The organism is Bordetella muralis, from assembly GCF_054781015.1.
This window is the reverse complement of the sequence record NZ_BAAGVF010000006.1, coordinates 57,114-170,679: the sequence shown is the minus strand read 5'-3', so window position 1 is coordinate 170,679 and position 113,566 is coordinate 57,114. Positions and strand designations below refer to the sequence as shown.

Here is a 113,566-nt window from a genome sequence, read left to right as displayed (position 1 = left end):
CGGCGTTGATGGAATCCGCATAGGCGCCTGGCACCACGCCAATGCGTAGTTTGTCAGCGGCATGGACAGGCAGAACAGCCAGCGCAACAGCACTGGTCAAGAGAAATTTCGTTAGATGCTCAAGCATTAAAAACAACCTCATTCGGCTGACCTGCTAGCGCAGGACAATCTCGGGAAGGCTCTATTTAATAGGCTCAGTGCCCCATGCACCACGATAGAATATTCATTTACTTATACAGGTGAATCTGAGCACCTAGCCACAAAATATGCATATGAGAACGGTGAAGGATTCACCGCATACGCATAAATTCCCACACATAGATTCCGCCGCTGGATTGCATACTCATGCTGATGCACTTGTGGTTCAACAGCTCGGTTAGTTCGTCCAACTCGGGCTCGACTTCATCAAAAGAATTTTCACCATTAATTCAATAAACGTTGTATTATCGAATAATGAATGAAACCCAAGCTATTGCAGCCCTTTCCGGCCTGGCCCACCCCCAGCGGCTACGCACGTTCCGCGCGCTGGTCGTGGCCGGCCTGCCCGGGCTTACCCCCAGTGTCCTGGCTGACCAGCTCGGCGTTGCGCGCAACACGCTGTCTTTTCATCTGAAGGAGCTCACGCATGCCGGCCTGGTCAGCGTCGAACAACAGGGGCGCAATCTGATTTATCGCGCCGATTTTTCTCAGATGAATGGGTTGCTTGGGTATCTCACAGAGCACTGCTGCGAAGGAGCTTCTTGCGAGGCATCCAACCCTGGCGTCTGCACAACCTGCTAAAGAGGAGTTCGCCATGAAACGCTTTCATGTCCATCTGCACGTTGATGACCTGGCCAGGAACGTTGGCTTTTACTCCCAGCTGTTCGCCCGAGAGCCTGCTCGCCTCGAATCGGACTACGCAAAGTGGATGCTCGACGATCCTCCAGTAAATTTTGCGATATCGACTCGCGGCTCTGGCCAAGGAGTCGATCATTTCGGCATTCAAACCGAGAGCCCCGAGGAGCTCGCCGCATTGAAGTCCCGAGCGGAGGCAGCTAGCTTGATCCTGGAGAATCAAGGCGAGACCTCTTGTTGCTACGCCCGGAGCGAGAAGTACTGGATCACCGATCCCCAAGGTTTGGCATGGGAGCACTTCCACACACTGGGCACCATTCCCATCTACGGCGAATCGCACAGTACGCCCACCAACGACTCTGCGATGACCGCCTGCTGTTCGCCGTCAACCAAAACCTCGACATCATCCAATTGCTGTACCCCGAAAGCCGTTACCCCTACTCGCTGCTGCTAGGAATCTCCATGTCGCGCTCATCTTTCAACGTGCTCTTTCTCTGCACGGGTAATTCCGCCCGTTCGATCCTGGCCGAAGGGCTGCTCAAAGGTCTGGCTGGCGATCGCTTCCAGGCGTACTCCGCCGGCAGTACACCCAAAGGCGAAGTCCACCCGCTCGCGCTGGCCACTCTCAACTCTTATTCGTTGCCGACCAATGGCTATCGAAGCAAGAGTTGGGACGAGTTCGCTGCCGCTGATGCGCCAAAAATGGATTTCATCATCACGGTGTGCGACAACGCTGCTGGGGAAATCTGCCCCGTCTGGCCGGGCCATCCAATGACGGCGCATTGGGGTGTGCCTGATCCCGCCGCGCATGAGGGAAGCGAGGAAGAACGACTGAAGGCCTTCCATGACGCGGCGCGCATGCTCAAGCGCCGGATCGAACTCTTCCTCTCCTTGCCGCTCGACCGCCTGGATGCCATGTCGCTTCAGACCGAACTTCACGGCATCGGCCAGTCCCGGGAGTAAAAAGATGTCGTCTAGTGCACAGGCGGCGTCGGCTGCACGCCAACGCTCCGGAATGAGTATTTTCGAGCGCTACCTCACTTTGTGGGTCTTCCTCTGCATCGTGCTGGGCGTGACGCTTGGTCAACTGATGCCGACGGTGTTCCAGGCTATCGGACACTGGGAAGTCGCCCAGGTGAACCTGCCCGTTGGGATTCTGATCTGGGTAATGATCATCCCGATGCTGCTCAAGGTGGACTTCGGTGCGCTAGGCCAGGTCAAGCAGCATTGGCGTGGCATCGGCGTAACCTTGTTTATTAACTGGGCGGTAAAGCCGTTCTCGATGGCCTTTCTGGGCTGGCTGTTCATTCGACAGATCTTTTCCCCCTGGTTGCCTGCCGATCAGTTGGACAGCTACATTGCGGGCCTGATCCTTCTGGCCGCTGCGCCGTGTACCGCCATGGTGTTCGTGTGGAGTCGATTGACGGGCGGTGATCCCGTTTTCACGCTGTCGCAGGTAGCGCTGAACGACACGATCATGGTGTTCGCCTTCGCGCCTGTCGTTGGGCTGCTGCTGGGCCTGTCGGCCATCACCGTACCGTGGGACACGTTGTTGGTTTCAGTCGGGTTATACATCGTCATTCCGGTCATTCTCGCCCAGCTTTGGCGCCGCGCGCTGCTGCGCCGCGGCCAAGCAACATTCGAGGCAGCGCTGGAGAAAATCGGGCCGTTCTCGATGGCGGCTTTGCTGCTGACGCTGGTGCTGCTGTTTGCATTCCAGGGCGAAGCCATCATTGGCCAGCCGTTGGTGATCGCGATGCTGGCCGTGCCCATTCTCATACAAGTGTTCTTCAATTCAGGTCTGGCGTACTGGCTCAACCGCCGTGTCGGCGAAAAGCACAGCATCGCGTGCCCGTCTGCGCTGATCGGAGCATCCAACTTCTTTGAACTGGCCGTTGCCGCCGCAATCAGCCTGTTCGGATTCCAGTCCGGCGCTGCCCTGGCGACGGTCGTCGGTGTGCTCATTGAGGTGCCTGTCATGTTGCTCGTCGTTCGGATCGTCAATCAGAGCAAAGGGTGGTACGACGCAGGCCTGCGGCAGGACTGACATGCGAGGAGCCTCGGTTCGGGTAGTAGGTACCTTGGGAACGGCCCAGACGCTGGCTTGGGCGTCGTCCTACTACCTCCCAGCAATGCTCGCGGATCCGATGGCCCGGGACCTGGGCGTATCGGCGCCGACGGTCTACGCCGCCTTTTCCATCGCCATGGTAGCTTCAGCGCTGGTGGGCCCGTGGGCAGGTCAGGCGATTGACCGTCGTGGTGGTCGTATCGTCCTAGTCAGCACGAGTTTGCTGTTTGCCCTCGGGTTGGGGATGCTCGGTGCCGCCCAGGGCCTTTGGCTGATGGTTGCAGCGTGGCTCGTCATTGGTGTGGCGATGGGTTCCGGGCTCTACGAGGCCGCCTTCTCCAGCCTGGTGCATCTCTATGGTCATCATGCCCGTGGCGCCATCACGGGCATTACCCTGATTGCCGGCTTCGCCAGCACCGTTGGATGGCCGCTCTCTGCCTGGATGGAAGCGCAATTCGGTTGGCGCGGCGCATGCTACGGTTGGGCTGTCATGCATCTGTTGATCGGCTTGCCGCTGAACGCCTGGCTTCCCAATGCCCCGGCTGTAGCGAAACCAGCAAACCTGAACGCCAAAGATGCGGAACACATCGACGCGTCTCCAACGCCTGAGGTGGGGCAACAACGATATGCCACTTTCCTCTTGGCATTCGTGTTTGCGGCGACATGGTTCATCAGCACGGCCATGGCGACGCATCTACCGAGGATGCTGGAAGCGGCAGGCACTACGCTCTCTGCAGCCGTGGCCGTGGGAGCGCTCATCGGTCCCGCACAGGTAGCCGGTCGCCTGCTTGAGTTTGGTCTTCTACGACAAGTTCATCCATTGCTGTCAGCGCGGTTGGCCGCCCTAGCGCATCCAGCCGGTGTGGCGGTGCTGCTGACCGGCGGCCCAGTAATGGCCCCGCTGTTTGCCATACTGCATGGGGCAGGCAATGGCATATTGACCATCGCTAAGGGCACTTTGCCGCTGGCGCTGTTCGGCCCCCAAGGCTATGGCGCACGCCAAGGCTGGCTGATGATGCCGGCGAGGGTCGCACAAGCCCTTGCCCCGTTTGTCTTCGGCGTGGCGCTGGATACTTGGGGAGCCAACGCGCTCTGGCTATCCGGAGGCATCGGCCTGGCTGCCTGTGCCGCGCTACTCTTGCTGCGTGCACGGCACGCGGTCCATTGAAATCCAAATCTTGCATCAACGGAGGTGTCTCATGAGTGCCATCACGATTTATCACAACCCTGCCTGCGGAACATCGCGCAATGTACTCGGCCTGATTCGCAACAGCGGCGAAGAGCCGACGATCATCGAGTATTTGAAGACTCCGCCTGACGCCGAAACACTGAAGTCGTTGATTTCCGCCATGGGCGTGCCGGTGAGAGACGTGCTCCGGCAGAAAGGTACACCGTACGACGATCTGGGACTGGCGGATCCGAAATGGACCGAGGAGCAACTGATCGACTTCATGCTCCAGTATCCGATCCTGATCAATCGCCCCATCGTGGTTACCCCTCTCGGTACTCGCTTGTGCCGTCCATCTGAGGCGGTTCTGGATATCTTGCCGCAACCACAGCGCGGTGCATTCAACAAGGAAGACGGCGAGCCGGTGATCAACGCGGAGGGCCGTCGTGTCTGATTTGCCCGTTGACCTGCCCAACATTGACGCGCCGCTATTCCAAGCTCCCGATCACACCGAACTGTTTGCGCCTGAGCGGGCTACCCATGCACCACGCTTCTTGCTGCTGTATGGATCGTTGCGCGAGCGCTCGTACAGCCGCCTGGTCGCTGAGGAAGCGGCACGACTGCTACAGGCCCTGGGCGGCGAAACTCGTTTGTTCAACCCGTCCGGTCTTCCGTTGGTCGATGACGCCAAAGACAGCCATCCAAAGGTTCGCGAGTTGCACGAGCTGGTGCAGTGGGCAGAAGGCATGGTGTGGAGTTCGCCTGAGCGTCATGGCGCGATGACAGGGCTGATGAAGACGCAGATCGACTGGATTCCGCTGTCCGTGGGCGCCGTGCGCCCGACCCAGGGCAAGACACTTGCGGTCATGCAGGTGTCGGGTGGGTCACAATCGTTCAACGCCGTAAACCAGATGCGCCTGTTGGGCCGCTGGATGCGGATGCTGACCATACCCAATCAGTCGTCGGTAGCAAAGGCGTACCAGGAGTTCGACGACGCGGGGCGCATGAAGCCCTCGCCCTACTATGATCGCATCGTCGATGTCGTCGAAGAGTTGATGAAGTTCACCTTGCTCACGCGGGATGTCGCACCGTATCTGGTGGACCGATATAGTGAGCGAAAGGAAGCGGCGGTTGCTCTTTCGACTCGGATGCAGCAGCAATCCATTTGAGGTGAGGCCAGCCCACCTCATGGAATCCGATCGGCACTTTCCTACTATCCCACCCGTGTAGCTTAGGTTGGACGCGCGGCATGTTGAATATTCACCACATCCCCCTCGCCATTCACCCAAAGCACTGGCATTATTCCGCGCGTAGGGCACACGAATAAATATTCAACAAGGAAAGAAAAGTGCGATCCCGTTTTCTGAAGGCCCTGCTGGCCTGCCTGTGCTGCGCCACAATAACCGCTTGCACCACCTGGGACGTGGCGATGCTGCGACATAAGGGCAAGCCCGTCAACGACATCGTGGCCGAGTGGGGTGTTCCCGACCGCGTCTACGCCAGCGAAGACCTGCCGATCGGGCAACTGGTCTACATGTGGCAGACCTCCGGCGAAGTCTCCTGGAACGAGGCCGTCGGCACGTTCTACGTACCTCCGCCCGGCGGCGTCAGCTACGGTTTCGGCAACAACACTGGCACCATCTACGAACGGCGCACGGGCATCGCCAGCTGCTACACCATGCTCCATGTCGACGAAAAGGGCATCGTCGTCGGTGGAGACCTTGTCAACAACGGCACGACCTGCAAGATGTGGTGAGGGTGGCATAACTCGGGCCGCACACACGCCCGCTAGCTTGCCTCCCGTCGGACAACCAGCAAGAGATCCCCTAACGATGAACATGAAAACCGCCTTTGTCCCGTTGCTCGCCCTGGCCCTGCTGTCCGGGCCGACCCTCGCTGCCGAAAAGGAACCCACGCCCGGCGACATCTCCCGCGCCATCGCCTATACCGACGTCATGCGCGCCTACGCCTATAGCAAGCAGGCCAATGAATTCAAGGCGCTCTACGACAAGATCGGCCCCGGCCAGGACGGCCTGCAGGCAATGACCAACGCCGCCAATCTCATGACCCTGGCCAACCAGGCCATGCGCGCGGCCTGCACACGCGAACCACACTACGTGGAAAAAGGCATCGAGGCATTCCGCTGCAGCAAGATCAAATAGAACGGTCGGCGCTACGGCTGTGCCGGCGCCATGCGACAAGGTCTAGCCCGCGATTTTCGATAGTTGTGGAGACATCAATTGGGCGCAGGCGTATGCATTGCCGGGCAGGCAGCGCCAATACAGGGTCAGCGGCGACTCGTGACTGTCGTGGCTGAGCAGCCAACTGTCATCTTCGGGAACTTGGCGGATGCACACGCGCCATTGTTGCAGCAGGGTTTCGGCCCCACTGTGCCTGTGCGTCGGGAGACTGCTTTGCCCATGCTGCCTGCAGAATGTCATCGCGCCTGAAGATACGGAGCCTGTTCGAAATACTCGATCAGCAACTCAATCAAGACCCGTATTTTCCGCGCGGGATGCTGCCCCGGCGGGCGAATGACATAGATACCTGCCGGCGGCGGCGGATAGCCTGTCATGATAGGAACCAGCGCGCCCGACGCGACATACTCATAGGTAACGCAGTCAGGCAGCCAAGCGACGCCGAGCCCTGCCGCTGCAGCGGCAGCCAAAGCGATGCCGTTGTCGGCTTTGAAGCGGCCCTGCGGGCGAACGGTGACGATCTTGTCGCCGTCCATGAATTGCCAGGCCTCTGTGCCTTGCATGAGTGCCTGATGAACGAGCAGATCATCTGGCGTCCCGGGCGCGCCATGCGCATCGATATAGCCGGGGCTGGCCACGAGCTTGCCATAGAGCGGCGCAACGCGCCTCGCGATCAAGTTGGAGTCCTGCAGATAGCCAACCCGTATCGCACAATCAAAGCCTTCTGCGATGAGATCGACAAAGCGATCACTATACGAGGCATCAATATAAAGCTGCGGATGACGTCGCCCCAGGTCGGCAAGCACGGGAGCAAAATGATCGGGCCCCAGCGAGACCGGCACGGCCACTCGCAAGCGACCGCGTAGGTCGCCCGTGGGCAGGATCGTATCCCTCGCCACGTCGATCTCGGCGCAGGCCCTGGCCGCATGATCTCGAAACGCAGCCCCTGCCTCAGTCAGTGCGGCGCCACGCGTGGTACGCGCAAGCAACTGAATACCCAACTCTGTCTCCAGCCGCAAAAGCCGCCGGCTGACGATTGATTTAGAGATACCGAGCCGGCGCGCAGCGGACGACACGCCGCCCGCGTCGGCCACGCTGACAAAGGTCTGCAGGTCTTCTATATCCATTCAGCGTTCCTCATGTTGCGACACAGCGTACCTCAAAAGGCCGGTACCGCATCATAAATGGAAATGCCAGAATCCATTGAGGCAGCGCCGCAGCTCCAGCGTGCCTGTCGGCAACCCACTTCACTTACAGCAAAGGATGCATCAATGACCTTCCGTAACGGCTTGGCTTCGCTTCTTCGTCCCGAGGATTCAGTACTGGTCCTGATCGACCACCAGCCTTACCAACTTGCAAACGTGAATAGTCACGAACCACAGATGGTGGTCAATAATTCAGCCGGGCTGGCGAAAGTCGCCAAGACCTTCGGCGTGCCCACCATTCTCACAACGGTGATCGCCAGGCAAGGCGGACTGCTCTTTCCTCAGATCACTGACGTCTTTCCCGGCCAGGAGGTCATCGACCGGACACTGATCAACACCTGGGAAGATCAAAAGGTCGTAGACGCAGTCAAGGCCACAGGCCGCAAGCAATTGATCATCGCTGGCCTATGGACCGAGGTGTGCGTCGCGATGCCAACCATCCAGGCCCTGGGCGAAGGCTGGGATGTGACAGTAGTCACCGATGCGTCTGGCGGCGTGTCGGTCGAGGCACACGAGGTCGCCATTCAACGCATGATCGCAGCTGGTGCGAACATGATCACCTGGCTGGCGCTGGCATCAGAATGGCAGCGCGACTGGGCTCGCACCGAACACATCGTCGAATTGACCGAGGTGATCAAACAGCACGCTGGCGGCAGCGGTATTGCATTTTTATGGGAACAACAGTTGCTCAACACGCCAGTGCCCAGTACTGCCCGTTGATGACGTCGTAAAAAAAAGCTTCCCATGCAAACACCGAATATCGGTGCGGCATGGGAAGCCAGTTTCTATCAACAGCAGTGCCAGGGTCGCCCCTGGCACTGATGAAGATTAGCCGTAAGCGACCATCAACTCTTGGTCTTGTTCTTGCTGCAGCTTTTCAGCGCGGGCAGCGTAGACGGCCTGCAGACGCTCGAGTTCGGCACCCTTGCGCAGAGCAACGAAGCCCGGGCGGTCAGCACGGCGACGCTGGCGGTCTTCCGGACGCAGCGCGGTAACGTCAGCGTTCTGGAAGTAGTCGCGGTTGCCGCCGTCGGCCCACGATTCGGACATCAGGCCATGGGCGCTGATCACATCGAACTGATCCAGCTCAACGTGGAAGTACTCGTAGCTGATGTGGTGCGTTTCTTGGTAGATCGTCTTGCCGTTGACCAAGTCTTGGGCGCGGACCAGTTTGCCTTCGACCAGGATGTGGTGTCCCGGCGAAACCACGATGTCCTTGCTGGGCACGTTCTCGGCGATGGCATCGCGGACGATGCGGATCGGCATGTGCTCGGCACGACGGTCGGCGGGGATTTGTTTGGTGAACGTCTTGCGGAAACCGATCCACTTGACCGTGCGCTCGCCAGATTGACCGATGACGATATCGCCTGCCACGAGGTCTTCGATGGCGACTTCGCCTTTGGTCGTCATGATCATGGTGCCACGCAAGAAGCACACCGGCGAGACGAACTCACCGAAACCAGAGGCGCTGCCGCCATTGCCTGCGACGATGGCGTCGTAGTCTTCCTGGGTCAGATCGTGGATTTCGAATCTGACGGTTTCCAGGCCGCTGGTCAGCGTGCCGGGGTAGGTCAAAGTACCTGTTTGCGTGTCAGCATTGTAGGTGAACGTCCCGTTCGAACGGCTTCCGACCGCAATCGTGTCACCAACGCCGAGGCTGGTCACGTCGAACGTCGTCGGTGCGCCAATCGAGAGCGCACCCGGATTGTAGGTAAACATCGAACCACCGTCACCGGTGAACTCGAGTGATTGTTGGTTAACTAAGCCAGCGGCTAGGGTCGGAGCATTAATCGTCAACGCGGAACCGGATTCAACTTGGTAGTTGATGCTGGTCAACGCGCTGAGGTTGGCCGCGCCAGACTCGATCGTCAAGCTTCCGCCATTGATAACGGAATAAGTTGGGCTGCCTGCCGCTTGAACGCCGACCAACGTGGTCGCTGTCGCATCGACACCATTCACCGTCAGCGTGTTGCTGCCGAGCACGTTCAACGACAGGGAATCGCCCGCGTCTTCATTGAAATTGCTTTGATTGACTTCGTAATCACTTGAACCAATATCAATTCCGAGGACAGCCATGACATTCTCCGATGCAAAAGTTGCAAAAAGAAAGCATCCGTGAAGAACATCTCCACGAACTGCAAAAAATAATACTGGACTTACCTAATCAACAGCAGCATTCTCAGATGATTTCAGATATTTTTGAAACCCTTTTTTATTTCTAATTGTTAATAACAACACAATACGAGTCTTTTATCTGTCAGTTGGCTAAATTATCACAGCTAAATGTACATATACATATCACTAACCCGAATATTGTTAGAATTAATTGCATATCGAGCTCACATAGATAGTTCCATTGCAATTTAAATGAAACCATATTGCAACATTTTTGATTGACACATTCGGTACATTTATTGCATCTAGCGATAAGAAATGTGGATATAAAAGACAGGCAGAAATAGGCAGCAATTTCGGAAGATGGTCGAGGCGTTACGGGAAATCTGCATGGCGCACGCACGAGGTGCCCCGCACGCCCCAAGGATGTATGACCATCAGCCATAGTGCGACATGACATGAAAGAATTGCAGAGTGCACTGCACAATGATGAGCCTATTGCAGGTGCCGGCAACCCGATTCCCCAACCCACGGAGTCTTCCATATGCGTTTCGCTGCTTTGCTGTCTCTCACTCTCTTGGCCGCCTGCGCCAGCAAGCCTCCGACGCCGGTAGTGATTCCTTCAGAATCCCAGGTTGATCAAGGCAGCGCAACGCCCGCGGAGTTGCCGCGTAAATAGGCTCATGTGAGACTCATGCCATCACGGCAAAGGGCCTGCGTAGCGGCCAGGACGGCGGACATCCAATGGGGGCTGCGCGCCATGTTCGCCTCGCTGCAAAGACCGGGCAACGGTGATGAGCGTGCGTGTAGCGGCCATACGGCGCGCGAGGTCAGCAAGCCATACAACGCAAAACGCGGCCAATTCATGGCCGCGTTTGTCACGCACACAGCACACTGCTACATACTAAAACGTCGATGCGCAGTGACCGCCTGTCGGAGCATGACCGGAACCAGCTGCGATGAGTGGCGGTTCTAGACGGACGTTGACCGGCACGGAAACAGCCCAGTCCCACGCAAAGAACGCAACCAGCACGACCCAGAACAGCAGCGTGAACGAGGAGAGGTTTTTCTTCATGATTGAACGCGCCCTTTAAAAAGCAAAGTGGCGACGGAGACGCACACCGATCAGTGAACCGCAAAACGCCAACGGCACCCAGATCCAGCCATGCAGGCTGCCGGTGGAAATGCCGCTGACCATGGCGCCGATATTGCAACCGAATGCCAGGCGCGAGCTATAGCCCAGCAAGAAACCCGCAATAATGCCGACCAGCCATTGTTTGCCCGTCAAGGGCGCGCGCTGCGCGGCGGTCTGTCCAGCGGCAACGAGCAAAGCGCCTGCCAGAATCCCGATGTTGGTAATCGAGGTCACGTCCAGGAACACCGACTGCGACAGATTATTCAGGTTGACCGGCTGGCTCCAGAACGCATTGGCCGCCGGGTCGAATACCCCGATAGCCGTGGCGAGCTTGGCGGCCCAAAGACCGAAGCCGTACACCACACCCCATGGCTGCCCGGCAATCAACAGGTTCAACATTGCCAACGCCGCCAACAGGACGGCCCCGATCAACAAGCGGCGGCTAAACCAGCTGGCGCCCTTGCCGACCCAGGCACGCGCGGCCAGGCCCAACACCAGCAAGCCGATCAGCGTCAGTCCGAACGCCTCGCCAGCGCCAAACGTCCTTACCAGACTGACAGGCGCGGTCGCCCCGAGTTGCAGCCATTGTTCCAACTGCGCCGAACCCAGAAAACTGCCAATCGCGAATACAGGCAATATCGCCATATTCAGCGGAACGCCCATGCCAGCCTTGTACAGGGTGCCGGAGCCGCAGCCATCGGCGATCTGCATGGCGGCGCCGAACACAAAGGCGCCTATCAGCAAGCTGACGCTGGGTGGCCCCAATGCCGCCCCGAGATCCGTCGGATATTCCGCCAACAGCGGCATGCACACCGCGGCCGCAATGGCCAGCAGTATCAATTGCGCCATCACTCCGCTGGGATCACGCTGCTCGATCAGGCGGCGCCATCCCGTGGTGAACCCGAATCGCGCGCCGGCCAGCACGCCGCCCATGCCTATGCCGACAAGAAATAATGCCGCCTGCCGTAATGAGACAAACCAGGCCAGGGCCAAAAAGAACGCAGCAAATAAAACAGCTAGTGGAAGACGTGCCATAGACTCGATAAATTTATTAGACAACAAAGGCTGCAATCAGACTATTGCAAGACCAGATCAATAGTGTTCAGCTCACCAAGTCTTTGAGGCTGTTCCAGATCTGCTCACCGCGGCCCGGCACGTTATCCATGGGCAATGCTTCGGGAGATTGGGTCCAGTCGGCCAGCGACGCCGGATACAGCATCACGTTCTTTTGTCCAACGATTTCGGACAAGGCAAACCAGTCGGTCGCCGCCCAGTGGCCGGTATTGCAGAACGAAATGGTTTCGTCGGCGGGCTCGGGCAGAGATTGCGATGCAATCGCCTTGGCCTCCTCCGGCGAGACAAAAATCGACGTGCCGGGTTTGAACCATTTGCTGTGCTCGAGATTGAGCGCGTTGTGGATGGTGCCTGGGACCTTGGCCGTAGGGGCCTTGACCTCGCCGCGGAAGAAATTCGACGGACGGGCGTCAACCAGGTGGACTTTGGGGTTGTCGATGTGGGACAGCACCTGCTCTTGCGTTGCGATCAGGGCCCGGTTCAACACCGGCGTATAGGTACTGGCCGCGACACTAGGCACGGCCTGGTCCTGAGGCAATCCGGCGTCGGCCCAGGCTTTTACACCGCCATTCAAGATCGACAATTCAGACAAGCCCAGATATTTCAGCGTCCAATATACGCGGGCCGAGCTGCCGAAGTCGGTTGCATTCGCTCCCGAGGAAACGACGACGGCATGGGTGTTCTGATCTACGCCGAGTTTGCGCACGACGTCGGCCAGTTTTTCCACGGGCGGCAGCAGGCCCGGATTGTCAGCCGGACCGCGCCATTGGCCATAAGGGGCCGACAAGGCCCCGGGAATGTGGTTGGCGGCATACTCCTGAGGAGGACGAATATCGATGATGCGCACAGCGGGTTCGCTGCGCACCGCATTCAGTTCAGCCGGCGTCAGCAAGGGCTGAGCGGCATGGGTGATCGAGACCGAGCCCGCCACAACGGCCGCGGCGGAGAAGAAAAGAAGAAAGCGCTTCATGATGCGTGCTCTGAAGGGAATAAGCCGAAGGTGGATTTTCTCATTATTTATTTATATATAAAAATACAATTCAATCATTTTTATATATATAAAAGTAGGATTGAACGCCGCCCGCCGATAAGCCTGCCGCGCGGAAGGCATGGCGGCATCTCCACACGCATTGCGAGAAAAACAGCCACAGGGCAACCCGCGGCCCGGCCGTCGCGTGCGCGATGCTCATCTGCCCGTTCAGCCAGGACGAATCAGGGACTCATCGCCGCAACGGGATCCCGGTGTCCATACCAGCGCTCAGCTCAAGTATTTTTGAAACCACGCGATCGTGCGGTCCCAGGCCTGTTTGGCCGCCGCCTCGTCGTAGCGAGGCGTCGAATCGTTATGAAAGCCGTGATTCGTGCCCGGGTAAATGTAGGCCTCGTAGGTTTTGCCGGCCGATTTCAGCGCTGCCTCGTAGGCGGGCCACGTGCCGTTGACGTTGGGATCGGTCTCGGCAAAATGAAAGAGCAGCGGCGCCTTGATGCGCCCTACGTCCTCGGGCTTGGCCTGCCGGCCATAGAACGGCACGGCGGCGGCGAGCTCGGGATAGGCAACAGAAGCCGCGTTGGACACGCCGCCCCCATAGCAAAATCCCGTAATACCGACCTTGTCGGTGGTCAGATCGCTGGCACGCACATACTCGATCGCCGCAAAGAAATCGTTCATCAATTTCTGGGGATCGACTTTCTGCTGCAATTCGCGGCCCTTGTCGTCATTGCCGGGATAGCCGCCGACCGAACTCAGGCCATCGGGGGCCAGCGCGACAAAACCGGCTTTGGCCACACGGCGCGCTACGTCCTCGATATAAGGATTCAATCCACGGTTTTCGTGCACGACGACGATGCCGGGCACCTTGCCGTTGGCAGCTTTGGGACGCACCAGATAGCCGCGCACCTGACCGTGCCCATTCGGCGACGGATACTCAATGTACTCCGCCACGATATCAGGATCGGTGAACTGCACCTGCTGGGCCATCGCATAGTCGGGACTCAAGGACGCCAGGATCGTTGCGGCCGTCAGACCGCCCACAGCGTATTTCGCCGCGCGATCAAGAAAATCGCGCCGGCTGATCCGGCCATGCACATAGCCGTCATAAAGCTCAAGCAATTCGGGGGAAAAATCGCGGGCGGTGAGGCGGCTCATGGCGGATCTCCGAGTATTTGTGCAATAACAGGAACACCCTACGCGGGCCGTACGGCATTCTGATGACGGGCTTGCCGCAACAATGATACTGAAGTTGAGCGGCGGCAGGCCAAGCTAATTTGGCCGCTGGCGGCCCGAGCCAGACATCCCTGCCGCGAAAACCAATCACGCAGCACCGTCCATTGCAGCGTCACTCTGATCCACCAAGGGCTCGTGCCAGTGCATCAACGTCCTGAGCATCTCGATGAAAGACGCGGCACGCTCCGGATCAAACGACGCCAGCACTTCACGTTGGTGGGCCATAGCCTGATCGCATAAGCCACCGATCAATCGCCGCCCCGCTGCGGTAATCCGCACCTGAGTCTGGCGACGATCCGCGCGCACGCCGATGCGCTCGACCCAACCGTCGATTTCCATACGCTGCACGACTTTGCTCAGCGTAGGCTGTTTGGTGATCGCCAATTGCGCCAGGGATCCGATGGTCTCGCCCGTGCCGCCCATCAAGCTCGCCAGTACGCGCCATTCGGTCACCGACAGCCCTGCCGCGTTGACCTGCAAGTGGAAATCGGCCGAGATGCGATGGCTGGCCTGCGCCAACAGATAAGCCAGGTATTCGTCTACAAAGCGCGTAGATGGCGGATTCATTCGGCTCCTGCATGGTTACCCCGAAACCAGGCACGGTTCGCACATGCACCAACATGATCGTCGAATGCTGTCCCGCACCATACCGCGACGCCCTGTTTTAGCACGCCATGCACCAATCCGATACAGGGTAAACCTGGATATAAATCATCTTTCCTATCCGTATACACCCTTGTTTTTAAGTGATATTTTTTCTTTTCCATGAAAAATCATATTTTTTGTTGACAGTTATATAGTTGACTCCTAAAGTATTTATCCATGGATGATTCTGGCGAATTCGTTTGTCGGATCATTGATGACGAAATCGCGACAAGAACACGGGCTCCAGACAGCTCCGGACTCAGGGAAAACAGCATGGCTGAAAGATCTTTCAAGAAAGAAGTCCAGCAGTTGCGTATCGGTGCGGGCACGGAGTTCCGCGGTGAGGGCATTCTGGCCGTCACCAAAGGCCTGTTGCAGGCCGGCGTGGGCTATGTGGGCGGTTATCAGGGCTCGCCGATTTCGCATTTGATGGATGTCCTGGCCGATGCAAACGAGATCCTGCAAGAGCTCGGCGTGCATTTCGAGGCCAGCGCCTCTGAGGCCACCGCTGCCGCAACGCTGGCTGCGTCAGTCATGTATCCCATTCGCGGCGCCGTCACGTGGAAATCCACCGTAGGCACGAACGTGGCCTCTGATGCGTTGGCCAACCTGGCCTCAGGTGGCGTCACAGGCGGCGCGCTGATCATTGTGGGAGAAGACTACGGCGAGGGTTCCTCGATCATGCAAGAGCGTTCGCATGCCTTTGCGATGAAATCGCAGATCTGGCTGCTGGACCCGCGTCCCAATCTGGAGAGCATGGTCAAGGCGGTCGAGGATGGATTTGAACTGTCCGAGGCCAGCAATACCCCCGTGATGCTGCAACTGCGCATTCGCGGCTGCCATGTGCATGGCCGGTTTACTGCCAAGGACAACAAACGCCCCGCATACACCCTCGCGCAGGCATTGGAGAATCCTTCGCGCGATACCAATCGCATCGTGCTGCCGCCAGCATCGTTTCTGCACGAGCAGGAAAAGATCAAGAACCGTTGGCCTGCCGCGGTGCGCTATATCCAGGAACATCATCTCAACGAGTTCATGGACGACGGTGACCTGCAGGATATTGGATTGATCCTCCAGGGCGGCCTGTATAACGGCGTCATTCGCGGATTGCAGTTGCTGGGGCTGGCGGATCACTTTGGCAACAGCCGTATTCCGCTATACGTCATGAATGTCACCTACCCCGTCATCGAGGACGAGGTGCAGCGTTTCTGTGCGGGCAAGCGCGCGGTATTGATGCTGGAAGAAGGCCAGCCCGATTATCTGGAACAGAATCTGCACGCCATCCTGCGCAAGGCGGGTGTGGACACCGCATTGCATGGCAAAGATTTTCTGCCGATGGCGGGCGAGTACACAACGCAGGTGCTGCGCGATGGCATACGCGGGTTTCTGGCCAAGTATCAACCCGAGGTGTTGCAAACGCATGCTGCGGTCGCCGCGGATGCGGGGCCGTTGTCGGCCGCACCGGCGAGCCAGGCACACACTGACGCTCGTCAACAATCGCTGCGGAATCTGGTGCAGGAAACCCTGTTGGAGTCTCCGCAAACAGCGGCTGTGGAACACGCACCAACCAGCGCACACATGGCGGGAACAGAAGCCGCTCAGTCCAGCACGGCAACGCAGACACCCGATAGTACGGGTACCAAAGCGCTCCCCAAAGAACAACCCATCACTTTCCACAAACACATCGCTGATCTCGCCCAGGTCGTGCCGCCCCGCCCTGCGGGTTTTTGTACAGGCTGTCCGGAGCGCCCGATTTTTTCCGCGCTGACGCTAGCGCAGGAAACACTGGGACAACACCATATTTCCTGTGACATCGGCTGCCATCTGTTCTCGATTCTGCCGCCGTTCAATCTCGGCGCGACGACGATGGGCTATGGTCTGGGTGCCTCTAGCGCAGCCGCATTTAATGTTCCGGCGGCAAAGCGGCCGATCTCGATCATGGGCGATGGCGGTTTCTGGCATAACGGTCTCGCGTCAGGCATCGGCAATGCGGTATTCAACAAGTACGACGGCGTCATCGTCATCGTCGATAACTTCTATGCATCGGCGACAGGCGGCCAGGACATCCTGTCCTCGCGTGCACAGAATCCCGACCGCAGCACCAATAACCCTATCGATGCAGCCGTGCGCGGCGTGGGCGTCAAATGGGTACGCACGCTGGATCGCACCTACGACGTCGCCAAGGTCCGCGCCACGATCGAAGAAGCCCTGACCACCGACGAAAAAGGCCCGAAGGTCATCATCGCACAGTCCGAGTGCATGCTGAACAAGCAACGCCGCATCAAGCCGCAGTTCAACCAGGCCGTCAAGGACGGCAAGCGCGTGGTGAAAGAACGTTTTGGCGTGGACCCCGATGTCTGTACCGGAGATCACGCGTGCATCCGCCTGTCGGGCTGCCCGTCGCTCAGCGTGAAAGATAGCGGCGATCCGTTGAAAGAGGATCCGGTCGCTCATGTGGAAAGCAGTTGCGTCGGCTGCGGCAATTGCGGCGAGGTCGCTCACGCCGCCGTACTGTGTCCTTCGTTTTATCGCGCCGATATCGTGCACAACCCGACCAAATGGGATCTCACCGCGGCACGCATGCGCGGCGCTGTGATTGGTTTCCTGCAAAAACGACGCGCCAGACGTCTGGCGCAGACAGCCTGGTAGCACCGCAGTATCAGCGACGGGCCTATTGATTCCCATCGCACCGAATGACGACTTGTATGGTTTTTTCCATCTCGAGACTTGCATGCACACAAACGCTGTAACCGCCGCATCTCCGATCAAGATCGCTGTCCTCGCCATGGGTGGCCAAGGCGGAGGGGTGTTGGCTGATTGGATCGTGGATATGGCCGAACACGCAGGCTGGTGGGCACAAACCACCTCTGTGCCGGGGGTGGCGCAACGTACCGGGGCCACGATTTACTATCTGGAGCTCTTGCCCGAATCCGCTGTGCAACAAGCTGGCCGCCAACCGGCGCTGGCCCTCATGCCCACACCCGGCGATGTCGATCTGGTCGTGGCGGCGGAATTGATGGAAGGCGGCCGCGCCATTCAGCGCGGTCTTGTCACGCCTGAACGCACGACATTGATCTCGTCCTCCCACCGCAGTTTTGCGGTCAGCGAAAAATCTGCGCCCGGTAACGGCATTGCCGACCCGAATAAGGTGCTCGATGCTGGGCGTGTCGCCGCGCAACGTTTCCTGTGCTTTGATTTGCAGGCCTTGGCGGATCAGGCCGGCAGCGTCATCAGCGCCAGCCTGTTTGGCGCCGTGGCGGGCAGCGGCGCCCTGCCCTTTAGCCGCCAGGATTTCGAGGCCACGATCGAACGTGGTGGCCTCGGCGTCAAAGCGAGCTTGCGTGCATTCGCGCTGGGCTACGAGGCCGCTGCCACAGCCCCTGCCGTTCCTGCCCCGATTGATCGCGAACGCGAAATACCTGCGGTGCCGACGCGCGCCGCCGCACCGGGCGCGCAAGCGCTGCTGGATCGCATCACGCATGATTTTCCGAGCGTAGCCCAGCCGCTGCTGGCCGCCGGAGCACAGCGTACGGCCGAATTTCAAGACATGGCGTATGCCCGCGAATATCTGGATCGCATGGCGGCGCTGCACGCATTGGACGAACAATACGGCGGCGCCGGTCACGATTGGGCATTGACCCGTGCGGCTGCGCGCTATCTCGCGGTGGCGATGGCGTACGACGACGTCATTCGAGTGGCCGATCTCAAAACACGTGGCACCCGCTTTGACCGCGTGCGTACCGAGGTCGGCGCCAAACCGGATCAGTTGGTCTACACCACCGACTATATGCACCCTCGCGTTGAGGAAATCTGTGGCACGCTGCCGGTGGCCCTGGGCCGCTGGATCGAGCGCTCGCCGAGCCTGTCAGGATTTGTCAGCCGCCGCCTGGGCAAAGGACGCCGCCTGAACAGCACCTCGTTGACGGGGTTCCTGATGCTCTATGGCCTGGCCGGCATGCGGCGCATCCGCCGCCGGACCTTGCGCCATCAGATCGAAACGCAAGCCTTGCGGGAATGGCTGGATTTGATCGCCGAGCTCGTACCTCGCGATTACGCACTCGCGGTCGAGGTCGTGAACTGCCGCCGGCTCGTCAAAGGCTACAGCGACACGCATTCACGCGGCACGAGCAAGTACGGCACATTGCTCGACACCGCCCGCCAGTTGGCAGGCCGCCCGGATGCCGCGCAAACGCTGCGCGCTCTGCGGGAAACCGCCCTGTCCCAAGTCGCCTGCGGCCCGCTGGAAAACCAAGCCAAACAGGCCATCGCCGCCTGAACCGCCGCGATCGCTACGGAGACATCGTGCAGACTTTGAACCTCATCATTCGCGACATCCAGCAGGCAACGCCGCTGGTGCGCACTTTTGTCCTGGAAAATGCGGACGGTGGCACGCTGCCTGCATTTGAGCCTGGCGCGCATTTGAAAGTCCGGATCCCGGGCCTGGCCGAACCTCGTTGCTATTCGCTGATCGCAACATGCGCTGATACCTCGGCCTTTGCCGCTCCTCGTCAATATCGCTTGGGCGTTCGCCTGGACGAAGCCGGCGGCGGCGGATCCCGCTACATGCACGGGGTGCAGGTCGGCGACACGCTGACGGTGCAAGGGCCGAAGAACGATTTTCCACTGCATGCCTGCTCGCCTCAGGAATCGGTAGACCGTCATCGGACCGTGCTCATTGCAGGCGGTATCGGCATTACCCCCATCGCATCGATGGCTGCAGCGCTGAAACACACGGACCGCGAGTTCGTTTTGCATTACTGCGGCCGCTGCCGCGATCAGTTGGCGCTGATTGACGAACTCCGTACGTTGGCCGGCGAACACCTCACTGTACATGTGGACAACGATCCGCTGTCTGCCTTGAATCTCGATGCATTACTGGATACCTACGCACCGCATCAGCACCTGTATGTTTGCGGACCACAGGGCATGATCGATGCCGTCATTGCCGGGGCACGCCAACGGCAATGGCCCGACACGCATATCCATTTCGAGCTATTCACAACGGCAGCCCCGTTGGCTGGCGATCAGCCCTTTGAAGTCGAGCTCAAGCAAAGCGGCACGGTGCTGACCATTCCCGCCGACAAAACCATCGTCGAGGTCATGGAGGAAGCTGGCTGCGATCCCATGTATGACTGCAAGCGCGGTGAATGCGGCGTCTGTCAGGCCACCGTCCTCGAGGGCACCCCCGATCATCGCGACTATTACCTGTCGGACAAAGAAAAAGCCGAAGGCAAAGTGATCCAGATCTGCATCTCGCGTGCGAAATCCGCGCGCCTGGTGCTGGATCTGTGACGCACGAGACGTAAAAACAGGGGAAACATCATGGGCCACTATCGCAACAACCCCGACGCCATCCGTGCACTGGTGCGTGACACCGAGGTGCACAAAGACCTATTCGTCGATCAGGAACTGTTCGAACTGGAAATGGAACAGCTGTATGCCCGCACCTGGGTCTATGTGGGCCATGACAGCCAGGTTCCGAATCCTGGCGACTACATCACCACGACGGTCGGCGACGAGCCGGTGGTCATGGTGCGCCACACGGATCGAAATGTCCGCGTCTTGATCAATCGCTGTCCCCATAAGGGCACCATGGTCGCGGGCGACGCGTGTGGCAATACGGGTAAATTTTTTCGCTGCCCCTATCACGCCTGGACGTTCAAAACCGATGGCAGTCCGCTGTCCATTCCGCTCAAAAAGGGTTACGAGAACACGGGCCTGGAACATTGCGAAGCCAGCAAGGGCATGGCTGCGGTCGCCAATATCCACAATCACCGCGGATTCGTGTTCTGCCGCCTGAGCGACGAGGGCGAAGATTTCGAAACCTTTTTTGGCGAGTCCCTCTCCACGCTGGACAACATGGTGGATCGATCCCCCGAGGGTCGGCTCGAGGTGGCAGGCGGCGTATTCCGCTATATGCATCGCTGCAACTGGAAAATGCTGGTCGATAACCAGACCGATACCTGCCACCCGATGGTGGCGCATGAATCTTCAGCCGGCACTGCGGTACGCGTCTGGGAACAGGCCCCCGAGGGCACGCCCAAACCTATGGCAGTCGAGCTGTACGCGCCGTTTATTTCACCGTACGAGTTTTTCGAGGGTATGGGCATTCGCGTCTGGGAAAACGGACACGGACACACTGGCGTCTCTGATTCGATTCACGCCTCGTATTCGGCGATCCCGGGCTATTGGGACGCAATGGTGGCCGCCTACGGCGAGGACCGCACCAAGGCCATCCTGGGCGATGTACGGCATAACACCGTGTATTTCCCCAACATCATGGTAAAGGGTCCCATTCAGACGCTGCGTATTTTCAAGCCGCTGGCCGCGGATCGTACGCTGGTCGAGTCCTGGACGTTCCGTCTGGTCGGAGCCCCCGATCTGTTGCTGGAGCGAACGCTGATGTATAACCGCCTGATCAATGCCCCCACCTCGGTAGTGGGCCACGACGATCTGGAAATGTACGAACGCGCCCAGGATGGCCTACGGACACGCGCGCGCAGCTGGGTCAATGTGGGCCGCCTCTATGACGCTGCCGAACACGGTCAGAAGAACGTCGTCACCAACGGTACCAACGAATGGCAGATGCGTAACCAATATCGAGCCTGGGCACGCTATATGACCCAGGGCATGGAGGACGCGGCATGAACTCGTCAACGACCGCCGTGAGCGAACAGGACCTGCTGGACTTTGTCTATGCCGAGGCAAGGTTGCTGGATGAGCTGAAGTTCGAGCAATGGTTGGCGCTCTATACCGACGATGCTTACTACTGGATGCCGCTCGCGCATGACCAGCAGGACCCTCGCCTGCATGCCTCATTGATGTACGAGGACAAACTACTGCTGCAAGTGCGTATCGAGCGGCTAAACGGACAACGCACGTTTTCGCAGCAACCCAAAAGCCGCTGTCACCATTTGCTGCAACAGCCCACGATCGAACGAGATCATCCTGAACATGTACCTGACCAAGGGCGCTATGTCGTACGCGTGGCGTTTCACTATGTCGAAACCCGGCAGGATGCGCAGCAACTCTATGCAGGTTGGTCCACGCTACACCTGGTCGAACACGACGGGGCGTTGCGCATCCGGCTAAAGCGGGTGGACTTGGTCAATTGTAATGCCGCCTTTGGCAACATCCAGCTATTCATGTAAGGGGGCCACGTGAGCGCCACGGTTTACCAAGCGTTTGTAGACGCAACACAGAAATGGCCATCCAATGCGATGCTCTGTGTGCTGGAGGAAACGGCCGAAATTTATGGCATCCACGCTGGCGAAATCAGCTATCGGGACGCGAGAAGCCGCATCGAAGCGCTGCGCGAGGCTTATCAGCGAGCCGGTTATGGACACGGCCATCGCGCGGGTTTGCTGCTGGAAAATCGGCCGGATTTCTTTTTGCATTGGTATGCGCTGAACGGATTGGGCGTTTCGGTCGTTCCTATCAATGGCGATCTGCGCGCTGCAGAACTGGAATATCTGATCGGCCATAGCGAGATCGCCATCGCCATCGCCCTGCCTTCGCGTCATCAAGAACTGCGCGCTGCGGCAGAGCGCGCAAATCGTCCCCTGCAAATCATCGCCGCCGATGCCGCACCACCGCCTGCACCATTCCCCGCCCCTGCGGCCGGGACTGCCCCCGGCATCATGACCGAGTGCGCCCTGCTCTACACGTCCGGCACCACTGGACGTCCCAAAGGCTGCATTCTGCCCAACCGCTATTTCCTGCATGCCGGCAACTGGTACGCCAACATCGGGGGGCTCGCGACCTTGCATGCAGGGCGGGATCGCATGCTGACGCCTCTGCCCCTGGTACACATGAATGCTATGGCCTACTCGGCGATGGCGATGTTGCTGACGGGGGGATGCCTGATTACGCTGGACCGTTTTCACCCGCAGACGTGGTGGGCCAACGTACGCGATTCCCGCGCGACGGTGTTGCATTATCTGGGCGTAATGCCCGCTATCTTGATGAAAGCGGCACCCGCGCCGCAAGATCGCGATCACCAGATTCGATTTGGCTTCGGCGCGGGTGTTGACCGTGCATTGCACGATCCCTTTGAGGCGCGCTTTGGCTTTCCGTTGCTGGAAGCTTGGGCGATGACGGAGACCGGCGCGGGCGCGGTCATCATTGCGAATCACGAGCCGCGTCACACGGGCACCAATTGTTTTGGCGCGGCCGAGGATGATGTGCGGGTTCGCATTGTCGATGACGCGGGCCTGGACGTAGCCGATGGCATCCCAGGCGAGCTGCTCGTGTGCCATGCAGGCGAGGATCCGCGTTACGGTTTCTTTGCCGGCTATCTCAAGGACGAGGCCGCCACGGCAGCGGCATGGCAGGACGGCTGGTTCCATACCGGCGACCTGGTACGCCGCGAGCCCGATGGCAATATGCATTTCGTCGACCGCAAGAAAAACGTGATCCGCCGCAGTGGCGAGAACATCTCCGCCGTCGAAGTCGAAAGCGTGCTCGCACAACATCCCCTGATTAAAAGCGTCGCCGTGGCCGCTGTCCCGGACGCGGTGCGTGGCGATGAGGTCCTGGCCTGCGTCGTGCCTGTCACCATGCCCGCCGATGCCCACGCGATGCGGGATGCGGCCCATGACATCGTCCGCTGGTGTCTGACGCAACTGGCCTATTACAAGGCTCCGGGGTTCGTGGCTTTTGTCGAGGCCCTGCCCCTGACCACCACCAACAAGATCCAGCGCGGCGAGATGAAAGCCCTCGCGCCGACGCTGCCGGGCACCACGCGCTGCGTCGATACCTGCGCCATGAAAAAGCGCCAAGAGGTGCCCGCATGACTACGCTGCGTCGCGGATATGAGGGTGTCGTCGCGGTTTGCCCCGTGACGATACCCTATGCGCGCTACAGCACGCATAGCGCCCACTGGTGGCTGGGCCGCGCATTGTATGAATTGCTGCACGCATCGGGTCTGCAAAAAACGGACGTCGATGGCATGTGCGTCTCGAGTTTTACGCTGGCGCCGGATACTGCCGTCGGCTTGACTCAGCATTTGGGCATGGCGCCGCGTTGGCTCGATCACATTCCGATGGGCGGGGCGAGCGGTGTCGTGGCTCTGCGCAGGGCTGCTCGTGCCGTGCAAGCCGGCGATGCCGACGTCGTTGCCTGTCTGGCGGGCGATACCAATCATGTGGATTCGTTTCGCAACACGGTCAGCCAGTTCTCGCGCTTTGCCCAGGACGCCGTGTACCCGTATGGCGCCGGTGGCCCCAATGCCAGCTTTGCGCTGCTGACGGCGCACTACATGGCGCAAACTGGCGCCACTCGCGAGGACTTTGGCAAGCTGTGTGTCGCGCAACGCGACAACGCACTGCGCTATCCGCACGCGCTGATGAAAAAACCGCTGAGCCTGCAACAGTATCTGGACGCGCGTCTGATCACCGACCCGATCCATTTGTTCGATTGCGTCATGCCCTGCGCCGGGGCAGATGCGTTTCTGGTAATGAGTACGGATCGAGCAAAGGCACTGGGTCTGACGGGTGTACGCATCCTATCCACCATCGAACGCCACAATGCCTGGAGCGAGGACCCGATTCAGCAACGCGGCGGATGGACCATGGATGTGGACGAACTCTACGCGCTGGCGGGCCGTGGTCCGCAAGATATGGACTTTATGCAAGCCTACGACGACTATCCGGTCATCAATCTGATGCAGATCGAAGATCTGAGATTTTGTGCCAAAGGCGATGCACCGCAATTTGTGCGCGACAACACGTTCACGATAGACGGGACCTTTCCGTTTAATACCAACGGCGGCCAACTCTCTGTCGGTCAGGCTGGCGCGGCAGGTGGCTACCTGGGATTGGTCGAAGCACTACGGCAACTGACGGACACAGCAGGCGGCACGCAAGTCGCGCAGGCACAAACGGGACTGGTCAGTGGTTTCGGCATGATCAACTACGACCGCGGACTATGCACCGCCGCCGCGGTCCTGGCCAGGAGCGACGCATGACGCAGCCGCTGAACCCTCCGGCCAAGAAAAACCCTATCGCCCGGACTCGGCAGCCGACGCTGCCGCCGGGCCCCCGCAGCCGTTGCGCACTAGGGCTGACGCGCGCCGCCGCGTTGGGACGATTCGAACTGCAAGTGTGTTCCGCCTGCGCCACGGTGCAATATCCCCCGCGTGAAGTCTGCGGCGCATGCCTGTCGCACGAGTTGGCATGGGAATCTGTCAACCACGAAGGCGTATTGCTCGCGAGCACCACTTTGCACCATAGCAACGACCTGTATTTTCGCGAGCGCCTGCCGTGGAGAGTCGGCACCGTGCGTATGGATGCAGGCCCCTCGGTGGTGGCGCATGTGCATCAAGACTGCGCCGATGGCGCACGCGTACGTCTGACATTGCGCCTGGATCGCTCTGGCCAGGCCGTCATGATCGCTTTACCTGAAAAGGACACGCCGCATATGGCTGACGATCCCGTTCTGCGCGAGACCTCGTGCGATCCCAAGTTCCGTCGCGTGTTGATCACCGACGGTAAATCGGCTGCTGGCCAGGCCCTGGCCACCGCCTTGCTGGATGCGGGCGCATCGACGATATTCCTCGGCGATCCGCAGCCCTGGCGTCCTGTCGAGGCCTATGACGCCCTGCTGAAGGACGACCGCATCCAGGCCGTCACGCTGGACGTCACCGATACCGATTCGGTACAGCGTGCCGCTGCGTCGCTGGGGGGCAAGGTCGAGATTCTGATCAATACCGCCGACATGGAGCGCGAAGGCGGTGTCATGACGACCCGCGACGTCAACGTCGCGCGCGATGCGCTGGATATCAATGTGCTGGGCCTGATGCGCTTGGCCCAGCATTTCGGGCCAGCACTATGCGGGCGCGCTGCCGACGGGACGCGCAATGCCGTGGCCTGGGTCAATATCCTGTCTATTTACGCCCAGATGAATCTGCCCTCGCGCGGCATGTGGTCCGCGTCCAAGGCCGCCGCATTGTCATTGTCGCAATGCCTGCGCGCCGAGATGCGGCCATCCGGCATTCGCGTCATCAATGTATTCCCCGGGCCGCTGGATCACGAATGGGAACAGCGCACGCCGCCGCCGCGCGTTACGCCGCAGGCACTGGCGCAAGCAGTCATCCGCAGTTTGAAACAAGGAACCGAGGACGTGTACGTAGGCGATGTCGCGCAGGAATTCTGCGAACGCCTGACGGAAAACCCCAAAGCGCTCGAGCGCGAATTGGGCGCCTGAGGCCGTCCATTACGACGCACACGCCGCATCCCCTATCGATTGATTGGAGCCTTGGTAATGGATACCCATGTATTGACCCAGTTCATGAGCGAATTGATCAGTGGCCGCATTCGCATCGTGGATCTGACCGAAACCTTGACGCCGGAATTCCCGACTATCGTGCTGCCGCCGGAATTCGGCCAGGCCTGGCCGTTCCGTCTGGAGGAAATTTCCCGCTATGACGAACGGGGCCCGGCTTGGTATTGGAATAATTTTTCGTGCTCCGAGCATACCGGCACGCACTTCGATGCGCCCGCGCATTGGGTGTCCGGCAAGGATCAACCCGATAATACCGTCGACACCATTCCTGTCGAGGCGTTCATCGCCTCGGCCTGCGTCATCGATTGCTCGGAGCCCGCTCGCAACAATCCCGATTTTCTGCTGACGATAGATTATGTGCGCGAATGGGAGGCCGCTCATGGCCGAATTCCCCCGCGCAGCTGGGTACTGATGCGCACCGACTGGTCCAAACGGGCCAAGCCGGCGGACTATCTGAATATGCGTGATGACGGCGCACACTCGCCGGGGCCCGACGCGGAAGTCGTGCCGTGGCTGATACGCGAACGCGACGTGCATGGCTTTGGCACGGAGTCCGTAGGCACGGATGCCGGACAGGCCCAGCATCTGGATCCGCCCTATCCCTGTCATTACTACATGCACGGCAATAACCGCTATGGCCTGCAGTGCCTGACGAACCTGGATCAGTTGTCGGCCACAGGTGCGGTCATTTTCTCGGCGCCGCTAAAAATACGTAAAGGGTCTGGCAGTCCATTGCGGGTATTAGCCCTCACCCCATCCGCGCCCGCGCAGGCTACGCGGGATGCTACGCATTGACCTGCGTCAATTCGCACGAGACGATATACAGATCACAGGGGAATTCATGGAAAACAAGAACTACGTCGCGCTGGTCACCGGCGGCAGCGCCGGGATAGGCGCCGAAATCTGCCGCAGCATGCTCGATGCCGGCTGGCGCGTCGTGTCGCTGGCGCGGCGCGATCCCGATTTCACGCACGAACGCCTGATCAGTGTGCAGGCGGATTTGCTGGATGCGAACGCTACCGCGCAGGCTGCCGCACAAATCGCGCAGGACTATCCCGTCAGCCATATCGTGCATAACGCAGGCGTTATCTGGCCCAATCTGCTACCTGACGTCACGCAGGAACAATTGCATGGACTGACCCAATTGCATCTGGGCGCCGCCATCAGCCTGGTGCAGGCAGCCCTGCCCGGGATGCAGGAGCGCAAGTTCGGCCGTATTGTTCTGATGTCCTCGCGCGGCGCACTGGGGCTGCCTACACGCACAGCGTACTCCGCCACCAAGGCCGGCATGATAGGCATGGCGCGCACGTGGTCGTTGGAACTGGCCCCGCACGGCATTACGGTCAACGTCGTCGCCCCAGGCCCGATCAAAACAGATATGTTCCACGATGTCATTCCTGCCGGTAGTGAACGCGAACAGCAGCTCGCGCGCGGCATCCCGGTACAACGCGTGGGCCTGCCGGATGATGTCGCCCGCGCCGTCATGTTTTTTGCAGATCCCGCCAATAGCTTCGTGACGGGTCAAACCTTGTATGTCTGTGGCGGCGCCAGTGTGAGTTCCATCACGATCTGACATCGCATCGCGCCTCGTACCCCAAAGCAGTTCCGTCGTCGTCTTATTCCCTCATTGCAGCATTCGTTTCTCTCCCTCTCGGAGGATTTGCCATGCATTCAAAGACTGTCTCGCTGGCGGCCGCGGCCGTCCTGGCCGCCTTGTGTTCCCTGCCCGCCTGGGCACAGATGAAAGTGGGCGTTGTGACGTCCTCGACCGGCCCCACGGCGCTGGTGGGGATTCCGCAAAAGAACACAGTACCGCTATTGCCGAAAAAGATCGGCGATATCGACGTGCAATACATTTCCCTGGATGATGCCAGCGATCCCACCGCGTCCGTCACGGCGTTCAAGAAGCTGATTTCCGAGGAAAACGTGGACGCCATCATCGGCCCCTCAGGGTCGCCGAACGCGATGGGCGTGATTCAGTTTGTCGCCGAGGCTGGCGTGCCCATGTTGGCTCCGGTTGGCACCGCTGCGGTCGTGCTGCCGATGACGGACCAGAAAAAATGGGTGTTCAAGACCACGCAGAATGATGACATCATCGCACGTGCGCTGGTCGATCATATGGCCAAGACGGGCATCAAAACGGTCGGCTTTATCGGCCTGAACGATCCCTATGGCGAGAACTGGTACAAGGTATTTTCCGGTCTGGCGACGGAGAAAGGCATCAAGATTGTCGCCAACGAACGCTATATGCGCACCGATAGCTCGGTCACAGGCCAGTCGCTGAAACTGCTGTCAGCGCGGCCTGATGCCGTGTTGATCGCTGCTCCGGGCGCGGCGAGCGTATTGCCCGAAGCCACTCTGTTTGATCAGGGGTACAAGGGCAAGTTTTATCAAACCCACGGCGCCGCGCTGCCAGATTTCCTGAAGCTGGGCGGCAAGAAGGTCGAGGGCACAATCCTGGCAGCCAGCCTGATGCTGGTGTTGCCGGAGATTCCCGACAGCAACCCGTCCAAGAAAGTCGCCAGCGACTATATCGCCGCCTATGAAAAACTGAATGGTTCCAGACCCGCCACGTTCGGCGCAAATGTTTATGACGCCGGCCTGCTGCTGGAAAAAGCCGTGCCGATTGCACAAAAAGCCGGAAAACCAGGGACCAAGGAGTTCCGCAGCGCATTGCGCGACGCGCTGGAACAAACCAAGGAACTGGTGGGCACGCAAGGGGTCTACAACATGAGTGCGGCAGACCACAGCGGGTTCGACGATCGCGGCCGCGAACTGATCACGGTCAAAAATGGCCAGTGGATGCTGGTGAAGTAATGGCGACATTGCTGGCGCGACGACGGAGAGCTTTCGCATGAATGCGCAGATCGCCTTGATCCTGGGGCAGGATGGCATTACCAACGGCGCGGTCTACGCGCTGTTGGCGCTGTCCATCCTGCTGGTCTTCACCGTAACCCGGGTGCTGTTCATTCCGCAGGGCGAGTTCGTGGCTTTTGGCGCGCTGACCATGGCGGCGCTGCAAGCAGGCACCCCGACCCGTATGGTGTGGTTGCTGGCGGGTTTTGCCGTGGCGGAATTTCTGGCCGATGCCATCGCCGCACGCCGACGCACAGGGAATCTGCACATAGGGCCCTGGATGATCATCAAGCTGATGTATCCGTTCGCATTGGCTGCCCTGCTCTATGCGTTGCCGTTGGCCTCATTGCCCATGGTGCTGCGCGCACTGCTTGCATTGGCGATTCTGGTCCCCATGGGACCGCAGCTCTACCGTTTGTTTTTTCAACCCATCGCATCAGCGTCCACCTTGGTGCTGCTGATCGTATCCATCGCCGTACACCTGGCCCTGGTGGGTCTGGGTCTGCTTATCTTTGGCCCCGAGGGCGCGCGTACCGATCCATTCAGCGATGTCAGTTTTCCGCTGGGACCGATCAACATCAATAGTCAGGCGATCTGGGTCGTCCTGGTGTCGTTGATTCTCATCGTGGTGCTGTATACGTTCTTTGAACGCACCATGTATGGCAAGGCCTTGCGGGCCGCAGCATTCAATCGGCTCGGTGCGAGACTCATGGGGATTTCGCCGACGCTTGCCGGCAAGGCAACGTTTTTTCTGGCTGCCTTGATCGGTACCGTGTCGGGCATCCTGATTGCCCCGATCACCACCATCTATTTCGACTCGGGTTTTCTCATCAGCCTGAAAGGTTTCGTAGGCTCGATCATCGGCGGATTGGTGAGCTATCCGATCGCCGCCGCAGGGGCTGTGCTCGTCGGATTGATCGAGGCTTTCTCCGCGTTCTGGGCCAGTGCCTATAAAGACATCATCGTGTTCACGCTCATCATCCCCGTGCTCGTCTGGCGTTCACTGAAAAGCCATCATGTCGAAGAGGAGGACGACGAGTGAAGCCGCGCCACATTGTCCTGATATTCCTGGCGCTCCTGTTGCTGGCGCCGCTGGTATTGCCGCCGTTCTACGTCACGCTGCTGAACTACATCGGTCTGTATGCGATGGTGTCGTTGGGCCTGGTGCTCTTGACTGGCGTGGGGGGACTGACGAGTTTCGGACAGGCGGCGTTCGTAGGCCTGGGCGCATACACTACTGCGGTGCTGACCACGCAGGCCGAGAGCTTGCCTGCTTGGCTGGCATGGATGGGCACATCGCCATGGATCACGCTGGTCATCGGCCTGATCTTGACCCTGATCGTCGCCTGGCTGCTGGGCGCGATCACGTTGAGCCTGTCCGGGCATTTCCTGCCGCTGGGCACGATCGCGTGGGGATTAAGCCTGTACCTCGCGTTCGGTTCTGTCCAGGGTCTGGGCGGCCATACTGGCCTGCCCGACATTCCGCCGATTTCGCTGGGCAGCCTGGTATTGAATACCGGCCCGAGCATCTACTACCTCATCTGGGCGTTCTTGATGCTGGCCGTATGGTGCACCCGAAACTTGCTGGACTCCCGCGAGGGCCGCGCGATACGCGCCCTGAAAGGCGGGCGCATCATGGCCGAATCCATGGGGGTGAACACCACGCGTGCGCGCATGGTGATCTTTCTCATCGCCGCGTTGCAGGCCTGCGCCTCTGGCTGGTTGTATGCCCACATGCAGCGCTTTGTGAACCCCCATCCGTTCGGCCTGCAAATGGGCATCGAATACATGTTCATGACGGTGATCGGCGGCGCCGGCCACGTATGGGGCGCGATTGCCGGTGCGGGTATTTTCACTGTCCTCAAGCAATGGCTCCAGGACTGGATGCCGCGTTTGCTGGGACAAACCGGCAACTTTGAAATCATCGTGTTCGGCTTTGGTATGGTGCTCTTGCTGCACCGTGCACGGGGCGGCGTATGGCCTGTGTTGGCGAAACTCGTTCCGGTCAAAAAGTCCCCGCTGCAGGTCGATCGACAAGCCGAACCCCTGTCCCGCCGCGACATGCCGGCGCCCGGCACCGTCCTGCTGGAAGCACGCGACGTCACGCGCAAGTTCGGCGGCCTGGTCGCCAACAACGCGATGAGTCTCACCGTCCACGCCGGCGAGATCCTGGCCCTGATAGGCCCGAATGGCGCGGGAAAAAGCACTATGTTCAACCAGATCAGTGGTGTCGATACGCCAACCTCGGGACAGGTGCTGTTGCGCGGTGAATCAGTCGCTGGCACGGGCGCGCGGCATATTGCAGGTCTGGGTTTATCGCGCACGTTTCAGCACGTCAAGCTCTTGAGCCGAATGACCGTACTGGAAAACGTCGCGATCGGGGCCCACCTGCGGGGGCATCGCGGCGTGATGCAAGCCGCATGGCGACTAGATCGCCAGGAAGAACAACGCCTGCTGGCCGAGGCGGCGCGTCAGATCGAACGCGTGGGACTTGGCAAGCATATGCATGACGAGGCGGGATCGCTGGCGCTGGGACAACAACGCATTCTGGAAATTGCTCGCGCTCTCGCGTCCGACCCCTGCTTGCTGCTGCTGGACGAGCCCGCCGCCGGATTGCGTTATCAGGAAAAGCAAGAGCTGGGCGAGCTTCTGCGACGCCTGCGTGCCGAGGGAATGGGGATACTACTCGTGGAACACGATATGGATTTTGTGATGGGTCTCGTGGATCGTGTTGTCGTGATGGACTTCGGGCAGAAAATCGCAGAGGGCCTGCCCGCGGAGATTCAATCGCATCCCGCCGTGCTGGAGGCTTATCTCGGAGGCATAGACGATTGATGCTCAACTCCAACACGACCATGGGTGCCGCCATGAACAGCACAAGCGCAGACGCACTGGCTCGTCCCTCCCCCTCACGCGACCTATTGCGTGTCACGGACCTGCATGTCGCCTATGACAAGATCGAAGCAATCTCTGGCATCAACCTTCGTGTAGGCGAAGGCCAGATCGTGACCGTGATCGGCCCCAACGGGGCGGGAAAAACCACGCTATTGGCCGCCATCATGGGTGTGTTGCCCTCGCGCGGCGAGATCGTCTTTGATGGCCGCCCTCACGTGCATGCCGAAATCGAGGAAATGGTCGCAGCGGGTATGAACCTGGTTCCCGAAAAACGCGAACTGTTTGCCGAAATGAGTGTGGAAGACAACCTGATGCTGGGGGCCTTTCACCGCTATCGCACGGGTCAACGCGACCATCATGCCAGTCTGCAAGAGGTCTATGAACTGTTTCCCCGATTGCGTGAGCGTCGCGCGCAATTGTCCGGTACGCTGTCTGGCGGCGAACGGCAAATGCTGGCCGTCGGCCGGGCATTGATGGCGAAACCCAGGCTGCTGATGCTGGACGAACCGAGCCTGGGTCTCGCACCACGCATCGTGCGCGAGGTATTCCATATCGTGGCTGAACTGCGCCGGCGCGGCGTATCCATTCTGCTGATCGAACAAAACGCCCGCGCCGCCCTGCAAGTTGCCGATTACGCCTACGTACTGGAAACCGGCGCCATCACGATCGAAGGACCCGCCGCAGATATTGCACAGGACAGGCGAGTGATTGATGTTTATCTTGGGTTGGGGAAACACTGAAAACTAACGCATTTTTAATGCAATTATTTCATTTATAACGCAATAATTGAGTTAATCCATTTGCATTCGAGATAGCCGAATTGCCCGCTATCCGCCCCGGCCGCGCCACGATCGCGATGGAGATTCAAGCTGAGAGGAACTTACACCCGGAAATCCACGGTCTGCGGCCGACCCGCCAACGCCAGTGTCGCCGTCGCAGGCGGTGTGCTGGCCACCTGCTTACCTGCGCGCCAAACATGCAGACGCGTGGCACGCAGGCGCAGCGCCTCGACGGGGTTACGAGCCTGCAACAGCACCATATCCGCACGTTTGCCGATCTCGATACCCGTGTCGTCCAGACCTAAAATTTTGGCGGGTGCGGTGGTCACGGCGTCAAAGCACGCATGCATGGCGTCTTGCCCAGTCATCTGGGCCACATGCAATCCCATGTGCGCGACCTCCAGCATATCGCCCGAGCCCAAGCTGTACCAAGGATCCATCACACAGTCGTGGCCAAACGCGACTGTCACGCCAGCCGCCAGCAACTCGGGCACGCGTGTCATCCCGCGACGCTTCGGATAGGTGTCGTGACGCCCCTGAATCGTGATGTTGATCAACGGATTGGCGATGGCCGAGACCCCTGCCTCGCGAATCAACGGAATCAGCTTGGACACGTAGTAGTTGTCCATCGAATGCATGGACGTGAGATGCGAACCCGTTACCCTGCCCTGCAAACCTAGACGCTGAGTGTGATAAGCCAACGTCTCGATGTGACGAGACATGGGATCATCCGTCTCGTCGCAATGCATGTCCACGCGCAGGCCGCGTTCGGCTGCCAGTTCGCATAGCAAACGTACCGATTCAGCGCCATCAGCCATGGTGCGTTCGAAATGCGGAATACCGCCCACCACGTCTACCCCCATATCCAGTGCACGTTTCAGATTGTCCATGGCACCAGGTGCGCGCAGCACGCCGTCCTGGGGAAACGCGACCAGTTGCAGATCGAGATACGGTTTGACGCGCTCACGCACGTGCAGCAAAGCCTCTGTGGCCAGCAAACGCGAATCGCAAACATCCACGTGCGAACGAATCGCCAACAGACCGTTGGCCACTGCCCAATCGCAATACGCCAACGCGCGCTCGACCAGCGCCTCCTGCGTCAACAGCGGCTTTAATTCCCCCCACAGCGCAATGCCCTCTAGCAAGGTGCCGGATTGATTCACGCGCGGCAGGCCGTATGACAGCGTCGAATCCATATGGAAATGCGCATCGACAAACGGCGCGCTCAGCAACTGTCCCTGAGCATCGACCACCTGACCGGCCTCGGCCTGCAGCGCAGGCTGGATAGACACGATGCGGCCATTCTGCACGCCGACATCCACGCCCGTCTGGCCGTTGGCCAGATTGCAGTTCTTGATAATGAGATCGAGCATATAAAAACCTTTTGATTGACTGTGCCGTGTGGGTTCAACGCTCGCCCTTGCGATAGGGCTTCATCAGCGCTTGGGGATACGCGGCACGACGCGCCATCACGACCAGCGCCAAAATGGACAGCACGTACGGCAACATCAAATAAACCTGATACGGCAACTCTGGCAAGCCCGGCAGACTCGTGCCGCCCTGCTGCAACCGCAGTTGCAACGCATCAAAGAACGCGAAAATCAACGCGCCCAGCAAGGCCTTGCCCGGCCGCCAGGACGCGAACACCACGAGCGCCACGCACACCCAACCGCGGCCGTTGACCATATTGAAAAAGAAGGCGTTGAACGCGGCCAGCGTGAGGAAACTGCCCGCGATGCCCATCAGCGCTGACCCCGCTACGATAGCGCCCATGCGCAGCTTCGTCACGGACAAGCCCTGCCCCTCGGCAGCGGCGGGATTTTCACCCACCATGCGTATCGCCAAGCCCAGCGGCGTTCGATTCAACACCCAAGCGATCAGGGGCACCGCAATCAAGGCGATCAAAGTCATCACCGTCTGGCCCGCCAATACAGGGCCAATCAAGGGAATGTCCTTGAAGAACGTCATCTCGGCAAACGGCGTGATCGTCGGCGGGGTATTCACACTGGGAAACGTCACGCGATAGGCGAAATAGCTCAGACTCGTCGCCAGCAAGGTCACGCCCAATCCGGACACGTGTTGGGACAGCCCCAACGGCACCGTCAACACCGCATGCAATAGCCCGAACACCATACCCGCCAGCGCGGCCGCCAGCACACCGACATAAAGCGGTGCGCCGAGGTATACGACCAGCCAACCCGTAAAGGCCCCGGCCGCCATGATGCCTTCGATACCCAGGTTCAGCACCCCTGCACGCTCGCACAAGAGCACACCCAGCGTGCCCAGGATCAACGGCGTAGCCAGACGCAGCACCGCCACCCAGAACGCGCTCGAACTCAACAGATCCATCCATTCCATGCGCGTCTCCTCAGGCCTGCTTGCGGCGCAGACGATACTGCGCAAACAAGGTGGCCACCAGCATGGACAACAGCGATGCGGCCACAATCACATCGGCAATGTAGTTCGGCACGGCAATCGCCCGGCTCATGCTGTCGGCGCCCACCAACATACCTGCTACGAAAATGCTGGCCACGACCACACCCAGCGGATGCAGGCCCGCCAACATGGCCACCACCACGCCCGTATAGCCATAGCCAGGCGACATATCCAACGTCACATAGCTCGTGCGTCCTGCGACCTCGATCGCCCCCGCTAGCCCAGCCAGCGCACCCGACAACATCGCCGTGCCCAGCATCACTCGCGTCACCGGCAGTCCCAGAAAACGCGAAGCATGCGCATTGGCGCCCACTGCACGCATCTGCAGACCGAAAACCGTGTAGCGGTTGATCAACCATAGGCCGACTGCCAGGCCCAGCGCCCAGAGCATCCCCGTATGCGCGCGCGTCTTTGCAATCAACTTGCCGAATTCGAGATCGGGATTCAGTGCCACCGACTGCGGCCAACCCATGGCCATCGGGTCTTTCATGACACCGTCCAGCATCATCGAGACGAACAACAGCACAATAAAGTTGCCCAGCAGCGTGGTCACCACCTCGTCCACGCCCAGACGGGTTTTCAGCAAGGCGGGAATCAACAGCAACAACGCCCCGGCCAACGCAGCGGCGATCATCATGCCGGCGAACAGCACCGGCACCGGCAGATCAAAGCCGACGCCATCATGCATCCCGCCCACTGCCACCGCAGCCAAGGCCCCCAGATATAACTGCCCTTCCGCGCCGATGTTGTAGAACCGTGCACGGAATGCCACCGCACAGGCCAACCCGGTCAGCATCAACGGCGTCGCACGCGTCAGCGTTTCCGACAACGCAAACCGCGAACCGAACGCACCATCGAACAACAGCGCATACGTCTGGCCCACCGGCGCACCGGCCCACGCCACGAGCAGCGCACAGATCAACAAAGTAAACACAATCGCTGCCAGTGGCGCTAACAGCAATGCCGTGCGGCTGGCTTCAGTGCGGCGTTCCAAATACAGATTCATGATGTAGATAGCTATTCGTCAGGCAGACATAGTGCCCGTCATGGCCAGGCCTACCGATGCAGGCGTCCATTCAGCCACAGGCTTCACGGCGATGATCTTGCCGCCGCACATGACCGCAATGCGATCGGCCAAGGCAAAGATTTCCTCCAGGTCTTCGGACACCAGCAGGATGCCTGCGCCACGTTCGCGCGCAGCCAATAGCTGTTCGCGCACATAGGCAACCGCCCCAATGTCCAAACCCCAAGTCGGCTGGTCGGCCACAATCAACTTCGGCTGCCGAGCCAGCGTGCGGCCCAGAATCAGCTTTTGCATATTGCCGCCGGACAAGCTGCGGGTACGTACCTCCAGCGAGGCGGCACGCACGTCGAACTGTTTGCTCAACTCACGGGCATAGGTCCGGCCGGCTTGTGCGCGCACCATCCCCAGGCGGGTAAAGCGCTTGTCGTTCAGGTCTTCGACGATGGCGTTTTCCCATAAGGGGCTATCGCCGATGACACCCTCGTGATGACGGTCTTCGGGGATCCGCCCCACGCCCGCCGCAGTCCACCCGGCAGGCGTGCGCGGCGCGGCCGCATGATCCGGCCCCAGCCTGATGGTGCCGTCGTCAGGCTGGCGCAATCCGTTCAATACCGACACCAAGGCCTGTTGGCCATTGCCAGCGACACCGGCGATGGCCACGATCTCATGGGTATGCACGATCAAATCGGCAGCGTCGAGCAGTGGCGCACCACCGTGACTATTGCGCACGGTGACTTGCGACAGCGTCACCACAGGCGCTGCCTGGGCACGCGGTTCGGCACTCTGCACACGCGGCATCACGACCTTGCGGCCGACCATCAACTCGGCCAGCTCTGCCGCGTTGGTCGATGCCGTGTCGCGTTCAGCCACGAGCTTGCCTTGACGCAAGACTGCCACACGTTGCGATACCGCCATGACTTCATCCAGCTTGTGCGAAATGAAGATCACGGCCAGCCCCTCTGCCACGAAGCCGCGCAGGGTCGCGAACAACCCGTCGACCTCCTGCGGCGTCAGCACAGCCGTTGGCTCATCCAGGATCAGAATGCGCGCACCACGGTAGAGCGCCTTGAGAATCTCGACGCGCTGCTTCTCGCCGACAGACAGGCTTCCCACACGTGCATCGGGATCTACCCCCAAGCCAAAGCGCTGGCCCAGCTCGATCAACCGTTGCCGAGCCTGCTTGCGCCCGGAAGCGAGCCGCCACAACGACTGCGTGCCGACCATCACGTTGTCCAGCACACTCATGTTGTCTGCCAACGTGAAATGTTGATGAACCATGCCCACGCCCGCAGCCAGTGCAGCGTCGGGCCGGCCGGGCGGCAACGCCTGGCCATAGACCGTGATACGGCCTGCGTCGGCCACGTAGTGCCCGAACAGAATGGACACCAACGTGGACTTGCCCGCGCCGTTTTCCCCCAACAGGGCGAGCACCTCGCCCTGCTTCACGCTCAGCGAGACCGCGTCATTCGCCGTCAGGCTGCCAAAACGCTTGGTAATACCCTCGAGTTGCAGGGCCAGGGTATCCGTCATTTGGCGCTGGACTTGGGTTCGCTGTTGTTCACTTTGACTTCAAAGCTGCCATCCAGGATCGCCTTTTGCTTGGCCTCGACCTTGGCCTTGAGGTCCGCGGGAATCTTCGACTCGAACGTACCCAGCGGCGCGAGTTCCGATCCTTTGAATTTCATCAGCGAATACTGGCCGTAGTCTTCTGCCGCGAACTTGCCTGCCTTGACCTGAGCCAATGCGTGCTCGATCGTGGGCTCCATGTTCCACAGTGCCGACGCCACGACCGTCTCGGGATACTGGGGCTGCGTGTCAACCACGTTGCCGATCGCGAGCTTGCCGCGCTCCTTGGCCGCGTCGGACACGCCAAAGCGCTCGGCGTACAACACGTCTGCGCCTTGATCGATCATCGCGAAGGCGGCTTCTTTAGCCTTTGGGGGATCAAACCACGAGCCGATGAACGACACGGTGAAGGTGACCTTGGGATTGATTTCCTGGGCACCCGCCATGAACGCCTGCATCAGGCGATTGACTTCGGGAATGGGATATCCGCCCACCAGGCCGATCTTGCCCGACTGGCTCATACCGCCGGCGATCATGCCGGTCAGGTAGGCCGGCTCCTGGATATAGTTGTCAAACACCGAAAAATTCGGCTTTTGCGGTTTGGCCGACGAGCCCATCAGGAAAGCTGTCTCGGGATAATCCTTGGCGACCTTGCGCGCCGCAGCCTCGACGGCAAAGGCCTCGCCTACGATCAGCTTGTTGCCCTGCTCCGCATACTGGCGCACGACACGCTCGTAGTCCGCGTTGCTGACGTTCTCGGAAAACACGTATTCGATCTCGCCTTTTTCCTTGGCGGCGTTCAGCGCCTTGTGGATGCGCGATACCCATTGCTGCTCGACCGGCACAGTATAGACAGCCGCGACCTTGATCTTGGCTTCGTCCTGCGCCTGGGCCCAGCCCGACATCACGAACACGCCCGCGGCCGCTACACCGAGTTTCAGCACGCTACGGCGGGCAAGTCCGGATACGGACGGGAGATTTTCAAACATCATGGTTTCGGCTCCTAGGCGATATAAAAAGCCCTCAACCCGAACGCGGCACAGGTGCCCCCGCACAAATCGGGGCGCGTCTGAACAACGAGGGAAAACGGCAGGCATCAGTCGACGTAGCGGGGCTACTGGTGTTAGTGACCCGAGGGTCTGAGTGAAAGTCGCCCGTAATCAAGCAAAATGCATGCCGCATGCTCGTGCCGCACGACCTGTCACACAAAAGCCCCCACGCTGCGCCCCCGGCTTGCTGCCCCCCAAAGGGCGTTTTTGTCTTGGGGCGGTCCGGCAACAAAAACCGGGCCGGACGGGATTGTAGTCAATCTATCGAGGGCTGAACGCCCCGTTTTGGTGCGTGTCGTGAAAAAACACCCATCTCTGCGCACCATTGCAGTGCGTTTCTGTGTTCCATTGAGGTCACGACATCGTGCACGCAGGAGTTTGCGCGGCCGTAGCTCGCTCGTCTTTCGACTGGGGGGCCGCCCGCTGTGACGCAGCCAGAGCGCCAAATGCCAGCAACGTCAATGCAGCCGATGCCGGGGCCAGCCACAGCAGACCTGCATGGTCTGCAACGCGTCCACCCACACCCGATCCCAATGCGATCCCTAAAAAGATGCCCGACGAATTCAGCGCGATTACCATCCCCCGATAGCCGGGTTCCAGGGCAACGACGCGGCGCAACTGAGACGGATAAAACACGTCCTGCGTCACTGCCCAGATGACAAGCAGCAGGAACAACAATCCCAGCCTGAACACCTCACTCCAGAATGGCACTCCCAACACGGCAATCGCGCTAAAGACCAGCGTCATCGTCACCATCACGATACGCAGCAGCCTGTCGGCAGAATGATGCAGCGACACCCGTTGCGCGATCAGGTTTCCCGCGATGCCCGTCAGTCCGAACAACAGCAAGGCAATGCCGCCCTCTGCCGCACTGGCTCCGAAATGTCCGGTGATCAGCGGCAAAATCAATGTATAGGTCGCAAAAAAGGCCGCGGTCTGCAAAACAACGACAGCGAGTCCGGCCGCTGTAGCCGGCCGCAATAGCAACTGCAATAATCCCCTCGGCCTCATCGGCTCACCGTACGACGTATCGCGCACCGTGGCGAGAATCCAACCGAGGCTGCCCGCAGCCATCATCGCGAGGCCGATGAATACCGCACGCCACCCCAGAGCCTGAGCCAGGGCTGCAGCAGCCGGCGCCGCCACGACGCTGGATAGGGTCACTCCTGCAAACACCACGGCCAAGGCCTTTCCGCGCCGCTCCGCCGGGGCCAGCCCTGCCCCGATCGCATTAGCGACCGGACTGACAATCGCCGCGCCCAGGCCCGCTACGATCCGCGTAGCCAGCAACCAGGCAAAGCTGGCCGTAAACGCCCCGGCCAATGTCGCCAGCAGCATCACCACCAATCCGGTCAACAACAGCGTCCGACGACGAGAGTGGCCGACCAGCACCTGCAACAACGGTGCGCCGACAGCAAACGCGATCGAGAATGCTGTCATCAATAGTGCCGCCTCCCCGGGAGAGATGTGCCAGGCCTCCACTAAAGCGGGTAAGGCGCCAACCACGCCATACGACATCCCGCCCACTGCGAAATTCGCGCTGGCCAAGGCACGCAAGGCATGCCGCTCTGGTTCTTCCACTTTCCTTGTCCGCACTGTCTGACTCCGAATCATGCCGAGCCAGGACTGCCCTGCCCGACTCCGTTTCAAGTCATAGTGTGCGCAAGTCCTTGGTATATTTGAAATCGATTATTAATATCGGAGATATCCAAATGGCTGATATACCATCGCCTCTGCGAGGTGCAGATTTGGCGTTATTGGGCTCTCTGGATGTGTTGCTGGAGGAAGCCAACGTCACCCGTGCTGCCGAACGGTTGCATCTCAGCCAGCCCGCGCTGTCGGCGCAGCTCGCCCGGCTGCGTGAGCTGACCAATGATGCGTTGCTGGTACCGGCAAAACACGGCCGCGGCATGACACCGACCGCCCGCGCACTGGCGATACGTGAACCGCTGCGAGCCGCATTGCACGAGCTGCACGCTGCCCTCGCCCGGGGCGTGAATTTTGACCCGGCGCATGACTCGCGCACCTTTCAAATCCTGGCCAGCGATAATGGCTTTGTCATGGTTGGCCTGGATCTGGTCCGCCGCATCGCCAGCCGCGCGCCTCATGTGCGACTCGCATTTCATACCGTCCCTGCCGACACGGCTGGCGCCTGGCTCGCCAACGGCAAGGCAGATTTACTCATCGCCGCGGATTTTTCAACGCCGGCAGACGCGCGTCGCCAGCAGCTATTGAGCGAGCGTTATGTGATGGCGCAGCGCAAAGCGCACCCCAGGGGGCTGACGCCTCCCGATCTCGATGCTTACTGCGCCTTGGGTCATGTGATGGTGTCCGGAGACGGCGGTAATTTTCATGGCTTTATGGACGATGCCATCGCTCGCCACGGGCGCACGCGCAATGTCGCCGTTTCCGTCCAGCAATATCATTTGGCGCCGTTGGTGATTGAAGCCACAGACTATGTGTGCGCCCTGCCCGAGCGTTTTTTGCAACGGTTCTCGGACCGGTTGGATTTGCTGCCGTTGCCGTTGGAGGTCGGCGGATTTGGACTCACGGCGGCATGGCACCCGCGTCACGACGCCGATGCTGCACATTCCTGGTTGCGCAATGAGCTATTTGCGGCCGCTGCCAGCCGCGGTCTGTGAGTCCGCGGACCTGGCTTTCGTGCACGCTGTTGCCCGCGTTTCGGATAGGCGCCAATTTATTGACAATATTCAGAACAATAAATAGGGAATAAACTGACAGTTTGTCCCGAAAATAGAGACAATTGATGCTTGACCTCCAGCAGATCAACAGTTTTCTCTCCGTCGTGCGTCATGGGAGTTTTGTCAGTGCCACCGAGGCCACGAACCTGTCCAAAGCCGCCATTTCACGGCACGTCGCTGATCTGGAGGCACATCTGGGACTGCGTCTGCTGCACCGGACTACGCGCCGTCTCTCGCTGACCGAAGACGGGCAGCGCTTTCATGCCCGGGCAATGGAGCTCGCGGCTGCGCTCGATGAACTGGAAACCGAAACCGTCTCGCATGGCGGCCATGCGGTAGGCATGCTGCGCATCAATGCACCACTATCATTCGGTCTGCTGCACTTGGCACCGTTATGGCCACAATTCCTGGCAGAAAACCCCAACGTATCGCTGGACATCGATCTGAATGATCGCATGGTCGATCTGGTGGACGAAGGATACGACCTGGCGATACGCATCACGAATCTACCCGACTCGCGCCTGATCAGCCGCCAGTTGGCCAGCACCCGGATGGCATTGTGCGCATCTCCGCAATACGTCAAAAAACACGGCCGCCCGAAAACCCCTGAGGACCTGACACATCATCACATCGTTTCTTATAGTTATCTGACCAGCAAGGACGACTGGCGATTCACCGGGCCCAAAGGTGAAGTGCACGTCAAGGTCAATCCTCGGATCCGCACCAATAGCGGCGACACCTGTCGTCTGGCTGCATTGGCGCATCAAGGCATCATCCTGCAGCCCGACTTTCTGATTGGCGAGGATCTCAAACAAGGCACGCTCGTCGAGTTGATGCGCGACTACCATGCCTCTACCCTGGGCATACACGTGGTCTATGCCAGCCGCAAACACATGTCGTTGAAGATGCGCAGGATGCTAGATTTTCTGATTGCGGCGTTTGGGCATCCTGCATGGGCGTGACCAATATCTGCCAGAACAGGCTGCGCCGTTATCGCACGCCGCAGAGTTCCGGCAATCGAATAAAGGCTCAGTTCGCCACAATTCCCGCTGCCTTGATCACCCGTGACCAATGCGCCGTATCGGTCTTGACCGTTTCGCCCAATTGTTCAGGAGACTCGTAGCGCACCTCGACCCCCGCGGCGTGTGCACGCTCTGTCGAGATGGGCTGTGCCAACCCAGCCTGCAACGCGTGCGTCAAACGATTGATGACCTCAGCGGGGGTGCCTGCCGGCGCAAATAACGAGACCCAGGCATCCAATTCAAAATTGTCGAAACCCTGCTCGCTCGACGTCGGCACATCGGGCAGCATGGAAAGACGGTGCTTGCTCGCCACGGCAATGGCCCGCAGTTTGCCTTGTTGAATGTGGCCGATGACCGAAGGTGGCGTCGTGATGAACATCTGTACTTGACCCGCCAGGACGTCTTGAATGGCGGGACCAGAACCTTTGTAGGGAATGTGGACCAGGTTTATTCCTGTCATTTGGCGCAGGAGTTCCGTACCCACATGTGGCATCGAACCGCTGCCTTGCGAGGCGTAGTTCACCTCGCCCGGATGCGCTTTGGCGTAGTCCACCAGTTCACGCAGATTGTGCACGGGAAGCGAAGGATGCACGACCACCACGCTCGGTGCGACGGCCACCATTCCTACCGGCGTAAACGAATCCGTGTTCCAACGCAGATTCGTGAACAGCGAGGGATTGCCGGCGTGATACATCGAGTACGAAGCCAACAAGGTATAGCCATCCGGCCGTGCTTCGGCGACATGGTTATAGGCAATATTGCCGCTGGCACCCGTGCGATTGTCCACGACCACCGGTTGATGCAACCCTTGCGTCAACGGCTCGCTGGCCAGCCGCGCTGCCATGTCGACAATGCCTCCCGGGGGGACCGGCACCACAATCGTGATGGGGTGAGACGGGAAATCATCCTGTGCCTGTACCGCCACAGACACAGCAATCAGACTCACCAGGCTCAGGGCGGCAGTACCGGCTTTAAAAAAACGCGTCATGATCAATATCGAAAACGTGAAAAATAACGATCAACGCGCCAATTCCGCGCGCACAATACGTGCGCCGTCCACCATGGCCTTCATCTTGCCGTACGCCACATCGCGCGGCAGATACTTGAGACCGCAATCCGGCGCAATGACCAGACGCTCTACCGGAACGTGGGGCAGCGCACGGCGAATCCGCTGCGCCACGACTTCAGGCGTTTCGACTTCGGGATTAGACAGATCCAGCACTCCCAACATGATGGTCTTGGATGGCAATTTTTCCAGAATCGCGCAATCCAGATTCGATTGCGCGGTCTCTACCGAGATCTGGCTGGCGAGACTGGCGTCCAGCTCATGCAGGAACGAATACCCCTCTGGGCGGGCATGGATGATGGCGGCATAACCAAAGCAGATATGCACGGCGGTCGTGCCCGTGACGCCTTGCAATGCACGGTTCAGCACACGCACACCGAAATCCCGGGCTTTTTCAGGACGAGCCTGTAGATAGGGTTCATCGATCTGCACCACGCTGGCGCCGGCGGCAAATAGATCCAGGATTTCTTCGTTGACCGCGACCGCATAATCCATCGCCATGTCTTCATCACTGGCATAGAAATCGTTTTGCGCCTGTTGTGCCATCGTGAATGGGCCAGGCACCGTGATCTTGATTGGACGATCGGTGTTGGCGCGCAAGAACTCGACATCACGTACTTGCACGGCATGGCGGCGACGGATCTTGCCTGTGATGCGCGGCACGGGGTTCGGGTGGCCGCTACGATCCAAGGCCGTGCCGGGATTATCCAGATCCACGCCGTCCAGCGCCGTAGCAAAACGGTTGGAATAGCTCTCGCGACGTGCCTCACCATCACTGATGATGTCAATCCCGGCGCGTTCCTGGTCGCGGATAGCCAACAGCGTGGCATCATCCTGCGCCTGTTCCAACCACTCCGGGGCCACGCGCCAGAGTTCCTGCGCGCGCACACGCGGCGGAAAGCGTCCAGCCAGTTTGCTACGGTCAATCAGCCAATCGGGCTGAGAATAAGATCCAACGAGTGTGGTGGGCAGAATGACAGACATGATGAAATCGCGAGCTTCGGAAAAAATGAAGTCCGCAGTCTACGGCGATAATCGTGCGAAATAACGCTCACAGCCCGTTATCGCGCTATGCCACCTGCATTTCGTCAGAAATATTCATTGATTAGATGAAATTTACTCATATCCCGATGGCGTGAGCCAACTTTCTGCTTCGCTAACCCTCGTAACGTTTCCCCGCGGCGAGCAGTTCCGGTGTGCCAATGACCTCATTGAGCCCATCAAAATCCAGCATCTGGTCGCGCCACGGCGCGGTGCTGCCGTTGTGCCGCAAGCTGCCGTAATAGCCTGCCAAAGTATGTGCCACTGCTCGTGCCGTACCGCCGGGAAAAATCACGATACGGAAACCGACCTCGGCTAATTCCACGGCAGCTTTGACCGGGGTCTTGCCGCCTTCGACCATATTGGCAAGCAACGGCACGCGTCCCGCAAAGCGCGCGCAGGCAGCGTGCATTTGCTCTGGCGTGCGCAGCGCCTCGATAAACAAGGCGTCGGCGCCGTCCTCGAGGTATTGTTCGGCGCGATCGAAAGCGGCCTCTAAACCCTCGACAGCGATGGCGTCCGTGCGCGCGAGAATCAGGGTGTCGTCGCTATGTCTGGCATCGACGGCCGCGCGCAGTTTTCCGCGCATTTCGTTGGCCGGCACCACCGTCTTGCCATCCAGATGGCCGCAGCGTTTCGGGAAAGTCTGATCTTCTAACTGGATCATGGCCGCACCTGCACGCTCAAAGCCACGCACGGTACGTTGCACGTTCAGCGCATTGCCGAACCCGGTATCCCCATCCACGATCACAGGCACCGATACGCGCTCGGCGATACGGGCCAAGGTATCCTCGACCTCGGTATACGTCGTCAGCCCCACGTCGGAACGTCCCAATCGGGTATAGGCAATGGAAGCGCCCGAGAGATAAAGCGCATCAAAGCCAGCCTGTTCCGCGATCAACGCGGACAAGGCATCGTAAACGCCGGGGGCCAGAACGCAACCCTGAGCCAGCTGTTGTGCAAGTTTTTTCATTCGTTGTGACTCCGAGAAACTTCAGTAGTGATGCCCCAGGGACGTAGCGCATGGCCTACGTCTATTGGAATGGCCTGATCTGTCGCTGAACAGCGCTACAGCGGCCGGCCCAGCAATTCCGCGGCCGTCGCAGCTGCGATATAGCCCCCTGCCACGGCGCTCAACAGACCGTTGCCCGAGAGATAGCCCGACACCTCATTGCCGGACACGCCGCGCGCGGCACCGCCGGCCGCGAGCAGGTTCGGAAAAGCCCGGCCGTTCGTATCCCGCACCCGGCATTGCGCATCGATGTCCAATCCGCCCTGTGTATGAAATAACGCGCCAGTGACCTTGATCGCGTAGTACGGCGCAACAAGATTGCGCGTAAAGCGGCGTCCCAACGTGTCGTCCTTTCCGGGGGAAATCGACGCCAGACTGGCCGCCAGGGTTTCCTTATTGCAGCCGATGATATCGGCCAGTGCTTGCGCATCCTCGGCACACCGCAATGCACCTCCTGCCTCCGCATCCTGGAAATCAGGGAACTCCCGCAACAGCGCCAAGGTCTGGGCATCAAACACATTCCATGCCACGCCGTCCGGTTGCGCCAATACATGTACGGCAGCCTCGGAATAACCCTGTGTTTCGTCATGGAAACGCTGCCCTGCCCGATTGATCTGCACGCCTCCGTCCATGATGACCGCCCACGAAATCAACGCGCCTTGCGGAATCGCCCATGAGCCGTGCCCTTGATAGCCGCCCATATCCGCCAATTGCGCGCCTAGTTGCAGGCCCCATTGCACCGCGCTGCCATCGTTGCCAACGTGGCCGCCATACACGGCGTCGGCCATGGCAGGCAGATATTCCCGGCGCATCGCATCATTGCCGCCAAAGCCATTGCAGGCGAGCAACAGCACATCGCAACCGATCACTTCCGTGCCGCCATCGGGCCGCTCGCAGCCTACGGCGGTAATTCGGCCATCATCATCACACCATAATTCGCGCGCCACGGTGTCCGTCAACAGATACGCGCCGGCCTCGGTGGCCGTGTTCGTCAACGCACCCACCAATGCAGCGCCGGTGCGCTCGGGCAAGCTGTGCATGCGGCGTTTGTGATGCCCGGGATACAGAAAACCGTCCAGCACCTCAAACGCCAATCCGGCCTCTTGCAATGCATCGATCGCCTGAGGAATCGCCTCGGTATAGGCGGTCACCAGATGGGACGCTGCCTGGCCATGCGCCTTGGCATGAATATCTGCTGCGAATTCCGTTGGACTATCCGTCAGGCCAGCAGCCTGTTGTGCACGTGTCCCTGCCGCCGGGATAAAACCTGAAGACAACGCTGTCGAACCGCTAGGCACCGTGTCGCGCTCGATCAACACGCACTCAATCCCTGCACGCGCCAGCCGCCAGGCGGCCGTCAGCCCGCAGGCGCCTGCACCAATGATGACAACGGGCATATTCTCGCCAGCGGATCCAGTGCCCCGCCGAATACGAGGCCCATGGCCGCCACCGGCTGCAGGTTCCTGCATGACACCGGACATACTCATCGCGATAGACTCTCGACAAATTCCTGGCATGTCACGATCTCGGCCACCGTACGAAGATCGGCCAACGCGGCATCGTGCATTTCGGGTCTGGGCGCCGCACATCCATCGGCCAATACCGTCACGTGATAATCGCGCATATGCGCATCGCGCACCGTGCTGGCAACGCCGCCATTGGTGACGATGCCGCAAACAGCCACATGGTCAATGCCTGTGCGCCGCAGCACCCAATCCAGTTGCGTATTGAAAAACGCGGAATACGCGACTTTCCAGACAGACACGTCGACCAGGCCATCCAACTCGGCCACACAACCATGGCCCGGGCTGCCCGCCACAAAATCGCCGCGCTTCAAAAACGGACGCAGGCGGCGCAAATGCGGCGAGATCATCGGCTCGCCCTGAGCATCCGGCCACAAGGTGAATTGGCTGGCGGCCACATAGCCCCCGGCCGCCTTGATCGCACGCGCAACAGGCGCCACGCGCGGCGGCAAGGCACGAGCCTCGGGGCTGACCGCGCCGCCGCGATCATAGGCACCACCCGGCGCGAGAAAATCGTTTTGCAGATCGACGATGATGAGTGCGGTTGAATGTGACACGAGCGTGCTCCTTATTCCTGGCGCGCGATCAAGAGATTGCCCAGGGCGTCCACTTGGCCGCGGAATCCAGGTTCCAGCCAAATCGTGGTGTCGGGCTGCTCCAGGATCGCAGGCCCGTCTACGTGTGCGCCTATCGGCAGCGCCAGCCGTTCATACCGGGCCGCGTCCCACCATTGTCCGCTGTGATAGACGCGCTGCGTGCCCAATGATGCCGGCATGTCAGTCGCGGTCGGGGCCAACAAGGCCAGATCGAATTTGGGCCGCTGACCGATCCGTGCATAGCGCAAGTTCAAGACACGGATCGCGATGCCGGGCAAGCTGCGGCCGTACGCACGGCGATATGCGGCCTCAAAGGCTGCGCCGATAGCCGTACGGTCCAGGGCCTCGCGCGAGACCTCCACGGTCACCGTATGGCTCTGGCCTGCATACAGCATATCCAGCTCAATACTCTCGCGCACGCCCTCGAACGCTACGCCTGCAGAATCCAGGCGTGCCTGGCAGGCTTCGGCCAAGGCGTCGATCCGCGCGACCAACTCATCAATGTTCAAACCGTCCAGCGTCACGTTCAGCGTCTGCACACCGTCATGACGCATATCCGCCATCACGCAGCCCAATGCCGATGTCACGCCGGGAAAGCGCGGAATCAGGCCTCGCGTGCAGCCCACCTCGCGCATCATGGCGCACACATGCAATGCACCGCCGCCACCAAAAGGCATATAGGCAAACTTGCGCGGATCATGGCCGCGTTCAATCGAGACCACCCGAATCGCACCGGCCATTTTGGCATTGGCCACTGTCAGGATGGCTTCAGCGGCCGCATACGCGTCCAAACCCAATGGCTGTCCCACGTGCGTGTCGATCGCCGTGTGCGCCAACTGTGTATTCATCTGCGCCAACAGACCGCCGCCTAACGGACGATCCGCGGCGATGCGGCCCAACAAGACATTGGCGTCCGTCACCGTGGGACGCGTATTCCCCCGCCCATAACACGCCGGCCCGGGAATACTGCCGGCAGACTCCGGCCCCACCTGCAGCAGGCCGCCCGCATCGACACTGGCAATCGAACCCCCTCCAGCGCCTATCGTCTCGATCTGGATCATCGGCGCACGCACCACCATACCGAATTCAATCGATGTCTGCGCGGCCAGCGAAGCCTCTCCGCCTGCGACCAACGAGACGTCGAATGAGGTGCCGCCCATATCGCCTGTCACGACGTCCGGCAACCCTGCCGCACGCGCTATAGCTGCGCATGCGATCACGCCCGCAGCCGGCCCTGATAGCGCCGTACGCACCGGCACATCGCATGCCGTTTGACGCGACATGACGCCGCCGTTGCTTTGCACCACCAGCAGTTCACCCTCGAACCCGTGGCTTTTCAAATCGGTTTCCAGACGAGAGAGATAGCTGCCCACGACAGGCTGCAACGACGCATTCAAGGTCGCCGTCGAGCAGCGTTCAAACTCCCGGATCTCGGGCAGCACTTCCGTCGCAGCCGTGACATTGCCATTGGGCCAGATCTGGCGGACACGCGCGACCGCGGCTGCCTCGTTGGCCGGATTGGCGTAGGCATTCACAAAGAACACGCACACCGCCTCGCAGCCCAGTGTCAACAGCTCGCGTGCCGCCGTCTCTACTTGGTCGAGATCAACCTGCGTATGAATCGTTCCGTCGGCCAAGACTCGCTCGCGGACCTCGAAACGTAAATCACGCGATACCACGGGCTCGTAATTGCCGCGCAGACCCCAGGTTTGCGGACGGTCACGGCGGCGCATCTCCAGCACATCGCGGAATCCCTCGGTCGTGATGATGCCCGTACGAGCGACTTTACGTTCGAGCAAAGCATTGGTGCCCACCGTCGTGCCATGCACGATGGTCGCAATCGCATCGGCGCCATCGGCGACACGCTCGATGCCGTTCATGAAACCGCGAGCCTCTTCGCCGCGCGTCGAGGGGACTTTCACCACACGGGCGCTGCCGGCTTTTTCATCCAGTACAAAAAGATCGGTAAACGTCCCACCGACGTCTACCCCAACCACCAACGATTGCTGCGCGGCGCTCATGCTGCCTGCTCCTGTTCTGCTTGACTGACATACCCCATTTTCTGGTCGCGCTCGCGCGCCTCCGCAGAACGGGCCTGCGGCGATCCGTAGCCGCCGCCTCCCGGCGTCTCGAGGCGCACGCGTTCACCGCGTTTCAAACGTATGCCCAGCATTTTTGAGGTCATGGGTGGCGTATGCCACTGCCCTTCGTTTTCATATTTGAAGACATTGGGAACAGCCGGCGCTCCCCCAGCGATACCCTTGGGTGCGCTGCGTCCGCGTTCGCCAAAGATAAAAGCCTCGGCGCTGTCTTCCAGCAGCTCGATTTCATAGATGGCGCCCAAACCGCCACGGTGCTGGCCGTCGCCTGCCGAATCGGGACGTAATGCCCATTGCGTAAAACGCACGGGATAGGCGGCCTCCAGGATCTCCAGCGGTGGAATGGTAGCGGTGGAAATCGGTGCGTTGCCGTGCGACAACCCATCGCCATCGCTGTGGCCGCCATGTCCGCCGCCAAAGAAACTGAACATCACCCAGCGCTGCCCCTTGCGCGCCTCGTCGCTGCGGTAGCCTGCGATCGACAGTGCATTGATGGTGCCATAGGCTTGGGCAGGTGCGCGTTCTGGCGCGGCCTGGGCCACGGCGCAGAAAATCACATCGATCATGCGCAGAATGGTTTCGGTATAACCTCCCACCGGCCGCGGACGCGCCGCCGAGATCAGCAAGCCATCAGGCAAAACCACATCCACCGCGTCCAGCACCCCTGCATTAGCCGGCACATCGGGGAACACGTGCTTCAATGCCACATAGCAAGCCGCGATGGCTGTAGCGCGCGAAATGTTCACCGGACCGGCACATGACGGCGAGGTCTCGGAAAAATCCAGGGTCAGTCTGTCGCCCGCCACGCGCAGCTTCAGCGAAATGGTCAACGTCTCGTCGCGAACCCCGTCGTTATCCAGCGTATCCGCAAAGGCATACTCACCATCCGGCAGGCGTTCGATGTGATCACGCATCAGACGCAGCGCCCGCAGGCGCAAGGTATCCAATGCCTCTTTGACCGTGTTGTCGCCGTACTCGTCCAGCAAGCCGTCCAGCCGCCCTGCCCCAAGCTCCAACGCAGCCAACTGACCATTCAGATCGCCCCAGAGACTGTCGGGCAGGCGTGTATTCGCCTTCAAGATCGCCAATACGTCTGCATCCAGCGTGCCCGCACGCACAATACGCACTGGCGGAATCTGCACGGCCTCTTGCCAACACTCCGTCGCCGATGGATTGTAGTTACCAGGCACGGCGCCGCCTATGTCATGCCAGTGGGCGGCCGACGCCAGAAAGCAAAACAGCTTGCCATCACGGAACACGGGGCGCACCAGCTTGAAATCGTTGGCATGTGTGCCGCCGTCATAGGGATCGTTGAATAGCCAGACATCGCCATCGACCATCCCGCCACGTTCGGCAGCGGCACGGGCGGCCGCCTGCACGGCAAAGGACATCGCGCCGACAAACACCGGCAATCCGGATTTGCCTTGTACCAGGGTCGCGCCCGACTCGGCGTCGTACAGGCCATGACATGCATCATGGGCCTCTGCGATGATGGGATTGAAAGCGCTGCGATACAGCGTCGCATCCATCTCATCGGCGATCTGTTCCAGCCGTCCCTTCAGGACGGCCAAGGTCACGGGGTCAAGCATGATTCGATTCCAGTTTGTCGTGATCAAGACGGCCGGCTGCGCGTCTTCAGTAGATTCAAAAGGCCACCCGCTCGCACCATATCCAGCAGAAAATCCGGCACGGGTTCACAGGTCAGCGACTGGCCTTTCTCGTTGCGGACGAGGCCATGGTCCAGGTCTAACGTGACCCGCTCGCCCTCGGCCAATTGCTCCGCCTGCGGGCACGTCAACAGCAATAACCCCACGTTGAAGGCATTGCGGAAAAACAAGCCGCTGAATGATGGGGCGATCACCGCCGCTACACCCAAATGCACCAGTGCCGCGGCCGCCTGCTCGCGCGAGGACCCAATGCCAAAATTGGGTCCGGCGACCAGGACATCCCCACGTTGGACCGCCGGGGCGAAATCGGGCCGTACCCGTTGCAGGCAGTGACGCGCGATCTCGTCAATGCCGAACTTCATATAGGCGCCGGGCGCCAAGGCGTCAGTGTCGATATCCTCACCGACAAGCCATACGCGCGCGCTCATTGGACTCTCCTGCTTTGCGCCACGCCAGGCAGACACAGGGCCTTATGCACGTCAAGATATCGCGCCATCATTGCATCACCTCACGCGGGTCGATAATGCGGCCCGCCACGGCAGCAGCCGCCACACTGTATGGCGAACCTAAATACACCTGTGCGGACTCCGAGCCCATACGGCCTTTGAAATTGCGGGCCGTGCTGGAAATCACCGTGGCGCCATCCGGGATCGAGCCGCCGTAACCGGCACACGCGCCGCATGTGGTGGGCAATACTTGCGCCCCGGCGTCCGTCAACACTTGCATCACGCCCTCTTGTGTCGCGGCGGCCTGGTCTTTCATGCTGGCCGGCGCGACGATCAGGCACATACCGTCTGCCAGACGCTTGCCACGCAACACTCTGGCGGCGGCGCGCAGGTCCTCCAGTTTGGCGCCGGTACATGCGCCGATATACGCTGCCTGCACCGCTATGTCGTGATAACTGCCCGCATCGCGCGCATTGGCGGGGCTATGCGGGGCGGCCACCTGCGGCGCCAATGCACTGGCATCAAAGTCATGCCATTCGGCATCGCAGCCCTCATCGCTGTGCCAGCGCTGCACGTCCAGCGGCTCGGTCACACCGACCTCGCGCAGCCAGGCGGCAGTCGTCTCGTCCGGGGCCACCAGCCCGACTTGCGATCCTAGTTCCGCACTCATATTGGACAGGGTCATGCGCTCGGGCATGGACAATGCCCGTACTGCCTCGCCGCAGAATTCCACCGCCTGATACTGTCCGCCGTTCATGCCATAGCGGCCAATCAGGTGCAGCATCATGTCCTTGGCCGTCACGCCATCGCCGAGGCGGCCGTTCCAGCGCATCATCAGGGTCCGTGGCACCTTGACCCAGATCTGCCCCGTGACGACCACGCCCAGCATTTCGGTACTGCCCACGCCGAACATATACGCGCCAAACGCCCCGCCGGTCGGTGAATGCGAATCCCCACCGACACAGAACATCCCCGGGCGCAAATGACCGCCCTGCGGCACCACGACATGGCAGATGCCCTGGCTGTCATAGACATGGGGCAAGCGCTCGCTGCGCGCCCAATCCCGCGCAATACGCACGATGCGGCGCGATTCGTCGTCCGATTCCGGCACATAGTGATCGATCACCAGCACCACTTTGTTGCGATCCCAGATCGTCGCGCCCAATTCGCGCAACATGGGCTCCAGCCGGCGAGGGCCACTGGAATCATGGAACATCGCCAGATCTACGGAGCACGTCACGATCTCGCCTTCGGCGACCGAATCGCGACCGCTCGCAGCGGCGATCAGTTTTTGTGCCAGGGTCTGCTTCATCATTACATCCCCAAATATGCTCGTCGCACATCATCGCTGGCCATCAACTCTGCACAGCCGCCGCTATGGCGAATGGCGCCGTCTTCCAGTACGTAGGCTCGCTGTCCGACTTCGAGCGATTGGCCCACGTTCTGCTCGACCAGCAAGATCGACAAACCATCGTCGTGCAAACGGCTGATCAAGCCGAACATTTCTTCTACCATCAGCGGCGACAGCCCCAATGAAGGTTCGTCCAAAATCAGCAAGCGCGGCTCGGCCATCAAACCACGTCCGATCGCCAGCATCTGCTGCTCGCCGCCGGACATCGTCCCCGCGAATTGCGTCAAACGCTCACCCAGACGGGGGAAAATCGTCAACACCCGATCCAGATTTGCGGCGCGGCGTTCACGCGCCCGCGTGAAAGAGCCTAATTCCAGGTTCTCACGCACACTGAGATTGGGAAATACCCGGCGTCCCTCCGGCACCTGGATCAAGCCGGCCTTGACTACCTCGCGGTAATGCTTGCCCGTCAAGTTCTGGCCATCAAAACGTACCTGGCCTTCCCAGGGGCGATAAATGCCGCATAACGTGTTGTTCAGCGTGGACTTGCCCGCACCGTTACTGCCCAGCAATACGACAATCTCGCCCTGTTCGACATGCAGGTCGACGCCGCGCAGGACCTCCATACGGCCATAGCCGGCTCGCAAGCCGCTGACTTCCAGTAACGCGCTCATGCCCGCACCTCCATGGCAGCGATGCGCGCCGCGGCGCCATGACCGAGATATGCCTCGACCACCGCCGCATCACGAGTCACCACCGACGGCGCGCCCTCGGCGATCAATCGCCCCTGCGCCAAAACCCACACATGTTCAGCCAGGCTCATCACGGCGCGCATCACGTGTTCGATCATCAAAACGGTGATGCCATCCGCAGTCAACTGACGCACCACCGGAATCATCTCGTCAATCTCGGCGGGATTCAGGCCCGCCAGCACTTCGTCCAGCAATAACACACGAGGTTGAGTGGCCAAGGCGCGGGCCAGCTCCAGCCGCTTGCGGCCCGCCACGGTCAGATCGGCGGCCGGTTTGTCCAATTGGCGATGCAGATTCACGCGTCTCGCAATGGCTTCGGCAGCCTCCAGCGCCTGGGCGCGATTGGCGACTCGCAAATGCGCTCCTACGGCAATGTTCTGCCGCACTGTCTGCGCGCCGAAGGGCTGCACCACCTGAAAGGTACGAGTCAGCCCCAACTGTGCCGAGCGTTGGGGCGCCATTCCGGTGATGTCCGTACCGTCAAAGACGACACGTCCCTGTTGTGCGCGCAAGAACCCCGACAACAAACCGAATAGCGTGGTTTTACCGGCGCCATTCGGCCCGACCAACGCAGTCAAGCTGCCGCGCGGCACGGCCAGGCTCACATCCTGTACGGCTTTCACGCCGCCAAACGTAATCGACAGATTTTCTGCCTGAAGCAAGATGTCAGCCATGGTTGCGCCCCTTCTGGCTAAACAGGCGCATCACTGGTTGGCCATAGCCCGACAGCCCACGCGGCGCAAACATCACGATCGCAATCAGCACGATGCCGTATATCACCATGCTGATACCTGGTAGCTCGCCAAACAGGTTGCGCGTAAAGTCCGCCAATACATGCAACGCTACCGCGCCCGCAATCGGGCCCCATAGCGTGCCGATGCCACCGACAATGGCCCCTACCAGCGCCTCGACCGATACAGCAGGCCCGAACGCAATCGACGGATCAATATACTGGAACACCTGCACGTAGAACGCCCCAGCCGCGCTCATGAACGCCGCCGAGATCGCAATGCCCTTGAGCTTGATATTCAACGGGTCCACACCGATGGCGCGCGCCGCATCCTCGTTATCACGCACGGCTTGCAGATAGGCGCCGAAACGCGAATGCCGCAACCACGCCGTGACACCCAGTGCCAACAACACGAACACCAGAATCAAATAGATATAGCCGTGACGCGAGGCAAACTGCATATTGGCCACGCCCTCTTTCAGCGGCACCATCAAACCCACACCGCCGCCCGTGAACGACACCGATCCGGCGATGATGCGAAACACCTCGGCAAAGGCCAAGGTCACCAATGCGAAATATGAGCCGCGCAAACCGTAGCGAAAGGTCAATCCCCCTACGACCAACCCCACGGCCGCGCCACAGACGATCGCTACCGGCAACACCGCCCATGGATTAATACCGAAGTTCAACTGCCCTAACGCCTGCGCATAGGCCCCGACACCGAAGAACAGGGCGTGGCCAAACGATAACTGCCCGCCATAGCCGCCCAGAATGTTCCACGCTTGCGCCAGCAACGCCGCATACAGCGACATCATGATGAATGTCAGCCATACGCCGGACTGGACGAACATCGTCGCCACAGCCACCGCCAGGCCGAAAATCAGGATCCCGTATAAATCCTTCATGGTTACGCCCTCGCCCCAAACAGCCCCTGCGGGCGAAACAGCAACACGAGAATAAAGATGGCAAAGATGCCCATCTGGCCCAGCGAGTCGCCCAGGAACAACCCCCCAAGCGACTCCACCACGCCAATCAACAAGCCGCCGACCAGGGCTCCGGCAAAGCTGCCCATGCCGCCCAACACCACGATGGTGAAAGCGATCAGCACAAAGCCGCTGCCCACCTGCGGATTGACGTAGTACGCAGGCAACAGGAAACAGGCAGCAGCGCCCAGACAGGCCATGCCTATGGCAAACGACAAGGCGTACACGCGTTCGACGTCTATACCCATCAGTTTGGCGCCCTGCTTTTCCTTTGCCACGGCGCGTATGGCGCGGCCCAGATCGGTGCGGCGGATCACCCACAGCAACACGGCCGCCACCACCATCGCACCGGCAAAGGCAATGACTTTAGGCAATGCAATCAACGCCGGCCCGATTTCCACCGTAGACAGGGTATAGGCCGTATCAATACTTCGCGTATCCGACTTGAACCACACCAGCGCCAGGTTCTCGAGCACGATCGACAGGCCCAAGGTCACCAAAAGAATGTTCTCGTCCTTACCGTGGCTGGCGCGGCTGATGATGACGCGCTGCAGGAAATACCCCAGCACAAACATGCCCGCCATCACGAACGGCAGCGCCATATAGGGATCCAGCCCCAAACGCTCTTTCAACAGATACACGGCGTACAACGCCACCATCAGGGCGGCACCGTGCGCGAAATTGATGATGTGCAAAACACCGTAAATCAGCGTCAAGCCCAACGCCACCAGCGCGTACACCGCGCCGGTGGTCAGGCCGTTGAGCACGGCAGACAATAGAATAGCGGGATCCCACAACATCGCTTAGGCCTTTACCGGAAACTGCGCATTGGCCTGACGGTATTCCTCAGGGATGATGACCTTGATATCGCCATCGATCACCTGCGTCAGCAGGGGCTGCGCACCCGTGTTCTGGCCATTCACGAATTTCGTCGGGCCATACGGCATCAGATGATCCGAGAACGTGCTGCTGGCCAATGCCTCGGTGATCGCCGCCCGGTCCGTGGATTTGGCGCGTTCGATCGCATCGACCAACAAGTAGACGCTGACATAGGTCATAAAGACCTCGTAGCTGAAATACGCGCCCTTTTCCTCGACACGTGCTTTCAGCGGCGCGACGCGCGCGTCTTTGGGATTGAACCAATGATTGCAATCGATGATGCCGTTGGCCACATCGGGGAATTCTTTCAGGAATTTATAGCTCGACGCTGCGCCGCCCAATACGGAATAAATGGCCTTCGGGCTGACCTTCTGCTGCTTCATCGCACGCAATAGCAAGGCGTACTCGTTGTAGTAGTTTGCCGGAATCACGATGTCCGGATTCACCGAGCGCATGCGCAGCACGATATTGTTGAAGTCCCGGGTCGGGTTCGGATGTTTGACGACCTCTTTCACCTCGAAACCGTGTTCGGGCAATGTCTTGGACAGCAAGGCTGCCGTTCCCGTACCGAACAACGAATCCTCATGCACGATCATCACGGTCTTTGCCGGCTTGCCTGCTGCGTCATTCAACGCCACCAGATCAGTAATCGCGCGCTCAGTACATGTACGATAGCCCGGCCCAAAACGGAAGGTATTTTTCAAGCCCCGCTCGACGATCTGATCCGCCACACCGACGTCCACCACGTGAGGCAGTCCATATTTGGCCGCCGTCTGCGTCGTCGCCAGACAGATGGCGGATGCGTACGCGCCCACAATCGCCGACACGCCTGCGGCATTCATTTTTTCCACCTCGGCAGAGCCTGCCTCGGGACGCGATTGCGCGTCGCCCAACAGAGCCTCGATCTTTGCACCGCCCAACGCCTTGATGCCACCAGCCTTGTTGATGTCCTCGATGGCCAGCAGAGCCCCCAAACGGCATTGCTGTCCCGAATACGCCAACGCGCCCGTCACCGGATGCAGAACGCCGACTTTCACCGGCGTGGCGGACTGGGCGCGCACCACCCAGGGTGCGGATAACACAGCAGCCGCGGCGGCAGACTGCGTCAAAAAAGTACGGCGCGTCGTCATGGCAAAACTCCGAAAGAGACTTAATGAAATTGGGCCGAGAGCTCTTCGCTGACCCAGACCTTGGCGTCGATGTCCCCGACGCGCGACAGCTGTAATTGATATTGATAGCGATCCGGACGGTACAAACCATGCAGCAACTGCACCGGACGATCATTCACATCACGCACCAGACGAACCACCGACAGCAACGCCGATCCCACCGCCACATCCAAATGGCGGCCGATCTGCGCATCTGCCAAGCGAGCTCCGATAGTCTGTGTAGCGCCACCGAATTCGACGCCAGCCGCCTCCAACAACATCAACAGCGGTTGACGTTCCAGGTCCGCACGGCTGAAATTCGCCACGGCTTGCGGCACATAGGTGGTGATATGGGACAAAGGCCCCGCCTCGGTGCTGCGCACCCGCAGGCTTTTGTGGACGGGCGTGCCCACCGGGATCTCCAGTGATTCGGCCACCGCAGGCGAGGCGTTGACCAACTCGCTGTCCAACACATGCACCGACGTGCGCAAGCCCATATTGACGATGTTTTCCATCAGGCCCACCAGATGGGCCTTTTGGCGCGGGCGCGTTGTCGCACTGCTGGAATCACGGGCACCGTCGGTGGGCGCATGCCGTGTCGGCCACGTACCCAATCCCGGGCGGCGCGACACGAGCCCATCTGCCACCAGCATCTCCATTGCCTTGCGAATGGTGATGCGCGCCACCTCGAACTGCGTAGCCAACGCGAGCTCGCCCGGCACGCCGTCCTGATCGAAACGCCCTTCTTGCAACTGCTCGCGCAAGACGAGATAGATCTGGTGATATTTCGGTAGCGGTAAGGAGGTTCCCATGGACAAGGATTCTGTCCATGTCCCAATGTATCGTCAATAGAACAAATAAGGATATACCTGTTCTATCGGGTAATTACCAATATCGGCCACGCCCCGGTTTTCTGAGGCGTCGATCTGCCCAAGCTCAAGGCGGTTCCCTCTCCGCCCTCGCCAAAGGCAGGTCAGGCACGCGACTTGCTGACGCACGGCACGTCAACACTCTGTCAAGGACACACCATGAAAAGCCGTCAATTCTTCCTGATCATGGCGCTGGTCGCCGCAAGCCTCACCGCCGGCTGCAACACGATGCACGGGGCCGGACAGGACATTGAACGCGGTGGGGAAAAAATTCAGGAAAAGTCGCAATAACTGCCCTCAATAAGGAGACGATATGCGATCCATACTTTTGTGGCTGCTGGGTGTACCCATCCCGATCATCATTTTGCTAGCCCTATTCTGGCACTGACCACTCAGTGCAGGTGACTTCAACCAAAACAAGGAAATGTCATGCAGAATGATCAGTCCGTGACTTCTTATGCTCGTGACGTGAGCGGCGTAGAGTCGCCACACTCCGCGGTATCGTGGGGCGCCGTCATCGCCGGGGCCGTCATCGCCTCGGCGGTATCGGCGATGTTGGTCATCGGTGGTACAGGACTCGGGCTCGTCTCGATGTCTCCCTGGCGGGACGAGGGAGCCTCCGGGCCGGCTCTCGCCGTAGGATCCATCATCTGGCTCTTCTTCACACACATCATCGCCTACGGGATCGCCGGCTACACCGCGGGGCGGCTGCGTACAAAATGGACGGACGTCCACGACGATGAAATCTATTTTCGCGATACCGCTCACGGTTTTCTGGTCTGGGCATTGAGTGCCGTGGTGGGACTGATTCTTTTGGGCACCACGGTCGCATCGGTCGTCTCGGGCACCGCCAAAGCAGGCGCCACGCTGGCAGGGGCCAGTGCAGGAGCCGTCACCGCAACCGCCGGGCAATCCATGCAAGAAAGCGCAGATCGCCTTTCCCTGGACTATTTCACCGATGCGCTGTTACGTCCCAATGATCCCTTGGTAGCGACGGCCCAAGGCGATGTGCGACAAGAGACGTCACGCATACTCGGTCGCAGTCTCGCTACCGGCGAACTGTCCGAGACAGACCAGGACTACCTCGTCAAACTGATCGCGCAACGTGCAGGCGTAGACGAATCCACGGCCCAGCAACGCCTGACCCAGATCAAAGAACAAGCAGAACAAACCGCACGCGAAGCCGAACAAACGGCCCGCGAAGCCGCCGATGCCACACGCAAGGCCGCTGCCGGCTTCTCGCTGTGGGCTTTTGCGTCGTTACTGGTGGGGGCTTTCGTGGCAAGCTTCTGCGCAACGATCGGCGGACGCGCCCGCGATCGCTAAAGCACGGCTGCTCCTCGATAATGGATGTAAAGTTCCGGTGTCGAGGGCGCCGCCGGACTCGGCTTTTCTCATAAAAAAGGAGGCACTATGGCTGCTGCCAATATTTATGATGCTCTGCGCGAAAGTCATGAAATCCAGCGCTCACTCTGCAGAAAGCTGCTACTCGCAGCTCCGCACAGTGAGCGCCGCCTCGAAATCTACAAGGCACTCAAGATCGAGCTCGCTGCTCACGCGGCTGCGGAAGAACGTTTTCTGTATGCTCCCATCCTGATGGACGACATGGGCCTGGATTCTTCGCGCCATGCCTTGGCCGAGCATCATGAGATCGACGAGTATGTCGAAGACCTCGGCAAGGCCGAAACACGTGGCGGCAGCTGGCTTTCCAAAGCGAAAAAGCTATCCGACGAGGTCCGTCACCACCTGCGCGAAGAGGAAAAGAAGTTCTTCCAGATCTCTGGAAAAATCCTCAGCGAAAGGGAAAAAATCCGATTGGGCCGGGAATATCTACAAGACTATGCCCGTATGAAAGAGAAGCTGGCCAATCAATAACGGAAACCGTCCGCGTATGACACGCAGCGGCCACGCACTGAAGATTCTCAAAACGTATACGTCGTCATCACTGTCCGTCACGACCTGCGCCAGTGCCTGCGTGGTGTCCGCAGCGAGCGCGCGCAACGGAGTGACCCACAGGACACGAGGGCCGTGCGCCGCAGGCGGCCGCGTCACAACGGGCTCTGCCAGCGCCTCCAGTACCGGTCCACCAAATGCCGCCAGCGTCTTGCCACTGCCTGTCGGCGTATGCAACACACCCGATTCGCCTGCCAGATACCGCTGCCACACCTCACGCTGAAATGCGGCTGCCTTCCAGCCACGCGCTTGAAACCACGCGGCTAGAGGTGCGTCCCAGCGACGCGGCCGGCCTGTCATCGCGCCAATGCCTTTAGGGTGTCCAACTGATCTGCCTCGGCCGCCGGCTTATCGTGCCGCCAGCGCAGGATACGCGGGAAACGCACTGCGACACCCGATTTATGGCGCTTGGAAAGGTTGACGCCTTCGAAACCCAACTCGAAAACCTGGACAGGATTGACGGACCTGACCGGCCCAAAACGCTCAAGCGTGTGCGCGCGCACCCAACGATCCAGCGTCAAGATTTCCTTGTCGTCGAGACCGGAATAAGCCTTGGCGACCGGCACCAAGGTATCCCCGTCCCACAAGCCGAATGTGTAATCGGTATAAAGTGTGCTGCGCCGCCCATGGCCCGCCTGCGCATATAACAGCACGGCGTCGACCGTCAGAGGATCGACTTTCCATTTCCACCAATCTCCGCGCCGCCTGCCGCTCTGATATGGCGCACTGGCTCGCTTGAGCATAAAGCCCTCTACGCCGCGCTCGCGCGACTCCTCTCGTAACGTTGTTGCCGCGTCCCAGTCAGACAGTGGAATCAAAGGCGAGAGACATAGCCGCGTATCTGGATTGCGCTGCAACAGCGCTTCGAGTTGACGACGCCGCTCTAACTGAGGCAGCTCACGCAGGTCCCTTCCATTGAGCTCCAGCATGTCATACACCAGCATCCGCACGGGCGCCTCGGCCAGCCATTTCGGGCCTGGCTTCAACCTCTGGATACGTGTCTGCAATGCCGAGAACGGCATGGGCGCGGACGCGTCGTCCTGCCACGCCAGCAACTCGCCATCCAGCACACAATCCGCGTCCAACGCGGCCGCTGCGTCCTCGACCTCAGGAAACCGCCCGTCCAGACGTTCCTCGCCACGCGACCACAGCGCAACCTCGCGATGACGCCGGATCAACTGAGCGCGAATACCGTCCCATTTCCACTCCAGCACCCACTCGTCGATAGATCCCAGACTCGCCGGCTCGCTCTCGAGCGGAGAAGCCAGAAAAAATGGATACGGCTGCTGACGATCCCCCGGCAATTCTTCGGTACTGAGCAATGTGAGCAAAAACGCTGGACTAGGCGTCCACGCGCCCATCATGCGCTGGGCGATGCGGGCGATAGGGACTCCCGACATTTCTGCCAGCGCCTGCTGCACCAGGCGCTGCGAGACACCGACGCGCAACGCGCCCGTCAATAGTTTGTTAAAGACGAGACGTTCGTCAAACGACAGGCCATGCCATGCCGACACGATGACGTCTCGACGCTCGGCCTCATCCCGGTTGGCCACCGGCACCAGGATTTCTTCGATCCACTCGGCCAGGCTGCGTTCGGCAATCGCCTGTTCCGGGTCGGGCACCAACAGGGCCAGCGTCTCTGCCAGATCACCCACCTGTTCGTAGCTGGCCTCGACCAGCCAAGGGGCCGTATTCGAGGCATCGGCTACCCAGGCGCGCAACTCGCCTACCGCTGCGATCTTGCGGCGCGCGCTGGTGATTTTTCCCCCAGCGAACAGAAACAGTGCCCAGGCGGCATCGCGTGGCGGCGCATCGCGGAAATATGCCACCAGGGCTGCCCGCTTGTCCAAGGTGGCAGTAGAGCGGTCCAGATCCTGATAGAGTGCCGCGAATCGTTTCATACACGCCCTAGTTTTCTCCACCCGAAGGTCTAAACAAGACGAATCGCGACATCAGCGCCCTATTCCTCGTCCTCGAACTGCGTCACCAGCGTTTCAGCCGCCACGCCGGCTTCATTCAACGTACGCACCAATGCTCGCGTATCACCATGAGTCGCAATCACGCGCGACGCCCCTGTCTCACGGATCGTACGCAACAGGCCCGGCCAATCCGCATGATCAGAGACCACAAACCCTCGGTCCATGTTGCGCCGCCGCCGATTGCCCCGTAACCGCATCCAGCCGGAAACGTAGCCCTGCTGCGCCTTGCGAAACCGCCGCAACCACGGGCTGCCTGCCGCCGAGGGAGGCGCCATGACCAGCTCACCAGCAAAATTCGTGCCGCCCGCTCTCGCCGCACCATCGGTTTCCATCACCAATGCCGTGTCTGCCATGGCAATCCCCGCCTGCCGATACACCTCGACCCCGGCGGCAATGGCGCCATGCAGATAGACGGGCCGGTCGATGTGCGGTGCGAGTTCCGCGAGCACCCGTTGTGCCTTGCCCAAGGCATAACAGTAGAGAATAGCGACCTCGCCACGCGCGGCGCACTGGTCACGCCATTGCACGATCTCGCGCGCCACATCGGCAGCGGCCGGCCAGCGATAGATGGGCAAACCAAACGTCGCCTCAGTGATGAACGTATCGCAAGGGACGACCTCAAACGGACGGCAAGTCGGATCCGGTTGACGTTTGTAGTCCCCTGACACGACCCACACCTGTCCATCCGCCTCGATGCGTACCTGAGCCGATCCCATCACGTGGCCCGCGGGATGCAACGACACGCGAGCATCGCCCAGCGTAAAAGCCTCGCCATAGTCGTAGGCGCGATAGTCCTGTTCGCCCAGCCTCCATTGCAAAATAGGCAGTCCCTCGCGGCTGGTGTAATAGCGGCCCATTCCCGAGCGGGCATGGTCCCCATGGCCGTGCGTCACCACGGCCGTCGACACCGGCCGCCACGGATCCACATAGAACTGGCCGGCCGGGCAGTAGAGACCTTCGGGGCGCAATTGCACAATATCCGGCATAGAAGTCCCCCCCTGAGCGCAGCGTTCACCCTTTGGCTTTCGGCGCGCTCAAGCTTTTGCTATAGAAGCCCGATTGATCGAAACAGCAGACACGACGCTCTCCCTCGGCGAGCATCTCACACGCATTCTGCACGCGGCGAGCACGTGTCTTGGCCTGCTTGGCAGACTCGATCCAGTGAATCCAGTCAACCCGTGCGAGCGTGGTGGTGTCGTTCCAAGTGGCGCTCGCCTCGGCAGACCCTGCCAACGCCTGCCGCAGGTCATCGGGCATCGCGGGCTCTGGCTCAGGATCGGCCGGCACGATCTGAACCCTAACCGTATCGCCGAATGACGCGGCAGCTGCCTCTTGCAGCGCATGGGGCACTTTGAGCCAATGACTCAACTGGCCGTCAGGCTCGAGCGTTGCCTGAAAAGGATGTCCGTTGAGCGTCCCCTCTACCGACGTCCTGCCCCGCCGGGGCAGCGTGTCGCTGGCGGCTTTGGGCAACACCAGGAACGCCCATGAATCGTCCGCGTCCGGGTTCGCTGGACGCAGCAGCCGTGCCTGGAAAGTCGAAGCATCGGTGTTTGCCATATCGGGATGTCGTTGGATACCTGCTCAATTTATACCACCCGCCACCGCGGCGACCAATCCGACGATTATTCCTTCATGTGAAATTGTGAAGTGCCAAATCAATGGATTCTATATAAATCCGTCCTTAATTAATCTTCGTTAACGGCGCGGCACATGGTCCGGCCACCATCGGAGATACAAATGAAACTCTACCACCACCCCCTTTCCGGCCACGCGCATCGTGCCCATTTATTCGTTTCATTGCTGGGCCTGCCTCACGAACTCATCGAAGTCGATCTCAGCGCTGGCGCACACAAGACCCCGGAATTCCTGGCGCTCAACCCGTTCGGACAGGTCCCCGTCCTGGACGACAACGGTGTTGTCATCGCCGACTCCAACGCGATCCTGGTCTACCTGGCAAAGAAAGCGGGTCGGACAGAGTGGCTGCCTGAAGATCCACAAGGCGCCGCCGCGGTACAGCGCTGGCTGTCCGTCGCGGCGGGCGAAGTGGCATACGGCCCTGGAGCCGCCCGCCTGATCACCGTGTTCGGTGCCAAATACAACCCCGAGGAAGTCATTGCACGAGCGCATACCTTGTTCGTCCGCCTGGAAAAGCAGCTGACCGGTCGCGACTGGCTGGTCGGCACGCATCCGACGATTGCGGATGTCGCCCTCTACAGTTACGTAGCGCGTGCGCCCGAAGGCAACGTCGATCTCTCGGGCTATCCGGCAGTCAACGCATTTTTACGCAGGATTGAGGCGCTGCCGGGGTTCGTGCCCTTCGTACAGACGCCAGCGGGACTCGCGGCCTGAATTCCGCAGCCATTCACCGCATCAAACGATCCCGCACGTTACGAACGAACAAGGACATCGAGATGACCACGAAGCTGTCAACGCTACCGGTATGGCATGCGGGCGAGACCTATCTCCAGGAAAAAGTGGGCGTCGCCGAACGGATGCGCGCCGTCGGCCAACGGGTCGTGCGGGATTACATGCCGGATCAGCATCGTGATTTCTACGCGCAGTTGCCTTTTATCGTGCTGGGCAGTGTCGACGCAGATGACAATGCCTGGGCCACGATTCTGTCTGGCAAGCCCGGCTTCATGAACTCGCCCACGCCGACGACGCTGAATATCACGGCTCGTCCAGACATAAGCGACCCCGCGCATACTGGATTGGGAACCGGCTCGCCGATCGGTTTGCTCGGTATCGAAATGCACACCCGCCGCCGCAATCGGATGAACGGCGTCGTGACGAATACGGACAACGGTCTGCACGTCGAGGTGGACCAGAGTTTTGGCAATTGCCCCCGATACATTCAATTGCGCGATTTCGATTTTGTGCGTGATCCCAATGCGGCGTATGAAGCCGCGAGCGAGGATCTGCTTGAACTCGACCCTGCCGCCCGGTCCATGATCGATACCGCAGACGCCTTCTTTGTCGCCTCGTATGCTGATCGGGAAGACCGCCGGCAGGTCGACGTTTCGCACCGGGGCGGCAAGGCCGGCTTTGTCCGCGTTGACGACGACGGGATGCTCACCATCCCCGACTTTGACGGTAATCTGTTTTTCGCAACGCTTGGCAACTTCATTCTGAATCATCAAGCCGGAATGCTCTTTGTCGACTACGAAAGCGGCGATGTATTGCAGATGACTGGGGATGCGCAAGTCATTCTGGATTCCCCGGAAATCGCCGCCTTCCAGGGTGCGGAGCGTCTCTGGACGTTCCGTCCGCGCCGCATTGTTCGCCGGCGGGGCGCACTCGCACTGCGGTGGCGGCTTCGGGCAGACGGCTGGTCGCCCAATTCGCTGATGACAGGCGACTGGACGCAAGCGGCCGGCCGCTTGCAGGCGAACGAATTGGCCTCGCGCTGGCGGCCGTTTACCGTCGCACGCATCGTCGACGAAAGCGCATCGATCCGGTCGTTCTATCTGCAGCCCGCCGATGGGCTGAGTCTGCTGGCGCACCAGGCGGGCCAGCATCTGCCGATACGCGTCACGCTACCAGCTACGGCCACACCGCTCATCCGCACCTATACCCTGTCGGTCGCTCCTTCCGATGGTGTCTATCGCATCAGCGTCAAGCGCGAGGGCACGGTATCGCAGCACCTGCATGATCATATCCAGGTGGGCGACACCATCGAGGCCCGCGCACCCGCCGGCGCGTTCACCATCGATGCGCACGAAAAACGCCCCGCCGTCTTGCTGGCGGGCGGCGTCGGCATCACGCCGATGCTCGCCATGCTGAAGCATGTCGTCTACGAAGGACTGCGCAAACAGCGCGTGCGCCCTACCGTGCTCTTTCAAGCCGCCCGATCCAAGGAAGAACGCGCATTCGATGCAGAACTGCACGGGCTGGTCACCGCCGCCAACGGCGCAGTCGAGCTCGTTCGCGTCCTCGGCGACGTCACCAATGCAACCTCCGGCCAGGACTACGACGCCGCAGGCCGTATCGACATGGCGTTGCTCACCCGGTTTCTGTCGTTCAACGACTATGACTTTTACCTTTGCGGCCCGCCTCCGTTCATGCAAGCGTTATACGACGGCCTCAGAGGTTATGGGGTGGCCGATCGCCGTATCCATGCGGAAGCCTTCGGGCCCGCTTCGCTCACACGCAGTCCCGATGCAGGTGTCGCAATCTCCGCACCGGCGCGCCTGCCCGCCGCAACCACGCCAGTACCTATCGCATTCCTCAATTCGTTGAAAGAAGCACGCTGGACGCCGGCGTCGGGAACTTTGCTCGATCTTGCAGAAGCACGCGGCCTCAATCCAGAGTACAGTTGCCGCGCGGGCAGTTGTGGCACGTGCCGCACCAAACTGGTCAAGGGCGCCATCACGTACATCAAGACACCGACAGCAGCCGTCGCCGACGACGAGGTACTGATCTGCTGCGCCGTGCCTGCCCGGCAGACAGACTCGGAGGAGCGTATTCACCTCGCTCTCTAAGGAAAAAAATTGCGTCAGGCCACGACGATTTCCGAAACTCGTACTATAGAAACAACGTCGAGATACGGGAGCGCAAAGATGGATCGTTGGCAGGCAATGAGGATATTCGTCAAGGTCGCGGAAACGGAAAGTTTCGCGGCATCAGCCCGTGAACTGCACCTGAGTCCTCCAGCCGTGACTCGCGCCATCGCCGCGCTCGAAGACCTGATCGGCGCACGGTTGTTCGTGCGTACGACCCGTTCAGTCAAGCTGACAGCACCTGGCAAGCGTTATCTGGACGACTGCAAGCGCATCCTGGCAGACATCGTCGAGGCCGAGGCGGCTGCAGCCGGGTCCTATGCCGTGCCTACCGGAACATTGACCATCACAGCGTCGGTCTTGTTCGGGCAGATGTACGTCCTGCCCATTGTGCACGAGTTTCTGAAACGCTATCCGAAAGTCAACGGCCGGCTGTTGTTCATAGATCGCCCCGTCAATCTCGTCGACGAAGGCATCGACGTCGCGATTCGCATCGGCCACTTGCAGGATTCGGGTTTCTCAGCGATCCAGGTCGGCACCGTCCGGCGAGTGATGTGCGGTGCTCCTGCCTATTTTGACGAACACGGTATTCCCGAAGCCCCTGCCGATCTCAAGAACCACCGCATTGCCGCCTCGACCGGCGCGTGGGTTTCACCTGAATGGCGATTTGCCAATGACCAGCGCGTGACCATACATAACTGGCTGCAGTCCAACTCGAACGAAGCGGCCATTGCGACCGCAGTGGCCGGTCTGGCTCTGACCAGAGTCCTGCATTACCAGGTCGCTCCGGCATTACGTGAAGACAAACTGCGGATCATATTGGCCGAACACGAAGACCCGCCCTTACCCATCCACGTACTCTATACAGAGGGCCGACAAGCACCCGCGAAAGTCAGAGCATTCGTAGACCTGGCGGTGTCGATGTTACGTGCGCGCGTTGGCTGACGGCCTTGTTGATGCGCCAGTCGATCGTCAACGGATAGACGGGCTCATCATCACCGCTCCATATCACGCCAGGTATCGTAATCAGGCACCACCATCTCGAAATGCCCGCGCGTGGTGGTGTAGAGCCGGCCAAACATTCGCCCGATCGGATGGTATTTCTCGGGGTCGATATATTTGAGATCTGCATCGAACAGGCCCTCGCGCACATGCATCCGCACGACCTCGCCCAGGGTGATATGCCGATGTGGATTGATCTCGATCATCGCGATCTTGCGGCACTCAAAAGCAACGGGCGCCTCTGCGATGCGTTGAGGCTGCACTACGCTGGATGGCACCAACGTCAACCCGGCCTCGGTCGCTTCGCAGATATCGCGGGGAAAATCGATCGCGCATACATTCATCGCCTGCGCGAGCGCCTCATCGACCAGATGCACGACGAACTCGCCGGTTGCACGAATGTTGATCGTCGTGTCCTTTAACGCACCGCTGCCGCGTTTATCCTCCAGGCCGATCGCCATCACAGGCGGCGCTTCGCCCATGACATTGAAAAAACTGAATGGCGCCGTGTTGTGGCCGGTCTCCTCGGAATACGTGGAGATCAACGCGATAGGCCGTGGCACCACCGTCGACGACAACAATCGATACTGATCTGCGGGAGGTAGAGCCTGAATATCAATGTCCATATTTGTCCTGTGTTCCAGCATTCGCGATGGCCGCAACCCGACGCACACGCAATGCGCTCTTTACGTTCACCTCAATGACCTGCAAGGTTTTCGCCACCCCTCGCTCGGACCTCGCGTTGATCGCGGCACCGTGAAAAACGTGGGTGATACCGCCCGCACACGTCTGCTGTCTCCGCCTTTATCTGGCTCCATCGTCACGTCTCGACGTTCACACCACCGTGCCTTCCGGCAACGACATCAGATGGTCATAGATCTCGCCTGGCCGCGTGATCCATACCTTGTCGGCCTGCGGGTGATTGACGATATGCTCCAGGGCGCGCCGCAAGGCATACAGGCGATAAGGCTGCCCCACAATCATCGTATGCAGCGCGATACCCAGTACGAGCGGCTGGCGCTCGGATTGACGCAGCATTTCCTCGAACTGATGCACGATCATGGTCGCGAACTCTTCGGCGGTGTGATGACGTACCAGAACCTGCGGCGAGTCATTGATTTCCAGCGAATACGGCATAGACATCAGCCGGCCGTTCCGGGTCTGCATCCATATCGGCTGATCGTCGCCGGGCCAGTCCATTTCAAAACTGTAGCCGGCCTCTTGCAACAGGTCTGGCGTCACACGGCTTTGCGACATCCACGGCCCCATCCAACCCCGGGGAGCCCGCCCCGTGTGGCTGGCGATCTTGTCGCGTACGTCTTCGATCAAGCGCTTTTCGTCAGCTTCCCACCATTGCCCCTGACGCTCCGCATTGGTCCGGCCGTGAGCGATGATCTCGTCGCCCCGTGCCATGATGGGTTCAATCACTTCGGGACAGTAATCGAATATCGCCGTGTTCACCAGATGGCAGGCCGGCGCTTTTAATTCGTCAAACAAATCATACATGCGCCATACCCCTACCCGATTACCATAGTCGCGCCATGCGAACGTGCGCGCATCGGGCCCCGGCAACTCATTGGTCATCGCATGGCCCAGCCCACCGCCATATGCGAAGTGCTCGATATTCAGCGCAAAATATATGGCCAGCCGTCGGTCCTCGGGCCAGGAATAGTCGGGACGACGGGTGATCGCTGAATACCCATAGCGACCGTGATGCGGTAGTTCAAACATGGTGAGATCCTCTCGGTCAAAACTCAATATCTGGCGGCGAGCTCATCATTGGCGGCACGAAAACGGGCTACGGCATCCTGGTGAAATGCTCGCTCCTGCTCGCCGTTATCGACCTGTGGCGGTGGCTCCAGATCAAAATTCCCGTAGTCCTTTCCGCGCACCAATGAGGCCGTGAGCCGGGTCTTGCTGATACAGCGCGAACTGGCCGGGATATAACTGAATCCCAACCCCACACGCCGGTAATCGGTGTTGTTGGCTCCCGATGCATGGACCAGAAAGGTATCGTGCAGCGACATCTGACCCGCCCTCACCGGCATGAACTCCGTGTGGGAACGATCAAAGGGCACGTCTACCGTCTGCCCTTTGGACAGCAGAATATTATCGGTATGGTTCTGGCCGTGATGCAGTTGGCCGAGCTTATGTGATCCCGGCACCACCTCCATGCAGCCCGCCTCGATCGGCGCATCGGACAACGCCACCCATGCCGTGACTTGAGTCGAGGGATCGAGACCAAAATAGGTCGCGTCCTGATGCCAGTTGATATAGGCCGAATGATGCGGATTCTTGGGCCAGACAGACAGGTGAAACAGCAGAATATCCGGGCCAATCAGATCCTCGACCGCATCCAGCACCGCCGGATGCCGGGCAATCTCGTCCACCCAGGTAAACAACAGATGAGGTTTGAAATTAAACCCTTTGGTCAGCTGCTGTCCCTGCGCGTTCTCAAATGCTTCCAGTTTGGCGAGATAGGCCCCGGCCTGCTCGCGGCTGAAAACGTCCACCGGACAAACGAAACCCTTATCAGCATAATGATCCACCATCGCCTGCGTGAGTTTCTTTCCCATGTCGAATCTCCAGAATTACGATGCTGCGTGATAGGAATAAAGCGCGGCATAGAGATCGCGTCGCGCCTTGTCTTTGCTACATTGCAGACCAGCCGCCATCGACGTAGAGATGGCTGCCCGTCGTGAACGATGAATCATCGCTTGCCAGGAACAGCGCCGCACGCGCCACCTCTTCGGCGCGTCCTAATCGTCCCATGGCATGCCGGGCCATCCAGCGTTGCCGGCAAGCCTCGGGGTCGTCATGACGCTGCAACGACCGGCGCAGCATGGCAGTGTCAGTCACCCCCGGCATCAACGCGTTGACGCGGATACCTTGTGCCGCATGATCCACTGCCATGGTTTTCGCCAATACCGCAATCGCACCCTTGGATGCGATGTAGGCCGCGTTGTTGCCGCCACTGGAAGCCACCAGTTGCGACCCCAACAAAATTATCGAGCCTCCACCTCTGGCGATCATCGAGGGCAGCACTGCATGCAGCCACAGATAAGTGCCTTTGACATTGATATCGAACACACGGTCCCAGAGCGTCTCCTCTATCGTGACGACCGTGCCGCCAACGGAGACGCCCGAACACGGCATCATGACGTCCACCCCGCCCCATTTCTCGAGGATCCGGGACGCCGCGGCATCGACCTGTCCCGCTTGCGTCACATCGCACACCTCGATCACACACTGACCTGCGTTCGCCTCAACAGCGGCGGCTACCGTCTTTAAGCCCTCCGCATCCACATCTACCAGCGCTACGCGGGCGCCATGAGCTGCAAACAACTGCGCCGATGCTGCCCCTATGCCTGACGCAGCGCCCGTAATCACGGCAACCTTGCCCTGCAATTTCTGATCGCTCATCGTCACACCCCCAAATAAGCGCTGCGTATCTTTGGACTATCGCGCAGCGCCGCAGCATCACCGGTGTCGACATTACGCCCCATTTCCAGAATGACGCCCCGGTGTGCCACGCTCAGCGCCCAATTGGCATTCTGTTCGGCCAGGACGATGGCCAGTTTTTCGGTTTGTTGAATCTCCATCAAGATCTCGCCGATACGCTCCACGATGATGGGAGCCAGCCCCAACGACGGCTCGTCCAACAAAAACAGTTTTGGAAAAGACATCAGCGCGCGGCCGATCGCCAGCATCTGCTGCTCTCCGCCGCTGAGGCTGCCCGCATCCTGTTTATGCCGCTCTTTCAACCGCGGGAAATACTGATAGATCTGTTCCGTGCGCGCGGATATTTCCTGGGCCGACCTGCTGTAGCCCCCTACGCGCAGGTTCTCGCGTACCGTCAACTGCGCAAACACGCGGCGGCCCTCGGGAGAAAAGCCGATACCCGCCCTGAGAATCTCGTGCGGCTTGCGGCCCTTCAGACTGTGCCCTTCCCACTGAATATCGCCACGGGCATAGGGCACCATGCCTAGAATGGCTTTTAACGTACTGCTCTTGCCAGCGCCGTTGGACCCGATCAAGGCAACCGTCTCGCCCGGCGCAATCGTCATCGATACGCTCTGCGTGCCCTGAATGTGCCCGTAGCGCACCTGTAGATCATTGACGCTCAGTAGCGGCATAGGCCTTCCCCAGATAAGCCTCGATGACTTGCGGATCGGCAAGCACCTGCTCAGGCGTGCCTTCGGCGATCTTGCACCCCTGCGAGGTGACAAAGAGCCTGTCGCATAGCCCCGAGATAAAACGCATGTTGTGGTCGATCACCATCACCGAAATCCCGCGGTCGCGCACGCGCGAGATGGTCTCACGCACGTGGTCGGTTTCTTCGGCGCTCAGGCCGGCAACCGGCTCGTCCAGCATGATCATGCGCGGCTCGGCAGCCAGTGCGATGACGATACCCAAGGTCTTCTGATGACCGTAAGGCAATGAATCCGCTTGCGCATCGGCGAGCGAATCGAGCCCCAGCCAGGCCAGCAGACGATCCGCGCGCGCCGCGGCTTCGTCTCGCAACTGCCGCGCACGGGCCGTCGACAGAAAAGTCGCCCAATGGCCTGGGTAGGATTGCAGATAAGTGCCGCGGATGGCGTTCTCGCGCACGGTCTGGCTCTTGTATACCGCCGTCGACTGGAACGTGCGCACCAGACCTCGGCTGGCGCGCTCATGCGGAGGCGTGCGCGTCACGTCCTGACCATCGAAACGAACCTCTCCAGAGTTGGGCAGGATCATCCCGCTGACCAGATTGACGACGGTCGTCTTGCCGGCGCCATTAGGACCGATCAGTCCCACGATTTCGCCCTTATCGACGCTGAAACTGAGATTATTGACCGCCACCAACCCGCCGAACCGCCGCGACAGATTGGAAACCTCGAGCAATCGGCTCATGTCTGCCTCCGTCGGAAAACCGTCGTCACCCCGTGACGAATCAAGGACAGCAATCCGATCATCCCCCCCGGCAATGCCGCCATGACAACGATCAGAATCACGCCAAAGATGATTTGCTGCAGCTCTACATAGCCGCGCAACAGTTCCGGCAAGGCCACCATAAAGACCGTGCCGACGAGCGGGCCCAGCAGGTAATACATGCCTCCCAGCACGTTCATAACGACCATACCCAACGAGACATTCATATCAAAGCCCGTCGGATCGACCGCATGAACCAACTGCGCCGACAGCGAACCCTGCAGCCCCACCAGCGCGCAGGCAATCACAAAAATCATCACCTTCAGCCGAATAACGGGAACACCCGAACTCTCGGCAATCCGGTCTGCCTCGCGCACTGCGTCCATAGAGCGCCCGATTTCAGAGCATAGAATGCGCCAGACGATGCCGATGCACAGCACCGTAATGAGCAGCGAGAAATAGTAGAACGCCACCGGCGACGCAAAAAACGGCAACCCCAATGGGATTTCCTGTATGCCGTTGGCCCCCCCTGTCACCGATTGCCACTCCACAAAGACCAGACGCAATATCTCGCCCAGCAGGAACGTAACCAGCACAAAATACTTACCCGTCAACCGCAGCACAATGGGGCCGATAAGCAGGGCCAGCAATCCCGAGGCCGCGCAGCCTGCCAGCATCGCCAGCAGAAATGGCCATTGCATCTCGACCTGCAGCAAGACACTCGTATACGCCGCCACGCCCATAAAAGCGCCGTGCGCCAACGACACATGGCCAGTGCGTATGATCAGGTTCAGGCTGGCCGCGCCTATCATCGCCAGCACCACCATGGTCCCCAGCGTGATGTAAAAGGAGTTATTGACCACAATGGGCCACAACAACGCCACCACCAGGATCAGCATCGCGATCCAGCCGATACGCGAGAGGCCGTGTTTACGTAGCTTGGGCATGGTTCCCTCTGCTCGGATAGTGCTTCGCCCGCCGATGGGTATGGATTCATTCAGGTTTGCCAAGGAGCCCCCAGGGTCGGAATATCAGCAACGCGACGACCACACCGAACGAGACGAACGACGACACCGACGCGCCATAGAAAGTAGACAGAAAACTCTCCGCAAAGCCCAGCAGCACGCCTCCCAGCGCCGCGCCGGATACGCTGCCCATCCCCCCAAGGATCACCACGATGAATGCGACCATCAACGGGCGATCGCCCATGAATGGCGACAGCGCATAGGTCTGCGCATAGAGGCCGCCCGCCAACGCCGTCATGAATATCGCGATAAAGAAGGCCAGCATGTAAATGAATCGCGTGTTGATGCCTTGCGTGGCCGCGATATCGGAATCGAGCGCCGCCGCGCGCATAGCCAGGCCTTGCCGCGTATGCGTGACGAAAAACCAGAACACCCCCAGCACCACGACAGCGATGCCCATGATGATCAATCGATCCATCGGCAGCAATACGCCATGCACATCGATCATGGTGTCGGTCACGGCCGGCAACGAGCGCTCGTTGACATCCCAGATCAGCACTGCCGCATAGACCAGCGCCATATTCAGGCCCAGCAGCGCAATCATGCTCTGGAACATCTTGTGGTAGAACCAGCGGAATACCAGGCGCTCCAGAACCAGCGCCAACAGCGCGACGACCAGCGCGCCGCCGACCACGGCGATCGGATAGGGCAAACCGTATATCCCGTACAGGTAGTACAGCGCGTAACCGCCCAGCATGGCAAAGGCGCCGTGGGCAAAATTAACGACGCGCATGATGCCGAACAACAGCGTAAAGCCCAATGCAACCAGGATATAGATAGAACTGAGGCTAAGGCCGTTGATGAAGACCTGGCTCAGGATCGGTAAAGAGAACATCGGCGGATCTCACTAGGTCGGACGACTAGATACCGGGCGCCACCGTTCCGAACGGTCGAGTGGCGCGCGGGCACAACCTCATTGCAAAGATGGCTTAGCGCTTTTCGGGTTGCAATGCCTGGATAGTGACCTGCTTGCCGTCCTTGACCTCGACGATCCAGAACTTCATCAGCAATTGATGCTCGACGCCGTAGTCTTTCATCCCGCCCCAGCGCACCGGCCCGAATAGCCCGGCATCGTAGTCGTCGAGTTTCTCGAGCGAATCACGCACCGCAGTGACTTCTGTCGTCCCTGCACGGCGAATCGCCTCGAGCATGATTTTGGCGGCGTTGTACCAGCCTGGCGCTTGGGCGTTGATCACGCCGTCGCCGTATTTCTTGCGGTATGCCTCGATAAAGCCTTTTGCGTCAGGCGAATCGAAGTCGAACACATTCAGCGAAATAAAGCCATTCGCCAGAGGGCCGGCAATATCCACGATCTCGTCGACCGAAGGTCCCCCGACCTGCCAGATCGTCTTTTTAAAGCCGCTCTGGCGTGCCTGTTTCAGCAGCAGCGCAGCCTCGCCGGGCGCATTGCTGTTCAAGTCCAGCGCATCGACATTCTGAGCGATCATGCGCGCCATCAAGGGGGTGAATTCCTTTGCGCCGCGATCGTAAAGTTCGGTCCAGACTTCGATGCCATTGGCCTTGTAGTATTCGGCCAATTGAGGCACGACAGATTGCCCCACCGCATCGTTTGGCGCAATCAAGGCCACCTTCTTGACCTCGGGATGCGTTTCATGAAACCACTTCACCATCGGCGGCCCGAACTCGACCGTACTGTTCATCGCACGGAAGTTGTAAGGCGATTTCGACTCGTTCTTCAAGATGGTGGGTGAAAAGCCATTGGACAGCAACAGCACCTTGGCCGGGTTCGTCACCGCCACCGCGCTCAACACCGATGGCGACCCGATAGGACCGATGATGAACTTGACGTTATCGGCATTGATCAGCCGATCAGCCGCCAGGCGTCCCCCCGCTGCGGTGTATTTATCGTCGTACATGACCAGTTTCGGTGTGTAGACCTTGTCACCCACTTTCAGGCCGCCTGCCGCATTGACCTCGTCGAACGCGATCTGGATCCCACGCTGCAGGGCCAACCCCCAGGCGGTTCCTCCGCCCGACAGTGGTCCGATGCCACCGATTTTCAATTCTTCCTGGGCGCCAGCCGTAGAGGCCAGCATCATCGCTGCGACGAATGACAGTACCTTGATCTGCTTGAACATGCGCGTTCCCCTTGAACAGTTTGGTTTGACCTCAGCTTGTTATGGTGATCTTCCTCTTGTCGCTATGCCCTCCTGAAAGTGCCCCCCGCACTTTTCAAGCGTCCCGTCTGCCGTTGCTAGGCAGCCTCGCGGTCAATGGCGGGATGCTGTCCGCGCCAGGCCGTGACCTGCTCGAATCCTGCTCCCGCACGCAGCACTTTGTCGTCCTCGTGGCAACGGCCGACGAACTGCAGTGATAAAGGCAGTCCCTTACCGGACAAGCCGCACATCACGGCCAGTGCAGGATGCCCGGTCAAATTGAACGGCGAACGCGCCTGGCGGGCATACGTACGGGCAAACTCGACTTCGTCGTCGATTGCCGAAGCCGGCTCCAGAGAATTGGCGACGACCAGGATGTCAACATCGCGCAGCACTCGATCGACGGCCTCGATCAACTGCAGGCGCCAGCGTTGCGCCTGCACGTAGTCGCCTGCGCCAAGAAATGCGCCGACAATCAGTTTTCGCCGTGCGATATACGAGTAATCAGCCGGCCGCTCGCGCAGCCAGTTCGCGTGTACTGCCCAAGACTCCGCATGAAAGATGACGCGCTGCGCCGTCGTGAAACGAGCCAGCGGCGGCAGGTTCACGTCCGTCACCAATGCACCGTGTTGACGCAACACATGAACGGCGTCGTCAATGGCACCGACCACCTCGGGACTGGCCTGCATGTCCTGCTCATGAAAATGGCGCACCAGACCAAAACGCAGGCCGCGCAGGCCTCGAGACAGTTCCGCGGTGTAATCGTCCACCGTCTGCTGCGCGCTGCCGGGGTCCTCGGGATCATGACCGCCGATAACGTTCATCGCGATCGCCAGATCCTCGCTCGAGCGTGCGATGGGCCCGACATGATCCAAGGTAAAGCACAGGGGGAACACCCCATGGCGCGACACCGCGCCATAGGTGGGTTTCAAGCCCACCACGCCGCAATGTCCGGCCGGGTTGCGAATCGACCCGCCCGTATCCGTTCCCAGGGCCAATGGCACAAAGCCTGCCGCCACCGCGGCACCTGAACCGGAAGACGAGCCTCCCGTCTGGTGTTCCGTATCCCAGGGATTACGCGCCGGTGGATAGGCGGCATCGTCGCTGGGGCCACCGATAGCAAACTCGTGCAGCGCCAGCTTGCCCAGGGTGATCGCGCCCGCGTCACGCAACCGCTTGACGACTGTCGCGTCGCGTTCGGCCACCTGGTCAAGCATCAGGCGGGAATGGCAACTCGTGACCTGCCCGGCCATGTCGATCAGATCTTTCAACGCCACCGGAACGCCATGCAATGGGCCACGGCAGTTTCCGGCGGCAATCTCGTGCCCTGCCTGCCGGGCCTGTGCGAGCGCCCCCTCTGCATCCAGCGATACAAAAGCGTTGATACCGCCGTCGTAGCGGGCAATGCGCGAGAGCAGCGCCTTTACGACGGTTTCGGGTGTCAAGGCACCATGGCGATAGGCGCGCGACAGCTCGGCGGCTGTCATCCAGTGAATATCGTTCACGGGCAGCTCCTCGCCTGCATCGGGGGCCATACCTCGGCCTTGACATCATCGAGCGTAAACAAGACATTTCGCAACTGCATCGCCGATTGAATCGCGATGAGTAGATCCTGCTCGAAGGCGCCTACGATTTCATCCAGGCCCGCATCGCGCGCCATCAGCAGATACAAGGGATTGACCCGACTGGCCGCACCGGACAACGCCATGATTGCATTCCCAGTTAGTAAACATGGGAGTAGTTAACCGGATTACTTAATAAATAACTATTGGATAATATCCAAGCATTATTCGAAAAAAACTAAGTCCCAAGCCGGTCTCGAATATCGGAGTATTGGCCGCTGCCAATGCATGCAGCAAGGACCGGTGTTGATGCGGACGCTTGAAACGGGGAACGGTAATGAACATCAAGTACCGGCAACTGCAGGCCTTTACACTTGCCGCCAAACTGGGATCCTTTGCCAAGGCGGCAGAGGAACTGTGCATTACCCAACCGTCCTTTTCGGTGCAAATACGCGAACTCGAGCATGACCTCGGGCTGCAATTATTCGAACGCACCACGCGTTCGTGCCGGCTGACGCCAGCGGGAGCGACCTTTCACCGAGAAATTGCGCCTATCCTGCACGACCTGCGGCAGGCCTATGGCCGTGCCATCGACGTGGGCGCCGGACGCAGCGGCCAACTGCTCTTGTCGGCCCTGCCATCGCTGTCCTTTGGCCTGTTGACAGAAGTGCTAGGCCGATTCAACCAGGATTACCCTAATGTACGCATCCGTATGCGCGAAGAGTTGAATGTCGCCGTCATCGAGTCAGTCAAACGCGGCGAGGTAGAGTTGGGCGTCGGCTCTGAGCTGAACGGCGACCCCGAGTTAGGATTCATGCAACTCTTTCACGACGATCTGGTCGTCGTCGCCCCGGTGCAGCACGCCATCTTCGACGAGCCCCTGAAATGGCACCGCGTTGGCGACTACCCGCTCATCATGCTGGCCATGGGATCCGCAGACCGCGCGATTCTCGCGAACCGTCCCGGCATCACACCCGCTATCGAAGTCGCTTATATGGGCACCGCTGTCAGCATGGTGCGCAACGGCATGGGCATCACGATTCTGCCCAGCAGCGCCCTGAAAGGCGTCGACATGGAAGGCTTGCAGGCGCAAGCCCTGCCGGGAAAAGATTGCCGCCGCACGATAGGCGTGCTTTACCGCAAACGTGCCCCCTTGAGCACCATCGCCCATGCCTTCGTCCATCTGCTACAGAAAAGCGCCGCTACGGTTTCAGCTGGCTGACATGGGCCGCCACCACACGCCACCCGCCAGGCGTACGTACCCATGTCTGGCTTTGACGCCCGGTTCCGGCTATGCCCTCTCGCCGGAACTCCATGTTGCAGGTGGCGAAATCCCGGCCATATGTCGTGATCACCGTCTTGAGCACCTCTCGATCCAGCCCCTTTGACGGCCGGCCGGCGCGAAAGGCCTGGATCTCGTCATAGCCGTATAGATTTTCGCCTGCGCCATAACGCAAAGTATGCGGGCTATCCCAGAACAATTCGTCCAACACTGCAACGTCATTGCCTGTGAGGGCCTTTTCATAGCGGCCGAATTGTGCTGTCACCTCGGCCACGACTTCTGGCAGGTTGATCTCCATTACCGTCGTACCTCACGTTGAAAGATTTCCAGGCTGAGTTTTTTAGTCTCGATGAAACTGGGCTGAGACAGCGTCTCGACGGTACGCGGCCGTGCGTCGCAATAGTCGAGAATCTCGGCAACGCGGGTTGGCCGTTTAGTCAGCAGCAACACCTGATCGGCGAGATAGACGGCTTCCTCGAGATCATGCGACACCAACAGCATGGTCGTACCCGTTTGCATGAACACTTCCTGCAATTTTTCGCGAATGAACAAGGTCATCTCGAAATCCAATGCAGAAAAAGGCTCATCCAGAAACAGGACCTCGGGCTTTGGCGCCAAGGCACGCATGATCGATGCCGTTTGCTGCTGACCGCCCGACAACTCGTAAGGATAACGGTTCAAATCGAATTTCACGTCAAACGACGCGATCAGCTCCTCCATCCGGCGATCGACTTCGACCTTGGTCTTTCCCTCCAGCATCAAGGGATAGGCAATATTGTCGATCGTGCGCATCCAGGGAAACATCGCTTCGCGATAGTTCTGGAATACATAACCGATGCGAGTGTCTTTCAGCGACTTGCCGTCAAACAGGATCTCGCCGCGATCAATGGGGATCAGGCCTGCGATCATGTTGATCAGCGTGCTCTTGCCGCAGCCATTGGGGCCGAACACCGACACGATGCGGTTTTTCGGGATGTCGAGATCGAAATTCTCATACAGCGGCCAACCCGCAAAATACTTGGTCAGACCGCGTATGGTGATATGCGTGCCCGCAGGTCCGGGGGTAAACCGTGGGGGTGGCACATCGGCATAAGCCGGAACATTCAATACAGCACTCATTATCGTCCGCTCCAATGTACGACACGGCGCTCGATCACCAGGAACAGGATGTTGAGGACATAGCCCAACGCCCCCGCCGCCAGGATCGCGGCATACATCGTTTTGACATTCAGGATTTGCTGGGCATCGATGATGGCGTGACCCAGACCGTTTTCAGAACCGATAAACATCTCGGCCACGATCACGATCACCAGCGCCATCGACACCGCCGAGCGCAGCCCGACAAAACTGGGTTGCAGGCTTTCCCATACCAGCACGTCCTTGAAGATGCGCCAACGAGAGGCCCCCATCACCTTGGCGGCCATGACGCGCTGCTTACGCGCGTTGATCACACCATAGGCGCTGTTGAAAATCACAATCAGCAATGCGCCAAATGCCGCGATGGCTACCTTGTTGAAATCGGACACGCCGAAAATCAACAGGAACAGCGGAATCAACGCGGAGGACGGTGTAGACCGAAAGAAATCCACCAAGAACTCCACACTGCGATAAGCGCGCTCGTTGCTGCCCAGCAAAACACCCAGGGGCATGCCGATCACGGCGGCAATCGCGAAGGCTTGCAGCGTGCGGCTGACGGTCACGAGAAAATCCGTCAACAAGTCGCCGCCGGCCAACCCCTGCACCAGTGCCACGAGCGTGTCCACCGGTCCTGGCAACAGGATCGGCTTGACAAAACCCATCCGCACGACCAGGTCCCAAATGATGAACAACACGATCGGCCCGACAAACGGCAACAGCCGATCGCTAAATGGCGCACGTGGCGGCGCGGCATCATGCGAAGCGGGCGGAGCCCACGTGCCCGTCCCGGAAGAAACTGCAGATTTTTCCATGAGGTCAGGCCTTGTAAATCAGTCCAGCGACATCGATCTTGCGGGCGAAGATCTGTTTCTCGGTAAACAGATCGAAGTACTTCTGAAAATATTCCACGTCACTGGGTTTGAATTCGTCGTACATGACGTAGGCTGCCAGAGGGACTTCCTTGGTCAGTGCGCCTTCGATCGCGGTGTAGCCTTTCATATACTGCCGAGCCTCGTCAGGCTGATTGCGCACGAGATCGATGCCACGGCGATAGGCCGCGATGAATTTGGTCGCCACGTCCGGATTCTTTTTCAGGAATTCGCTCGTCAGGCTGGCCGAGCCGCCATGCCACGGCGCCATGGGGTCTCCCAGAATGTAGTGCGCCACGACGCCGGCCTCCAGCACACGCGTCGTGCCATTGAGCCGCCCCACCGTACCGGTGGGCTCCAGCGTGTAGCACCCCTCCACCTGCCCCGCAGCCACCGCTGCGACGTGCTGGCCGATAGGTAACTCAATGACTGACGCACCCGTGGCGCCAGCACGCTCGAGCATAGTCTTGGCCAACGTCATGTTCTGAATTCCCGGGCCGCACGCAATCCGCTTGCCCTTGAAATCCGCTACGGTTTTATAGGGGCTATCCTTGGCGACGATGAATTCATCCAATACGTCTTTGACGTTGGTGGGGTTGGTGCAGAAAATTTTGAACAGGCCGGGTTGTGCGATTTCGCCAATTCCCAAGTTGGCGGACCCGGTACCGTTGGAGCTGCCGTCGCAGCGGCCGGCCAGCATGGCTTCCATGACTTGCTGAGCACCGGCAAATTTCTGTCCTTCTACATCCAGGCCGGCCTCTTTGAAATAGCCTTTCTCCAGTGCGGCGTAAAACGGCAACCCTGACGCAACCGGCCAGAAACCGATGCGAATTTTGGGTGCTGTCTGAGCTCGCACCAGCGCAGGGGCGGCCAGCACGCCAAACAATGCGGCGCTGGAACGCAACACGCGGCGGCGGCTGGCACTGGCCAACAGGGTAGCGGAACAAGCTTTGCTCATGAGGAACTCCAATAACAGCAGACTAGGGGCGGACTCATCGGGAATCCAGGCTTGTATACCGTCTCGCAAAATCCATGCCATATTGCCCTGACACCGAGGTGCCCTCTCGGGAAACCAGCCGTCCCGCTGCAGACCGCTCGGCTTCTTTCCTGACGTCGCAGAAGTCGTGCGCACCGCTACTGTGCCCGCTTGCACGCGAACGCACCACATCGGTGCACAAATGCCCTCGTTTCTGTGTTCCACACCTTCTATTCCGCCGCCTGCGCAATCGAATGCAATATCTGTGGCCGCCGCTCTCGCGCCTTTGCCTACCCTAGTTCACGCGCGTGTCATTTCGTGTTCAGGCCGCTCGTCGTATCATGGCAAGAGCATTCATCACAGGAGCCGACCATGAGCAGCAACATCGCCCCCACCGTAGCACTGAGCAATGGTGTAGCCATGCCGCAATTAGGGCTGGGCACATGGCCTATGGACGACGCAGAGGCAACGCGTGCGGTCTCCGGTGCTTTGCAGATGGGTTATCGACTCATCGACACCGCAGAGAACTATCGCAATGAAGCCGGCGTAGGTGCAGGCATCCGTGCGTCTGGCGTCGCGCGCGATCAACTATTCATCACAACCAAATTCAACCGCGAATGGCATAGCCTCGAAGGCCCTCGGCAGGCCTGCGAGGCGAGCTTGAAACGCCTGGGCCTGGACTATATCGATCTGCTGTTGATCCACTGGCCCAATCCCAAACAGGACCGGTACGTCGAGGCTTTCCAAGGGCTGACCCAGCTGTTGGAAACCGGTCTGGTACGCGCCATCGGGACGTCCAATTTCACCGTGCCGCACTTACAGCGTCTGCTGGACCAGGGTCTGGTACCGCATGTGAATCAGATCCAACTGGACCCGTATCATCTACGCAGTGACATCGTCGCGCTGCACCAGGCCCACGGCATTGTCACGGAAACATGGAGCCCCATTGGCCGCGGGGGTGACATGCTGGCCGACCCGGCGATTGCCGCCGTGGCGAAACGTCACAGCCGCACGCCGGCTCAGGTCGTGTTGCGCTGGCATACCCAGCGTGGTTTTGTGCCCGCGCCCAAATCCTCCGACCCGACGCGACAGGCGCAGAACCTGAATATTTTTGATTTTCAGCTATCAGATGATGAAGTCGCTGCATTGAACGCGCTGGATCGTCCCGATCCAAATATGTTGGATGCGGAACGATTTGGGCATTGAACTCGTATCACCAACGATGCTGATACGTCAGCGTCAACAACGCCCCCGACGCCGGTAAACGGCTGGTGTTCGTACTGCTGCGCATCAGTTGGCTATAGAGCGGGTAGTAATCACGATTGAACAGATTTTCAACGCCGACGATCAAGGTGTCCTTGGGCGTGAACTCATACCGGCTCATCAGGTCCACCGTGAAATAACTGCTGACGTCGCGGCGCCCAAAGCCCTCTTTTCCATCCAGACGATAGTCCTCGGCGCCGAAGTAGTTCGCTTGCACCCGGGTGCTCCATCGTTCAGTGGGGCGGTACTGTAAATATGCGGTGAGCTTGATCGGAGGAATACGAAAGCCCGTCATATCCTGCCAATCGCCATTCTCGGGCTGTTCGCGGCCTTTCATCCAGGTAAAGGTTCCGCCTGCGCCCCAGGTTTCGTCATCCGTGAGGTAATCGACGGTTCCTTCGACACCGTAGATGCGCTCTTTCGTACGCGTGAGGATCAGGCCATTGTTGAAACTCTGCACATCCCCGAGTTTTGACGTGGTGTAAAACACTGCCAACGAGGCCGAGGTGTTGCTACCTATGCCACCGCGCCATCCCAACTCGTAGTTGTTGGTCTTGACTGGCTGCAGGTCCGACGATTCGATATCGAATCCCGGCCGCGCATTGCGCATCTGCACGCCGATATCGGGCAGTTGGAATCCCTGGCTGAAATTGGCATAGAACTCCTGCCCCTTTACAGGCGCATAGGCCAACCCCGCGTTAAACAGAAAAGCGTCATAGCTGACCGCCCCACCATCCACCGTCGCAGGCGACGGCACGCGCAATTGAGACAAGGGCACGAAATCGTCGAACTTTGCGGTCGCATATTCGTAACGTATTCCGCCTTGAGCTGACCATTGCTCATTGAAGCGATGCTCCAACTGCGCGAACACGCCCGTGCTGCGCGTGGTCAACTCGGGCATATACGTCAACCGGCCGGTCTTGCGAAATACCCGGCCACCGCTGGCGTCATACGCCGCCGCGTCGAAAATATCGAGCGGCATATCGCTGCGTTCCTGATTGAAATCAGCGCCCCAGAGAACTTTGGACTGTTCCCCCAAAGGCGTATCGACCGTCAGACGTCCACCCAGCACCTTGGAGTTTTGCGTCACCTGATCGACCTGATTTCCCCGGGTAACCACTGCACGGGCATCGAACGGGGTGAAACGCGTAAAGTAGTCGCGGTAATACATTTGCCCCGTGACTTTGCTGCCCAACAGATTCAGATGCTGATACTCCAGGTTCACCAGCGTATTGCGGATCTGATTCTGGTCGACGAGCTCCAGACCGCTCATGGGTAATGCCCGCGCAGTGCCCGGCGGGAGCCGTGCTACCGATGGATCCGAGGTGTAATCAGAATCCTGGTCTGCGTTGTAATAGCTGGCGGAAAGCTGCACACGCTGGTTCTCGTCGATGCGCAGCCCCAGTTTGCCTCCCAGGCTATAGATATTGGAATCAAACAGGTCACCTTGGCTGGGCTCGGGTGCAATGCGTCGGCCGTGGGCATCGTACGAGGCCCCATTGTGACGGGCCCCCAAGTCAAAGGAATAATCCAGTATCCCTTCGCTGCCCGCAAAATGTTGCTGCAGCTGGCCGCCCAATCCATCGGCATGCAAGCGCGTCAAAGGACTCACACCGGTCAGGGTCGTCTCCGAGACAAACTCCCCGCCAGCCGGCCGAGTCGTAATCGACACAATCCCGCCCGTCGCACCCGCGCCGTAGATGGAACTGCTGCCTCGTAATACCTCGACACTCTCGATCGTAGCGGGATCGATATTGGCCAAATTCCGGGAGGAGTCCCGATTCGTATTGAGCGGAATACCATCGACCAACACCAGCACGCCGCGGCCCCGCAACGTCTGCCCGTAATCAGTGATAGTGCGGCTCGAGTCCGCCATGCCGGGCACGGCCTTTGCCAACACCGTAGCCAGGTTGCCTGAACCCGTGCGCAGCTCTTGCAGCGCATCGCGCTCCAACACAATCGTCTGCTGCACGGGGCTCACCAGATTGCTCGACGTGCGCGAAGCCGACACTTCAATCGGCGCCATGACCGCCGGATCACTTGCCGTTGTAGACGCGGCAGCTGCATTAGACTCGACAATGATTGCTGCGCCCTCTTTCCGGGCGTGCAAGGAAGTGCCCTTGAGCAACGCGTCCAGTGCCTGCTGCGGCGACATGCGCCCGGAGACCGCGGGGGCATTCAAACCAGCCACCGTTTGCGGGGTATAGAAAATCTGCAGGCCATGCGTTTGGGCCAGATCCCGCAACGCCTGATCCAGCGATTGAGCAGGCATATTGATCTCGACCGGCGCCGGCTGTGCCTGGACATTGACGGTCCCCAGACTCAGCATCAATGCCACTCCCACAGGCCCCAGGTATGGACGTACCCGCGCCCCGCTCCCCAATTTCCCTCGCTTCACCTTGTCGACTCCAATCCTGTTTGACGGCGGCAACCGCGCCGCCCAGCTCAATCAGAGAGAAGACGAAATATCAGAGAAAAACCTGAATCGCCGGGCCGGTTATTTTGTAACAGCGGTGGCGGCAACGATTTCCCGACGGCCGTCAGCCAGTTGACGTACTTGCACTGGCAGAAAATGCGGCAACGCCGCGAGGAACGCGTCCGTATCGTCCGTCCGGAAAACGCCGCTGATCTGTAGTTTTCCCAATGATGGTTGTCCGGCTAAGACGACAGGCTGCTGACGATAACGCGAGACTTCGCGTGCCGCGCTGGCCAAGTCCGTCCCACGAAACACGATCTGCCCCTTGCGCCACGACAATTCCGTGGCTACGTCCACATGCTGCGGCGGCTCGGCACGGCCATTGGCGCCTATACGCACGGCGTTACCCGCCACCACGGCAACAGGCTCGGTATCATCGCGCCCTGCCACACTGACCGAACCGGACTCGACCACCACTGACACCTGATCGGTATCGCGGCGCACATCGAACCGCGTTCCCGTGACCAAGGCCGTGCCAATGCCTGCGTCAACCAGAAATGGATGCTTGGCGTCCTTTTCCACCGAGAACAACGCTTGGCCAGCCAGCAACTTCACTCGCCGCGCCGTGTCATCAAATCGCACCTGAATATGGCTGCCGCTGTTCAACTCGACCACAGAGCCGTCTGACAAGGTCACGGTTTGCCGCTCGCCTGAAGCAGTGCGGTATTCCATCTCGATCACGCCGCGGGGCCAGTGCCAGACCGCCAGTCCAAGCACAAGTGCGCCCGTACAGAACGCCGCGGCAGCCTGACGCCGATTCACGCCAACACGCCTCGGCCGCGCCGTGGCCAATGCTTGCAGGCGCTCTTGCGGTATGTCGGCAGCCGCCTGCCAGATGGATTCCAACATACGGTACTCATACGCATGGCGTGGATCGGCCGCCAGCCACGCATCCCGCTCGGCCCGAGCCGCATCGTCCCACTCGCCAGAATGGGCGCGTGCAAACCACTGGGCCGCCTGGGCACGAATAGGATCGGATCCGACGGCGGCACTCACAGCAAAACCTCTATCACGAGCGGGCAATCAATCCGGCGCATAGGCCCCCAATCGCTCCCGCAAATGCAAGGCAGTACGAATCATGTATTTCTCGATCATGTTTTTGCTTAACCCCAGGCGTTGAGCGATCTCGGCCTGCGTCAGGCCCTCCACGCGCTGCCAGACGAACACCTGTCGGCACTTGAGCGGCAATTCCTGCAGGGCGGCTTCCAGGGCATGGCCGAGTTGGCTGGCGCGTGCCTGAGAGACTGGGTCATGTAAAGGATCGGCATAGGTCGCTATGGTATCAAGCGGCACCCATTCCTTGGCGCGATCGCGTCGAAAGGCATCGACGGCGGCGTTGCGCGCTGCCTGGTGCAGATACGCCCGCGGCTGCGCCACGTCTGCACGGCCTGCCTCCAAACACTTTACCAAGGCGTCGTGCGCAAGATCCCGCGCCGCCTCCCGGCACCCCAATTTCCGGGTCCAGACCGCGAGCAGCTCTTCGTAATAGGCGAGAAAACCTTGCGGGCGAGATCGGCGGGCTGACATGACAGAGGATCGATAAGATCGAACATGATAATGTTTTTTATTTACATTAACAAATACCGCCCGCCCGACCTCGACGGCAGCGCCCTTGGCCAAGGCGCTTCAAAAGGCTAGGTTTCTGCCGACGAAGCCTGTTGCTTTTGCTCAGCCATCACGCGCAGAGCAATCGTCGCCGCTTTGCCGACATGCTCGGCACATAGTTTCGATGCCCGTTCGGCATCACGGCTGCGAATGGCGCCGATGATCTCCTTTAACTCCTTGACCGTATGAGGCAGCCGCCCGGGCTGACTCATCGAAAACCGGCGCAGCGAATTGATGCGGTTATTCAGTCCCGTCAGCATTTCTTGCACGATGGGGTTGCCACAAGCCTTGAGCAACACACGATAAAACTCATTTTTGGCTTGGACCAAGGCTTTCTGATCGGCATTTCCCTGACAAGCGGCCACGCGTTGCAAACTGACCTCCAATGCAGCGATGTCCTCCTCCGACGCATGCTGCGCGCAACCTGCGCCAGCCAATGCCTCCAGGGCCTGGCGCACAGCATAAATAGAGGTAGCTTCTTCCAGCGTGATCTCTGCCACGGCGGGCCCGCGATGCGGCACGATGGTGATCAGCGCTTCGGCTTCTAGTTTCTGCAAGGCCTCGCGCATCAGAGAACGGCTGACATCGAATAGCTCGCACAACTCACGTTCAACCAGTTTCTGGCCCGGCAGAAACGTGCCATCGATAATGGCGTTACGCATGCTATCGATGACCTGTTTCTTCAGCGAGACTTCGGCACGTTCGAATTGAATACTCATGGCCTCATTATTGACCGCTATCGCCGGACCCCTCAGTCGTCTTTCATGGCAGAGCCACATCGCAGCGCTGCGCAACGAACTTGGCGAGCTCGGTATGATCGGCCCCCTTTCCTAGCGACTCAGCGGCGGCGCGCCACGTTTTCAGACAAAGCTGCGAGAACTCGGCCGTATGGTTTTCATCCAATCCCAGAGCGATGCCTAGGTCTTTCACCATCAGCTCCAGCCCAAAACCGGCATTGTACTTTCCCGACAAAACGAACTGCTTGAATTTCTTTTGCGTGGAATTGTTCATTCCGGTCGAGGCATTCAGTATATCCACCATGACTTCGGTATCCAGGCCAAACCGTTTGCCCATCAGGATTGCCTCGATTCCGATCAAGAAACCGCCTGCCGACACCAGGTTGTTGAGCGCCTTCATCGCGTGCGCGCTACCCACGTCTCCCGTGCGCACGACGCTGGAACCCATGGCGCGCAGTACCGGTTCGACGATGGACAGGCTCGCATCTGTCCCGCCGAACATGATCGATAGATCGCCGGTATTCGCGCGGCTGACACCACCCGATACCGGCGCATCGACCAATTCGGCCCCGCGGGCCTGCGCCGCCTGAGCCAAAGCCCGCGTCGCAGTTGGCACGCCCGAGCTCATCTCAACGATGATGGCGCCCGGCTGCACCGCAGAAAACACTCCGTCGGGACCGTTGAGCACTTGCTCCACAATCGCGCTGGTCGGCAACATCGTAATGATGATAGACGCGCGTTTGGCCACATCGGTAGGTGTTGCCGCAGCACTGACGCGATCATTTTGCGCCAGCGTCGCGACAGCTTGCGCGTTGGTGTCATAAGCGGCAAGAGAATATCCAGCCTGCAACAGGCATTGAGCCATCGGCTTTCCCATGCTGCCCAAGCCAATAAATCCGATTGTCGGTGTCGTCATGTCTTGTCTCGATATCGTTCTATGGATTGATAGGAATATTCGCGTCGTGGATCAATTTACCAAAGCGGTCCAGGTCTTTGCTCGTCAAGCGTTCCATTTCGGCGGGACCGCGGCGCTGGCCCTGCGGCGCCAACGCGCCCAATGAATCCAGTGAGTCCTTCACCTTTGGATCGTCCAGCGCATAATTCAGGGCACTGACGAGCTTGTCCACCCGATCCTTGGGCGTATCTTTCGGCGCAGCCAAGGCGTTCCACACGGCGATATCGAACTCCGGCACGCCGCCCTCTGCAAACGTCGGTGTGTCAGGCATTTGGGGAACCCGCTCTGGACTGGCAACCGCCAACGGCACCACACGCCCGCCCTTGCTGGCCGGAATCATGGCGACCGTCTGATCGATCAGCATGTCGACCGTGCCTGCCATCAGATCGACCAACGCCGGCCCAGTGCCGCGATAGGGAACCATCTGGGCTTTCGTCTTCGTCAGATAGAGAAAATATTCCGCGCCGATGTGCGCCGTACTGCCTGGGCCGCCATTGCCCAGATTCACGCTGGGCTTCGATTGGTCGCGCAACCTTTTAAGCAAATCCGGCAGGTTCTTGATGCCGCTGGCCGCGCTGACCGATAGCACCATCGGCACCTCTGCAACCAGGCCTATGGGCTCCATTTCCGTTTTGGGATCGAATTTCATGCTGCGATACAGGGTCGGCGCAATCGCAAACGAACCCATATTGCTGAACATGATCGTGTAGCCATCGTTGGCCGAGCGCAAGAACTTTTGTACCCCTGGAACGCTGCCGACACCGCCCAGGTTTTCAACGATGACGGTCGTGCCGAGATCCTTGCCCATGGCCTCGGCAACGATGCGCGCCAGCGCGTCGGTAGAGCCTCCCGGCGCATAAGGCACGACCATGGTGATCGGTTTCTCCGGATAAGCCGCATGTGCCGCACTCGCGAGAACGGCCAGGGTCGCCGCCAGCATGGGGCGAAGAAATTTACGCATGAGTGTCTCCCTCCACCTTGTCTCAGGCGGATGTCAGTCCAACATTGAAAATGAACGACCAGATGTGAACGGCCCCGTCCTGCGCTGCATATTGCGCTGCCTATGCGCAGGCGTGGTCCGTCAGTGTTGTTCTGTTGTCATCCCTGGTCGCAGGCGCGGGATAGGCCTATTTCTCGGTTCCGGCAGCTTGTGCCTCGCGATACTCCTTGATCGCTTCAGAGGCGATCCGGAACGAATCCATTCCCGCCGGAATGCCGCCATAAATCGCCACGTGAGTCAGCGCGCCGCGGATCTCCGACTCTTTCAAGCCGTTGCGCAAGGCGCCTTTGACATGCAGCGACAACTCATGCGGACGGTTCAGCACGCTGATCATGGCGAGGTTCACCAAACTGCGTTCACGGCGTGTCAGGTCATCGTTGGCCCAGCACAGTCCCCAGCACGCCGTCGTCGTGATTTCCTGAGCGATACGATTGAAATCGGTCGCATTGGCGATCGACTTGTCCACGTGTTCGGCACCCAGCACTTCGCGCCGGACTTTCAAGCCTTTTTCGTACAGTTCATTGTTCATAGTCTTCCTTGACAGTGTAAAAAGCGTTAAAAAAAGAGCCGCCAGAAACGCGGCAAAGCATGCCTGCAGTGTCAGACCTCACCCGCGGTGAGGGTCACGATCAGGCCGGTATTTCCTGGGCATCTGCATGCCCGCGAAGCGTGATGCCAGCCCATTGCTCCATGACTCGGGCGACGTCCGAAATATCGGCGTCCTCGCCAAAGGTCGCCGTGGTGATCGCCAACATCTCGCGAATCGCGACGCTGACAGGCATGGGAATGCCCATGGACGCGGCCTCTTCAATGCACAGCGTCACATCTTTGTGAGACAGCTTGTTGGCGAATCCCACCTGAAAACGGCGGGTCAGCACCTCGTTGGGGATCTTGTGCGTGGTCGCTGTATTACGGCCACTGCTGGCGTTGATGATCTCCAGCGCGACGGCCGGATCGACGCCTGCCTTGGTGGCCATGGAAAGCGCTTCGGACGAGGCCACCAACGCCGCCGCTGACAACATGTTGTTGGCCAGTTTCGCGGCTTGCGCCAGACCCGGCGCCTCACCGGCGTAAAGCACTTTGCCCAGTGCCTGGAATATCGGTTCGACCTGAAGACGAACGCTCGTCGCGCACGACACCATCAAGGTCAACGTCCCTGCCGCGGCGCCAGTGACGCCGCCGCTGACCGGGGCTTCGATCCACTCGATACCGCGCTCGCTGACGATCTCCTGCGCACGTCGGGCAGCACGTATGCCTATCGTCGACAAGTCGATCACTCGGCGGACCTTTGCGCCTTGCCGTAACTCCAGCAGGACGGTTTCCACAATCGCAGGCGTCGGCAGGCTCAGACATATCGTCTCGACTTGATCCGCCAACGCTCGGACGCTATCTGCCAAGACAGCGCCGCTGTCTGTCGCAGCACGCCGGGCCGGTACGGACGCGTCGAAGGCATACACCGCATATCCGGCTTTCAGCAGGTTTCGCGCCATAGGCAGACCCATGCGCCCCAACCCGACAAAGCCGATTTCCTGGTTCTCCACGACCGTCTCCTTTTATCTGATTGTATGACAATACGTCAATCCTACGGAAATGACGCAAGCGAGCACATCAGTAATAACCCTGAGCGTGGGCATCGGCTTAAGCGGCCAGCTTGCACACCCTCTCGGGAAATCCCCTACGCGCGGAGCCTTGATGACACACACAAATCTATAGGACACTTCGTGTCATTAAGGAATCATTTTTAACTACAATCAACGTCAGGGAAAATCATGCGTGTATCCAGGCTTCTTATCTCCGCCCTTTTTGCGGTCAGCTGCAGCACCGTCGCGGCGCAATCCTATCCGGAGCGTGCCGTGCGGCTCATTGTGCCCTTTGGTGCGGGCGGCATCACCGATATCGTGGCGCGCCAGGTGGGCAAGGAATTGGGAGACGCCCTGGGACAGAGTGTGATCATTGAAAACCGCCCTGGCGCTGGCGGCGTGATCGGCGCGCAGCTCGCGGCCACATCCGCCCCGGACGGCTACACCCTGTTCCTGGGTACGGTCGGCACGCAGATCGTGAATCCGCTCGCTCGCGACAAAATCTCCTATGACCCGAACCGCGACTTTCAGCCCGTTGGCTTGGTATCGAGCTCACCGTTTATGCTCGCCGTCCATCCCAGCGTCCAGGCTCAGGATTTTGCGCAGTTTGTGACGTATGCCAAAGCGCATCCCGGTCAGCTGAATTTCGGCTCTGCCGGCAACGCCAGCTCACCGCACCTGGGTCTGGAGCTGCTCAAGCTCACGTCCGGCGTCGATATCACGCATGTGCCGTTCAAGAGCGGCATCGAAGCTGTCAACGCAGCAATGGGCGGTCAAGTCGACGTCGTCATGGACGCCATACCTGTCATCATGCCGCAGGTCCAGGCCGGCAAACTCAGAGCACTGGTGCTGGCAAATCCCAGCCCCCTGCCCTCGGCCCCTGGTGTGCCTACCAGCGCAGACGTGCATGTTCCCCAACTGCAAATCAGTTCCTGGAATGGGCTGTATGTCCCGGCCGGCACCCCGGCGCCGATTGTCGCTACGTTAAATACCGCCCTGCAAAAGGCCCTGTCCTCGCCCGCTTTGAGCGAGCGGTTGGCCTCGCAAGGGACGCAGATGTACAAAGGAACCAACGAAGAATATCAACAGTTCATGACCGCCGAAAAAGCGAAATGGACCGACATCATCCAACGGGCCCATATTCGATTGGACTGACGGCCGTACCGAGCTTGACGTTCCTTCACATGGCACACGTCACCGTGCGCATCAGGAATGACGGATCACGCTGCATGACATACCAGTCATAACGCATAACGCAAAACACCACACGAAAGGAAGCACCATGGCAGACACCATGCACCTGTCCAAACAAGAACTGGTCGAGAAAGCGCAGGCCGAAATGCGCCGTCAATTCGCCGACTCGCAGTGGACAAAGCGCGAACGCCTCGCGCTGACCTGCCGCATCTTGTTTGATGGCGGCCATGATTCGGGACTGGCCGGACAAATCACCGCACGCGCGGAAACGCCGGGCAGCTACTACACCCAGCGCCTGGGACTGGGCTTTGACGAAATCACAGCCAGCAATCTACTGCAGGTCGACGAAGACCTGCAGGTACAGGACGGCGACGGCATGCCGAACCCGGCCAACCGTTTTCATTCGTGGATCTATCGCGCCCGGCCCGACGTGCAGTGCATTATTCATACGCATCCGTTGCACGTCGCTTCGCTGTCGATGCTGGAGGTCCCGCTCGAGGTTTCGCACATGGACAACTGCACGCTGTATGGCGATGTCGCGTTTCTGGAAAAATGGCCCGGCGTGCCCGTTGGAAACGAAGAAGGCGAAATCATCTCGGCAGCCCTGGGCGACAAGCGCGCCATCCTGCTATCCCATCACGGCATGTTGGTCGCCGCGACCACGATCGAGGAAGCCTGCGTGCTGTCGCTGCAGTTCGAGCGTGCGGCCCGCATGCAATTGCTGGCAATGGGCGCCGGCACGATCCGGCCCATCCCGCCGGAGCTCGGCACGGAGGCGCACGATTGGATCTTGACGCCGAAACGGTCACAGATCGGCTTCGCGTATTATGCACGTCGAGCCCTGCGCACCCATACTGACGTGCTGACCTGATCCGAATTGCCTATGCAAGACCTGCCACACCGACTTCGCGCCCTGCGCCGCCAACAAGACCTGTCGCTGGAGCAACTGGCCCAGCGTACGGGCCTGACCAAGAGCTACCTATCCAAGCTGGAGCGCGGCCTGAGCGAGCCCTCCATTTCCACGGTGCTCCGCCTGGCGCAGGCCTACGATATCGGTGTGTCGCAGCTGGTCGGCGCGGACATGGATGCACAAGAAGAAACCACCAGCATCGTGCGCGTGGCAGACCGCGAGCCCCTGGTGCGCGATGGCACCCATGTCGGCTACCACTACCAGTCCATGGCCGGCCGGCGCAAGATCCGCACGATGGAGCCCTTTGTCGTGCGCCCACCGCGCAAGTTTCCCGCAGATAAAGCCGTGTTCCCGCACCCTGGCGAGGAGTTCATGCTAGTCCTCAAAGGCTCAGTCGAGGTCCACGTCGGCGAACGGCAGTTTCGGCTGGATTGCGGCGACTCGGTGTATTTCGATTCGGAACTTCCCCATCGCATGCGCACGGTCAGCCGGGAAATCGCCGAAGTGCTGGTCGTCGCAGCGCGTTGATCGCAGCGCTGCGCTGACCAGCAGCCCTCGCGAGGCGAGTGTTGCATCCGCCACAGAAACAAGACCGAATGCATTGCCATTGTCAAGCGTGGGCTGATATCATTGGTACTTGGGCGTTTACCGTCCATCATTCCGTACCCCGCTTTCTTCCACCATTTCACTCACCACCAGGGAGGCGTCTGATGTCCATCGTTCGCAATGCTTTCCCCAGCGTGGACCCGCGACACCTTTAAGTCGTCGCTGGCGCTGGGCCGCCCGCCAAGCTCTTTTCGCTTGTAAGTCCGCGTTCTGCGCACTTGCGGCAGCCTATCGCCCATCCCAGACATTTTGCTCGGCCTATCCGCCTTTACGGACGCGCGGCAATGTCTCTTTCTATTGTTCTTGTTGAAAGCCCCGGCATTCGTCACGATACCGGGCAATAAAAAATGGCTCGAAGAAAAATTGATTTTCGCGGACAAGCGTTCAAAGACGTTTTAGGTTTTACGTTTCGGCATTGGCGCGAACAGCCCTGGCGCGCTCTGCTGATCATTCTGTTGGTGCTGCTTTCGGCCACGGCAGATGTGTTGACGCCCATGTTTGCCGGACGGCTGGTCGACGCAGTGGCGGCGGGCATCTCCAGCGGCCCCGGCGCTTGGGATATGGCGACGACCGCTTTCTGGGCGCTGGCGGCGTTGGCGCTAGGCAGCACGATCTTTCTGCAACTGGTGTACTTCAACATCATCAAGCTCACGCTGAACATGATGACCGCGATCGCCTCGCGCGCATTTCATCGTGTGCAGCGGCTGTCTACGGATTGGCATGCCAATAGCTTCGCCGGCTCGACGGTGCGCAAGATCACGCGCGGGATGTGGGCGCTGGACTTGCTCAACGATACCTTGTTGATTGCGTTGTTGCCATCGATAGGCATGCTGGTGGGTGCGACCATTCTGCTGGGTGTGCAATGGCCCATCATGGGGCTGGTGGTCGGTGTGGGATCGCTGGTGTACATCTCGGTGACGACCGCCTTGTCATTGGGTTTTGTTGCGCCTGCCGCACGTCTGGGCAATGCCTGGGATACGCGGCTGGGCGGCGCCTTGGCCGATGCCGTGACCTGTAATGCCGTCGTCAAGGCCTTCGGCGCGGAATCGCGCGAAGAAGTCCGGCTGGAACGTATCCTGGGCAAATGGCGCCACCGCACCCGGCGGGGCTGGGTGCGCGGCACGCTCAACGGTGGCGTACAAGGCCTCATGCTCGCTGCCATGCAAGCCGCCATTCTGGGCTCTGCCCTGCTGCTCTGGGCCAAAGGGCAAGCCAGCGTCGGCGACATCACCTTTGCTTTGACGATGTTCTTTATCCTGCAGGGCTATCTGCGCGATATCGGCATGCACATCCGCAACCTGCAACGCTCGGTCAACGATATGGAAGAGCTCGTCTCGCTGCACGCACAGCCTCTCGGTGTGAGTGACAAACCCGATGCGCGTCCTATCGCGATCCAGGCAGGCGAGATCCGTTTTGAGAACGTCACGTTCCGATATGGCGCGCACCCTGTCGCGTTGTACGACGATTTCTCGGTGCGCATCAAGCCGGGCGAACGGGTGGGTCTGGTGGGTCATTCGGGCTCTGGCAAGACAACGTTCATCAAGCTGATCCAACGGCTCTATGACATTAACAGTGGCCGCATCACCATTGACGGCCAGGATATTGCTGACGTGCAGCAGGCCTCGTTGCGCAGCCAGATCGCCATCGTGCAACAAGAACCCGTGCTGTTTCACCGCACACTGGCTGAAAACATTGCCTATGCCCGGCCCGACGCTACGCGCGCAGAGATCGAACAAGCCGCGCGTCAGGCCAGTGCCCACGATTTCATCACCGCATTGCCCAAAGGCTATGAAACCATGGTGGGCGAACGCGGCGTCAAGCTCTCTGGCGGCGAACGCCAACGGGTCGCCCTTGCACGCGCGTTCCTGGCCAATGCGCCTATCCTGATATTGGACGAAGCGACATCGAGCCTGGACAGTGAAAGCGAAGCCTTGATCCAGCAGGCCATGGAACGCCTGATGGCCGGACGCACGACGCTGGTGGTCGCACACCGGCTGTCTACGATACGTACCATGGACCGTTTGCTGGTCATGGACAAAGGCCGCATCGTCGAGGAAGGCAATCATCAGGCACTGATGCAACGCGAGGGCGGCCTGTATCGCCGGTTGCTCGAGCGCCAGGCCCTGGAATTGACCAAAGGCCTGACCTTGCCCGATGGCGCACAGCAACGCCGCCCGCTTATGGCATTGGACACGGAGGACGATGCCATACTGACCGAAAGCTGACAATTTTTCGGCGCACGCGGGGCCACGCCCCGCCCTACTGTCGCTCAGTTCTGCTCGTTATATCGTCCTCGTTATATCGATCCCATCAGGACGTTGTATTGCTGTCATAAGAGGGGCGCTACAATTAAGCGTTTTTCGGCCGCGGGCCATGGCGCCCCCCTGCCTTTTCATTTCCCAAGAATCACTCCATGACCTCCTCTGTTTCCGGGCCGCGTTCGCCCGGCCTAGTGCTGTTTGCGCTCGCTATCGGCGCATTTGCTATTGGCACTACCGAATTCGCCACCATGAGCCTCCTGCCGTATTTTGCGCCCGCGCTCGGTATTGACGCGCCAACGGCGGGCCACGTCATCAGCGCGTATGCGCTGGGGGTAGTGGTAGGCGCACCGTTGATCACCGTGGCGGCAGCCCGGCTGCCTCGACGCGCACTGCTGCTGTTGTTGATGGGCAGCTTCGCGCTGTTCAACGGGCTGTGCGCCTTTGCACCCACCTATGAATGGATGATGGTGCTGCGCTTTCTGAGCGGTTTGCCGCATGGCGCCTACTTTGGCATTGCGTCGCTGGTCGCCGTGTCGCTGGTGCCGGAGAACCGCCGCACCCAGGCAGTCGGCCGCATGTTTCTGGGTCTGACGGTTGCCACGATTATTGGTGTTCCCATGGCCAACTGGCTGGGACACGTCGTGGGCTGGCGTTGGGGATTCGCCTTGGTGGCCGCGACCGGTCTGCTCACCGTATTGCTCGTTGCCTTGTTTGCGCCAGCCACGCCCGCCGACCCCAAGGCCAGTCCGCTGCGCGAGTTGAGCGCATTGCGCCATGCTCAGGTCTGGATGACGCTCGGCATAGGCGCAATCGGCTTTGGCGGCTTGTTTGCCGTCTATACCTATCTCGCCGATATTCTGCTGGAGGTGACTCACGTCTCGCCCGATACCGTTCCATTGGTACTGGGGGTATTTGGCATCGGCATGACAGCAGGTAATCTCATCATTCCCAAATTTGCTGATCGTGCGTTGATGCCGACCGCTGGCGGGCTGTTGGTATTCAGCGCAGTCTCGTTGGTGTTGTTTACGTTCAGCATCGACAGCATCTGGACAATCACGCCCGCCGTCTTCCTGGTCGGTGTCGGCGGCGCACTGGGTACGGTATTGCAGACGCGCCTGATGGATGTGGCAGAACACGCGCAGGGCCTGGCTGCGGCGCTGAACCATTCGGCGTTCAACACGGCCAATGCACTGGGACCGCTGTTGGGTGGACTGGCGTTGTCTCAGGGCTACGGCTGGCACGCACCAGGCTGGGTCGGCGCCCTGCTCGCCTTGGGCGGCTTTTTACTGTGGCTGATTTCGGTCTCGATGGATCGACAACGCGACACGCTGCAGCAGGCAACGTAAAGCAATGCAAATCCTGGGCTGGAATCTCGAAAAAAAACGATCCCAGCCTAGGCAAAACCCGCTGCATTCCCTATGATCGTGAAGCGCTGCGGGGCAAGGTCCCGCCACGTATCGTTTCGCTCATCGCTTTCAACCCAAGGAGTCCATCATGGCAGGTTGGTTTGAACTAAAAAAAGCAAGCAACGGGCAATTCCACTTTTCCCTGAAAGCCGGCAACGGGGAAATCATCCTGACCAGCGAGATGTACGAGACCAAGGCCTCGGCCTCGAACGGCATCTCCTCGGTACAAAAGAACAGCGGTGACAGCGCCCGATACAAGTCGGCCACATCATCGAACGGTAAGTTCTATTTCTCGTTGCGGGCTGCCAATAATCAGGTCATCGCCAACAGCCAGATGTATGGCAGCGAGGCGGCTCGCGATGGCGGTATCGAATCCGTCAAGCAAAATGGGTCGACGGCGGATATCCGCGATAACAGTTGACGTTATTCGCGTCACGTGGCGGTACGCGATAGACGACGCGTACCGGCTGCCGCGAGGCAGTATGCAAGAAACAGGCCTCCCTCGGGAGGCCTGTTTCTTTATAGGAAAGACTTGCTTTGGTCCAGTACCTGATCGCACGCCTTACGGGTGATTTCTTCTTTCAGGCCACCGCCGCTGCTCAGATCGAGCGACGCTCCGTTACTGGTAGTCAACACGCCCGACGACCCTTTGGAGTATCCCGCATCGGACGAGGCTTTTGCGGATCCGCCGAGTTTACCCATCAACTGGTCCTTTACTGACGAGGCGTCATTGCCGCTCAAGTAGTTGTTTTTGATGCAAAACTCGAGCACGCCCGCCGCATTGCCCGCCGTGCCGGAGCTCGCCGAGCCGCCGCTGATGGCAGACAGGACCGACGAGCTATTTCCGCCGCCGCTGCCGCCCAAGGCGCCGCCCAGCCCTTGTGTGATGCCGCCGGAGGACGATCCGGTCTGCGCCGCCGCCTCCCCGCCCACCTGTCCCTTGACGGCATCCAGCAACTGCGCATTCGCGCCTGTTGCGAAAAGTGGCGCGGCGATCAGGGCGGCTATGCCGATGACATGACGATGATTCAGTTTCATTGCATCACTCCAGTCTGAGAAAACCGAATTCATCCTAGCGGCGGCATGTGACGCGAAACAAGAAAAACAAAGCAAAGACGGCAGGCCGAATGCGACAAAGTATGAATAACCGAGGCGGTTCTCCAGGAGTGCCGTAACACCTCGATCCGTCTTGTCACTGCCCGGACATGGGCTCGCTATCGAACACAACTGGCCTGCAAGGCCTGCACATCCGGTTCAAGGCCGATACCCGGCGCCTGCCCCAAATGGGCCAGACCATTATCCAGTTTGAGCAAAGGCTCGCTGAGCAGCGTACGCAAAGGATTGTCGTTCGCGTCGATTTCCAGCAAGCCGCCATGGTGAATACCATCGACCGCCGCCAACAGATGAGCCGATGCCATCAGGCCTATGCCTGCCCCCAAGTAATGCGGGCAATATCGCAGGCCGGCAGCCCGCACCGCTTCAATGACAGGCAAGCAGCCAGAAATACCGCCCCATTTGGCCAGATCGGGCTGAACGATTTGCAGGAATCCGGCGTCAATTCCCGCCTGGAACATGCTCAGCCCCAGGTAATTCTCGCCCGCTGCCAGGGGAATCGCAGAGTGGCGAGCCAGCGCTTGCCATTCGGCGAACGGCCGATCGGCACGCAGGGGCTCCTCGAGCCAGGCGAGGTTGAACTCGGCCATGGCCGCCATCATGGTGGCAGCTGTAGGCGCGTCCCAGCCTTGATTCGCATCCGTCATCAACGGCATATCCATGCCGATCACATCGCGGGCATCGCGCAGATTCTGGAGATCGCGCTCCTGGCCAAATCCGAGTTTGAGCTTGAAAGCGCGGTAACCCTCGTCGTATTTCTTGCGCACCATGCTGGCCGGATCATCGGGATTGATGCCACTCGCGTAGACCTGGACCTGATCGTGCGTGCCCCCCAGAAAGGCCCATAACGGCTGACCAGCGCGGCGAGCGCACAAGTCCCACAGCGCGAGATCGATGCCGGCGATGGCCTGCGCCATGGGACCAGGTTCACCGGATTGCAAGGCCAGGACTTCCGTTGCCGCTGTCAGATGCGCAAAGGCGGCTGCGGGATCTTTGTATTCGCGATCCAGCAGCAAAGGCTGCAGTACCGTCTCGACCAGCAATGCCCGATGCTCGGCTCCGCACGAAGGGAAATTGCACCAGACCTCGCCCCAACCGTGCGCGCCATCGCGATTCTCTATGCGCACAAAGACCGCGGGACGGCTATACATCGTACCGAACGAGGTACGCACGGGGTTTTCCAGGGGATAGCGCAACACATGCACGCTGAGTTTGGTGGGATGGATACTGCGGTCGTTATTCGTCATGGCTCTGGAACAATCAGGGAATCAAGTTCATTTCAACGTGGATGAAATCCCCGCGGTAGGAGACCTCGCTCAGATAAATCACGCGCCCGTCTGCGTCCACAAAGACGCGGCGCACTTCGGCAATGGGCGTATTCACTGCCACCTGCAAGTGCTGGGCAACCTCGGTGTCGGCCGTGCCGATGGTCAACGCCTGCCGCGCCTGGGCGATCGTGATGCTGGGCATGGAGACCAGCAGCGGAATCACGGTTTCATTGCGAAAGCGCTCCGGATGCTGGCGAAAGACATCTTCGGCCAGATAAATATTGATCACGCAATACGGCTGATCCAGGCGTTCGTGGACACGGCGCATAAAGACATAGCGCTCAGCCGCCGTGCCGTCCTGCGGCGTGACCGGTGCGCGATGAATGGACTCGTCGATCGTCACGATCTTGGGCTTGGTGTCCCGGTACATATTGGCCAGTTCAGCCAAAGTGGTTTGCACCCGCAGCCAGCGGTCATTGGGCGGCAGGCCCGTTACGAATGTCCCTCGCCCCTGTTGGGGGGACACCAATCCCTCGCGGGTCAGGACATCCATCGCCTGACGAACGGTCACCCTGGCCACCCCGAACTCGGCAACGAGCTCCTCCAGGGACGGTACTTTTTGTCCCTGTTCCCACACACCGCGGCCGATGCGCTGCCGCATCAGGTCTGCCAGTTGGAGATAGCGAGGAATAGGGCTGTCGTGAAAGTTGATAGCCATAAACAAATAGCCATATGTTGTTTGCTGAACGTATGGTCTACAGTACGATTTGACCTATAAAAGGTCAAGCGCCTTCGCTTTGATTTACGGAGGAGACATCTTGCGCAATCGTTCCGTAGTGCAACGCGTGGCGTTGATCGCCGCCCCGTGGTTGCTCATCGTATTGGCGTGGTATGCAGTGCGAGCCAGCGGCCTGGTCAGCCCTGCCCTGGTCCCCAGCCCGCACGAGGTGCTGGCGAAATTCCTGGAGCTGATGCAAACCCGGCTGCCTCACGACATCTTGATGTCCACTCAGCGCGTGTTGGTCGGCGTGGTGTTGGGGATTGTCTTGGCCGTGCCCGTCGGATTCGTACTGGGCTGGTATCAATCGATACGCAGCTTTGTCGATCCGGTCATCAACTTTTTCCGCGCCCTGCCGCCGATTGCGTTGATTCCGCTGGTGATCGTGTATTTTGGGATAGGCGAGTCCGCCAAGATCGCGATCCTGTTTTATGCGTCGTTCTTTGCCGGCGTCATCGTCATGTACGAAGGCATTGCGCAGATCAATCCCATATTCGTGCGTGTGTCGCGGACACTAGGCGCGAGCGACGGTGAGATCTTCCGCAAGGTCATCGTGCCGCTCACGATTCCCCATATGTTGACCGCGCTGCGTGTGGCGCTGGGGGTGGCCTGGGCGACGCTGGTAGCCTCGGAGCTGATCGCCGCGCAGCAGGGATTGGGCGCCTTGATTCAAGACGCGTCCTCGTTCTTTCAGCTCGATATCATTTACGTCGGCATCATCTGCATTGGCCTCATCGCGCTGATCATGGATTTGATTCTGCGCGCGCTGGCGCGCCGTCTGGTGGCATGGCAGGAGCGGATTGCATGACATCGAATACCCCTGTACGCCTGCAGTTTTCCGATGTATCCGTGGACTATCCGACGGCGCATGGACCCATGCGGGTACTCGACGGCATCAATCTCGATATCCGCCAAGGCGAATTTGTTTCGATCATCGGTCCCTCGGGCTGCGGTAAGACCACGATGATGAATATGGTGGCGGGGTTTTTGCAGCCTACCCAGGGCACAGTCCAGCTGGATGGAAAGCCCGTCACCGGCCCGGGGCCGGACCGGGGCGTGATTTTTCAGGAATACGGCGTCTTTCCCTGGCTCACCGTGAAGGAAAACATCGCGTTCGGCCTGACGCTGCGCGCCAATCAAGTCAGCCGCGCCGAACGCGACGAGATCTGTCAGCGCTACATGTCGCTGATGGGGCTGGCCGATTTTGCCAACCATCATCCCAAGCATTTGTCCGGCGGCATGCGTCAGCGCCTGGCCCTGGCGCGCGCCTACGCGGTCAAACCGCAATTTCTGCTGATGGACGAGCCTTTCGGCGCGCTGGATGCGCAGACGCGTAGCGCGATGCAGGACTTGCTGCTGCAAGTCCTGCTGGCCGAAAACAAAACCGTCATGCTGATCACGCACTCTGTCGAGGAAGCCATCTACCTGTCATCGCGCATTGTGGTGGTCACGGCGAGGCCGGCGCGGATCCGTACGGTGATCGACGTGCCATTTGCTTATCCGCGTGCGGAGAATTTGCATGAAGACCCGCGCTTTGGTGAGTTGCGGTCGCATATCCGCAGCCTGGTCATGGAGGAATACGCCCGGCAGGCTAGCCAGGCGGTGCGTCTGTCTGAGTGATCCTCGCGCGCGTGTCTCACGCCGCATTGTTCCCGTTTTTCTTGATCTGTTATGTCGTCGTTTCGCCTGCTAAAAGGAGCCTCCACATGAATCCGCAGCGCAGAACCTTATTGAAAACCGGCACCCTCGCGGCCGCCATGTCAGGCCTAGGCATGCCATTATTGGCACGTGCCGCGCAGTCCGTGCGCGTAGGCTATCTACATACGCCCGCCGTGGACGGCCAGATCTGGACGGGCCTGGAAACCGGCGCCTTTTCCGAGCAAGGCCTGGATTTGCAGATGATCAAGTTCACTACCGGACTTGAATTGTTCCAGGCCATGATCGGAGGCAGTCTCGATGTATTGTCCACCGGCGCCGTAGTATCCAATTTCCCGGCACGCGGCCAAGGCAAAGTCTTTTTGCTGAACAATGTGGAATATGCGACCGCGCAACTCTGGGTCCGGGCCGACTCCGGCATCAAGAGCGCCGCCGATCTCAAGGGCAAGAAAATCTCGACCACGGCCGGCACCACTGCACACGTGTTCCTGAATCGGGTACTGCAAGGCGCCAATCTGCAAGAAGGCAAGGACGTGCAGATCGTGAATCAACGCATGACCGAAGCCGTCACGTCCTTTATTTCGGGCGCCGTACCGGCCGTGGCGTTATGGGTGCCGTTTGATGTGACCGTCAAACAAAAATCCGAGGGTGCACGCATGCTGGTCGATGCCTCGGCCTTTTATCCCGAGGCCGCCATCGTCGGCGGCTGGGCGGCGCGCAATGACTTCTACGATAAAAATCCGCAATTGATCCAGTCGCTGATCAAGGGCTGGGTCAAGGCCAATGACCACCTGCTTTCGCACACGGACGAGGCCATTGCAGCATTACAGAAGAAACAGTATCCCGAAGTCCCGCTGGCCGACCTCAAGAATCAATTCAAAGCGTCGAAGTATTTCACCTCCAGCGAATGGCGGGCCAAGTACGCCGACGGCACCGTCACGAAATGGCTGCAGCAGGTCACGGACTTTTTCGTCAAGACCGCCAATATTTCCAACCCGGTGCCTGCCAGTACCTATTTCGATCCCAAGCCCTATCTAGACATCGTGAAAGCCTAACCTCGCAGCAACGCGCCATGTCCCAAACCTACGACTACATCATTGTGGGAGCCGGCTCCGCCGGCTGTGTGCTGGCCAATCGCCTGAGTGCAGATCCGGCCTGCCGGGTATTGCTGCTGGAGGCTGGCGGCGCAAACACGGGATTCTGGTTGAAGCTGCCCGTGGGATATTTCCGGTCTATCTATGACCCGCGCTATTCGTGGCAATTTGACGTGGAGCCTCAACCCGAAACGGGCAATCGCTCTATCGTCTGGCCGCGCGGCCGGGTGCTGGGAGGCTCGAGCTCAATCAACGGACTGATTTATATCCGCGGCCAACACGCGGACTACGATGATTGGGCGCGTCTGGGCGCGACAGGTTGGAGCTATCGGGATGTCTTGCCCATTTTCAAGCAATCCGAGTGCTACGCGGGCGGCGCGAGCGAGTATCACGGTGATCAGGGCGAACTGCATGTCTCGGACCTGCGCAATGATCATCCGCTGTGCTCGGCCTGGCTGCGGGCGGGCGCCGAAGCGGGCTTGCCCGCCAGTCCTGACTTTAATGGCGCACAGGATAGCGGCCTGGGCAGCTACCAGCTGACACTGCGAGGACACTGGCGCGACAGCGCAGCCACGGCTTTTTTGCGTCCGGTGCGGGCACGTCGAAACCTCACGGTCTTAACCGATGCCCATGTCACGCGATTGCTGATAGAGCGTGGCACCTGCCACGGCGTCACCTGGCTGCAGCGCGGCCAGGTCATGCGCGCTCATGCAGCAGGCGAAGTGATAGTGGCCGCAGGCGCGCTGCAGTCGCCTCATCTGCTGCAGTTATCCGGCATCGGCCCTGCCCGCCTGCTGCAAAAGCACCAGATTCCGGTCCATGTCGACGCGCCGGAGGTCGGCTGCAATTTGCAGGATCACTATCAGGCACGCGTCATCGTCAAGGTTAAAAACAAACTCTCGCTCAATGACGACGTGCGCAATCCGTTCAAGCTCGCCAACATGGGCGCGAAGTGGCTGTTCAACAAAGCGGGTCCGTTGACGGTCGGTGCAGGCCAGGTGGGAGGCATGGTGCGTACCGAGCATGCACGTGATGGCCGGGCCGATATTCTGTTCAACGTCATGCCGCTATCGGTAGACAAGCCTGGTGATCCGTTGCATGGATTTTCTGGTTTTTCCGCATCGGCCACACAATGCCGGCCCGATTCTCGCGGTACGGTCGAGATCCGCTCGGCCGATCCCTTCGACCCGCCGCGTATCGTGTCCAACTATCTGACAGAACCGCACGACATCAAAGTCCTGGTCGCAGGGTTGCGCATGCTGCGCGACATCTATCATCAACCCACTTTCCGCGAATTCACCACTGGCGAGGAATACATGCCAGGCAGTGGATTACAAAAAGAGCAGGATCTGGCGCAGTTCGCGCGCGAACGCGGGGGAACTGTATTCCACGTCTCGGGGACCTGCCGTATGGGCAGCGATGACCAAGCAGTCGTCGATCCGACGCTACGTGTACAGGGCGTGGACAGGTTGCGCGTCATTGACGCGTCAGTGATGCCGGCCATGGTGTCGGCCAATACCAATGCGGCCGCGATTTTGATCGGGGAAAAAGGCGCTCAACTGATCCGCGGCTCTGCCGGGCATCAGTGAAGCCCTGCCCAATGGTGCTGCCCTGACCTGTATTTGGCTCACGCCAAAGCGCTGCCCCTCGAGGAGCGTTTCCCACGCCTTTCGTCCCACCATTTGATTCAATTCCTGTATGGATCGATGTTTTTTCTGACTGAATCAGAAAAGAACCCTCAGGCCGGCCACGATCTTTCCCTATACTAGAACGTTTATACGGACTCCCTCCGGAATCCATTCAATTCAGCTTCAGGAGACTTTTCCATGTCTATCACTGGTGAGATGCTCATCGGCGCCAGCGCCGTGCGCGGCACGCTGGGCGCACAGCGCGCGTTTGACCCGGCTCGTAACGAACACATCGAGCCTGAATTCGGCATGGGCGGCAAGGACGAAGTCAATCGCGCCTGCGAATTGGCCGCCGCGGCGTTCGATCCCTATCGCGCCGCACCGCTGGCTCAGCGCGCCGCTTTCCTGGAAAGCATTGCCGACAACATCATGGCGCTGGGCGACGAACTGATCGCGCGCGGCATGGCCGAAACCGGCCTGCCAGAAGCCCGCCTGCAAGGCGAGCGCGGCCGTACCGTTGGCCAACTGCGTCTGTTCGCGAAAGTCGTGCGTGATGGTCTGTTCCTGAACGCCACCATCGATCCTGCCCAACCGGAACGCAAGCCCCTGCCCCGTTCGGACCTGCGCCTGGCGCGCGTGCCGCTCGGCCCGGTCGCCGTGTTCGGCGCCAGCAATTTCCCGTTGGCATTTTCGGTCGCCGGTGGCGATACCGCTTCGGCATTGGCCGCGGGCTGCCCGGTTGTAGTCAAGGCGCATAGCGGTCACCCCGGTTTGTCGGAGCTGGTGGGCCGCGCCATTCAAAAGGCCGTCAAAGACAACAACCTGCCCGAAGGCGTGTTCTCGCTGCTGTTCGGTGCAGGCCGCACCCTGGGTGATGCGCTGGTTGCACACCCCGCGATCAAGGCCGTGGGCTTTACCGGCTCGCGCCAAGGCGGCCTGGCACTCGTTCGCACCGCGAATGCCCGCCCCGAGCCGATCCCCGTCTATGCCGAGATGAGCAGCATCAACCCCGTGTTCCTGTTCCCGGGCGCGTTGTCTGCCCGCGCAGAAAGCATTGCACAAGGCTTCGCTACCTCGTTGACCGGCAGCGTGGGTCAACTGTGCACGAATCCGGGTCTGGTCATTGCAATCGACGGTCCGGATCTGAAGCGCTTTGAGACTGCGGTGACTGCAGCGCTGCAACCCGCACCGGCCGGCACCATGCTGACCCCGGGCATCGCCGACGCCTATAACTCCGGCGTGGCGCAACTGAGCGCTGTCGAAGGCGTATCGTGCGTGGCCAAGGGCCAAAGCAACGAAGGCCGCCCCAATAGTGCCCAAGCCGCGCTATACAGCACCGATGCACAGCGATTCTTGAAAGACAAAGCGTTGGAAGCCGAAGTATTCGGCCCCGCCTCGCTGCTGATCCGCGTGCGCGACGTCGCGGAGATGCGCGAGATCGCCGAACACCTGGAAGGCCAGTTGACCAGCACGCTGCAGATCGAAGCCAGCGACGTCGAGGCGGCTCGTACGCTCGTGCCGGTGTTGGAACGCAAGGCTGGCCGTATTCTGGCCAATGGCTTCCCCACGGGTGTGGAAGTCACCTACGCCATGGTGCATGGTGGTCCGTTCCCGTCGACGTCCAATGCGATGTACACGTCGGTGGGTACGACGGCGATCGATCGTTTCTTGCGTCCGGTCTGCTATCAGGATCTGCCTGACGCGCTGCTGCCCGAGGCGGTTCAACAGGCCAATCCGCTGGGTCTGTGGCGTCTGGTTGACGGCGCGCCGCAAAAGCCCTGATCCTGGATAGAAACACGGTAGAGCACCACGATAACGCCGGCTTCGCCATCGAAGCCGGCGTTATTTTTTTGCGTCACCGATTCAATCGTCATCCGGCGTGGTATCGGGCCCGTTCTTCATCCCATCCCGTCCCGCGACGCGATCCAGGAACGCCTCTACCGTAGGATTGTCCGCCTGCTGCCGCCACGCCAGATAAATGTCTGCGTACAGGTTCTTTTGCGCGATGGGGCGATATTCCACACCCTCGAAATGCAGCTCTCGCGCCGAATCCGGCACGATGCCATATCCCAATCCTGCCCTGACCAGCGCAACCAAAGTATGCGTTTGGCTGGCGCGTTGTACATAACGCGGCGCGATATTGGCCAGGCCCATCGCACCGACAATGCGGTCATGGAAATATCGGCTGTCGCCTGGCGAATACAGTATCAACGGCTGTTGATGCAAGGCACGCAGCGGCACGGTATCCATCGCACACAGCGGAGAACCGGCGGGCAGCGCCAATATCAGCGCTTCGCGTTCCATCAACCGTTTCTCCAACCCCTGATGCATGGGCACATGCCGCGTCAACGCGACGTCGAGTTCGCCCGCCAATAGCAATCGGCCCAGATCGCTCGACACCATTTCGCGCAGCTGGATATTGACGTCGGGCAGCACCTGCTGCGCACGCATCAGCATCGCCGGCATCAAACGGTAGGCTGCCACCGCGGTGTACCCCAAGGTCAGATGACCCGCTTCGCCATGCGCAGCACGCCGCGCCGCGAGCGCTGCACGTGCCGAATAATCCAATAGATGACGCGCATCTCGCAGCAAACGCTGCCCCGCCGCAGTCAACCTGACAACGCGGCTATGGCGTTCGAGCAGCGTCACGCCCAGATCCTGTTCCAGCAGCTGTATTTGCCGGCTGAGCGGCGGTTGCGTCATGCGCAAGCGCGCCGCTGCCCGGCCAAAGTGCAATTCCTCCGCCACGGCGACAAAACATTCCAATTGACGCAGTTCCATACTGCCGCATCCATCCATTCAATATGTGTATCGGGCAATGTTATTTATAGCTCAATTGGTATTGAATGGTGTCAGCGCCCCTATACTTTTGCCGTTGGCATCATTCAAAGATGCCGTAAACCAGAAAGCATGCCCGCTGCGACCCAGCGAGAGCGGCTCAGTTAAAGATCAATTCAAAAACGGTATTGCGGAGACACACACGCATGAAAGCAAAGCGGATTTCCCGTATTCGCGCCCAGATCACGGGCGCACTGACCCTGGCGGTCGCAGCATGTTTTCCCGTTGCCAGCCAGGCGGCAGGCGATTACCCCAATCGTCCTGTTTCGCTGGTTGTTCCGTTCTCGCCCGGTGGGGGGACCGATATTTCGGCCCGCATCCTGGCCGAACGCCTGGGACAGACTTTGGGCCAGACTATCGTCGTCGACAACAAGGCCGGTGCAGGTGGGCAAATCGCTGCCGATCTGGTTGCGCGTGCGGATCCTGACGGCTACACGCTGCTGTTCGCAAACTCGGGCATGCTCTCTATCAACCCATGGATCTACAAGCTGAAGACGGATCCAGCGGTGGCATTCGCGCCGGTGTCGCTATTCTCGGACCTGCCTTTTGTGCTGGTCGTGCCGCCTTCGCTGAACGTCAAGACGGTGCAAGACCTGGTGGCCCTGGCCAAGGCCGAGCCGGGCCAACATACGTTTGCCAGTTCGGGCACAGGTGGCGCGCCTCACCTGACGGCGGAGGTTTTCCAATTGGCTACGGGCACCGAGTTGCTGCACGTTCCCTATAAAGGCGGTGGCCCCGCCATGGGCGACCTGATGGGCGGCCGCGTCGATATGTTGTTCGCCTCTGTGCTGGAAACCAATTCGTTCGTCCAAGCCGGCAAGCTGCGCGCGCTGGCGGTCACGGGTGACAAGCGATCGCCCGCGATGCCGGATGTGCCCACGATCGACGAGGCCGGTATCAAGAATGCCCAAGGTGGATCCTGGACCGCGGTGCTAGTGCCCGCAGGCACGCCGCAAGCCATCGTCGACAAACTCTCGAAAGCCATTCGGGATGTCGCCAACGAGGAAGGCATCAAGCAAAAGCTGCTGGCCCAAGGTGCAGGTGCTCATGGCTCAACGCCTGAAGAGTTGGCGCAACTGGCCTCGAGCGAACGCGCGCGTTATGGCGAAATCATCAAGGCACGCGGTCTGCTTGCACAATAAGCAGTTTCATACGCAAGGACCCGCTGCCCTCTTTCAGAATCGGAACATAGAGGACAAAGCGGGTCTTTGAAACCCCTATAGATTGGATTTTTCATGACTGATGCTGTCTCCACGGATCTCATCGACGTACTGATGGTGGGCCCCATGCCACCCGCCATCACTGAACACGTCGATCGCCATTACCGCTTGCACCGCTGGTGGGAAATCAAAGACCAAACCGGCTTTCTGCAAACGCAAGGGCAAACCGTGCGTGGCATTGTCACCAGCGGACGCCATGGCGCATCGGCAGAACTGATCAATAGCCTGCCCAAGCTGGAAGGCATTTTCAGCCAGGGTGTAGGCTACGATCCCATCGACATCAGCACCGCCAAGGCACGCGGCGTCGTCGTGACCAATACGCCGGGCGTATTGAACGATTGCGTCGCGGACACCGCACTCGCACTGATCTTGAACGTGTCGCGCCGTCTCTGTCTGGCGGATCGTTTCGTACGTGAGGGCCATTGGCTCAACGAAGTCTTTCCGCTGACGATCAAACCCAGCGGCAAACGCTGCGGCATCGTCGGGCTGGGCAGCATCGGCCTGCAGGTCGCCAAACGCGCCGAAGCCTTTGACATGAGCATCGCGTATTACAACCGCCGCGCGCGCAGCGATGTGCCGGATCACTATCGCTATTACGACAATCTGATCCAACTGGCCGAAGACAGCGATTTTCTGGTGGTGGTTGTGCCTGGTGGAGCAGAGACGCGACATCTGATTAATGATGCTGTGCTCAATGCGCTGGGGCCCAAGGGTTACCTCATCAACGTGGCGCGGGGTACCGTTGTCGATGAGTCTGCATTGATCAAGGCCTTGCAAGACGGCCGTATCGCGGGCGCTGGCCTGGACGTGTTTGAACACGAGCCTCAAGTGCCGCAGGCGCTATTGGACATGGACCAAGTCGTGCTCTTTCCGCATCTGGCCAGCGGTACGGAAGAGACTCGGCAGGCCATGGCCGATCTGGTGTTGAGTAATCTCGATGGCTGGTTTCAGAAAGGCGAAGTACTGACACGCGTGGTCTGATGCCAAATACCCAGCATGACCCTCATCATGCTGGGTATTTGTTTTCATCTCGTGGTGCAGCCTGCGTTGCGCATATGGCGGTTTCGCACGCTCACGTGCTCCGCGCATCGAGCACCCGCGGCGGCGCGGTCATGCGCAGTCCCGCCCGCACGGCCGTGCACGTCGCGGCAACCTACTCGCCTTTCACCCCGGCGTCTGCAATCACTTTCGCCCATTTCGCCCGCTCCGCGCTAATGCGCGCAGCCGCATCCGCAGGCGTCGTCCATGTCGCGACCGCCCCTTGATTCAGCAGCGCGGCCTTGACTTCGGGCTTGGCCAGGATCTGCTTGAGCGAGTCATTCAGCTTCTGAATGACAGCGTCCGGCGTTCCGGCAGGCGCCACGATGCCGAACATGGAGCTCACCTGAAAATTCGGCAGACCTGCTTCGGCGGTCGTCGGCACATCAGGCAAGGCCTCTGCGCGTTGATCTGACGCCACCGCGAGGGCCCGTAGTTTGCCGGCTTTCACGTGCCCCTGCGCGGCGGGTACGGTCTCGATCATGCTGAGCACCTGCCCGCCCATCAAATCGGTCATCGCCGGGCCACTGCCCTTGTATGGCACATGCAGGACGTCTACGCCCACCATGCTCTTGAACATTTCGGTGGCCAGATGTTGGGGCGAACCATTGCCCGATGAAGCCATCGTCAAATAGCCCGGACGCTTTTTGGCTAAATCGATGAATTCCTGCAGCGACTTCACTTCCACCGAAGGATTCACCACAAACACGAGCGGCACCGAACCGACGATAGAAACCGGGGCAAAGCTCTTTTCGATGTCGTAAGGGACTTTGCCTTTGTAGAGCTCTGCATTGATGGAATGGCTCGTCAACGCGCCGAGCAACAGCGTATAGCCGTCGGGATCCGATTTCGCGACCTGATCTGCGCCGATGTTGCCCGTCGCGCCGGCACGGTTTTCGACAACGAACTGCTGGCCCAGTGCCAGCGACAGTTCCTGCGCCATGACGCGGCCGATCACATCAGTTGCCCCGCCGGGCGGATAAGGCACCACCATACGCACGGGACGCTCGGGATAGCCCGCGGCAGCAGCGACGGTGGGCAAGCCCAGGCTCGCACAAAAGGTCAAGGCACAGGCCAGAAATGCCCGCCTTGCGGGGGGACGCTTGCTCGATAAAAACATGTGTGTCTCCTGCCAGGTTAGTGGTTGAATGTGTTTCTGGCGTCGATCCACCCTCCGGTACTTGCATTACGCGAGAAGGCCCGGATATGATCGCCCATAGATTATCAATAATATTATTGAGATGACAATGGCTTCCTCAAAAAAACCTGATTCCCCCGCCACTGGCCTGCGCAAAGGGCTGACCAATTACGGAGACACGGGCTTTTCGCTGTTCCTGCGCAAAGCCTTTATCAAGGGTGCGGGCTATACGGAGGACGCCCTGTCTCGCCCCGTGATCGGCATCGCGAATACGGGCAGCAGCTATAACCCCTGTCATGGCAATGCCCCGCAGCTGATCGAGGCGGTCAAACGCGGCGTGATGCTGGCGGGCGGGTTGCCGGTAGATTTCCCCACGATCTCGGTGCATGAAAGCTTTTCGCAGCCGACGAGCATGTATCTGCGCAACCTGATGTCAATGGACACCGAGGAGATGATTCGCGCGCAGCCCATGGATGCCGTGGTGCTGATCGGCGGCTGTGACAAGACCGTGCCCGCTCAATTGATGGGCGCCGCGTCGGCAGGCGTGCCGGCGATTCAATTGGTCACGGGTGCCATGCTGACTGGCTCGCACCGCGGCGAACGCGTGGGCGCGTGTACGGACTGCCGCCGCTATTGGGGCCGTTACCGTGCAGAGGAGATCGACGCCGAGGAAATCACCGACGTCAATAATCAACTGGTGGCCAGCGTTGGGACCTGTTCGGTGATGGGAACGGCCAGCACGATGGCGTGCCTGGCCGAGGCCTTGGGCATCATGGTGTTTGGTGGCGCCTCGGCGCCTGCCGTCACGGCTGACCGTATGCGCGTGGCGGAGCAGACAGGCACCACTGCTGTCGCTATGGCGACCAACCGTTTGACGCCCGACAGGATTTTGACGGGCAAGGCATTCGAAAATGCGTTGCGCGTGCTGCTGTCAGTAGGCGGCTCAACCAATGGCATCGTGCACTTGACCGCAATGGCGGGACGGCTGGGCATCGATATCGATCTGGCCGGCCTGGATCGCCTGAGTCGCGAGACTCCTGTACTGGTCGACTTGAAGCCCTCCGGCCAACATTACATGGAGGACTTTCACAAAGCGGGCGGCATGCCGGCGCTGCTGCGTGAACTGCGGCCCTTGCTACATCTGGATACGCTCACAGTATCGGGGCGTACGCTAGGCGAGGAGCTCGACGCCGCGCCAGCCCCCTTCGTGCAGGACGTGATTCGCCCGTTCGATTCGCCGATCTATCCGGTGGGCGGCCTGGCCGTTTTGCGCGGCAACCTGGCCCCCGGTGGCGCCATCATCAAGCAATCGGCGGCTAACCCCAAACTCATGGAACATGAAGGCCGGGCCGTCGTGTTCGAGGACGCCGAAGATATGGCCAATCGCATTGACGACGATGACCTGGACGTCACGGCGGATGACGTGCTGGTCTTGAAGCGCATTGGCCCGACCGGTGGGCCGGGTATGCCGGAGGCCGGTTATATGCCGATTCCGCGCAAGCTGGCTCGGGCCGGCGTCAAAGACATGGTGCGGATTTCCGATGGCCGCATGAGCGGTACGGCAGCGGGCACGATTGTGCTGCATGTGACGCCGGAGGCAGCGGTGGGTGGGCCGTTGGCGCATATACAAACAGGTGATCGCATCCGGCTGTCGGTGAAAAATCGAGAAATCGCCGTGCTGATCAGCGATGAAGAACTCGCCCGCCGCGCCGCTGCGCATCCCATCGAGCGCCCTACCGGGGAACGAGGCTATCGCAAGCTGTATATGCAGAGCGTGACGCAGGCCGATCAAGGCGTGGATTTTGATTTCCTGCGAGCCACAGATACGAAGGAAAGCGTACCCGGCAAGGCTTAGGCCATGCCACTGCACCTGCCTTCGCCGGATTGATGGACAATGCTGTACCGCCTCTCTCTCGCATTCGCAGTGTTGCAGATACCCTGGTCATAGAGCCGAGGGGCTGACTAGCATCCGGTCGAATCCGCCACGCATTCGAGACGTGCGCAATGACTCAACGCGCCGCCCATCAAAGGAAACATGATGTCT

111 protein-coding genes (2 of these 111 only partly in view) are annotated in these 113,566 nt (G+C 59.8%); 49 read left to right on the top strand and 62 right to left on the bottom strand.

Translation table 11 applies throughout. From position 1 onward, the window contains the following. Window positions 1-127, bottom strand: the start of a protein-coding gene (locus ACYVIT_RS11825; protein WP_415806194.1) for a MetQ/NlpA family ABC transporter substrate-binding protein. The gene continues 698 nt to the left of window position 1, outside the view; the window shows 127 of its 825 coding nt (coding positions 1-127); the start codon lies at window positions 125-127; the stop codon falls past the left edge of the window. Window positions 128-453: 326 nt separating this feature from the next. Here ACYVIT_RS11825 and ACYVIT_RS11820 point away from each other — a divergent pair, with 326 nt between their 5' ends. The 9 genes from ACYVIT_RS11820 (at window position 454) to ACYVIT_RS11780 (ending at window position 6,232) form a co-directional block, all read left to right on the top strand. After that, entirely contained in the window at window positions 454-780 is a 327-nt protein-coding gene (locus tag ACYVIT_RS11820) for an ArsR/SmtB family transcription factor (protein WP_415806193.1), read from the top strand. Between the two features lie 13 nt (window positions 781-793). Next, entirely contained in the window at window positions 794-1,288 is a 495-nt protein-coding gene (locus ACYVIT_RS11815; protein WP_415806192.1) for an ArsI/CadI family heavy metal resistance metalloenzyme, read from the top strand. A gap of 8 nt (window positions 1,289-1,296) precedes the next feature. Then, a complete protein-coding gene (locus ACYVIT_RS11810) occupies window positions 1,297-1,797 on the top strand; it encodes an arsenate reductase ArsC (protein ID WP_415806191.1) in 501 nt (166 codons plus the stop codon). 4 nt (window positions 1,798-1,801) lie between these two features. Next, on the top strand, window positions 1,802-2,881 hold the full coding sequence (arsB, locus tag ACYVIT_RS11805) for an ACR3 family arsenite efflux transporter (protein WP_415806190.1): 1,080 nt from the start codon (window positions 1,802-1,804) through the stop codon (window positions 2,879-2,881). Between the two features lies 1 nt (window position 2,882). Then, window positions 2,883-4,070 carry an MFS transporter gene (locus tag ACYVIT_RS11800; protein WP_415806189.1) on the top strand — a complete coding sequence of 396 codons (1,188 nt, stop codon included), beginning with the start codon at window positions 2,883-2,885 and terminating at the stop codon, window positions 4,068-4,070. 31 nt (window positions 4,071-4,101) lie between these two features. Continuing rightward, complete coding sequence (gene arsC, locus ACYVIT_RS11795; RefSeq protein ID WP_415806188.1) at window positions 4,102-4,524, top strand: arsenate reductase (glutaredoxin); 423 nt, start codon at window positions 4,102-4,104, stop codon at window positions 4,522-4,524. Then, on the top strand, window positions 4,517-5,239 hold the full coding sequence (gene arsH, locus ACYVIT_RS11790) for an arsenical resistance protein ArsH (protein ID WP_415806187.1): 723 nt from the start codon (window positions 4,517-4,519) through the stop codon (window positions 5,237-5,239). The genes arsC and arsH overlap by 8 nt, the downstream gene beginning before the upstream one ends. A 179-nt stretch (window positions 5,240-5,418) precedes the next feature. Next, window positions 5,419-5,826, top strand: a complete 408-nt coding sequence (locus ACYVIT_RS11785) for a hypothetical protein (RefSeq protein WP_415806186.1) — start codon at window positions 5,419-5,421, stop codon at window positions 5,824-5,826. Between the two features lie 76 nt (window positions 5,827-5,902). Further along, on the top strand, window positions 5,903-6,232 hold the full coding sequence (locus ACYVIT_RS11780; protein ID WP_415806185.1) for a hypothetical protein: 330 nt from the start codon (window positions 5,903-5,905) through the stop codon (window positions 6,230-6,232). Window positions 6,233-6,507: 275 nt separating this feature from the next. Here the strand turns inward: ACYVIT_RS11780 and ACYVIT_RS11775 are convergent, their stop codons facing one another. Then, the gene (locus ACYVIT_RS11775) at window positions 6,508-7,395 is read right to left on the bottom strand and encodes a LysR family transcriptional regulator (RefSeq protein ID WP_415806184.1); all 888 of its coding nucleotides are present in this window, start codon (window positions 7,393-7,395) and stop codon (window positions 6,508-6,510) included. Between the two features lie 144 nt (window positions 7,396-7,539). On the opposite strand from ACYVIT_RS11775, the gene ACYVIT_RS11770 reads away from it, so the two are divergent. Then, on the top strand, window positions 7,540-8,193 hold the full coding sequence (locus ACYVIT_RS11770; protein ID WP_415806183.1) for a hydrolase: 654 nt from the start codon (window positions 7,540-7,542) through the stop codon (window positions 8,191-8,193). A gap of 108 nt (window positions 8,194-8,301) precedes the next feature. On the opposite strand, the gene ACYVIT_RS11765 is transcribed toward ACYVIT_RS11770, so the two are convergent. The 7 genes from ACYVIT_RS11765 to ACYVIT_RS11735 all read right to left on the bottom strand — a co-directional run bounded on the left by ACYVIT_RS11765 (window position 8,302) and on the right by ACYVIT_RS11735 (window position 14,788). After that, on the bottom strand, window positions 8,302-9,549 hold the full coding sequence (locus ACYVIT_RS11765) for a Hint domain-containing protein (RefSeq protein WP_415806182.1): 1,248 nt from the start codon (window positions 9,547-9,549) through the stop codon (window positions 8,302-8,304). A 943-nt stretch (window positions 9,550-10,492) separates the two neighbouring features. Next, window positions 10,493-10,663 (bottom strand): hypothetical protein, encoded by a 171-nt coding sequence (locus tag ACYVIT_RS11760; protein ID WP_415806181.1) that lies wholly within the window; start codon window positions 10,661-10,663, stop codon window positions 10,493-10,495. A 15-nt stretch (window positions 10,664-10,678) separates the two neighbouring features. After that, window positions 10,679-11,758: a YeeE/YedE family protein gene (locus tag ACYVIT_RS11755; protein WP_415806180.1), complete on the bottom strand. Its 1,080-nt coding sequence runs from the start codon at window positions 11,756-11,758 to the stop codon at window positions 10,679-10,681. 67 nt (window positions 11,759-11,825) lie between these two features. Beyond that, entirely contained in the window at window positions 11,826-12,767 is a 942-nt protein-coding gene (locus ACYVIT_RS11750; RefSeq protein ID WP_415806179.1) for a sulfurtransferase, read from the bottom strand. A gap of 288 nt (window positions 12,768-13,055) precedes the next feature. Further along, window positions 13,056-13,943 (bottom strand): YghX family hydrolase, encoded by an 888-nt coding sequence (gene yghX / locus ACYVIT_RS11745; protein ID WP_415806178.1) that lies wholly within the window; start codon window positions 13,941-13,943, stop codon window positions 13,056-13,058. A 165-nt stretch (window positions 13,944-14,108) separates the two neighbouring features. Then, the gene (locus tag ACYVIT_RS11740; protein ID WP_415806177.1) at window positions 14,109-14,588 is read right to left on the bottom strand and encodes a MarR family winged helix-turn-helix transcriptional regulator; all 480 of its coding nucleotides are present in this window, start codon (window positions 14,586-14,588) and stop codon (window positions 14,109-14,111) included. Next, entirely contained in the window at window positions 14,585-14,788 is a 204-nt protein-coding gene (locus ACYVIT_RS11735) for a hypothetical protein (RefSeq protein WP_415806176.1), read from the bottom strand. The genes ACYVIT_RS11740 and ACYVIT_RS11735 overlap by 4 nt, the downstream gene beginning before the upstream one ends. Before the next feature lie 151 nt (window positions 14,789-14,939). Here ACYVIT_RS11735 and ACYVIT_RS11730 point away from each other — a divergent pair, with 151 nt between their 5' ends. The 14 genes from ACYVIT_RS11730 to ACYVIT_RS11665 all read left to right on the top strand — a co-directional run bounded on the left by ACYVIT_RS11730 (window position 14,940) and on the right by ACYVIT_RS11665 (window position 32,440). Further along, window positions 14,940-17,315 (top strand): thiamine pyrophosphate-dependent enzyme, encoded by a 2,376-nt coding sequence (locus tag ACYVIT_RS11730; protein ID WP_415806175.1) that lies wholly within the window; start codon window positions 14,940-14,942, stop codon window positions 17,313-17,315. 82 nt (window positions 17,316-17,397) lie between these two features. After that, window positions 17,398-18,942 (top strand): indolepyruvate oxidoreductase subunit beta family protein, encoded by a 1,545-nt coding sequence (locus ACYVIT_RS11725; RefSeq protein WP_415806174.1) that lies wholly within the window; start codon window positions 17,398-17,400, stop codon window positions 18,940-18,942. A 26-nt stretch (window positions 18,943-18,968) separates the two neighbouring features. Continuing rightward, a complete protein-coding gene (locus ACYVIT_RS11720; protein WP_415806173.1) occupies window positions 18,969-19,958 on the top strand; it encodes a PDR/VanB family oxidoreductase in 990 nt (329 codons plus the stop codon). A 30-nt stretch (window positions 19,959-19,988) separates the two neighbouring features. Next, entirely contained in the window at window positions 19,989-21,314 is a 1,326-nt protein-coding gene (locus tag ACYVIT_RS11715; RefSeq protein WP_415806172.1) for an aromatic ring-hydroxylating dioxygenase subunit alpha, read from the top strand. Then, window positions 21,311-21,817: an aromatic-ring-hydroxylating dioxygenase subunit beta gene (locus tag ACYVIT_RS11710; RefSeq protein WP_415806171.1), complete on the top strand. Its 507-nt coding sequence runs from the start codon at window positions 21,311-21,313 to the stop codon at window positions 21,815-21,817. The genes ACYVIT_RS11715 and ACYVIT_RS11710 overlap by 4 nt, the downstream gene beginning before the upstream one ends. Before the next feature lie 9 nt (window positions 21,818-21,826). Further along, a complete protein-coding gene (locus ACYVIT_RS11705) occupies window positions 21,827-23,461 on the top strand; it encodes an AMP-binding protein (RefSeq protein ID WP_415806170.1) in 1,635 nt (544 codons plus the stop codon). Continuing rightward, on the top strand, window positions 23,458-24,633 hold the full coding sequence (locus ACYVIT_RS11700) for a thiolase family protein (RefSeq protein WP_415806169.1): 1,176 nt from the start codon (window positions 23,458-23,460) through the stop codon (window positions 24,631-24,633). Before ACYVIT_RS11705 ends, ACYVIT_RS11700 begins: the two co-directional genes overlap by 4 nt. Then, on the top strand, window positions 24,630-25,871 hold the full coding sequence (locus tag ACYVIT_RS11695; protein ID WP_415806168.1) for an SDR family NAD(P)-dependent oxidoreductase: 1,242 nt from the start codon (window positions 24,630-24,632) through the stop codon (window positions 25,869-25,871). The genes ACYVIT_RS11700 and ACYVIT_RS11695 overlap by 4 nt, the downstream gene beginning before the upstream one ends. A 57-nt stretch (window positions 25,872-25,928) precedes the next feature. Continuing rightward, window positions 25,929-26,744 (top strand): cyclase family protein, encoded by an 816-nt coding sequence (locus tag ACYVIT_RS11690; RefSeq protein ID WP_415806167.1) that lies wholly within the window; start codon window positions 25,929-25,931, stop codon window positions 26,742-26,744. A 46-nt stretch (window positions 26,745-26,790) separates the two neighbouring features. Next, window positions 26,791-27,522, top strand: a complete 732-nt coding sequence (locus ACYVIT_RS11685) for an SDR family NAD(P)-dependent oxidoreductase (protein WP_415806267.1) — start codon at window positions 26,791-26,793, stop codon at window positions 27,520-27,522. A 92-nt stretch (window positions 27,523-27,614) separates the two neighbouring features. Beyond that, on the top strand, window positions 27,615-28,766 hold the full coding sequence (locus ACYVIT_RS11680; RefSeq protein WP_415806166.1) for an ABC transporter substrate-binding protein: 1,152 nt from the start codon (window positions 27,615-27,617) through the stop codon (window positions 28,764-28,766). Between the two features lie 37 nt (window positions 28,767-28,803). Continuing rightward, entirely contained in the window at window positions 28,804-29,847 is a 1,044-nt protein-coding gene (locus ACYVIT_RS11675) for a branched-chain amino acid ABC transporter permease (protein ID WP_415806165.1), read from the top strand. Next, window positions 29,844-31,640 carry a branched-chain amino acid ABC transporter ATP-binding protein/permease gene (locus ACYVIT_RS11670; RefSeq protein WP_415806164.1) on the top strand — a complete coding sequence of 599 codons (1,797 nt, stop codon included), beginning with the start codon at window positions 29,844-29,846 and terminating at the stop codon, window positions 31,638-31,640. The genes ACYVIT_RS11675 and ACYVIT_RS11670 overlap by 4 nt, the downstream gene beginning before the upstream one ends. Window positions 31,641-31,672: 32 nt before the next feature. After that, window positions 31,673-32,440, top strand: coding sequence for an ABC transporter ATP-binding protein (locus tag ACYVIT_RS11665; RefSeq protein WP_415806266.1), 768 nt, complete (start codon window positions 31,673-31,675; stop codon window positions 32,438-32,440). 140 nt (window positions 32,441-32,580) lie between these two features. Here ACYVIT_RS11665 and ACYVIT_RS11660 read toward each other — a convergent pair whose 3' ends face one another. From ACYVIT_RS11660 to ACYVIT_RS11635, 6 genes are all read right to left on the bottom strand, one after another. Then, entirely contained in the window at window positions 32,581-33,852 is a 1,272-nt protein-coding gene (locus ACYVIT_RS11660; RefSeq protein ID WP_415806163.1) for an amidohydrolase family protein, read from the bottom strand. A gap of 34 nt (window positions 33,853-33,886) precedes the next feature. Continuing rightward, a complete protein-coding gene (locus ACYVIT_RS11655) occupies window positions 33,887-34,837 on the bottom strand; it encodes an ABC transporter permease (RefSeq protein ID WP_415806162.1) in 951 nt (316 codons plus the stop codon). A 10-nt stretch (window positions 34,838-34,847) separates the two neighbouring features. Then, window positions 34,848-35,921 carry an ABC transporter permease gene (locus ACYVIT_RS11650; protein ID WP_415806161.1) on the bottom strand — a complete coding sequence of 358 codons (1,074 nt, stop codon included), beginning with the start codon at window positions 35,919-35,921 and terminating at the stop codon, window positions 34,848-34,850. A gap of 18 nt (window positions 35,922-35,939) precedes the next feature. Further along, window positions 35,940-37,469, bottom strand: coding sequence for an ABC transporter ATP-binding protein (locus tag ACYVIT_RS11645; RefSeq protein ID WP_415806160.1), 1,530 nt, complete (start codon window positions 37,467-37,469; stop codon window positions 35,940-35,942). Further along, a complete protein-coding gene (locus tag ACYVIT_RS11640) occupies window positions 37,466-38,497 on the bottom strand; it encodes a BMP family protein (protein ID WP_415806159.1) in 1,032 nt (343 codons plus the stop codon). The genes ACYVIT_RS11645 and ACYVIT_RS11640 overlap by 4 nt, the downstream gene beginning before the upstream one ends. Before the next feature lie 411 nt (window positions 38,498-38,908). Next, a complete protein-coding gene (locus tag ACYVIT_RS11635) occupies window positions 38,909-40,135 on the bottom strand; it encodes an MFS transporter (RefSeq protein WP_415806158.1) in 1,227 nt (408 codons plus the stop codon). A gap of 131 nt (window positions 40,136-40,266) precedes the next feature. Between ACYVIT_RS11635 and ACYVIT_RS11630 the strand changes: the two genes are divergently transcribed. Beyond that, on the top strand, window positions 40,267-41,196 hold the full coding sequence (locus tag ACYVIT_RS11630; RefSeq protein WP_415806157.1) for a LysR family transcriptional regulator: 930 nt from the start codon (window positions 40,267-40,269) through the stop codon (window positions 41,194-41,196). Between the two features lie 125 nt (window positions 41,197-41,321). After that, window positions 41,322-42,218 (top strand): LysR family transcriptional regulator, encoded by an 897-nt coding sequence (locus ACYVIT_RS11625; protein ID WP_415806156.1) that lies wholly within the window; start codon window positions 41,322-41,324, stop codon window positions 42,216-42,218. A gap of 67 nt (window positions 42,219-42,285) precedes the next feature. Here ACYVIT_RS11625 and ACYVIT_RS11620 read toward each other — a convergent pair whose 3' ends face one another. From ACYVIT_RS11620 to ACYVIT_RS11550, 15 genes are all read right to left on the bottom strand, one after another. Beyond that, window positions 42,286-43,266, bottom strand: a complete 981-nt coding sequence (locus ACYVIT_RS11620; protein ID WP_415806155.1) for a Bug family tripartite tricarboxylate transporter substrate binding protein — start codon at window positions 43,264-43,266, stop codon at window positions 42,286-42,288. Between the two features lie 30 nt (window positions 43,267-43,296). After that, entirely contained in the window at window positions 43,297-44,328 is a 1,032-nt protein-coding gene (locus ACYVIT_RS11615; protein ID WP_415806154.1) for a hypothetical protein, read from the bottom strand. A gap of 172 nt (window positions 44,329-44,500) precedes the next feature. Next, window positions 44,501-45,358 (bottom strand): isocitrate lyase/PEP mutase family protein, encoded by an 858-nt coding sequence (locus ACYVIT_RS11610; protein WP_415806153.1) that lies wholly within the window; start codon window positions 45,356-45,358, stop codon window positions 44,501-44,503. 95 nt (window positions 45,359-45,453) lie between these two features. Continuing rightward, window positions 45,454-46,794, bottom strand: a complete 1,341-nt coding sequence (locus ACYVIT_RS11605) for an FAD-dependent oxidoreductase (protein WP_415806152.1) — start codon at window positions 46,792-46,794, stop codon at window positions 45,454-45,456. A gap of 86 nt (window positions 46,795-46,880) precedes the next feature. Beyond that, a complete protein-coding gene (locus tag ACYVIT_RS11600; RefSeq protein ID WP_415806151.1) occupies window positions 46,881-47,477 on the bottom strand; it encodes a cysteine hydrolase family protein in 597 nt (198 codons plus the stop codon). A gap of 11 nt (window positions 47,478-47,488) precedes the next feature. Then, window positions 47,489-49,537, bottom strand: a complete 2,049-nt coding sequence (locus ACYVIT_RS11595) for a hydantoinase/oxoprolinase family protein (RefSeq protein ID WP_415806150.1) — start codon at window positions 49,535-49,537, stop codon at window positions 47,489-47,491. Beyond that, window positions 49,534-51,204 carry a hydantoinase B/oxoprolinase family protein gene (locus ACYVIT_RS11590; RefSeq protein ID WP_415806149.1) on the bottom strand — a complete coding sequence of 557 codons (1,671 nt, stop codon included), beginning with the start codon at window positions 51,202-51,204 and terminating at the stop codon, window positions 49,534-49,536. Before ACYVIT_RS11590 ends, ACYVIT_RS11595 begins: the two co-directional genes overlap by 4 nt. Window positions 51,205-51,227: 23 nt before the next feature. Next, on the bottom strand, window positions 51,228-51,710 hold the full coding sequence (locus ACYVIT_RS11585; RefSeq protein WP_415806148.1) for a LeuD/DmdB family oxidoreductase small subunit: 483 nt from the start codon (window positions 51,708-51,710) through the stop codon (window positions 51,228-51,230). A gap of 67 nt (window positions 51,711-51,777) precedes the next feature. Further along, window positions 51,778-53,043, bottom strand: coding sequence for a 3-isopropylmalate dehydratase large subunit (locus ACYVIT_RS11580; protein WP_415806147.1), 1,266 nt, complete (start codon window positions 53,041-53,043; stop codon window positions 51,778-51,780). Next, a complete protein-coding gene (locus ACYVIT_RS11575) occupies window positions 53,043-53,753 on the bottom strand; it encodes an ABC transporter ATP-binding protein (protein ID WP_415806146.1) in 711 nt (236 codons plus the stop codon). Before ACYVIT_RS11575 ends, ACYVIT_RS11580 begins: the two co-directional genes overlap by 1 nt. Further along, window positions 53,750-54,505, bottom strand: a complete 756-nt coding sequence (locus tag ACYVIT_RS11570) for an ABC transporter ATP-binding protein (protein WP_415806145.1) — start codon at window positions 54,503-54,505, stop codon at window positions 53,750-53,752. The genes ACYVIT_RS11575 and ACYVIT_RS11570 overlap by 4 nt, the downstream gene beginning before the upstream one ends. Continuing rightward, the gene (locus ACYVIT_RS11565) at window positions 54,498-55,466 is read right to left on the bottom strand and encodes a branched-chain amino acid ABC transporter permease (protein WP_415806144.1); all 969 of its coding nucleotides are present in this window, start codon (window positions 55,464-55,466) and stop codon (window positions 54,498-54,500) included. The genes ACYVIT_RS11570 and ACYVIT_RS11565 overlap by 8 nt, the downstream gene beginning before the upstream one ends. 2 nt (window positions 55,467-55,468) lie before the next feature. Further along, window positions 55,469-56,344 carry a branched-chain amino acid ABC transporter permease gene (locus tag ACYVIT_RS11560; RefSeq protein WP_415806143.1) on the bottom strand — a complete coding sequence of 292 codons (876 nt, stop codon included), beginning with the start codon at window positions 56,342-56,344 and terminating at the stop codon, window positions 55,469-55,471. 3 nt (window positions 56,345-56,347) lie between these two features. Beyond that, a complete protein-coding gene (locus tag ACYVIT_RS11555) occupies window positions 56,348-57,553 on the bottom strand; it encodes an ABC transporter substrate-binding protein (protein WP_415806142.1) in 1,206 nt (401 codons plus the stop codon). 20 nt (window positions 57,554-57,573) lie between these two features. After that, window positions 57,574-58,383, bottom strand: a complete 810-nt coding sequence (locus ACYVIT_RS11550) for a GntR family transcriptional regulator (RefSeq protein ID WP_415806141.1) — start codon at window positions 58,381-58,383, stop codon at window positions 57,574-57,576. A 243-nt stretch (window positions 58,384-58,626) separates the two neighbouring features. Here ACYVIT_RS11550 and ACYVIT_RS11545 point away from each other — a divergent pair, with 243 nt between their 5' ends. The 3 genes from ACYVIT_RS11545 to ACYVIT_RS11535 all read left to right on the top strand — a co-directional run bounded on the left by ACYVIT_RS11545 (window position 58,627) and on the right by ACYVIT_RS11535 (window position 60,315). Beyond that, window positions 58,627-58,731 carry an entericidin A/B family lipoprotein gene (locus ACYVIT_RS11545; protein ID WP_415806265.1) on the top strand — a complete coding sequence of 35 codons (105 nt, stop codon included), beginning with the start codon at window positions 58,627-58,629 and terminating at the stop codon, window positions 58,729-58,731. 138 nt (window positions 58,732-58,869) lie between these two features. Next, window positions 58,870-59,766 carry a hypothetical protein gene (locus tag ACYVIT_RS11540; RefSeq protein ID WP_415806140.1) on the top strand — a complete coding sequence of 299 codons (897 nt, stop codon included), beginning with the start codon at window positions 58,870-58,872 and terminating at the stop codon, window positions 59,764-59,766. A gap of 87 nt (window positions 59,767-59,853) precedes the next feature. Further along, window positions 59,854-60,315 carry a hemerythrin domain-containing protein gene (locus ACYVIT_RS11535; RefSeq protein WP_415806139.1) on the top strand — a complete coding sequence of 154 codons (462 nt, stop codon included), beginning with the start codon at window positions 59,854-59,856 and terminating at the stop codon, window positions 60,313-60,315. On the opposite strand, the gene ACYVIT_RS11530 is transcribed toward ACYVIT_RS11535, so the two are convergent. The 4 genes from ACYVIT_RS11530 to ACYVIT_RS11515 are packed head-to-tail and all read right to left on the bottom strand — an operon-like array spanning window position 60,271 to window position 63,932. Beyond that, complete coding sequence (locus ACYVIT_RS11530; RefSeq protein WP_415806138.1) at window positions 60,271-60,693, bottom strand: DEAD/DEAH box helicase; 423 nt, start codon at window positions 60,691-60,693, stop codon at window positions 60,271-60,273. The two genes, ACYVIT_RS11535 and ACYVIT_RS11530, sit on opposite strands and share 45 nt — an antisense overlap. Further along, on the bottom strand, window positions 60,690-62,294 hold the full coding sequence (locus tag ACYVIT_RS11525) for an ATP-dependent DNA ligase (protein WP_415806137.1): 1,605 nt from the start codon (window positions 62,292-62,294) through the stop codon (window positions 60,690-60,692). Before ACYVIT_RS11525 ends, ACYVIT_RS11530 begins: the two co-directional genes overlap by 4 nt. Window positions 62,295-62,353: 59 nt before the next feature. Next, the gene (locus ACYVIT_RS11520) at window positions 62,354-63,358 is read right to left on the bottom strand and encodes a ligase-associated DNA damage response exonuclease (protein WP_415806136.1); all 1,005 of its coding nucleotides are present in this window, start codon (window positions 63,356-63,358) and stop codon (window positions 62,354-62,356) included. Between the two features lie 25 nt (window positions 63,359-63,383). Further along, window positions 63,384-63,932: a YdeI/OmpD-associated family protein gene (locus tag ACYVIT_RS11515; RefSeq protein WP_415806135.1), complete on the bottom strand. Its 549-nt coding sequence runs from the start codon at window positions 63,930-63,932 to the stop codon at window positions 63,384-63,386. A 180-nt stretch (window positions 63,933-64,112) separates the two neighbouring features. Between ACYVIT_RS11515 and ACYVIT_RS11510 the strand changes: the two genes are divergently transcribed. The 3 genes from ACYVIT_RS11510 (at window position 64,113) to ACYVIT_RS11500 (ending at window position 67,819) form a co-directional block, all read left to right on the top strand. Further along, window positions 64,113-64,724: a glutathione S-transferase family protein gene (locus ACYVIT_RS11510; RefSeq protein WP_415806134.1), complete on the top strand. Its 612-nt coding sequence runs from the start codon at window positions 64,113-64,115 to the stop codon at window positions 64,722-64,724. Between the two features lie 62 nt (window positions 64,725-64,786). Continuing rightward, window positions 64,787-66,856 (top strand): 2Fe-2S iron-sulfur cluster-binding protein, encoded by a 2,070-nt coding sequence (locus ACYVIT_RS11505; protein ID WP_415806133.1) that lies wholly within the window; start codon window positions 64,787-64,789, stop codon window positions 66,854-66,856. 78 nt (window positions 66,857-66,934) lie between these two features. After that, window positions 66,935-67,819 carry a LysR family transcriptional regulator gene (locus ACYVIT_RS11500; RefSeq protein WP_415806132.1) on the top strand — a complete coding sequence of 295 codons (885 nt, stop codon included), beginning with the start codon at window positions 66,935-66,937 and terminating at the stop codon, window positions 67,817-67,819. A 50-nt stretch (window positions 67,820-67,869) separates the two neighbouring features. Here ACYVIT_RS11500 and ACYVIT_RS11495 read toward each other — a convergent pair whose 3' ends face one another. The 11 genes from ACYVIT_RS11495 to ACYVIT_RS11445 all read right to left on the bottom strand — a co-directional run bounded on the left by ACYVIT_RS11495 (window position 67,870) and on the right by ACYVIT_RS11445 (window position 77,640). Further along, complete coding sequence (locus tag ACYVIT_RS11495; RefSeq protein ID WP_415806131.1) at window positions 67,870-68,502, bottom strand: flavin reductase family protein; 633 nt, start codon at window positions 68,500-68,502, stop codon at window positions 67,870-67,872. A gap of 208 nt (window positions 68,503-68,710) precedes the next feature. Continuing rightward, a complete protein-coding gene (locus tag ACYVIT_RS11490; protein WP_415806130.1) occupies window positions 68,711-69,607 on the bottom strand; it encodes a polysaccharide deacetylase family protein in 897 nt (298 codons plus the stop codon). A 23-nt stretch (window positions 69,608-69,630) separates the two neighbouring features. Further along, complete coding sequence (locus ACYVIT_RS11485) at window positions 69,631-70,452, bottom strand: phytanoyl-CoA dioxygenase family protein (protein ID WP_415806129.1); 822 nt, start codon at window positions 70,450-70,452, stop codon at window positions 69,631-69,633. Between the two features lie 76 nt (window positions 70,453-70,528). Further along, window positions 70,529-71,299: a glucose 1-dehydrogenase gene (locus ACYVIT_RS11480; RefSeq protein WP_415806128.1), complete on the bottom strand. Its 771-nt coding sequence runs from the start codon at window positions 71,297-71,299 to the stop codon at window positions 70,529-70,531. A gap of 2 nt (window positions 71,300-71,301) precedes the next feature. Then, complete coding sequence (locus tag ACYVIT_RS11475) at window positions 71,302-72,012, bottom strand: ABC transporter ATP-binding protein (protein ID WP_415806127.1); 711 nt, start codon at window positions 72,010-72,012, stop codon at window positions 71,302-71,304. Beyond that, window positions 71,990-72,772, bottom strand: a complete 783-nt coding sequence (locus ACYVIT_RS11470; protein WP_415806126.1) for an ABC transporter ATP-binding protein — start codon at window positions 72,770-72,772, stop codon at window positions 71,990-71,992. Before ACYVIT_RS11470 ends, ACYVIT_RS11475 begins: the two co-directional genes overlap by 23 nt. Beyond that, entirely contained in the window at window positions 72,769-73,737 is a 969-nt protein-coding gene (locus ACYVIT_RS11465; RefSeq protein ID WP_415806125.1) for a branched-chain amino acid ABC transporter permease, read from the bottom strand. Before ACYVIT_RS11465 ends, ACYVIT_RS11470 begins: the two co-directional genes overlap by 4 nt. 46 nt (window positions 73,738-73,783) lie before the next feature. Continuing rightward, complete coding sequence (locus tag ACYVIT_RS11460; RefSeq protein WP_415806124.1) at window positions 73,784-74,650, bottom strand: branched-chain amino acid ABC transporter permease; 867 nt, start codon at window positions 74,648-74,650, stop codon at window positions 73,784-73,786. Between the two features lie 94 nt (window positions 74,651-74,744). Then, window positions 74,745-75,914 carry an ABC transporter substrate-binding protein gene (locus ACYVIT_RS11455; protein ID WP_415806123.1) on the bottom strand — a complete coding sequence of 390 codons (1,170 nt, stop codon included), beginning with the start codon at window positions 75,912-75,914 and terminating at the stop codon, window positions 74,745-74,747. A gap of 116 nt (window positions 75,915-76,030) precedes the next feature. After that, window positions 76,031-77,437: an amidase gene (locus tag ACYVIT_RS11450; RefSeq protein ID WP_415806122.1), complete on the bottom strand. Its 1,407-nt coding sequence runs from the start codon at window positions 77,435-77,437 to the stop codon at window positions 76,031-76,033. Continuing rightward, window positions 77,434-77,640: a hypothetical protein gene (locus ACYVIT_RS11445; protein ID WP_415806120.1), complete on the bottom strand. Its 207-nt coding sequence runs from the start codon at window positions 77,638-77,640 to the stop codon at window positions 77,434-77,436. The genes ACYVIT_RS11450 and ACYVIT_RS11445 overlap by 4 nt, the downstream gene beginning before the upstream one ends. A gap of 191 nt (window positions 77,641-77,831) precedes the next feature. Here ACYVIT_RS11445 and ACYVIT_RS11440 point away from each other — a divergent pair, with 191 nt between their 5' ends. Further along, window positions 77,832-78,716, top strand: a complete 885-nt coding sequence (locus ACYVIT_RS11440) for a LysR family transcriptional regulator (RefSeq protein ID WP_415806119.1) — start codon at window positions 77,832-77,834, stop codon at window positions 78,714-78,716. On the opposite strand, the gene hpxZ is transcribed toward ACYVIT_RS11440, so the two are convergent. The 4 genes from hpxZ to ACYVIT_RS11420 are packed head-to-tail and all read right to left on the bottom strand — an operon-like array spanning window position 78,697 to window position 81,740. Further along, window positions 78,697-79,074, bottom strand: coding sequence for an oxalurate catabolism protein HpxZ (hpxZ, locus tag ACYVIT_RS11435; protein ID WP_415806118.1), 378 nt, complete (start codon window positions 79,072-79,074; stop codon window positions 78,697-78,699). The genes ACYVIT_RS11440 and hpxZ overlap by 20 nt on opposite strands. Then, entirely contained in the window at window positions 79,074-79,895 is an 822-nt protein-coding gene (locus ACYVIT_RS11430; protein ID WP_415806117.1) for an ABC transporter ATP-binding protein, read from the bottom strand. The genes hpxZ and ACYVIT_RS11430 overlap by 1 nt, the downstream gene beginning before the upstream one ends. After that, window positions 79,895-80,725 carry an ABC transporter permease gene (locus ACYVIT_RS11425; RefSeq protein ID WP_415806116.1) on the bottom strand — a complete coding sequence of 277 codons (831 nt, stop codon included), beginning with the start codon at window positions 80,723-80,725 and terminating at the stop codon, window positions 79,895-79,897. Before ACYVIT_RS11425 ends, ACYVIT_RS11430 begins: the two co-directional genes overlap by 1 nt. Before the next feature lie 4 nt (window positions 80,726-80,729). After that, window positions 80,730-81,740, bottom strand: coding sequence for an ABC transporter substrate-binding protein (locus ACYVIT_RS11420; protein WP_415806115.1), 1,011 nt, complete (start codon window positions 81,738-81,740; stop codon window positions 80,730-80,732). A gap of 390 nt (window positions 81,741-82,130) precedes the next feature. Between ACYVIT_RS11420 and ACYVIT_RS11415 the strand changes: the two genes are divergently transcribed. Continuing rightward, window positions 82,131-82,964: an aldo/keto reductase gene (locus ACYVIT_RS11415; protein WP_415806114.1), complete on the top strand. Its 834-nt coding sequence runs from the start codon at window positions 82,131-82,133 to the stop codon at window positions 82,962-82,964. Window positions 82,965-82,971: 7 nt separating this feature from the next. Here the strand turns inward: ACYVIT_RS11415 and ACYVIT_RS11410 are convergent, their stop codons facing one another. From ACYVIT_RS11410 to ACYVIT_RS11375, 8 genes are all read right to left on the bottom strand, one after another. Next, window positions 82,972-85,350, bottom strand: a complete 2,379-nt coding sequence (locus tag ACYVIT_RS11410) for a TonB-dependent receptor (protein ID WP_415806264.1) — start codon at window positions 85,348-85,350, stop codon at window positions 82,972-82,974. A 168-nt stretch (window positions 85,351-85,518) separates the two neighbouring features. Continuing rightward, window positions 85,519-86,493 (bottom strand): FecR family protein, encoded by a 975-nt coding sequence (locus ACYVIT_RS11405; protein WP_415806113.1) that lies wholly within the window; start codon window positions 86,491-86,493, stop codon window positions 85,519-85,521. A 27-nt stretch (window positions 86,494-86,520) separates the two neighbouring features. Then, a complete protein-coding gene (locus ACYVIT_RS11400; RefSeq protein ID WP_415806112.1) occupies window positions 86,521-87,024 on the bottom strand; it encodes a sigma-70 family RNA polymerase sigma factor in 504 nt (167 codons plus the stop codon). Between the two features lie 107 nt (window positions 87,025-87,131). Next, complete coding sequence (locus ACYVIT_RS11395) at window positions 87,132-87,821, bottom strand: GntR family transcriptional regulator (RefSeq protein ID WP_415806111.1); 690 nt, start codon at window positions 87,819-87,821, stop codon at window positions 87,132-87,134. 43 nt (window positions 87,822-87,864) lie between these two features. Further along, the gene (locus ACYVIT_RS11390) at window positions 87,865-88,770 is read right to left on the bottom strand and encodes an NAD(P)-dependent oxidoreductase (RefSeq protein ID WP_415806263.1); all 906 of its coding nucleotides are present in this window, start codon (window positions 88,768-88,770) and stop codon (window positions 87,865-87,867) included. Window positions 88,771-88,774: 4 nt separating this feature from the next. Next, on the bottom strand, window positions 88,775-89,755 hold the full coding sequence (locus tag ACYVIT_RS11385; protein ID WP_415806110.1) for a Bug family tripartite tricarboxylate transporter substrate binding protein: 981 nt from the start codon (window positions 89,753-89,755) through the stop codon (window positions 88,775-88,777). A 166-nt stretch (window positions 89,756-89,921) separates the two neighbouring features. Beyond that, window positions 89,922-90,323: a carboxymuconolactone decarboxylase family protein gene (locus ACYVIT_RS11380; RefSeq protein ID WP_094820814.1), complete on the bottom strand. Its 402-nt coding sequence runs from the start codon at window positions 90,321-90,323 to the stop codon at window positions 89,922-89,924. A gap of 100 nt (window positions 90,324-90,423) precedes the next feature. Beyond that, entirely contained in the window at window positions 90,424-91,335 is a 912-nt protein-coding gene (locus ACYVIT_RS11375) for an NAD(P)-dependent oxidoreductase (protein WP_415806109.1), read from the bottom strand. Window positions 91,336-91,563: 228 nt separating this feature from the next. Here ACYVIT_RS11375 and ACYVIT_RS11370 point away from each other — a divergent pair, with 228 nt between their 5' ends. The 6 genes from ACYVIT_RS11370 (at window position 91,564) to ACYVIT_RS11345 (ending at window position 98,172) form a co-directional block, all read left to right on the top strand. After that, a complete protein-coding gene (locus ACYVIT_RS11370) occupies window positions 91,564-92,529 on the top strand; it encodes a Bug family tripartite tricarboxylate transporter substrate binding protein (RefSeq protein WP_415806108.1) in 966 nt (321 codons plus the stop codon). 127 nt (window positions 92,530-92,656) lie between these two features. After that, window positions 92,657-93,439, top strand: coding sequence for an aldolase (locus tag ACYVIT_RS11365; protein ID WP_415806107.1), 783 nt, complete (start codon window positions 92,657-92,659; stop codon window positions 93,437-93,439). A gap of 12 nt (window positions 93,440-93,451) precedes the next feature. Beyond that, window positions 93,452-94,006: a helix-turn-helix domain-containing protein gene (locus ACYVIT_RS11360; protein ID WP_094820811.1), complete on the top strand. Its 555-nt coding sequence runs from the start codon at window positions 93,452-93,454 to the stop codon at window positions 94,004-94,006. 425 nt (window positions 94,007-94,431) lie between these two features. Continuing rightward, on the top strand, window positions 94,432-96,309 hold the full coding sequence (locus tag ACYVIT_RS11355) for an ABC transporter ATP-binding protein (RefSeq protein ID WP_415806106.1): 1,878 nt from the start codon (window positions 94,432-94,434) through the stop codon (window positions 96,307-96,309). A 188-nt stretch (window positions 96,310-96,497) separates the two neighbouring features. Beyond that, entirely contained in the window at window positions 96,498-97,691 is a 1,194-nt protein-coding gene (locus ACYVIT_RS11350) for an MFS transporter (protein ID WP_415806105.1), read from the top strand. Between the two features lie 148 nt (window positions 97,692-97,839). Continuing rightward, entirely contained in the window at window positions 97,840-98,172 is a 333-nt protein-coding gene (locus tag ACYVIT_RS11345; protein WP_415806104.1) for a YegP family protein, read from the top strand. A 98-nt stretch (window positions 98,173-98,270) separates the two neighbouring features. On the opposite strand, the gene ACYVIT_RS11340 is transcribed toward ACYVIT_RS11345, so the two are convergent. The 3 genes from ACYVIT_RS11340 to ACYVIT_RS11330 form a co-directional block, all read right to left on the bottom strand. Further along, window positions 98,271-98,789: a DUF2501 domain-containing protein gene (locus ACYVIT_RS11340; RefSeq protein WP_415806103.1), complete on the bottom strand. Its 519-nt coding sequence runs from the start codon at window positions 98,787-98,789 to the stop codon at window positions 98,271-98,273. Between the two features lie 176 nt (window positions 98,790-98,965). After that, on the bottom strand, window positions 98,966-100,111 hold the full coding sequence (locus ACYVIT_RS11335) for a mandelate racemase/muconate lactonizing enzyme family protein (protein ID WP_415806102.1): 1,146 nt from the start codon (window positions 100,109-100,111) through the stop codon (window positions 98,966-98,968). A gap of 13 nt (window positions 100,112-100,124) precedes the next feature. Next, window positions 100,125-100,850 (bottom strand): GntR family transcriptional regulator, encoded by a 726-nt coding sequence (locus ACYVIT_RS11330; protein WP_415806101.1) that lies wholly within the window; start codon window positions 100,848-100,850, stop codon window positions 100,125-100,127. Window positions 100,851-100,950: 100 nt separating this feature from the next. Here ACYVIT_RS11330 and ACYVIT_RS11325 point away from each other — a divergent pair, with 100 nt between their 5' ends. From ACYVIT_RS11325 to ACYVIT_RS11305, 5 genes are all read left to right on the top strand, one after another. Continuing rightward, window positions 100,951-101,718, top strand: a complete 768-nt coding sequence (locus ACYVIT_RS11325; RefSeq protein WP_094820804.1) for an ABC transporter permease — start codon at window positions 100,951-100,953, stop codon at window positions 101,716-101,718. Beyond that, the gene (locus ACYVIT_RS11320; protein WP_415806100.1) at window positions 101,715-102,530 is read left to right on the top strand and encodes an ABC transporter ATP-binding protein; all 816 of its coding nucleotides are present in this window, start codon (window positions 101,715-101,717) and stop codon (window positions 102,528-102,530) included. Before ACYVIT_RS11325 ends, ACYVIT_RS11320 begins: the two co-directional genes overlap by 4 nt. An 86-nt stretch (window positions 102,531-102,616) precedes the next feature. Next, on the top strand, window positions 102,617-103,621 hold the full coding sequence (locus ACYVIT_RS11315; RefSeq protein WP_415806099.1) for an ABC transporter substrate-binding protein: 1,005 nt from the start codon (window positions 102,617-102,619) through the stop codon (window positions 103,619-103,621). Between the two features lie 17 nt (window positions 103,622-103,638). Further along, window positions 103,639-105,249 carry a GMC family oxidoreductase gene (locus tag ACYVIT_RS11310; protein ID WP_415806098.1) on the top strand — a complete coding sequence of 537 codons (1,611 nt, stop codon included), beginning with the start codon at window positions 103,639-103,641 and terminating at the stop codon, window positions 105,247-105,249. Between the two features lie 237 nt (window positions 105,250-105,486). Further along, window positions 105,487-107,070, top strand: a complete 1,584-nt coding sequence (locus ACYVIT_RS11305; protein WP_415806097.1) for an aldehyde dehydrogenase (NADP(+)) — start codon at window positions 105,487-105,489, stop codon at window positions 107,068-107,070. A gap of 81 nt (window positions 107,071-107,151) precedes the next feature. Here the strand turns inward: ACYVIT_RS11305 and ACYVIT_RS11300 are convergent, their stop codons facing one another. Continuing rightward, the gene (locus ACYVIT_RS11300; protein ID WP_415806096.1) at window positions 107,152-108,069 is read right to left on the bottom strand and encodes a LysR family transcriptional regulator; all 918 of its coding nucleotides are present in this window, start codon (window positions 108,067-108,069) and stop codon (window positions 107,152-107,154) included. Between the two features lie 203 nt (window positions 108,070-108,272). Here ACYVIT_RS11300 and ACYVIT_RS11295 point away from each other — a divergent pair, with 203 nt between their 5' ends. After that, complete coding sequence (locus ACYVIT_RS11295) at window positions 108,273-109,268, top strand: Bug family tripartite tricarboxylate transporter substrate binding protein (protein ID WP_415806095.1); 996 nt, start codon at window positions 108,273-108,275, stop codon at window positions 109,266-109,268. Between the two features lie 93 nt (window positions 109,269-109,361). Further along, entirely contained in the window at window positions 109,362-110,327 is a 966-nt protein-coding gene (locus ACYVIT_RS11290) for a 2-hydroxyacid dehydrogenase (protein WP_415806094.1), read from the top strand. Between the two features lie 172 nt (window positions 110,328-110,499). On the opposite strand, the gene ACYVIT_RS11285 is transcribed toward ACYVIT_RS11290, so the two are convergent. After that, the gene (locus ACYVIT_RS11285) at window positions 110,500-111,504 is read right to left on the bottom strand and encodes a Bug family tripartite tricarboxylate transporter substrate binding protein (RefSeq protein WP_415806093.1); all 1,005 of its coding nucleotides are present in this window, start codon (window positions 111,502-111,504) and stop codon (window positions 110,500-110,502) included. Between the two features lie 127 nt (window positions 111,505-111,631). On the opposite strand from ACYVIT_RS11285, the gene ACYVIT_RS11280 reads away from it, so the two are divergent. After that, a complete protein-coding gene (locus tag ACYVIT_RS11280) occupies window positions 111,632-113,377 on the top strand; it encodes an IlvD/Edd family dehydratase (RefSeq protein WP_415806092.1) in 1,746 nt (581 codons plus the stop codon). A gap of 183 nt (window positions 113,378-113,560) precedes the next feature. Then, window positions 113,561-113,566 carry the 5' end (the start) of a 3-hydroxyacyl-CoA dehydrogenase family protein gene (locus tag ACYVIT_RS11275; protein ID WP_415806090.1) on the top strand. Its footprint extends 960 nt past the window's final position, so only the first 6 of its 966 coding nucleotides appear in the window; the start codon lies at window positions 113,561-113,563; the stop codon falls past the right edge of the window.

Excerpts from the sequence above, each read along its gene's own strand:
- ACYVIT_RS11820 (WP_415806193.1), top strand. The coding sequence starts at position 454 with ATGAATGAAACCCAAGCTATTGCAGCCCTTTCCGGCCTGGCCCACCCC.
- ACYVIT_RS11815 (WP_415806192.1), top strand. The coding sequence starts at position 794 with ATGAAACGCTTTCATGTCCATCTGCACGTTGATGACCTGGCCAGGAAC.
- ACYVIT_RS11810 (WP_415806191.1), top strand. The coding sequence starts at position 1,297 with ATGTCGCGCTCATCTTTCAACGTGCTCTTTCTCTGCACGGGTAATTCC.
- arsB (WP_415806190.1), top strand. The coding sequence starts at position 1,802 with ATGTCGTCTAGTGCACAGGCGGCGTCGGCTGCACGCCAACGCTCCGGA.
- ACYVIT_RS11800 (WP_415806189.1), top strand. The coding sequence starts at position 2,883 with ATGCGAGGAGCCTCGGTTCGGGTAGTAGGTACCTTGGGAACGGCCCAG.
- arsC (WP_415806188.1), top strand. The coding sequence starts at position 4,102 with ATGAGTGCCATCACGATTTATCACAACCCTGCCTGCGGAACATCGCGC.
- ACYVIT_RS11780 (WP_415806185.1), top strand. The coding sequence starts at position 5,903 with ATGAACATGAAAACCGCCTTTGTCCCGTTGCTCGCCCTGGCCCTGCTG.
- ACYVIT_RS11775 (WP_415806184.1), bottom strand. The coding sequence starts at position 7,395 with ATGGATATAGAAGACCTGCAGACCTTTGTCAGCGTGGCCGACGCGGGC.
- ACYVIT_RS11770 (WP_415806183.1), top strand. The coding sequence starts at position 7,540 with ATGACCTTCCGTAACGGCTTGGCTTCGCTTCTTCGTCCCGAGGATTCA.
- ACYVIT_RS11765 (WP_415806182.1), bottom strand. The coding sequence starts at position 9,549 with ATGGCTGTCCTCGGAATTGATATTGGTTCAAGTGATTACGAAGTCAAT.
- ACYVIT_RS11760 (WP_415806181.1), bottom strand. The coding sequence starts at position 10,663 with ATGAAGAAAAACCTCTCCTCGTTCACGCTGCTGTTCTGGGTCGTGCTG.
- ACYVIT_RS11755 (WP_415806180.1), bottom strand. The coding sequence starts at position 11,758 with ATGGCACGTCTTCCACTAGCTGTTTTATTTGCTGCGTTCTTTTTGGCC.
- ACYVIT_RS11750 (WP_415806179.1), bottom strand. The coding sequence starts at position 12,767 with ATGAAGCGCTTTCTTCTTTTCTTCTCCGCCGCGGCCGTTGTGGCGGGC.
- yghX (WP_415806178.1), bottom strand. The coding sequence starts at position 13,943 with ATGAGCCGCCTCACCGCCCGCGATTTTTCCCCCGAATTGCTTGAGCTT.
- ACYVIT_RS11740 (WP_415806177.1), bottom strand. The coding sequence starts at position 14,588 with ATGAATCCGCCATCTACGCGCTTTGTAGACGAATACCTGGCTTATCTG.
- ACYVIT_RS11735 (WP_415806176.1), bottom strand. The coding sequence starts at position 14,788 with ATGGAAAAGAAAAAATATCACTTAAAAACAAGGGTGTATACGGATAGG.
- ACYVIT_RS11730 (WP_415806175.1), top strand. The coding sequence starts at position 14,940 with ATGGCTGAAAGATCTTTCAAGAAAGAAGTCCAGCAGTTGCGTATCGGT.
- ACYVIT_RS11725 (WP_415806174.1), top strand. The coding sequence starts at position 17,398 with ATGCACACAAACGCTGTAACCGCCGCATCTCCGATCAAGATCGCTGTC.
- ACYVIT_RS11715 (WP_415806172.1), top strand. The coding sequence starts at position 19,989 with ATGGGCCACTATCGCAACAACCCCGACGCCATCCGTGCACTGGTGCGT.
- ACYVIT_RS11710 (WP_415806171.1), top strand. The coding sequence starts at position 21,311 with ATGAACTCGTCAACGACCGCCGTGAGCGAACAGGACCTGCTGGACTTT.
- ACYVIT_RS11700 (WP_415806169.1), top strand. The coding sequence starts at position 23,458 with ATGACTACGCTGCGTCGCGGATATGAGGGTGTCGTCGCGGTTTGCCCC.
- ACYVIT_RS11695 (WP_415806168.1), top strand. The coding sequence starts at position 24,630 with ATGACGCAGCCGCTGAACCCTCCGGCCAAGAAAAACCCTATCGCCCGG.
- ACYVIT_RS11690 (WP_415806167.1), top strand. The coding sequence starts at position 25,929 with ATGGATACCCATGTATTGACCCAGTTCATGAGCGAATTGATCAGTGGC.
- ACYVIT_RS11685 (WP_415806267.1), top strand. The coding sequence starts at position 26,791 with ATGGAAAACAAGAACTACGTCGCGCTGGTCACCGGCGGCAGCGCCGGG.
- ACYVIT_RS11680 (WP_415806166.1), top strand. The coding sequence starts at position 27,615 with ATGCATTCAAAGACTGTCTCGCTGGCGGCCGCGGCCGTCCTGGCCGCC.
- ACYVIT_RS11675 (WP_415806165.1), top strand. The coding sequence starts at position 28,804 with ATGAATGCGCAGATCGCCTTGATCCTGGGGCAGGATGGCATTACCAAC.
- ACYVIT_RS11665 (WP_415806266.1), top strand. The coding sequence starts at position 31,673 with ATGAACAGCACAAGCGCAGACGCACTGGCTCGTCCCTCCCCCTCACGC.
- ACYVIT_RS11660 (WP_415806163.1), bottom strand. The coding sequence starts at position 33,852 with ATGCTCGATCTCATTATCAAGAACTGCAATCTGGCCAACGGCCAGACG.
- ACYVIT_RS11655 (WP_415806162.1), bottom strand. The coding sequence starts at position 34,837 with ATGGAATGGATGGATCTGTTGAGTTCGAGCGCGTTCTGGGTGGCGGTG.
- ACYVIT_RS11650 (WP_415806161.1), bottom strand. The coding sequence starts at position 35,921 with ATGAATCTGTATTTGGAACGCCGCACTGAAGCCAGCCGCACGGCATTG.
- ACYVIT_RS11645 (WP_415806160.1), bottom strand. The coding sequence starts at position 37,469 with ATGACGGATACCCTGGCCCTGCAACTCGAGGGTATTACCAAGCGTTTT.
- ACYVIT_RS11640 (WP_415806159.1), bottom strand. The coding sequence starts at position 38,497 with ATGATGTTTGAAAATCTCCCGTCCGTATCCGGACTTGCCCGCCGTAGC.
- ACYVIT_RS11630 (WP_415806157.1), top strand. The coding sequence starts at position 40,267 with ATGGCTGATATACCATCGCCTCTGCGAGGTGCAGATTTGGCGTTATTG.
- ACYVIT_RS11625 (WP_415806156.1), top strand. The coding sequence starts at position 41,322 with ATGCTTGACCTCCAGCAGATCAACAGTTTTCTCTCCGTCGTGCGTCAT.
- ACYVIT_RS11620 (WP_415806155.1), bottom strand. The coding sequence starts at position 43,266 with ATGACGCGTTTTTTTAAAGCCGGTACTGCCGCCCTGAGCCTGGTGAGT.
- ACYVIT_RS11615 (WP_415806154.1), bottom strand. The coding sequence starts at position 44,328 with ATGTCTGTCATTCTGCCCACCACACTCGTTGGATCTTATTCTCAGCCC.
- ACYVIT_RS11610 (WP_415806153.1), bottom strand. The coding sequence starts at position 45,358 with ATGAAAAAACTTGCACAACAGCTGGCTCAGGGTTGCGTTCTGGCCCCC.
- ACYVIT_RS11605 (WP_415806152.1), bottom strand. The coding sequence starts at position 46,794 with ATGCCCGTTGTCATCATTGGTGCAGGCGCCTGCGGGCTGACGGCCGCC.
- ACYVIT_RS11595 (WP_415806150.1), bottom strand. The coding sequence starts at position 49,537 with ATGAGCGCCGCGCAGCAATCGTTGGTGGTTGGGGTAGACGTCGGTGGG.
- ACYVIT_RS11590 (WP_415806149.1), bottom strand. The coding sequence starts at position 51,204 with ATGCTTGACCCCGTGACCTTGGCCGTCCTGAAGGGACGGCTGGAACAG.
- ACYVIT_RS11585 (WP_415806148.1), bottom strand. The coding sequence starts at position 51,710 with ATGAGCGCGCGCGTATGGCTTGTCGGTGAGGATATCGACACTGACGCC.
- ACYVIT_RS11580 (WP_415806147.1), bottom strand. The coding sequence starts at position 53,043 with ATGATGAAGCAGACCCTGGCACAAAAACTGATCGCCGCTGCGAGCGGT.
- ACYVIT_RS11575 (WP_415806146.1), bottom strand. The coding sequence starts at position 53,753 with ATGAGCGCGTTACTGGAAGTCAGCGGCTTGCGAGCCGGCTATGGCCGT.
- ACYVIT_RS11570 (WP_415806145.1), bottom strand. The coding sequence starts at position 54,505 with ATGGCTGACATCTTGCTTCAGGCAGAAAATCTGTCGATTACGTTTGGC.
- ACYVIT_RS11565 (WP_415806144.1), bottom strand. The coding sequence starts at position 55,466 with ATGAAGGATTTATACGGGATCCTGATTTTCGGCCTGGCGGTGGCTGTG.
- ACYVIT_RS11560 (WP_415806143.1), bottom strand. The coding sequence starts at position 56,344 with ATGTTGTGGGATCCCGCTATTCTATTGTCTGCCGTGCTCAACGGCCTG.
- ACYVIT_RS11555 (WP_415806142.1), bottom strand. The coding sequence starts at position 57,553 with ATGACGACGCGCCGTACTTTTTTGACGCAGTCTGCCGCCGCGGCTGCT.
- ACYVIT_RS11550 (WP_415806141.1), bottom strand. The coding sequence starts at position 58,383 with ATGGGAACCTCCTTACCGCTACCGAAATATCACCAGATCTATCTCGTC.
- ACYVIT_RS11545 (WP_415806265.1), top strand. The coding sequence starts at position 58,627 with ATGGCGCTGGTCGCCGCAAGCCTCACCGCCGGCTGCAACACGATGCAC.
- ACYVIT_RS11540 (WP_415806140.1), top strand. The coding sequence starts at position 58,870 with ATGCAGAATGATCAGTCCGTGACTTCTTATGCTCGTGACGTGAGCGGC.
- ACYVIT_RS11535 (WP_415806139.1), top strand. The coding sequence starts at position 59,854 with ATGGCTGCTGCCAATATTTATGATGCTCTGCGCGAAAGTCATGAAATC.
- ACYVIT_RS11530 (WP_415806138.1), bottom strand. The coding sequence starts at position 60,693 with ATGACAGGCCGGCCGCGTCGCTGGGACGCACCTCTAGCCGCGTGGTTT.
- ACYVIT_RS11525 (WP_415806137.1), bottom strand. The coding sequence starts at position 62,294 with ATGAAACGATTCGCGGCACTCTATCAGGATCTGGACCGCTCTACTGCC.
- ACYVIT_RS11520 (WP_415806136.1), bottom strand. The coding sequence starts at position 63,358 with ATGCCGGATATTGTGCAATTGCGCCCCGAAGGTCTCTACTGCCCGGCC.
- ACYVIT_RS11515 (WP_415806135.1), bottom strand. The coding sequence starts at position 63,932 with ATGGCAAACACCGATGCTTCGACTTTCCAGGCACGGCTGCTGCGTCCA.
- ACYVIT_RS11510 (WP_415806134.1), top strand. The coding sequence starts at position 64,113 with ATGAAACTCTACCACCACCCCCTTTCCGGCCACGCGCATCGTGCCCAT.
- ACYVIT_RS11505 (WP_415806133.1), top strand. The coding sequence starts at position 64,787 with ATGACCACGAAGCTGTCAACGCTACCGGTATGGCATGCGGGCGAGACC.
- ACYVIT_RS11500 (WP_415806132.1), top strand. The coding sequence starts at position 66,935 with ATGGATCGTTGGCAGGCAATGAGGATATTCGTCAAGGTCGCGGAAACG.
- ACYVIT_RS11495 (WP_415806131.1), bottom strand. The coding sequence starts at position 68,502 with ATGGACATTGATATTCAGGCTCTACCTCCCGCAGATCAGTATCGATTG.
- ACYVIT_RS11490 (WP_415806130.1), bottom strand. The coding sequence starts at position 69,607 with ATGTTTGAACTACCGCATCACGGTCGCTATGGGTATTCAGCGATCACC.
- ACYVIT_RS11485 (WP_415806129.1), bottom strand. The coding sequence starts at position 70,452 with ATGGGAAAGAAACTCACGCAGGCGATGGTGGATCATTATGCTGATAAG.
- ACYVIT_RS11480 (WP_415806128.1), bottom strand. The coding sequence starts at position 71,299 with ATGAGCGATCAGAAATTGCAGGGCAAGGTTGCCGTGATTACGGGCGCT.
- ACYVIT_RS11475 (WP_415806127.1), bottom strand. The coding sequence starts at position 72,012 with ATGCCGCTACTGAGCGTCAATGATCTACAGGTGCGCTACGGGCACATT.
- ACYVIT_RS11470 (WP_415806126.1), bottom strand. The coding sequence starts at position 72,772 with ATGAGCCGATTGCTCGAGGTTTCCAATCTGTCGCGGCGGTTCGGCGGG.
- ACYVIT_RS11465 (WP_415806125.1), bottom strand. The coding sequence starts at position 73,737 with ATGCCCAAGCTACGTAAACACGGCCTCTCGCGTATCGGCTGGATCGCG.
- ACYVIT_RS11460 (WP_415806124.1), bottom strand. The coding sequence starts at position 74,650 with ATGTTCTCTTTACCGATCCTGAGCCAGGTCTTCATCAACGGCCTTAGC.
- ACYVIT_RS11455 (WP_415806123.1), bottom strand. The coding sequence starts at position 75,914 with ATGTTCAAGCAGATCAAGGTACTGTCATTCGTCGCAGCGATGATGCTG.
- ACYVIT_RS11445 (WP_415806120.1), bottom strand. The coding sequence starts at position 77,640 with ATGGCGTTGTCCGGTGCGGCCAGTCGGGTCAATCCCTTGTATCTGCTG.
- ACYVIT_RS11440 (WP_415806119.1), top strand. The coding sequence starts at position 77,832 with ATGAACATCAAGTACCGGCAACTGCAGGCCTTTACACTTGCCGCCAAA.
- hpxZ (WP_415806118.1), bottom strand. The coding sequence starts at position 79,074 with ATGGAGATCAACCTGCCAGAAGTCGTGGCCGAGGTGACAGCACAATTC.
- ACYVIT_RS11430 (WP_415806117.1), bottom strand. The coding sequence starts at position 79,895 with ATGAGTGCTGTATTGAATGTTCCGGCTTATGCCGATGTGCCACCCCCA.
- ACYVIT_RS11425 (WP_415806116.1), bottom strand. The coding sequence starts at position 80,725 with ATGGAAAAATCTGCAGTTTCTTCCGGGACGGGCACGTGGGCTCCGCCC.
- ACYVIT_RS11420 (WP_415806115.1), bottom strand. The coding sequence starts at position 81,740 with ATGAGCAAAGCTTGTTCCGCTACCCTGTTGGCCAGTGCCAGCCGCCGC.
- ACYVIT_RS11415 (WP_415806114.1), top strand. The coding sequence starts at position 82,131 with ATGAGCAGCAACATCGCCCCCACCGTAGCACTGAGCAATGGTGTAGCC.
- ACYVIT_RS11410 (WP_415806264.1), bottom strand. The coding sequence starts at position 85,350 with ATGCTGAGTCTGGGGACCGTCAATGTCCAGGCACAGCCGGCGCCGGTC.
- ACYVIT_RS11400 (WP_415806112.1), bottom strand. The coding sequence starts at position 87,024 with ATGTCAGCCCGCCGATCTCGCCCGCAAGGTTTTCTCGCCTATTACGAA.
- ACYVIT_RS11395 (WP_415806111.1), bottom strand. The coding sequence starts at position 87,821 with ATGAGTATTCAATTCGAACGTGCCGAAGTCTCGCTGAAGAAACAGGTC.
- ACYVIT_RS11385 (WP_415806110.1), bottom strand. The coding sequence starts at position 89,755 with ATGCGTAAATTTCTTCGCCCCATGCTGGCGGCGACCCTGGCCGTTCTC.
- ACYVIT_RS11380 (WP_094820814.1), bottom strand. The coding sequence starts at position 90,323 with ATGAACAATGAACTGTACGAAAAAGGCTTGAAAGTCCGGCGCGAAGTG.
- ACYVIT_RS11370 (WP_415806108.1), top strand. The coding sequence starts at position 91,564 with ATGCGTGTATCCAGGCTTCTTATCTCCGCCCTTTTTGCGGTCAGCTGC.
- ACYVIT_RS11365 (WP_415806107.1), top strand. The coding sequence starts at position 92,657 with ATGGCAGACACCATGCACCTGTCCAAACAAGAACTGGTCGAGAAAGCG.
- ACYVIT_RS11360 (WP_094820811.1), top strand. The coding sequence starts at position 93,452 with ATGCAAGACCTGCCACACCGACTTCGCGCCCTGCGCCGCCAACAAGAC.
- ACYVIT_RS11355 (WP_415806106.1), top strand. The coding sequence starts at position 94,432 with ATGGCTCGAAGAAAAATTGATTTTCGCGGACAAGCGTTCAAAGACGTT.
- ACYVIT_RS11350 (WP_415806105.1), top strand. The coding sequence starts at position 96,498 with ATGACCTCCTCTGTTTCCGGGCCGCGTTCGCCCGGCCTAGTGCTGTTT.
- ACYVIT_RS11345 (WP_415806104.1), top strand. The coding sequence starts at position 97,840 with ATGGCAGGTTGGTTTGAACTAAAAAAAGCAAGCAACGGGCAATTCCAC.
- ACYVIT_RS11340 (WP_415806103.1), bottom strand. The coding sequence starts at position 98,789 with ATGAAACTGAATCATCGTCATGTCATCGGCATAGCCGCCCTGATCGCC.
- ACYVIT_RS11335 (WP_415806102.1), bottom strand. The coding sequence starts at position 100,111 with ATGACGAATAACGACCGCAGTATCCATCCCACCAAACTCAGCGTGCAT.
- ACYVIT_RS11330 (WP_415806101.1), bottom strand. The coding sequence starts at position 100,850 with ATGGCTATCAACTTTCACGACAGCCCTATTCCTCGCTATCTCCAACTG.
- ACYVIT_RS11320 (WP_415806100.1), top strand. The coding sequence starts at position 101,715 with ATGACATCGAATACCCCTGTACGCCTGCAGTTTTCCGATGTATCCGTG.
- ACYVIT_RS11315 (WP_415806099.1), top strand. The coding sequence starts at position 102,617 with ATGAATCCGCAGCGCAGAACCTTATTGAAAACCGGCACCCTCGCGGCC.
- ACYVIT_RS11310 (WP_415806098.1), top strand. The coding sequence starts at position 103,639 with ATGTCCCAAACCTACGACTACATCATTGTGGGAGCCGGCTCCGCCGGC.
- ACYVIT_RS11305 (WP_415806097.1), top strand. The coding sequence starts at position 105,487 with ATGTCTATCACTGGTGAGATGCTCATCGGCGCCAGCGCCGTGCGCGGC.
- ACYVIT_RS11300 (WP_415806096.1), bottom strand. The coding sequence starts at position 108,069 with ATGGAACTGCGTCAATTGGAATGTTTTGTCGCCGTGGCGGAGGAATTG.
- ACYVIT_RS11295 (WP_415806095.1), top strand. The coding sequence starts at position 108,273 with ATGAAAGCAAAGCGGATTTCCCGTATTCGCGCCCAGATCACGGGCGCA.
- ACYVIT_RS11290 (WP_415806094.1), top strand. The coding sequence starts at position 109,362 with ATGACTGATGCTGTCTCCACGGATCTCATCGACGTACTGATGGTGGGC.
- ACYVIT_RS11285 (WP_415806093.1), bottom strand. The coding sequence starts at position 111,504 with ATGTTTTTATCGAGCAAGCGTCCCCCCGCAAGGCGGGCATTTCTGGCC.
- ACYVIT_RS11280 (WP_415806092.1), top strand. The coding sequence starts at position 111,632 with ATGGCTTCCTCAAAAAAACCTGATTCCCCCGCCACTGGCCTGCGCAAA.